This is a genomic window from Ensifer adhaerens (assembly GCF_001270265.1).
GTDB classification, from domain to species: Bacteria; Pseudomonadota; Alphaproteobacteria; order Rhizobiales; family Rhizobiaceae; genus Ensifer; species Ensifer adhaerens_B.
In genome coordinates, this window is sequence record NZ_LGAP01000001.1 from 506,619 (window position 1) to 621,461 (window position 114,843).

Sequence of the window (114,843 nt, forward strand, 5' to 3'; positions counted from 1 at the left end):
GCGACCGTTTCTCCATCTTGTCGTTCTTCCGGTGGTTTGCAGCCCACCGCTGCGGCGAGTTCCGATCCGTCGAAAATAAGTCCTTCGAGACGCTGCGAGCTTCCGCCAAGGGAGTAGGGCGAAAGCGCGCTTTCGGGAACCGTGCCATATTCAGCAAGAATAACCATCTGTTGCGCGCGACGGCCTGCGCTCGTCTCTGCGACACGCAGCATGACGTCGAGCCTCTGTACGTCAGCGCGGCTCCGACATCCGGAGAGCACGACGCCGTCAATATCGTGGTGAAGAAGCCGGACCAGTTCGTCTTCTGCCAGGCAGTCGACCGGGGCAATCCGCGCGAAGACACGGCAGGCGCTCTTTGTTGCTTCCATAACTCGAGCGAACGCATCGTCACCATAGCCGAGATCGACAACGATGCCATCAACTGCCTTGAGGTCGGCCGGCGTCGGTAGCGGGGCGCCGATCCTCTGAAACAGCAGCGGCTTCATGGTTTTGAAGCGGTTAACGGACATGGTGAACCAATCTTAAACCTTTGCCAGCTAGGCTTCGAACATCAGGTGGCTTTGGGTGTCTAGTGGGGCGTAGGTGATCATACAAGCATTTCTTCGCTGGGTGGAAACGGCGAGAACGGGCGACCGTGCCCGCGCCGCTCGCGCCCTCGGTCGCGCCTATGTCGACGCGCAGATGAACGGTATCGATCGCCGTGCTGCCGAAATGGCGATGACCTTTCTGCTCGACGATCCTTCTCCCAAGGTACGTTCGGCTCTTGCCGAAGTGCTCGCCCCATCCTCCGACATTCCCCGCGCCATCATTCTCGGCCTTGCCGAAGACCAGCCCGAAATCGCCTATATCGTCATTTCCCGCTCGCCCGTTCTGACTGACGAGGATCTGGTCGATCTCGCGGCCCGGGGCTCCGTCGAGACGCGGGCGCTGATTGCGGCCCGCGCCTTCGTCTCGCGCTCGGTTTGCGCCGCCATTGCTGAAATCGGCAGCGAAGAAGAAATGCTGATCCTGCTGGAAAATGACGGTGCCCAGCTGTCGCGCCGGTCGTTGAAGCGGATTGCCAACCGTCTTGGCCATTCCGCCGCCATTCGCGATCTTCTGCTTGACCGTGCCGACTTGCCAAGCGACGCCCGGCACACGCTTGTCGAACAGGTGGGAGTGGCACTTGCCGCATTCGGTCTCGTCCAGATGGCGATTGGGGCGACACGGGTTGAGCGCATCACGCGCGAGGCTTGCGACGTCGCAGCGGTCGGCATGGCCGGCACCTTGGCCGTGGAGGAACTGCCGGGTCTGGTGGCTCATCTGCGCGAAAGCGGCCGTTTGACGCCGGCCTTCCTGTTGCATGCGCTTGTCACCGGCCGGGCAGAGTTTTTCTCGGCCGCGATCGTCGACCTTTCCGGCGTCACGGAAAAGCGGGTTCGCTCGATCCTTTCGGGCGGCCGTATCCATTCCATTCGCGCGCTGTTCGAGAGTGCCGGCCTTGGGCGCGACGTCAGCGAAGCTTTTGCCGAGGCGGCCCTGCTTTGGCGCAAGGACGGCGCGACGGGCACCGACGATTGCCGCGCCTCCGTCTGCACCGCACTGCTTGCAAGTCTGCGCGGCCAAAGGGCACCGTCGCCGGCATGCAACGCAATGGCGGAAATTCTTGAACGACTGGCCTTTGCCGAACAGCGGCAGTCTGCCCGCGACTATGCTCAATTGGCCGCGCGCCAGGCCGCCTGAGATCAACTCACCGAAGATTAGGTCCGGATCCTAGTCGGCCGAACCGGTCGCCGAGGCCACGATGCGGACCAGCGCATCGATGCGTTCCTCGATCTGATAGAGCCCATCGGATCCCTTCTTGATGCCGTCGATGGCGCAAAGAATGAGCTCGGCCAGTAAGGTCGGCGTAAGCGCCACCTTCCCAAGCGAAATCTCGCCAGCCTCGATTGCGTCTGCAATTGTCGCCTGCGTCAGCTGCTGTAATCTTGCTGCGGTTGCGACGTTGAGGTCTTCGGCAAGCGTGTTGTTCGCCTCGAACAGTTCCTGGCCGTAGGGGCTGGATTTCACCGGTGCCATCGCCGACAACACGAACGCTTTCAAACCCGCAGCGAGGCGGCGCTCGAATGGTGCCGTCTGCGCAAAGCCTGCTTCGGCTTCGGCAGTCGCGGTCGCATGGTGCCTCTCCATCAGCGCGCGAAACAGATCATCCTTGTTCTTGAAGTACAGGTAGAGCGCGGCGCGTGACATGCCGGCGGCATCGGCGACGTCCTGCATGGAGGTCTTGCGATAGCCAAATCGGCTGAAGACCTCGACGGCGGCATTGAGGATATGATGTCTCTTCGTGTCCATTTTGGATGGTTGACATTCTGGATCAATATTGTCAAACTGACATTATGGATATAAAATGTCAGTACGTCAGTTTGGCGAATTGACGAACGAGGACGCGAAAACATGAATGCCAAAACACCTGAGCTTGTCGTCGTGACCGGCATCGGAGGTTTCGTCGGACGGCACGTTGCCGTCACGCTGCTGAGACAGGGCTACGATGTGCGCGGGACGGTGCGCACGCTGGCGCGAGCGCAGGAGATCGAGCGAGCGATACGCGGTGCCGGCGGAACAGAGGCCGGGCGGCTGACATTTGCCGTTGCCGATCTGCTCGGCGATGAGGGCTGGGCAGACGCGCTTTCCGGCGCTGTCTATCTGATGCACACGGCGTCGCCCTTTCCGGCGAGCCTGCCCGGTGAGGAAGCCGAATTGATCGAGCCGGCGCGAAGCGGCACGCTGCGTGTGTTGAAGGCTGCCCGCGTTGCGGCCGTTCGTCGGGTCGTGCTGACGTCGTCGATCGCAGCAGCGATCTATGGCGATGGCAGCGCGCCGTTCACGGAGGAGAACTGGAGCGATCCGGAATCACCCTTCGCCACGCCCTATTACCGCTCCAAGACCTTAGCCGAACGCTCCGCCTGGGCCTATGCGCGGGAGAGCGGGCTCGAACTCGTGGTGATCAATCCTTCGATGATCCTTGGTCCGCTGCTCGGCGGTGAAGTCGGCACCTCCGTCGGCGTGGTCCGCAACCTGTTGCGAGGCAAATATCCGGCGATGCCGAAGTTCAGTGTTCCCGTCGTCGACGTGCGTGATGTCGCCGATGCCCACCTGCGCGCAATGACTGTCGCCGATGCGGCCGGCGAGCGGTTCCTCATTGGTGGCGCGGCGCTGTCGCTGGCCGATATTTCTGCTGTGCTGCGGCGGCATTTCCCGGCCTATGCCGGCAAGTTGCCGAAGATCATTCTGCCGAACTGGATGGCTGCGATCGCCGCACGCTTCGATCCCGGGCTTCGTCTCGTCGTTCGGGAGCTTGGCCGCGACTCGCGTATCTCCAATGACAAGGCGCGCCGCATTCTCGGCTGGACGCCAAGGACGGAGGAGGAGGCGATCAGGGCCAGCGCCGAAAGCCTGATTGCAGCCGGCCTCGTCTGATTGCGTCAGTCGGTAAACCGCCGCGCCACCCAGGAATAGCCGTCCTCGATATAGTGAACCGGCTTGCTGACGAGGTTTTTCAGCTTCTCGCGGTCGGGGACGGCGCCGGAGAGAAACGCAAGCGCGCGCTTCGGCAGGCCCGGCTGCGCCTCGGTCGCCTGAGGCGTCTCGGGCCGCGGGAGCGGGGCGGTCACCTCCGGCTGAAGGTCATCGGTTGCCAGGCCGGGACCGGAACTCTCGCAGACGGCAACCACCACCGGATAGTTGGCGTTGGAGAACCGCGGCAACTGCTTCTGCGAATCCGTATCGCACTGGGCGATCGATGGCCATGCCCCGTCGACCGTTGAGATATATTGGCACTGGTTGACGTCGTGGTCACAGCCAAGAATGGTCATGACGATTAAGGCGGCTTTCATGGTCCGGGTGTATCCATCTGGATTGAGGTTGTGCGCGTGCTTCGATCAACTTATGCCTGCATGATTCTTCCGGAAATAGGGCAAAGGCTTGAACGCGCAGAAACAATTTGTTTCGCTGCGTCATTCGGATTGATGGGGCAGGTCTGATCCCTGCGTCATTTGACGTATTGGTTGCCGCCGCATCCGACGTTAGCTTCGGCTAGGGACCAGAGTTGGCTCACACTATTGCCGAGGATTGAAAATTGCCTGAAGTCACGATCGCCGAAGAACCGCCGCGCCAGCCGGAAATCTTGCGCCTCTTGGAAATGTCGGACGCCTATGCCGCGTCACTTTATCCCGCCGAAAGCAATCATCTCGTCGATGTATCGACGCTCGAGCAGCCGGCCGTATCGTTCTTCGTCGCGCGTTTCGATGGAGCTGTCGTCGGCTGCTGCGCGCTGGTCGAGGCTGGCGACGGTACGGCCGAGATCAAGCGTATGTTCGTGGATCCAGAAGCGAGAGGGCTGAAGGTCGGAAAACGCCTACTGCAGGCGCTTGAGCGGCACGGCGAGGCCCTCGGGCTTGATATGATCCGGCTTGAGACCGGCATCCATCAGCCGGAAGCAATCGGGCTTTACAAGACAGCTGGGTATGTCGAACGCCCGCCTTTCGGCCACTACCAGCCGGATCCGCTGAGCCTGTTCATGGAGAAGGCCTTGCACGCGTCCGCTGATCTCGATCGATGATCCGAGCGGTGTCTCCGACCATCGATTGCAGATAACCGAGGCCCATCGCGTCAAACGCGACCATCGGCTTCACTCGCTGTGCCCGCCTGCAAACAGATGGGCACAGCAGCGTGTCAATCGGTCAGATGTCGAGATTATCGGCGAACACGGCCCGCTCCTGGATAAACCGGAAGCGTGCGTCGGCCTTGGTGCCCATCAGGCTGTCGACGGCTTCGCGCGTGCCCTCGAAATCGACGTCGTCGATCTCGACCTTGAGCAGCGTGCGGAACTTCGGGTCCATCGTCGTTTCCTTGAGCTGTGCCGGCAGCATTTCGCCGAGACCCTTGAACCGGCCGACTTCGACCTTGCTGCGGCCGTTGAACTCGGTACGCATCAGTTCTTCTCGATGGGCGTCGTCGCGCGCATAGAGCGTCTTCGAGCCCTGGCTCAGGCGGTAGAGCGGCGGTACAGCGAGATAGAGGTGACCGCCGCGGATGAGCTCCGGCATCTCCTGATAGAAGAACGTGATCAGCAGCGAGGCGATGTGCGCGCCGTCGACGTCGGCGTCGGTCATGACGACGATGCGCTCGTAGCGCAGATCCTCTTCCCGGTATTTGCTGCGGGTGCCGCAGCCGAGCGCCTGGATCAGGTCGGCGATCTGCTGGTTGGCGCCCAGCTTTTCCCGGCCGGCGCTGGCGACGTTCAGGATCTTGCCGCGGAGCGGCAGGATGGCCTGGTTCGCACGGTTACGCGCCTGCTTGGCGGAGCCGCCAGCCGAATCCCCTTCGACGATGAAAAGTTCGGCGCCTTCGGCAGTGTTCTGCGAGCAGTCGGCAAGCTTGCCGGGCAGGCGCAGCTTGCGCACGGCGGTCTTGCGGTTGACTTCCTTTTCCTTGCGGCGGCGGACACGCTCGTCGGCGCGTTCGATGACCCATTCGAGCAGCTTTGCCGCCTCGGCCGGGTTGTCGGCGAGATAGTGGTCGAAGGGATCGCGCAAGGCGTTTTCGACGATGCGTTGCGCCTCTACGGTCGCCAGCTTGTCCTTCGTCTGGCCGACAAACTCAGGCTCGCGGATGAAGACCGAGAGCATGCCGGCCGCGGAAATCATCACGTCATCGGTGGTGATGATGGCAGCGCGCTTGTTTTGCGTCAGCTCGGCATAGTTCTTCAGACCCTTGGTGAGCGCGATGCGGAAACCCGCCTCGTGCGTCCCGCCTTCGGGCGTCGGGATGGTGTTGCAATAGGAGTGGACCTGCTGGTCGCCGCCATACCAGGTGACCGCCCATTCGAGCGAGCCGTGGCCGTTCGATTTCTCGGACTTGCCGGAAAAGATCTCTCGGGTGACGGTGAATTCCTTGCCGAGCGTCGCGGCCAGATAGTCCTTCAGGCCGCCGGGGAAATGGAAGACCGCCCGATCGGGGATCTCGGAGCCTTCCAGCAGCAGCGACGGATCGCAGGACCAGCGGATTTCGACGCCGCCGAAGAGATAAGCCTTCGAGCGTGCCATCCGAAACAGCCGCGCCGGCTCGAAGCGAGCATGCGGTCCGAAGATCTGCGGATCGGGATGGAAACGAACTCGCGTTCCGCGCCGGTTATGGACGTCGCCCAGTTCTTCGAGCCCGCCCTGCGGCACGCCGCGCGAAAAGCGCTGGCGATAAAGCTTGCGGTTTCTGGCAACCTCGACTTCGAGATCGTCCGAAAGTGCGTTCACCACGGACACGCCGACGCCGTGCAGGCCGCCGGAGGTTTCATAGGCCTTGCCGTCGAACTTGCCCCCCGCATGCAGAACGGTCATCACGACTTCGAGCGTCGACTTTCCTGGGAATTTGGGGTGGTTTTCGACCGGAATGCCACGGCCGTTGTCGGTCACCGACAGGTAGCCATCGGCGTCGAGATGGACTTCGATGAAATTGGCGTGGCCGGCCACCGCTTCGTCCATCGAGTTGTCGATGACTTCGGCGAAGAGGTGGTGCAGCGCTTTTTCGTCGGTGCCGCCGATATACATCCCCGGACGCCGGCGTACCGGCTCCAGCCCTTCCAGCACCTCGATCGCAGAAGCATCGTAGTCGCCGCTGTCACTTCCCTTGGGCGCAGGGCGCGGTTCCTCGCGCGGAACCGGCGCCGCTCGCGCAACAGGTGCAGCATCTGGCACAACGGGCTTCGGTTGTTCGGGCATTGCGGAGAAGAGGTCGTTGCTGTCGTCCATGGGGCGTCTAGATCATTCCTGTCGTGCGGAGGTGTTCATGGCCATAGCAAGACCTCGGTCTTGTCGCCATCCCCAGTCATTCGAATCACCCGGATTCTGCCAGAGTCTTGCCGATTGTGCGAACAAAAGGAGAATGGCAGCGCCGGATGCCTGCAAAAATAAAGCCTCTGCGTCGGCTTCCATCACCAACTGTTGCTTTGGCGCCGGGCCGATGGCAAGGCTTTGCGGCGAACCAGGGAGCCCTTCGTTGTCCGTGTCCACAGCTCATTTTTGCTTTCGCCGGCTTGCTGCCATGGTCCTGTCCATCGGCCTTGTTGCAGGCTCGGCCGCTTGCGTCGAGGCGCAGGTATTGAAGCCCTATAAGGACGATTTGTTTTCCTACGGCAAGGTGCTGGAGCAGAGCGATGGCGGTGACTACCGCGTCGTCGACTATCAGGAACTGCGCGACATCAACGAACGCGACGAAATTCCGGAGCGTCGGGCCAAGCGCTCCTTCGTCTCGCTTGGCGTCAAGAGCGAGCAGGTCAACGAGACCCTTGATGTCGGCGGACGCTCGATCGATGTGACACGCGTCGGTCGGGATCGGGGCGCAGCATTCAGCGTGATCTTCATTCATGGACGAGGCGGGGACCGGCGCCTCGGCGCCAATGATTTTTCCTTCGGCGGCAATTTCAATCGCCTGAAAAACCTCGCGGTTGCCAATGGCGGTGTCTATTACGCACCGAGCGTGCGGTCGTTCGATGCGGCGGGGGCAGCGGATGTCGCAGGACTGGTCAAGCTTGCCGCCGAGCGCTCAGGCGGCCGGCCGGTGGTGCTTGCCTGTGCCTCCATGGGCAGCTTCATCTGCTGGGGCGTGACGCGTGACGCAGGCGCTGTTGCTGTCCTTGGCGGCATGATGGTCATGGGCGGCGCCGCCGACCCGGATTTTATCAAGAGTGCCGCCTATAAGGCGAAGTTACCGATGTTCTTCAGCCATGGCAGCCGCGACAGCGTCTATCCGGCCGAGAGCCAGAAGGCGCTCTACACCGCGTTGAAGGGGCAGGGCTACCCGACCCGCTTCGTGCTTTTTGAAACCGGCTCGCACGGAACGCCGGTTCGCATGACCGACTGGCGCGACGCCTTGAACTGGATCGGCAGCCGCTGACGCGCACCGTTCGATGCTCGGCATTTGTTAACCAGACCGGCAATTTCCGGGTGCAGACCATCCGCTTGTTTCCACCTTTGAAAGTGATCGGCGCGATGATCTCCGGCAGATATTGCTGGGGTAAGTTTCATGGATGCGCGCACCGAAACACGGCAGGTTCCGCTGTGTGTCGACCTGGATGGCACGTTGCTGGCCGCCGATACGCTGTGGGAAGGCGCTGCGATCATCCTGTTGCGCAATCCGCTCATGCTCGGACCGATGATGCTGTGGCTGCTGAAGGGGAAGGCGCGCCTGAAACATGAAGTCGCCTTGCGCTCCGGGCGAAAGGCGGCGGACTGGCCGTACCGCCAGACCGTCCTGGCCCGACTGGCCGCAGAGCAGGCGGACGGGCGCGATATCGTGCTCGTCACTGGTGCGGCACCTTCCGTCGCCCGGGAGGTCGCGGCACATGTCGGGCTCTTTTCCTCGGTCATGCATTCATCGGAGGCGCTCAATCTGACGAGCAGCCGAAAGCGTGACGCACTGGTGAAACAGTTCGGCGAGGGCGGTTTCGATTACATGGGCAACAGCCGCGACGACATCGCGGTGTTCGAGGTGTCACGCCGCGCGATTGTCGTGGCGCCGGATTCGGCGGCGGAGAAATGGCGCCGCAACCACGATGCCGAGAAGCTCGATACCGGCAAGGTGAGCATGCTTGCTCCTTTGAAATCGATCCGCGTCCATCAGTGGGCGAAGAATGTGCTGATCGGCGTGCCGATGATCCTCAATCATGAGGTGCTGCATCTCGATGCGCTGTTGAGTGTTATCATCGCATTCTTCGCCTTCAGCTTCCTGGCCTCCGCCGTCTACGTCATCAACGATCTCTCGGACCTTGCGAATGACCGGCGCCACGCAAAGAAGCGCAACCGGCCGCTCGCCAGCGGCCAGATGTCGGTGCCGACGGCGCTCGTCCTCGTCATCTGCCTGATCCTGGCCTCGCTTTCGCTGACCTTTGCCCTTCCCTGGAAATTTGCCGGCGTGCTTGCCTTCTATGCCTGTGCCACGACGGCCTACACTTTTGTGCTGAAGCGCAAGCTGCTTGTCGACGTCTTCACGCTTGCCGGGCTCTACACCACCCGTATCGTTGCCGGTGCGGCGGCGACCGGAACGGAACTTTCCTTCTGGCTGGTATCTTTCGCGATCTTCTTCTTCCTCAGCCTGGCGCTGGTGAAGCGCTATGTCGAACTGCATGAATTCGAGGACAAGGACGGTGGTGCCGTTCCTGGCCGTGGCTATCTCGCAGTCGATTTCGAAATGGTCGGCCAGGCAGGTGTGGCCTCCGCCTTCACCGCGGCACTGGTGCTTGCGCTCTATGTGCACAGCAAGGAACTGCAGGAAATGTACACGACGCCCTGGGCGTTGTGGCCACTTTGCCCGTTGGTGCTCTATATGCTGCTTCGGATCTGGATGCTGGCGCGCCGTGGTATGCTGCACGAGGATCCCGTCGTCTTCATCATGCGCGATTGGCGCAGCCAGCTGACCATGCTGATTGGGGCGTTACTTATCCTTTTCGGAGCCGTCGGGCCGCAATGAACACGCAAGACTACGAAAGCTGGGGCCGGCTCGACCGTCGGCCGCGGCAGGGCATTTCACCTGACGACTACGAGGATCGCCTCGGCTCGATAGAGCCCGATGCCTTCCTGCCTTTCGGCAATGGTCGCAGCTACGGCGACAGTTGCCACAACGATGGCGGCCTGTTGATCGACAATCGCCGTCACGCTCGCATCCTGGCGTTCGACCCGGGTACCGGCGTGATGACCTGCGAGGCAGGTGTCACGCTCCGCGACGTCCTGACCCGCGCCATTCCGCACCGTTTCTTTCTTCCGGTGACGCCAGGTACGGCCTTTGTCACCGTGGGTGGTGCGCTTGCCAACGATGTTCACGGCAAGAACCATCATGCCCGCGGCACCTTCGGCAATCATGTGTCCGGCTTTACGTTGCTGCGTTCCGACGGCGAGCACCTGACCTGCACCTCCGCCGAAAATCCGGAGCTGTTTTCAGCGACGATCGGTGGAATGGGGCTGACCGGCCTGATCCGGACCGTCAGTCTTCGGCTCCGCAAGGTGCCGTCGCCGCATGTTCAGCAGCATGCGATCCGGTTCGACAATCTCGACGAATATTTCGGGCTGGTCGATCGCGTCGATGAGGAACACGAATATTCCGTCGCCTGGATCGACCAGCTTGCGACGGGACGGCGTATGGGCCGCGGCGTTCTGCTGGCCGGCGATCATGCCGACGGCTCCTGCGAGTTTCCCGATATGCCGAAAGGCATGAAGCTCTCGGTGCCGTTCTCGCCGCCGTTCAACCTTCTCAATTCAGCGACGCTCAAGGTCTTCAACGAATACTATTTCCGCAAGGAGAAACCGGGGGAAACCGTTTCGACGGTGCCGTGGACTTCCTATTTCTACCCGCTCGACGCCATCGGCGCGTGGAACAGGCTTTACGGCCCCAAGGGGCTTTATCAGCACCAGAGCGTCTATCCCTCGGAGAATGCGCGGGAAATCACTGCGACGCTGATGGAGACCGCACGCCGGGCCGGGCATGCGTCCTTCCTGACCGTCTTGAAGCGCTTCGGGGACATCGCCTCGCGCGGTCTCCTGTCGTTTCCGCGGCCCGGTTTTACTTTGACGCTCGACTTCGCCAATCAGGGTGAACGGACGGTAAAGCTGCTGGACCGCCTCGACGCGATCGTTGTCGAGGCCGGAGGTGCGGTAAATCCTTACAAGGATGCACGCATGAGCCCGCAAGTCTTTGAAAAGTCTTTCGCATCCTGGCGGTCCCTTGAGGCGCTCCGTGATCCTGCGTTGACGTCGAACTTCTGGCGCCGCACGGCGCTGGCTTTGCCAAAATGAGAATGCAGACAATTTTATGAAATTAAATACGCGAACTTCACTGAATATGCGTCTCTCGCGTGTAAGTACATTCCCGGGACTGGGAGTAAAACTATGAAATATATTCCATTCATTCTCTTCACTGTGCTGACCAATGCGGCGGCACAGTTGATGCTGAAGCAGGGCATGATGTCGCTCGGGCCGATCTCGATGACGGCAGAGACCGCCATCGTTCGCCTGTTCCAGATCGTTTTCAATCCATGGGTTTTCGCGGGTCTGGTGACCTTTGTCATCTCCATGGCATCGCATCTCTACGTGCTGTCGAAGGTAGAGCTTTCCTTCGCCTATCCGTTTCTGAGCCTGGCTTATGTGGCGGTTGCGATCTTCGCCTACTTCGTCTTCCGCGAGGACCTCAATGCCTGGCGCATCGCCGGCATCGCGCTCATCTGCGTTGGAACGGTCCTGATCGCCCAGTCGGGCATGTCATCCCATAGCGACGAGACGCCGGTCGATGCGGCTGGTGCAAGAACAGCAGACTTCGGGAGCAAGTCATGAAGCACATTATCTTTGGTGGCGATGGTTTCGTCGGCAGGCATCTGGCGCAGCGCCTTGTCCAGGATGGCGAGGAGGTCGTGGTCGCCGATATCGTCAAATCCGACCTGCCGCACTACAACCGAGCCCGTTTCGTTCATTGCGACGTGACGCAGATGAGCGATGTGCTGAAGGTCGGTATCGGCCCGGACGACATGGTCTACAACATGGCGGCCAAGATGCTGTCGCCGTTGCAGATCCGTTCGAAGCGCTGGGACTTCTTCTGGCCGGTCAACTACTACGGTGCCGAGAACATCATGAAGGCCATGGGGGGAGCGAATGCCTCGCGCCTCGTTCAATTCACCACCGACATGATCTACGGTCACACGGTGCAGTCGCCGCAGACCGAGGACCATCCGGCAAAGCCGCTCGGCGAATACGGCAAATCGAAATGGGCCACCGAACAACTGGCCGTGCAATGGCGCAAGCAGGGCATGAACATCTCGATCTTCCGCCCGCGGCTGATTATCGGTCCGGGCCGTCTCGGCATTCTCGAAAAGCTGTTCAAGCTGATCGACATGAACCTGCCGGTGCCGATGATCGGTTCGGGCAAGGTGCCTTACCAGTTCATCTCGGTGTTCGATTGCGCCGAAGCGGCGCGGCTCGCATGGAAGGGTGGCGTGCCCAACGAGGCCTACAACCTCGGCTCAGACAGTCCTCCTTCGGTGCGTGAGCTTCTCGGCAACCTGATCAAGCACGCCGGTTCGAAGTCCTTCCTGCTGCCGACGCCTGCCTTCGCGGTGAAGCAGACGCTGGCGCTGTTCGACCTGATCAACAAGCCGATCATGGATCCGGAGCAGTACCTGATTGCCGACGAACTGTGCGTACGCGAGACGGGCAAGCTGAAGCATCAGCTCGGCTGGCGGTCGCAGTTCAACGATGGCGACATGCTGATTGCCGCCTATGACGAGTATCGGGCCAAGAAGTCGGGCGCCGCGATGCAAAACGCCGCCGCCGTACCGGCCGAGTGAGGGGAATGACAATGCTGGATAAACCGAACCGCACAGCCGTCTCGGCGCCGTCGCCGGACGGCGGCGTCGCACGGCCAAACCTGATCACGGTCGAGCAGGCGAAGGCCATGTCGATCGGCGACATCACCACTGCCTTCAAGGACCATCTCAATCCTGGCCAGCTCCACTTCATGAGGCTGCTCGGTTTTCACAAGGTGAAGATCGAAAGCGCCGAGGGCATGTACTATACCGACCAGAACGGCCGGAAGATTCTCGACTTTTTCGGCGGCTTCGGTTCGCTGGCCTTTGGCCACAACCACCCGCGTATTCTCCAGGCGCGCCAGAAGTTCCAGGACGAGAAACGCCACGAGATAGCGATTGCCTTCATGTCGCAATATGCGGCGGCGCTTGCCAAGAACATTGCCGCCTGCTCGCCGGGCGATCTCGACATGGTCTTCCTCGGTTCATCCGGTTCCGAGGCGATGGAGGCGGCGGTCAAGCTTGCCGAGCGCGCGGCCGGCCCGAAGCGCCCGAAGGTCGTCTATGCGGAAAATTCATTCCACGGCAAGACCAAGGGCGTGCTCGCCATTACCGACGGCCAGCTTTACCGCGCCGAGTTTAGGCTTGCCGACAACACGGTGCGCGTTCCCTTCGCCGATATCCAGGCCGTCGAGAATGCCTTCAAGTCCGATCCGGAGATCGGCGTCATCGTGCTCGAGACGATCCAGGGCGGCGGCGGCATCATCCAGGCTCCAGCCGAGTACTGGCAGCAGTTGCGGGCGCTCTGCGATCGCTATGGCGTCCTGTGGGTCGCTGACGAAGTGCAGTGCGGTTACGGCCGCTCGGGTCGCTTCTACGCCTTCGAACATTATGGCGTCGTCCCTGACGTCACCGCCCTTGCCAAGTCGCTCGGTGCCGGCAAGGCGGCGGTTGGCGCGATGATCGCTCGCCGCGAAGTCTATATGAAGGCCTATGGCACATCGAAGACGGCGATGATCCACGCTATGGCGACCTTTGGCGGCATGGGCGAAGCCTGCATCACCGCGATCGAGGGCATCAATGTGCTCTACGACGATCACTTGATCGATCGCGCGGCGGACAGCGGCGACTATCTGCTTGAACGCCTGCAGGCGCTGAAGGAGAAGTATCCGAAGATCATCAAGGACGTGCGCGGCAAGGGGCTGATGGTTGGCCTGGAGTTCCAGGACTTCAGCCAGACGTTGCCGATGGTCCTGCGTCCGGTCGTTTCCGTGCTTGACGACAAGCTGAAGGGGTCGCTCTCTGGCTTCATCGGTGCCTTGCTCCTGCGCGACTACGACGTGCTGGTCGCCTTTACCGAATACAATCGCAACGTCATCCGGCTCGAACCGCCGCTGATCTGCGAACGTTCTCACGTCGACCAGTTCATCGCTGCGCTCGACGAGCTCTTGGGCCGTGGCATTGTGCGTATCGTCAAGGACTTCGTCGGCAGCCAGATCGGCAGCTGACGGGCTTCGCAATAGATCTCGAAGGGCAGAAGCGTTAGCGCTTCTGCCCTTTTATGTTCATGTCGAATTCGACGACATTGGAATAGATCGGCGTGCCGACGTCCATGCCGTAGGGCGAGCGGAAGATGCTGCCGCGGATCTTGAATGAGATCGACCGATTGTTCCAATCCATCAGCTTTACCGAGAACCGCTCCTTGCGGGTTTTGCCGCGTGCTGTCAGCGTGCCTTCGACGGCGGCCGTGTCGGGGCCGGTCTGCGTGATGCTGGTCGAGCGGAAGGTGACGGTGCGGTAGGTCGCGCTGTCGAAGACGGCGCTCGACTTCAGGAAATCTTCGACGCGCCTTTCTCCCGTCTCGACACTTTCCGGATAGAGTGTGAAGTTGACCGACGAGCGGGCGATGTTATTGCCATCGATGCGGAAGTTGCCCGAGAACTTGCCAAAGTCGCCGGCAATGCCGCCGCCGCCGACCTGCGCGACGGAGAAATGGATGCGTGACGCGGCGGTGATGCCGTAGCTGCCGGCGGCGTCCGAGAGTTGCGGCGCGCTGGCCCTGGTCGCACTCGGCCCGAACGTCGTGGCAAGCATGACGCAAAATGCCAATGCCGCTGACGATGCCTTCGATTTCTGCTTCATCATGGTTCATTTCCTCTTGGCAATGACCTGACTGCTCTTGGTCTTTTCGAGCTCGCGGCGCCGCTGCGGTCGCGTAGACAGCATGCGAACCAGAACGTCATCGCGACGCACGACGTGGTGGTAGAGCGCGGCCATGGCATGGAACGCGACGAGACCCAGGGTCGCGTAGGCGAGGATCGAGTGTGCTGACGTCCAGAAGCTCTCGGCTGCTTCCGATTTCGCCATCGGCAGATGCGGGATGACGAACCAGTCGAAATAGAAGCTTGGAATGTTCAGCGTCGATGTCGAGGCGACTGCCCAGCCGGAGACGGGCACCGCTAAGGCCAGGACGATCAGGATTGCATGTGTTGTCCCGGCAGCGCGCCGTTCGAGTGCGGAAAGGCCGGCAGGCGCCTGCGGTTGCCTGTCAAGCACATGCCATGCGGCGCGCAGCGCGGCGAGAGCGAGCACCGTAAAGCCGAAGGATTTGTGCCATTGGTAGAGCGAGAATTGCAGGCTCGGATCCAGTGGGAGTCTGCGCATGACAAAGCCGAGCGCCAGGAGGGCAAGGATCAACACCGCGATCAGCCAATGAAGGATGATCGTCACCCAGCCGAATGCAGACTTGCTGTTTTGCAGCATGGCAAGCTCCTGCGGCGTTCGGACGAAATCCTCGGTTTCGCCCTTGTCGCCCGGATAAGACCCACTGGGCCCGCCTTTTATTCTCTGACGATACCGTAAATTTGCAGGCCGATCATGTTGATGCAGCCGAAAGATATCTCATTTGCTCGACACAGGGCAGTCAATTGGCTGGCTCGAGTGGTTGCACCAACTTAATGCGGAACATGAGTCATGACCGAGAATAGCTCGACAAACGAGTTGATCCCACTTGAAAACGTGGTGTTAAAGCATGCCAACGCCGGCATCGCGCTGGGGGCCGAGCAGAGGTTCGCGGAATCGCTCGAGCAATGGCGGCTGGCGGCGCAACTGGCGGACGCGAACCTCGAAGGCGAAGACCTTTATTATTGGGTCAAGGGTGGTTACGGCGCCGCGCTCCACGATGTCGGTCGTCACCGTGAAAGCATCGCCGTTTCGAAACTCGTTCGCGAGTGGACGCTTTCGTTGCGTCAGCCGCTCGCGTCGATGACCATCGCCCGCGCCTATCTGGCGCTCGGCGAGGCCGAAAATGCCTATCCTCATATTCAGGACGTTCACCGATTGACGGGGGACGAGGTGTTCAACCTGTTCGAGCGACGGTACGAGGCCGATATTCGCGTAGCGCTGGCAGCAAAGGCGTAAGTCAGCACGCCTTCGTCATTTCCTGAAGCGAGATGCCGAGATCGTCCGCAACGCCCTGCATCATCAGGCTGCGGACGGCTGCCGGCGACAGCAAGGGCACAGGCAGGACTGCCATGCTGGAAAGGCCTATTCCGAGACCGAGGATCCGCCAGGCGATCGTTTCCGCGAACACGCCTGTGCGGAATTCCCCCGCCGCGATACCATCTGCAATGATGCCGCAAAGCAGGCGATGCCAGTCGGAAACGGCCTGCGCATAGGCGTCGGCCAATGCGGTGTCGGCCTGGGCTGCCCGCCAGGCCTCTGCCCAGAATCGCATGCCGTTCTCCCGTGCATCGTCCGTTTGGTCGCTGACGAAGAGCTTGAGCGCTGCCGTCGGACCGAGCGTAGGGCGCATCTCCACGAACTCGGTGCGGGCCGCAGCCTCGTAGTGCTGGAAGGCTGCGCATTTGAGTTCGCTTGCCGTCTTGAAGTGATGGTGGATGATGCCGTTTGCCGCTCCCATTTCGGCTGCGACGCGACGTGTGGTCATCCCGTCAAAGCCGTCCTTCAGCATCACGGCGATGGCCGCCGCAATGATCGCCTCGCGCCGGGCGAGGCGGGTCATGTACACCATATTCAGTCTCCGGTTGTATCCGATTGACATAGCGCAGATTTGATCATATGTCCAATTTGAGCGTTGGCTCAAATCGTTGGCGGACGATCGAAAACCGCGGCCGGCCGTTTTGGCTCGGTCCTCGTTTTCATCCATTTGATTTTCAGGAGTCGCCATGAGCGAACGTGTTTTGCCGTCTGATGCCGAGATTACCTTCCGCCGCATCTCCGCCCTGACCGTCTGCGAGGTCTGCGAACTCAGCGAAACGCTGAGCGAAGAGCAGCGCAATATGGTTGCCGACAACGGCACCTCGATTGCGGAGGCGCATTTCTCCGAGAATGCCTGGTTCCGGGCGATCTACGCCGACGAGACGCTCGTCGGGTTTATCATGCTGCATCAGGGATCGGATTGGGACGACGGGATCGATTGCCCTGGCGTCTACCTCTGGCGCCTCATGATCGCCCGCCCGTTTCAGGGCAAGGGCATCGGCAAGAAGGCGATCGAACTTGTGGTCCGCGACCTCAAGGCACGCGGCATCCGCGAGCTCTACACCAGCTACGGCTTGGGCGAGGCGAGCCCCGAAGGTTTCTACAAGGGGCTTGGCTTTGTTCCAACAGGGGACAGCTACGGCGAAGAGCTGGAAGCCGTGCTCAAATTTGCGGCCTAAAAGAGATATCATTGGTGGCGCTTGACCCGGCGTCGCTCAGAATATTTGACGAGAGAGACATGCTAAACGACCTACACGAGGCCAATCGGCTCTCATGGAACGCGGCGACCGTCGCGCACAACAGCCACAAGGGCGATCAAGTGGCGTTCTTCCGCAACGGCGGTTCCACGCTCTATCCCGAAGAGATCGAGTTGCTCGGCGATCTGGCGGGCCTTGATCTGCTGCATCTGCAATGCAACTCCGGCCAGGACAGTCTGAGCCTCGCCCGCCTGGGCGCGAACGTGACCGGCGTCGATATTTCCGATGAAGCGATCGCTTTCGCCAAGCGGCTTTCGGCCGAAAGCGGCATCGCCGCCACCTTCGAGCGTGCCGATCTTCTCCACTGGTTCGATGACGCAAGAACGCGCGGTCTGGCGTTCGACCGCGTCTTCGCATCCTATGGCACGATATGTTGGCTGTCCGACCTCGGCCTTTGGGCACGCGGCATCGCTTCCGTCCTGAAGCCCGGTGGGCGGTTTGCCTTCATCGAGTTTCACCCGTTTGCGATGGTTTTCGATGAAAAATGGGCGCCGCGCTACGACTACGCACCGAGAGAACCGGTCTCTGAAGCGGGTGTGGGCGACTATGTCGCGGCATCGGGGGCGGGGTTGGCGCCGGATGGCTATGAACAAGGTGTTGTCGATTTCCGCAATCCGCACCCCTCGTTCGAGTTCAACTGGGGCATCGCGGATGTGCTCCAGGCTTTGATCGATGCCGGTCTCGAGATCGAATGCTTGAAGGAATACCCTTACGCCAACGGCTGGGCCGGCTTTGACGGCATGCGCGATTCCGGCGGCGGACGCATGCTGCCACCCAAATCCATGCCCAGCATTCCCCTGATGTATGCGATCGCGGCGGCAAAGCCGAAGAAGATGGGGGCGATGTCGGCGCCGGCCAGTGCGAGGCCAGAAGCGGTGATCCGCCCCTACCGCACCGAGGATCGCGAGCGATTGGCGGCAATCTGGTTGTCCGCGTCGCGCATCGGGCACCCCTTCCTTGGCGAGGAGCGACTTCTCGCCCAACTGCAGATGGTCCGCGATACCTACCTGCCGATGGCCGACAACTGGGTCGCCGAGGTCGATGGACGCCCGGCAGGCTTCATTGGCCTGATCGGCAATTTTATCGGCGGCCTGTTCGTCAATCCCGAGATCCATGGCGCCGGCATCGGCCGCGGGCTGATCGAGCATGCGGCGGCGCGGCTCGGTCGTCTCGACGTTAGCGTCTATGCCGACAATCCGAGCGCCGTCGATTTCTATCGCCGTCGCGGTTTTGTCGAGACCGGTCGACAGGAGACGGATGATGAGGGGTTGCCCTTTGCGGTGATCCATATGGCGCGCACCCCGTAAGGCGCGAGACCACCGGCAGGGCCGATCGCCCTGGCCCTGCCGGAATATTCCGCGACGGATGCTTTCCTTTGCCGGCGGCATTTGCTAGGCCGCTTTCCGGAGAAAAGTACCTGACCCGGAGGAAATTTCATGACGCCTGACATCCGCCCGCTCGTCGCCGGAAACTGGAAGATGAACGGAACGCGCGCCTCGCTCGATCAGATCAAGGCGATGGCCGAAGGGGTCAAGGGCGATCTGTCGGGCAAGGTCGAGACGCTGATCTGCCCACCCTCAACGTTACTTTATGTCGCGACCGCGCTTTGCGACGACAGCCCTCTGATGATCGGCGCCCAGGATTGCCACCAGAAACAGTCCGGAGCACACACCGGCGAAGTTTCGGCCGAGATGATCGCCGATTGCTTCGGCACCCATGTGATCGTCGGCCATTCCGAGCGCCGCACGGACCACGCCGAGCATGACGGCGTGGTGCGCGCCAAGACGGATGCCGCCCATGCTGCCGATCTGATCGCCATTGTCTGCATCGGCGAAACCGGTGACGAGCGTAAGGCGGGCAAGACGCTCGACGTGCTCAAGCGTCAGCTCGCCGAAAGCCTACCCGACAGCGCCACGGCGGAAAACACGGTCATTGCCTACGAGCCGGTCTGGGCGATCGGTACGGGCCTGACGCCGACGGCGGCAGACGTCGAAGCGGCGCATGCCTTCATGCGCAAGGAACTGGTGTCCCGCTTCGCCGATGCCGGCGGCAAGATGCGTATTCTCTACGGTGGTTCGGTCAAGCCGTCCAATGCCCGCGAGCTCATGGGCGTTGCCAATGTCGATGGCGCGCTGATCGGTGGCGCGAGCTTGAAAGCCGAAGACTTCCTCGCCATCTACCGGGCTTATGAAGATTTGACGGCCTGATTGTCCGGCACGGGCCGGGCAGGGGGTTGGAATAGCGGACAGGTTGGTATAAAGAGGCGCGAAAATTGCGCCCGGAAAACTCCGTGTCCGCGCAAGATTTGATTCGTTTGCCCAAAGGGCAGGACTGGAAGCTGATGCAGACCGTACTACTCGTCATCTATCTCATGGTCGTCGTTGCCCTGATCGGCGTCGTTCTCATTCAGCGTTCCGAAGGTGGCGGCCTCGGCATCGGCGGCGGCTCGGGCTTCATGTCCGCGCGCGGCACTGCCAATGCGCTGACCCGCACGACGGCGATCCTCGCGGCACTCTTCTTCGTTCTGGCTCTGGCGATGGGCATTCTCGCTCGGTACGAGCCGCAGGCGACCGATATCCTCGACCGTATTCCGGGCACCAGCTCGGGCGGCGGCGTCCTCGATTCGCTTGGCGGCGGCAACACCACGGCTCCGGCCGGTGGCGTAACCCAGCAGCCGGCGACCGGCAATGGCGCCACGGCACCGGCGCCCGCCACCACAGGCGAGGCCCCGGCCAGCGGTGCCACGACGACGGAAACGCCCGCAGGCGGCGCCAACAGCAATACGGGATCGCAAGTTCCCAGCGGCCAATAAGGTCGCAATTCAGAAGAACCCGCCGGCGGATGGCACCATCCGCCGGTTTTGTTTTGTGTGAAATCTGATTCCCTTCGAAGACGGAAAAGTTCGGATAGACGAATTTTTCGGTGGCGGAATCGTTTGTTAAAAGGTATCCGGTGACTCCCATGGCGCGATATGTATTCATCACTGGCGGCGTGGTTTCCTCCCTCGGAAAAGGCATCGCTGCGGCCGCTCTAGGAGCGTTGCTGCAGGCGCGTGGCTACCGGGTGAGACTGCGCAAGCTCGACCCCTACCTCAACGTCGATCCGGGCACCATGAGCCCGACCCAGCACGGCGAGGTGTTCGTCACCGACGATGGCGCCGAGACCGATCTGGATCTCGGCCACTATGAACGCTTCACGGGGCGTTCGGCGACGAAGACCGACAACATCACCACTGGCCGGATCTACAAGAACATCATCGACAAGGAGCGCCGAGGCGACTATCTCGGCGCAACCGTTCAGGTGATCCCGCACGTTACCAACGAAATCAAGAACTTCGTCACCGAAGGCAACGACGACTATGATTTCGTGCTGTGCGAGATCGGCGGCACCGTCGGCGACATCGAAGCGATGCCGTTCATGGAAGCGATCCGCCAGCTCGGCAACGATCTGCCGCGCGGCACCGCCGTCTATGTCCATCTGACGCTGATGCCGTACATTCCGGCGGCAGGCGAACTGAAGACCAAGCCAACACAGCATTCGGTCAAGGAACTGCAGGCGCTGGGCATTCATCCCGACATCCTGCTCGTCCGCGCCGATCGCGAGATCCCCGAGGCCGAGCGTCGCAAGCTGTCGCTGTTCTGCAATGTCCGCCAGTCGGCGGTTATCCAGGCGCTCGATGTTGCCTCGATCTACGACGTGCCGATCGCCTACCACAAGGAAGGCCTCGACAACGAAGTGCTGGCCGCCTTCGGCATTGAGCCGGCACCGAAGCCGCGCATGGAAGCGTGGGAAGAAGTTGCCGATCGTATCCGTACGCCGGAAGGCGAAGTCACCATTGCGATCGTCGGCAAGTACACCGGCCTCAAGGATGCCTACAAGTCGCTGACTGAAGCGCTCTACCACGGCGGCATTGCCAACCGGGTCAAGGTCAAGCTCGAGTGGATCGAGTCGGAAGTCTTCGAAAAGGAAGACCCGGCGCCGTACCTCGAGAAGGTGCACGGCATTCTGGTTCCCGGCGGCTTCGGAGAGCGTGGCTCCGAGGGCAAGATCAACGCGGCGCGTTTCGCCCGTGAACGCAAGGTGCCGTATTTCGGCATCTGCTTCGGCATGCAGATGGCGGTCGTCGAAGCGGCGCGCAATCTCGCCGGCATCGACAAGGCATCCTCGACCGAGTTCGGCTCGACCAAGGAGCCGGTCGTCGGCCTCATGACCGAATGGGTGAAGGGCAACGAACTGCAGAAGCGTTCTGCGTCCGGCGATCTCGGCGGCACCATGCGCCTTGGCGCCTATCGCGCGTCGCTGAAGAGCGACACGAAGATTGCCGACATCTACGGCACGACCGATATTTCGGAGCGTCATCGCCACCGTTACGAGGTCAATGTCGACTACAAGCAGCGGCTCGAATCCTGCGGCCTGGTCTTCTCCGGCATGTCGCCGGACGGCATCCTGCCTGAGACCGTCGAGTACCCGGACCATCCGTGGTTCATCGGCGTGCAGTATCATCCGGAGCTGAAATCGCGTCCGCTTGATCCGCACCCGCTGTTTGCGAGCTTCGTCGAAGCGGCACTGGAACAGTCGCGCCTCGTTTGATGCATCAACGCGGTTCTGAAAATTACGGCCGGTCCCTCGTGACCGGCCGTTTTTTGTTTCAGCTTCCTATGCTGCGTCGTTATCGACGGAACGGCTGCCCTTTGCTGCGTGCGAAAATGTAGCTGTAGACACTGCCGATCAGGAACGGCAGCACGAACGCGACGATCGTCACTGCCGTCAGCAGCGGCCCGACGCTGAGGAACAATGCGGCAAGCATCAAGATGCTGCCGGACACGAGCATGAGGCGACCAGTGAGGCGATGCGTTGCCGCCCAGTTGGCCGGGTCGGCGAGTGTCCATGGCAGGCGGAGACCGGCAAAGCCGTTGGGTTGGGATTTCGGCATCACGTTGCCGATGACGACGGAAAGCAAACCCATGGCGAACGCGATGACGCGGACCATCGACACGTCGATACCGAGGCCGATGAGCACGATGACGGTCTGTATCGCTGTAAAGAGTGCAAGAATGCCCGTGGATGCAGCGGCTGCAACATGGCGGCCGGCCTGTCGTCTTGGAGCAAAACGGCCGACGAAAATCATCAGCGCCACGACAACGGCCGCGCCGATTGGCGCTACCAGCAACGCCCTGTCGCGCGGCCAGAACCGATCCGGATTGCCGTCGACGCCCCAGTGGATCGGAAGCTCGGTGCCGGTTGGAATGGTGAGGTAGCCAGTCAGCGTCGCGCCGACGAGCGCGACAGCCAAAGGCAGGACGAGGGGAGAACGCAATACAGATGTCATGGCGTTTGATCCTTCTTGCCGAGTAGTCCGCTCAAGGCTTCCTCCAGGATGGACATGTTGAGGTGGTAGATCAGGCTCGTGCCACGGCGTTCGACCGCGACCAGTTCGGCATCGCGCAGCTTGTTGAAATGCACCGAAAGCGTCGGTTTGGTCAGATCGAAATGGCCGGCAAGCTCGCCGGCACTCATCGGGCCGCTTTTCAGCAGCGTCAGAATTTGTCGCCGCACCGGGTGCGAAAGCGCTTCGAAGACGGTGTTGATTCGCATGGCCCACGATCCGTTGTTACCTCATAATTAGATAATCATCTAATTAGAGTCAACACGAAGAAATAAGCCTTTTGAACACCAAAGCACCCGGCGCGAAAGGCGCGCCGGGTGCTTTGAGATCCCGTCTGAAGTGAGAGCGCTATCGCTGATCGGCACTTGCAAGCTTGCGCCATTGCGGCACGCGCCAGATGGTGATGAAGCGCAGCAGCCATTCCAGCGGACCATAGGCGAAGTGTTGAATCCACCAGCAGCTGAGAATGAGTTGAGCAGCGTAGATGACAAGGGCGATCGATACGGTTTCGAGTGGCGGCACGCGGCCGACCAAGCCGAGACCGTAGTCATGGAAGATAAAGGCGCAGATGAGGGATTGCAGCAGGTAGTTGGAAAGCGCAGTCCGGCCGGCCGGTGCCAGCAGGTCGCGCAGCCATCGTCCAGCGGCAGTGTCGAGGAACAGCACCATGGCGCCCACATAGGCTCCCGTCAGCAACGGTGCGGTCAATAGCCCGATGGCAAGCCCGATGATCGCCAGCGGCGTTTCGCTCATCTCGACGCCGGTATAGGCGTAGACGACGGCGCCGGGCAGGCCGACCAAGACGCCGAGGCGAACAAGCCGCCGGAACAGGGCGCGGTTCTCCTGCGGCCGAGAGAGGATCTGCCGGCGCCCCGCAATCAGGCCGACGAGGAACATGGCGAGCGCCGATGGCGCCTGTAATAAGCCGAGGATCACCCAGATTGACGACAGTTCCGTCAGGTGCTGGCCTATGATGGATTGCCAATTGCCCCTGAAGGCCGCTTCCGTCGCGGCAGCTGTGGCGATAATGGCTTTCCGATCAAGAGGCGGAGGCTCCAGGACGGCGACGACGCCAAGTGCGAACCAGGAAAGCGCCGTACCCACGACCAGCAGGCGAGCGAGCCGCCAAAGGCTGGCATCGCTTCGCGTCCGCAACATCATCAGCGCGATGCCAAGAACGGCGTAGGTCGTCAGTATGTCGCCGTGAAACAGCAGAACCGCATGCGCCAGCCCGATCAGCCAGAGCCCCGCCTGCCGCCGCAACAGCCGTGGCACGAAGGCGTCGCCCGCCTTTTCGGCGGAGCGCATCTGCAGGGTGAAGCTGTAGCCGAAGAGGAAGGAGAAAAGCAGGTAGAACTTCATCTCGAAGAACAGCGCGACCGCGAAGTGTACGCCGCGGTCGAGACCGGAGCCGAACGACGGATCTGGCAATTCGAGGCCGTAAAACGCCGAGGCGAAAGCCATGGTGTTGACGAGCAGGATGCCGAGCAGGGCAAAGCCGCGCAACGCGTCGACCTCGTCTATGCGGTCTTGGGTGGTCATGATCACCTCCGTAACGGCAGGCGATGTAACTGCCTGCCGGATCCATCTGATTCAAAACGTCTATTGTCGAAGGGCCGGGTCGGGCGAAGGGTCCACGCCGTCCTCCAACGATCCAGTCGGCAATGTGCCGCGTAAGCCGTTCAAAGGCGGCCAAACCACATTTAATAAATCGAGTAATCTATCTAATAATAGACATCATTCACGTCAAGGCTCTCGCCGAGCCGATGCAGGCGACGGTGGTCAGCGGATTCGTTTTGGAGGATGCAGTCCGCGCGGGGCCGCTAATTGCTTGCGGCGTTGGCCCTCAGCCAGGCGGTCTGGCGCCGTGCGCGACGCAATGCCGTGAAGGCCGCGCCGATCGAGATGATGAGAAGTGCGACCAGGATCACCTCGCCATCGCCGAGCCACAGCCCTTCAAAAGCCGAGACGACTGCGGCGAACGTGATCGTCGCCATTCGGTGCTGCTTTGCCATAGGGCCGGAAAAGTCGCTCGGGGCGCCGTTGGCGCGGCCGAGTTCGCGAACATAGGCGGTGAGCACGGCGAACGCGCCGGCGGCAAAGCCGAGCGCCGGCACGCCGATGCCACAACCGGCGCCGACGAGAATGAAGAGGTCGGCGATCCGGTCGGGAAATTCGTTCCAGAACGGACCGTCCGGCGCGCCCTTGCCGCCCTCGACGGCGACCATGCCGTCAAAAAGATTGCAGAGCAGACGCATCTGGCAGAACAGGGCCGCGGCGATGAAAAGCAGGGCGCGAAGTCCGTCCTGGGTCTCGCTGGTCAGCCAGAGCGCAAGGCCCGCTAGCGCTGCGGCCGCCATGCTCGCCTGCGATATCTGATTGGGTGTGATCGCCATCGAAGCGAGGCGCCGGGCGATTGCCTGCGCCCAGCGGGTGTTGCGGCTGGCCAAAGGCCTGCGGTCGCTGGTTTCTTTCATTGTTCAAGCTCCCCGCGACTGATCGAATAGTTGTAAAGCACCGCATAGCTGGTCGATACCAGTAACGGCACGGCAATCGTCCTAAGAATTTCCGGTGTTCCGGTTGCCGCATGGACGGCGACGAGAATGGTCGTTGAGCCAAGGCAGGCGAGGAGCGGTGGCATCCAAAGCCGCAAGACCCCGCGGAAACGAAGAGACAGCGCCTCGATCGTCGATTTCAGGCATAGCGTCAGCGCGGCTGAAAGCGCGCCCTGCACCAAGCCGGCTATCAACAGTCGCGGCATTGCATGATGCCTGTTGGCAAACAGTGCCCATCCGCCCATGGCTAGGAAAGCAAAAAGCACGTGGACGATGCTGCTGCGGGCAAGGCTGCGCAGCTGGCTGCTCATGTTAGCGACCACCAGTATCGCGTCAGATGAAAGAAGATCGGTGCCGAGAACACGACCGAATCCAGTCGGTCGATCAAACCGCCATGTCCTTCGATCAGGTGACCCCAGTCCTTCACCCCGCGGTCCCGCTTGATCGCCGACATCACCAGCCCGCCGAAGAAGCCCATCATCGTGATGATGAACGACATCAGCCCGGCTTGAAGCGGCGTAAATGGCGTGATCCACCACAGCGAGGCGCCGAGCAGAGTTGCGCTGGCAACGCCGCCGGCAAACCCCTCCACCGTCTTCGATGGCGAGAGTTTCGGGGCGATCTTGGTGCGCCCGAAGAGCTTGCCCCAGACATATTGCAGCACGTCGCTCGATTGCACGACGATCACCAGGAAGGCGATCAGCAGCACATTGCGCCCCTCGTAGCCGGGAATCTGCAGCGTCAGCAGTGCCGGCACATGCGAAGCGCAAAACACGCAGATCATCAGCGCCCATTGGACTTCGGAGATCCGCAGCAGGAAGTTTTGCGTATCGCCGCGCAGGACAGCGATGATCGGCATGAGCAGGAAGGCGTAAACAGGAATGAAGATCGCATAGATGCCGTATTCTTCCGCCCAAAGCAGATAGTAGTTGATCGGCAATGCCAGGAAGAAGGCGGCGGCAATCGCCCAATGATCGGCCCGCCGTGTGTTGATGAGCGTGATGAATTCGCGAAGTGCTGCAAAAGAGCAGAAGGCGAAGAGCAACAGCACCCCGACACGTCCGGCAATGAAGGCGACGGCGATCAGGAAGACCATTGCCCACCAGGCCTTGATGCGGGCATTCAGGTTCTCGATTGCGCCATTGGAGCCGTCGGGCGAAAGCTTGCGCTGCAAGATGTAACCGACCGACGAGGCAAACAGCAGGATGCCGCCGACGCCGAGCAGCAGGGTGACCATGTCGGAAGTCGTCGTACTCATGCGTCGTTGTCCGTCTGTGCCGGGGCAAGGGAAAGCAATGCGCCTTGCGCCCTGGCGATGAAGTCTTCCTTGCTCTCGCCTGGTTCGACCTTGAGCGGTTCGCCGAAGTTGATCGTGCAGATCAGCGGTATCGGAACAAACTCGCCCTTCGGCATCACACGGTTGAGATTGTTGATCCACACCGGGACGAGAGCCACGTCCGGCCGCTTGCGCGCGAGGTGGTAGAGCCCGCTCTTGAACGGCAGCAACTTGGCCTCGGTCTGGTTGCGCGTGCCTTCGGGAAAGACGATCAGCGAGGCGCCGTCATCGAGCGCCGTCGCCATCTGCTCGACCGGGTCGCTGGTGCGTGCGGCGGGGTCGCGTTCGATCAGCACCGCATCGAAGACGTCGCGGCCGATGAAGGACGTCAGTTTCGACTTCAGCCAGTACTCGGCGCTGGCGACGGGGCGTGCACGTTCGCGCAGCCAGGGCGGCAGTACGGCCCAGATCAGGATGAAATCGCCATGGCTGGAGTGATTGGCGAAATAGATGCTTTGTCTCGGCGGCAGGCCGGTTTCGTGCCAGATTGCGCGGGCAGCTGTCAGCGCACGCGCAAACATCATGATGGCGACCGAAGCGAGCTTGGCAAGCAAATCGCGAATCATGCTGCCTCGATCCCATCTTGATGGTATCCCGGTGTCGAGGGATGCATTGCCCCTCGTGCCCGCATGCGTCCCACGCCCTGCAATGAAATGATCAAATGTCGCCCCTCAAACCTGCAACCGGTCGTAACCTCAGGCTGCATCGACCGACTTTACGCGATTGCGTCCGCTTCACAAGCGGCCGAAATCGCTCCTGGGATGATGACGTGCGAGCTGTCCAAATTCTTCGATCCCGGCAAGTTTTTTGGCTGACGCGCGGGAAACGATGCGACGTCACACTGCAGCCTTCGACCCACAGGCGGTTTCCGTGGAACGTTGACCACTTGCAACTCAGCCGCTAGTTTTCAGGTTCATCAAGAGGAGCGTCGTCCAATGCGCCAGTAATGCCCGGTGAAAACCGAATTCGCCTCAACTTCGCTCGCGAAGGGGATGGACGATGGCATTGCTCGATCCGCAACCACGGACAGACGCCGAGGCATTTTTTGCCTGCGATCTCTATTCTCCACGACGAGCGGTCATGTTTGGACATGTTTCCAAGGGACCGACTATGCAAGATTTATCCAACGCGCTCGATATCATCGATCACAACCGCCAAGCCTGGGACAGGCAGGCAAGCCAGCAGTGTGAGTGGTCACGACCGGTGACGCCGGAACTGATCGCTGCTGCCCGTAGCGGGCAATCGCAGGCGCGACTGACGCCCGGTGACCTGCCGAAGGAATGGCTCCCTGACATTCGCGGCAAGAAGATCCTGTGCCTGGCTTCGGCCGGCGGCCAGCAGGCGCCTATTCTGGCGGCGGCAGGTGGCGAGGTCACGGTCTTCGACATTTCGGAACGGCAACTTGATCAGGACCGACTGGTGGCGGAGCGCGAGGGCCTGCCGCTGACAATCGTTCAGGGCGACATGCGCGACCTCTCGGTCTTTCCGGATTGCAGCTTCGATATCATCTTCCACCCGATATCGAATCTCTACGTGCCCGACGTCCAGCCGGTCTGGCGCGAATGCCATCGGGTGCTGAAGATGGGCGGTCGCCTGCTGGCAAGCTTCTACAATCCGGTGGTGTTCGTCGGCGACCGCGACCCGAGCTATGCCGAACAGGGCCTCATTCGGCCGGCCTATACGCTTCCCTTTGTCGAGGCGGAACATCTCGCTGCCGACGCTGTGCGCGCCAAGATCGACAAGGGTGAAGCCTTGGTGTTCGGGCACAGCCTGGCAGCTCAAATCGACGGTCAATTGCGGGCCGGCTTCGTGCTGGCGGGCTTCCACGAGGACCGGCAGCCGGTGCCGCGTTTCCTGATCGACAGGTTTGTGCCGACCTTTATCGCGACCTGCGCCATCAAAAGCGACCTCGGCCAATGATGTGATGTCGGTGCGCACCTTTCTGAGCGCACCGGATGAAGCCGAACAACCGCAGCGCCCGTCGCGGTGCTGCGGTTGCCTTTCGCAATATCGCGAGCGTCGATCTCCGTGACTTGTTACGCGGCGTTACTGTTACGTACTCCCCAAGGCTGCGGTTTTCATTCTTTGCTGTTCACCAGGCAAACTGAAAAGGATCGGGAAATATGCGCTTCATAGCTTTGTTGTTTGTGCCCTTGACGATCGCTCTGCTGGGGCTTTCGGGCTGTGCCACGACTTCCTCGAGCAATACGACCTACGCGCAGCCCCAAACGTTCGCCCCCGGTCTCGGGGCCTCGAATACGGGCAACGCCACGGCGACTCCGGGCTTCTATTGACGCTCAGGCAGTTCGGCACCTGCTGGCAGCCATAAGACCGCGGCGGGCGGTGCCCGGCGCGGACGGCTCCTATTTGCGGCGGATCTTTGGGGCCAAGCGGCCGATCGGCGCCCTGGCCGCCAGCCGGCTTGCATTCGCCGGTCAAAAGTTGCAAACAGCGGCAAACCATCAGGGAAACCGCCATGAGCCTCTCCACGCGCACCACCCGCCCGCTCGATCATCTCGTGCTGCCGGTGGACGCACTCGAACAGGCACGGCGTCGCCTCAATGATCTCGGCTTCACGGTGGCCGAAGACGCCCGCCACCCTTTCGGCACCGAAAACGCCTGCGTCTTCTTCTCCGACAACACCTATCTCGAGCCGCTTGCCGTCGCTTCGCGCGAGGAATGCGAGGCGGCAGCCTTGGCCGGCAACGCCTTCGTTGCCCGCGATCAGGCATTCCGCTTCCGCCAGGGGCCGGAGGGCCTCTCGGCGATCGTGCTCGGTACAGAGGACGCCGCCGCCGACCACATGCGGTTTCGCGCCCGTGGCGTTTCCGGCGGCGACATGCTGGAGTTCTCCCGGCCGATGCGGCTACCCGATGGCCGCGAGGGGCTCGGATCCTTCCGACTGGCCTTTGCCGCTGACCTGCGCTCGCCGGATTTCTTCCTGTTCAGCTGTCAGCGCGTGCGCGCGCTTCCGACCGACCGGGGTACGCTGGAACGGCACGAAAACGGCGTGCTCGGCATTTCCGAGGTGGTGCTTTCGGAGACGAACCCGACCGATTTCCAATACCTGCTGCAGGAGGCGGTCGATGAGCGCGAAGTCGCGGCTCACTCCTTCGGCATGGACATCGAGACGACGAACGCCAGGATCTCGGTTCTGAGTGCTGCCGGTATGGAAGCCTTCTTCGGTCGCTCGGTTCGCAACGCCGAGCGCGGCTTGCGCGGCCGGGCCGTAATCTTCCGTGTCGCCGACCTCGAAGTGACGCGCGCGCTCTTTGCGCGCAACGATATCGAATTTTCAGAAATGGGCGGACGCCTCATTGTGCCCGAAATGGCGGGGCAAGGGGTGATCTTCGCGTTTGGAGCTTGATGATGGAAACGAATGCCAGAGTAGTCGTCGGTGAAGGTGCCAAGCAGGTCGCCTTCTCGCAGAAGGAGCGTCTGTCGCTGATCGCCGGCCCCTGTCAGATGGAAAGCCGCGAGCACGCCTTCATGATGGCGGGAAAGCTTGCCGAACTGTGCAAGTCGCTCGATATCGGCCTCGTCTACAAGTCGTCCTTCGACAAGGCCAACCGCACGTCGCTTTCGGGCAAGCGCGGCATTGGCCTCGACACGGCGATGGAGGTCTTTGCCGATCTCAAGAAGGAATTCGGCTTCCCGGTCCTGACCGATGTCCACACCGAGGAGCAATGCGCAGTCGTCGCCGAGACCGTCGACATCCTGCAGATCCCGGCCTTCCTGTCGCGCCAGACCGACCTTCTGGTGGCCGCTGCCAAGACCGGCCGCACCATCAACGTCAAGAAGGGCCAGTTCCTGGCGCCTTGGGACATGAAGAACGTGCTTGCCAAATTCACCGAGAGCGGCAACCCGAACGTGCTTCTGTGCGAGCGTGGCGCGTCCTTCGGCTACAACACGCTGGTTTCCGACATGCGCTCGTTGCCGATCATGGCCTCGCTCGGTGCGCCTGTCGTCTTCGACGCCACCCACTCGGTGCAGCAGCCGGGCGGGCAGGGCGGTTCCACCGGCGGTCAGCGCGAGTTCGTCGAAACGCTGTCGCGTGCGGCCGTCGCCGTCGGCATCGCCGGCCTGTTCGTCGAAACCCACGAGGATCCCGACAACGCGCCGTCGGACGGCCCGAACATGGTGCATCTGAAGGATATGCCGCGGCTGCTCGAAAAGCTGCTGGCCTTCGACGCGGTCGCCAAGGGCTGATACAGCCTCGTGAAATTTTCATGAACCCCGGTGGCGCGGCTGTTTTTACTTCTTGCGCGCCATTGAAAATCCCGGGCCTTCGCTTATGACAGGCCCGACCCACCACCGTCCTCAAGCAGGGAAGAGATCATGACTGCAATCATCGACATCATCGGCCGAGAAATTCTGGACAGCCGCGGTAACCCGACCGTCGAGGTCGACGTCCATCTGGAAGACGGAAGCTTCGGCCGCGCAGCCGTGCCGTCGGGTGCCTCGACCGGTGCGCATGAAGCAGTCGAACTGCGCGATGGTGGAACGCGCTACCTCGGTAAGGGCGTCGAGCGCGCTGTCGACGCCGTCAACGGCGAGATCTTCGAAGCGATCGGTGGCCTCGATGCTGAAAACCAGATCCAGATCGACAAGACGATGATCGAGCTTGACGGCACGGCCAACAAGTCGCGCCTCGGTGCCAACGCCATCCTCGGCGTGTCGCTTGCCGTCGCCAAGGCGGCGGCCGAAGCTGCCGGCCTGCCGCTCTACCGTTACGTCGGCGGCCCGAACGCCCACGTGCTTCCGGTTCCGATGATGAACATCATCAACGGTGGCGCCCATGCCGACAACCCGATCGACTTCCAGGAATTCATGATCGTTCCGGTCGGTGCCGATACGATGCGTGATGCGGTCCGCATGGGTTCGGAAGTGTTCCACACCCTGAAGAAGCAGCTTGCAGCCGACGGCCACAACACCAATGTCGGCGACGAAGGCGGCTTCGCGCCGGGGCTGGCATCTGCTCCGGCAGCACTCGACTTCATCATGAAGTCGATCGAAAAAGCCGGCTACAAGCCGGGCGAAGACATGTTCATCGCGCTCGATTGCGCTGCGACCGAATTCTTCAAGGACGGCAAGTACGTGCTCGAAGGCGAGGGCCGCACGCTGGAGCCGGGCGCAATGGCCGAATACCTGGCGGAACTCGCTGGCAACTATCCGATCTTCTCGATCGAAGACGGCATGGCGGAAGACGATTGGGACGGCTGGAAGGCCGTGACCGACCTCATCGGCAACAAGTGCCAGCTCGTCGGCGACGACCTGTTCGTCACCAACTCCGCACGCCTGCGCGACGGCATCAAGATGGGCGTTGCCAACTCGATCCTCGTCAAGGTCAACCAGATCGGCTCGCTGTCGGAAACGCTCGACGCCGTCGAGACCGCGCACAAGGCACGTTACACCGCCGTCATGTCCCACCGCTCCGGCGAGACCGAGGACGCGACCATCGCCGACCTCGCGGTTGCCACCAACTGCGGCCAGATCAAGACCGGCTCGCTGGCCCGTTCCGACCGGCTCGCGAAGTACAACCAGCTGATCCGCATCGAAGAGCAGCTCGGCCTGCAGGCCAAGTACGCCGGCCGCTCGATCCTGCGCGGCTGATAGCCTCGATCGATCGCTAAAAATTCGACCCGCTCACGGCTGCCGTGGGCGGGTTTTGCTTTATCCGGCCATTCATGGTCAACGGTCGGTTAATCAATGCCCGTTAGTCTCACTCTGTATTGCGTATCAGGGTGTGGACGGGATGTGGACACGGCATCATAAGAAACGGAAACTGGGTCGGCTGGTGCTGCCGCTGATCGCGGTCGCCTTTCTCTCCTATTTCGGCTATCATTCCATTCATGGCGGCTACGGCTTGAAGGCGACGGAACAATTCGATCGCCAGATCGTTGAGCGGCAGGCACGGCTGGACGAGCTCACCAAGCAGCGCACGACCCTCGAAAGAGAGGTTCAGCTGATGAGCGACGGTTCGCTGGAGCGTGACATGCTGGATGAGAAAGCTCGCCTCGCACTCAACATGTCGCGGAGCGACGAAATCGTTATTTTTCACCGCATGACGAATTAACTGAAATTCGGTTAATTTATAATTTCTGTGGAAATTCAATATCTTACGCGGAATGCGAGCCATGCAAATATGGCATTGCTGTGGCGCTTTTCTTTCCCTATGGTAACCGTCAAAGGCTAACCATTGGGAGGAATGAATGGCTCCGCGAAAAAACGCGTCCGTCTCCAGCCGTAAGACCGCAGCAAAGCCGGCCAAGAAGGACCTGAGCGGCGGCAATATCGCCGACTTCACCAAGGAAGACGAACTCAAGGCTTACCGCGAAATGCTGCTGATCCGGCGTTTCGAGGAAAAGGCCGGCCAGCTCTACGGCATGGGCTTCATCGGCGGCTTCTGTCACCTCTACATCGGCCAGGAAGCCGTCGTCGTCGGCATGCAGATGGCTCTGAAAGAGGGCGATCAGGTCATCACCGCCTACCGTGATCATGGCCACATGCTGGCCTGCGGCATGAGCGCCCGTGGCGTCATGGCTGAACTCACCGGTCGTCGCAGCGGTCTTTCCAAGGGGAAGGGCGGCTCGATGCACATGTTCTCCAAGGAAAAGCACTTTTACGGCGGTCACGGCATCGTCGGCGCCCAGGTGTCGCTCGGCACCGGACTTGCCTTTGCCAACCGCTATCGCGGCAATGACAATGTCAGCGTCGCCTATTTCGGTGACGGCGCGGCCAACCAGGGGCAGGTCTACGAAAGCTTCAACATGGCGCAGCTGTGGAAGCTTCCGGTGATCTACGTGATCGAGAACAACCGCTATGCCATGGGCACCTCGGTCACCCGCGCCTCGGCGCAGACCGATTTTTCGAAGCGCGGTGTTTCCTTCGGCATCCCCGGCTTCCAGGTTGACGCGATGGACGTTCGCGCGGTCAAGGCGGCCGGCGACGAGGCTGTCGAGTATTGCCGCTCCGGCAAGGGCCCGATCATTCTCGAAATGCAGACCTACCGTTATCGCGGTCACTCCATGTCCGACCCGGCGAAGTATCGCTCGAAGGACGAAGTGCAAAAGATGCGGTCGGAACACGATCCGATCGAGCAGGTGAAGGCGCGTCTGACTGAAAAGGGTTGGGCGAGCGAGGACGAGCTGAAGCAGATCGACAAGGACGTCCGCGACATCGTCGCTGACAGCGCCGATTTTGCCCAGGCCGATCCGGAGCCGGATGCATCCGAGCTCTACACCGATATCCTGCTTTGATCCGGGGAGGTTCAAACATGCCAGTAGAAATTCTCATGCCCGCCCTTTCCCCGACGATGGAGGAAGGCACGCTCTCGAAATGGCTGAAGAACGAAGGGGACAAGGTGTCCTCCGGTGACGTCATCGCCGAGATTGAGACTGACAAGGCCACCATGGAAGTGGAAGCCGTCGACGAAGGCACGATCGGCAAGCTGCTGATCGCCGCCGGCACCGAAGGCGTCAAGGTCAACACGCCGATCGCGGTCCTGCTGCAGGACGGCGAAGGCGCTGGCGACATCGCCGCACCGAAGGCCGAGGCGCCGAAGGCTGTTGCCGCAAGCGAAGCACCGGCCGCCGCGGCTTCCGCGCCGGCACCGGTTGCCGCCCAGCCGAAGGTCGAAGTTGCCGCCGATCCGGCGATCCCGGCCGGTACCGAAATGGTGACGATGACCGTGCGCGAAGCTCTGCGCGACGCCATGGCCGAAGAAATGCGCTTGAGCGACGACGTTTTCGTCATGGGTGAAGAAGTCGCTGAATACCAGGGCGCCTACAAGATCACGCAAGGCCTGCTGCAGGAATTCGGCGCCCGTCGCGTCATCGACACGCCGATCACCGAACACGGCTTTGCCGGCGTTGGCGTTGGCGCTGCCATGACCGGCCTGCGCCCGATCGTCGAGTTCATGACCTTCAACTTCGCCATGCAGGCGATCGACCAGATCATCAACTCCGCCGCCAAGACGCTCTATATGTCCGGTGGCCAGATGGGCGCGCCGATCGTGTTCCGTGGCCCGAGCGGTGCTGCGGCCCGCGTCGCAGCCCAGCACTCGCAGTGCTATGCCGCCTGGTACAGCCATATTCCGGGTCTGAAAGTCGTCATGCCCTATACGGCTGCCGACGCCAAGGGTCTGCTGAAAGCTGCGATTCGCGATCCGAACCCGGTGATCTTCCTCGAAAACGAAATCCTCTACGGTCACTCCTTCGAAGTGCCGAAGCTCGATGATTTCGTGCTGCCGATCGGCAAGGCGCGTATCCACAAGGTCGGCAAGGACGCGACCATCGTTTCCTTCGGCATCGGCATGACCTACGCGGTCAAGGCGGTTGCCGAGCTGGAAGCCCAGGGTATCGATGTCGAACTGATCGACCTTCGCACCATCCGTCCGATGGACCTGCCGACGGTGATCGAATCCGTCAAGAAGACCGGCCGTCTGGTCACCGTCGAAGAAGGCTATCCGCAGTCTTCCGTCGGCACCGAGATTGCCACCCGCGTCATGCAGCAGGCTTTCGACTATCTCGACGCCCCGATCCTGACGATCGCCGGCAAGGATGTGCCGATGCCTTACGCCGCGAACCTCGAGAAGCTCGCGCTTCCGAATGTCGCAGAGGTCGTCGATGCGGTGAAAGCCGTTTGCTACAAATAAGGGGAGGGCCCTTCGATGCCTATCAACATCACAATGCCTGCCCTCTCTCCGACGATGGAAGAAGGCAATCTGGCCAAGTGGCTGGTCAAGGAAGGCGATAAGGTCAAGTCCGGCGACGTGATTGCCGAGATCGAGACCGACAAGGCGACGATGGAAGTCGAGGCCGTCGATGAAGGCACCGTTGCCAAGATCGTCGTTCCAGCCGGAACCGAAGGCGTCAAGGTCAATGCGCTGATCGCGGTTCTTGCAGCCGACGGCGAAGATGTTGCCGCGGCCGCCAAGGGCGGCAACGGTGTAGCTGCGCCGGCCCCGGCCGAAAAGAAGGAAGAGCCGGCCCCCGCGCCGGCAGCAGCCAGTGCTCCGGCACCTGCTGCAGCTCAGCCGGTAGCGGCAGCGCCGCAGGCGGCCAAGGCGGAATCGGGCAGCCGCGTCTTCTCGTCGCCGCTTGCACGTCGTCTGGCCAAGGATGCCGGCATCGATCTTTCGGCAATCGCCGGCTCCGGCCCGCATGGTCGGGTGATCAAGAAGGATGTCGAATCAGCTGTTGCGGGTGGCGGTGCCAAGCCGGCCGCTGCGCCTGCAGCAGGTGCTGCAGCTCCGGCTGCCGCACCGCTTGCCAAGGGCATGTCGGAAGACGCCGTTCTCAAGCTGTTCGAGCCTGGTTCCTACGAGCTCGTGCCGCATGACGGCATGCGCAAGACGATCGCCAAGCGGCTCGTCGAATCCAAGCAGACGATCCCGCACTTCTACGTATCGGTCGATTGCGAACTCGACGCGCTCCTGGCGCTCAGGGCCCAGCTCAACGCCGCGTCTCCGGAAAAAGACGGCAAGCCGGTCTACAAGCTCTCGGTCAACGACATGGTGATCAAGGCGCTGGCGCTGGCATTGCGCGATGTTCCGGATGCAAACGTGTCCTGGACCGACAGCAACATGGTCAAGCACAAGCATGCTGACGTCGGCGTTGCCGTTTCCATCCCGGGCGGCCTGATCACGCCGATCGTTCGCCAGGCGGAGCTGAAGAGCCTGTCGGCAATCTCCAACGAGATGAAGGACCTCGGCAAGCGCGCCAAGGACCGCAAGCTGAAGCCTGAAGAATATCAGGGCGGCACCACGGCGGTCTCCAACATGGGCATGATGGGCGTCAAGGACTTCGCAGCCGTCGTCAACCCGCCACATGCCACGATCCTTGCGGTCGGTGCCGGCGAAGAACGCGTCGTCGTCAAGAACAAGCAGATGGTCATCGCCAATGTGATGACGGTCACGCTCTCGACCGACCACCGCTGCGTCGATGGCGCGCTCGGCGCCGAACTGCTCGGAGCCTTCAAGCGCTACATCGAAAACCCGATGGGCATGCTGGTCTGATGTGGACCAGGACCGGCCTTCGGGCCGGTCCTCTCCTTGGTCGCAATGCCGAAGGCGGGCCCGGACGATGAAAACAGTTCTCTGCTACGGTGACAGTCTGACATGGGGCTATGACGCGTCCGGCCTGGGCCGTCATGCGCTTGAAGACCGGTGGCCGAGCGTGCTCCAGAAGGCCCTGGGGGCAGACGTTCACGTTGTCGCCGAAGGGTTGAACGGACGCACGACCGCCTATGACGATCATCTCGCCGATTGCGACCGCAATGGCGCGCGCATGCTGCCGAGCGTCCTTCACAGTCATGCGCCTCTCGATCTGATGGTCATTCTGCTCGGCTCCAACGACATGAAGCCGATCATTCACGGCACGGCTTTCGGTGCGGTCAAGGGCATCGAGCGCCTGGTCAATCTCGTGCGCCGTCACGATTGGCCGGTTGAAACGGCGGAAGGTCCCGAAATCCTGATCGTTTCGCCACCGCAGCTTTGCGAGACGGCAAACAGTGCATTCGCGGCGATGTTCGCTGACGGCGTCGAGCAGTCGGCGATGCTGGCGCCGCTCTATCGCGACCTTGCGGACGAACTCGATTGCGGGTTCTTCGATGCCGGATCGGTAGCGAGGACCACGCCGCTCGATGGCGTGCATCTGGACGCGGAAAACACCCGCGCGATCGGCCGGGGCCTCGAGCCGGTCGTCCGGATGATGCTCGGTATCTGAGATGGCCGACGACGTCACCATCAGACCGGCGGAACGAAATGAAGCGGCGGAACTCGCCGTTCTCGTCGATATCGCCTCGCACGGCTTTGCCGCCTGGCTCTGGTATGGCGCCGTTCTCGGCGGGGTGACCGATACGGCTTTCGAGCGCGGGCGCAACAAGCTTCGCGAGGATGTCGGGCCAGGAAACTGGCGTGATGCGGTCGTTGCCGAACTCGAGGATGAAATCGCAGGCGTATCGATCGGCTACGGCATCGACGCTTCGGTGACCGAGATCGAAGCGAAACATGCCGTGCTCGAACCCTTGCTGGCACTGCAGCGGCAAGTGGTCGGTCACTGGTTCATCGATAGCCTCGGCGTCTATCGTCACCGGCGCGGCCGCGGCATCGGACGCAGACTGCTTGCACATGAAATTGCACGCGCCGGCACGGCGCCGGTGAGCCTGATCACCGAAAGCCACAATGACAGGGCGCAGGCACTCTACAGGGCAAACGGCTTCGAGGAGGCGGCTCGGGCCGAGGCCGTGCCGCTCTTCGAAGGCAGCAGAAAACACGACTGGGTGCTCTTCACCCGCAAGGTCGCTTGAGACAAAGGCAGGAAACACATGGCTGAGAATTACGACGTCATCGTCATCGGTTCGGGTCCGGGGGGCTACATCGCCGCCATTCGTGCGGCACAGTTGGGCCTCAAGACCGCGATCGTCGAGCGTGAGCATCTGGCTGGCATCTGCTCCAACTGGGGCTGCATTCCGACCAAGGCGCTGCTGCGCTCGGCCGAGGTGCTGCACTATGCCCAGCATCCGGGCAGCTACGGCATCAAGATCGAAGGCGCGGTAACGCCGGACCTGAAGGCGATTGTTGCCCGCTCGCGCGGCATTGCCGAGCGCATGAACGGTGGCGTCGGCTTCCTCATGAAGAAGAACAAGGTCGACGTCATCTGGGGCGAGGCCAAGCTGACCAAGCCCGGCGAAATCGTCGTCGGCAAGACGACGAAGGCGATCGTGCAGCCGCAGGCGCCGCTGCCGAAGAACACCAAGGGTGAGGGCACCTACACTGCCAAGCACATCATCATCGCCACCGGCGCCCGTCCGCGGGCACTGCCTGGCATCGAGCCGGACGGCAAGCTGATCTGGACCTATTTCGAGGCGATGAAGCCTGAGGAAATGCCGAAGTCGCTGCTGGTCATGGGCTCGGGCGCCATCGGCATCGAGTTTGCCTCGTTCTACCGCACCATGGGCGTTGACGTGACCGTGGTTGAGATCATGCCGACCGTGATGCCGGTCGAGGACGCCGAAATCTCCGGCGTTGCCAAGAAGCAGTTCGAAAAGCAGGGCATGAAGATCCATCTCGAAGCCAAGGTGACGAAGGTCGACAAGGGCGCGAATTCGATCACCGCCCATGTCGAGATGAAGGATGGCAAGGTCGAAAAGATCACCGCTGACCGGATGATCTCCGCCGTCGGCGTTCAGGGCAATATCGAGAACCTCGGCCTCGAAACGCTTGGTATCAAGACCGACCGCGGCTGCATCGTCATCGACGGCTACGGCAAGACCAACGTTCCCGGCGTCTATGCGATCGGCGACGTTGCCGGTCCGCCGATGCTTGCCCACAAGGCCGAGCACGAGGCCGTCATCTGCGTCGAGAAGATCGCCGGCCTGCCGAATGTCCACCCGATGGACAGCTTGAAGATCCCGGGCTGCACCTACTGCCACCCGCAGGTCGCCTCGGTCGGCCTCACCGAGGCCAAGGCAAAGGCCGAGGGCCGCGACATCCGCGTCGGCCGCTTCCCCTTCGTCGCCAACGGCAAGGCGATCGCGCTTGGCGAAGACCAGGGCCTGGTCAAGACGATCTTCGACAAGAAGACCGGCGAACTTTTGGGCGCACACATGGTCGGCGCTGAGGTGACCGAGCTCATCCAGGGTTTCGTCGTCGCGATGAACCTCGAGACGACCGAAGAAGACCTGATGCACACGATCTTCCCGCATCCGACGATCTCGGAGACGATGAAGGAAAGTGTGCTCGACGCCTATGGGCGTGCGCTGAACGCCTGATGGAACCGGCTGTCGCCGGAACTTTTGGCTCGATCCGGCATTGAGGACGCGACCTTGTCCTCAATGCACGGAGATCACCATGAGTTTGAACGGCGTCGGTATCCTGGCTGCGATCATCATCGGCGGTTTGGCCGGATGGCTCGCGGAGAAGTTCATGAACAGCGATATGGGTCTGTTCATGAACATAGCGCTCGGCATCATCGGAGCGGTGGTGCTGAACTTCATTCTGGCAGCCTTCGGCATGGCCTTTGCCGGCTGGCTTGCTTATCTGGTCATTGGCTTCATCGGCGCCTGCCTGCTGATAGCCATTGGCCGTGCTGTCAAACGATAGCCTGCGACACTTCGAACGCTAGCGGTCGGGCTGTCCAACAAAAGGTGGCCTGACATTTCCCGTCGAGCCATCTATATAGATCGAAAAAGGGTCTGCCGGCACGATGCCGCAGCCGCCGCGACGAGGAAGACAGTATGGTAACGGTGTTCGATGCCGCCTCTGACCGGGCGCAACGCGTCCGCCATCCGGAAAAGGCCCACAAGCCTGACACCGAAATGCTGCGCAAGCCGGAATGGATCCGCGTCAAGGCGCCGATGTCGAAGGGTTATCAGGAGACGCGCGAACTGGTGCGTTCGCATAAGCTCGTGACGGTCTGTGAAGAAGCCGGTTGCCCGAATATCGGCGAATGCTGGGACAAGAAGCACGCCACCTTCATGATCATGGGCGAGATCTGTACCCGCGCCTGCGCCTTCTGCAATGTCTCAACCGGCAAGCCGAATGCGCTCGACATGGCGGAACCCGAGAACGTCGCCAAGGCCGTAAAGCAGATGGGCCTCTCGCACGTCGTCATTACCTCCGTCGACCGTGACGACTTGGCCGATGGTGGCGCCGAACATTTCGAGAAGGTGATCTGGGCGATCCGCGCTGCTTCGCCGCTGACCACCATCGAAATCCTGACGCCCGATTTCCTGAAGAAGCCTGGCGCACTGGAGCGCGTCGTCGCCGCCAAGCCCGATGTGTTCAACCACAACATGGAAACCGTACCGGGCAACTATCTTACCGTCCGCCCAGGCGCGCGCTATTTCCACTCGATCCGCCTGCTTCAGCGGGTGAAGGAACTCGATCCAACGATGTTCACCAAGTCCGGCATCATGGTCGGCCTCGGCGAAGAGCGTAACGAAGTGCTGCAACTGATGGACGACCTGCGCACCGCCGACGTCGATTTCATCACCATCGGCCAATACCTGCAACCGACGCGCAAGCACCACAAGGTCGAGAAGTTCGTCACACCAGATGAATTCAAGTCCTACGAGACGGTCGCCTACACCAAGGGCTTCCTCATGGTCGCTTCGAGCCCGCTGACCCGCTCGTCGCATCACGCCGGCGACGATTTCGCCCGTCTGCGGGCGGCGCGCGAAAAGAAGCTGCTGGCTGCGGCCGAATAAGTCCGAGGCATTTCGAAACAACAAAAAACTCCGGCCCCAGCGCCGGAGTTTTTTGTTGTGCCCGATATTCAAGCGCATGCGCCGCCAGCGGTCGGCCTCTCGGCATGCTTGTGAAATTCTGCCGGATCGCGTATCGGCTGTTCCCTCATTTTCTGACAGGGACACGGCCGAGGCGAATTCAAGCGCATCTGGAATTCAGCCCGTATCGATGCGGTTGGAAATCAACGGGAGGCTTGCAACGCATTGCGGCCGGTTTCCGGCATCGGCGTTACCCCGGATCGCCCGACCGCCCTTCTAATAAGGACGGGGCCGGCAGCCAAAGCGGTTGAGCCGCCAGAAGCTTGTCGAGACACCTGAGTGCCAAGCGGTTTGTTTTAGTGGCTTTGCCTATGGACCAGCCATCAAAACCGGCAGCCGTGAACTATGTCGACGATACCGTTGCTGCCGATCATATCCGCAGTGCCGGGCGTATCCTCGTGGTCGGATGCTCCGGCGGCGGCAAGTCGACGCTTTCGCAAAAGCTCGCCCGGCATTTCGACCTGACTTACATTTCCATCGATCGCGACATTCTATGGTTGCCGGGCTGGGCAAAACGCGATCGGGTCGAGCAGCGTCGGCGCATCGTCGAGAGGATAGAAGCAGACCGTTGGATCATGGATGGCACCAACCCTTCGACCTTCGATGTCCGCGTGCCGAGAAGCGATATCGTCATCTGGGTGCGCATGCCGCGGCTTCTCTGCATCTGGGGTGTCGTCACCCGCTGGCTGAAATATCTCGGGCGCACCCGCCCGGAGATGGCGCCGGGCTGCATCGAGAAGGTCGACTGGGAATTTCTCGAATTCATCTGGACCTTCGAGGACAAGTTCTCGCCACGTATCGTCGCAGGTCTTGCCCAACACGGCCCGGATGTGCCGGTTCTGCAGTTGAAATCGCGGCGCCAGATGCAGAGGCTCCTTGATCTTCTTGGCTTGCCCGCTTAACTCCCTTCTATGCCGCACTTTGAAACGAACCATGTCGTCAAGCACACGGCCGACCAGATGTTCGATCTTGTCGCCGATGTCGAACACTATCCGGAGTTCCTGCCGCTCTGCGAGGCGCTAACCGTGCGCTCACGCAAGGAGAGGGATGGCAAGGTCCTGCTAATGGCCGATATGACCGTCGGCTACAAGGCGATCCGCGAGACCTTCACGACGCAGGTCCTGCTCAACAAGGCCGAGCGCGTGATCGAGGTCAAATACATCGACGGTCCGTTTAAATATCTCGACAATCGCTGGCGCTTCGAGCCTGCGGGCGAGGGGCAGTCGATCGTGCATTTCTACATCGACTACGAGTTCAAGAGCCGCATTCTCGGGGCCCTGATGGGCTCGATGTTCGACCGTGCCTTCCGCATGTTCTCCGATGCGTTCGAGAAGCGTGCCGACAGGATCTACGCCGTCTGAGCGACCTCTGTCAGCATCTCCAGCGCCGTTCGGATGGTTGCCAGCCGCACGGCGTCGCGGCCGATATCGCCATAGCGCATCTCGCGGTTAAGGGCGGTGCCGTTGCGCCCCGTTGCCGATAGATGCACCAGGCCGACAGGTTTTTCCGGCGACCCGCCGCCCGGGCCGGCAATGCCGGTCACGGCGACGGCGAAGTCAGCCTCGGAGCGCGCCACTGCGCCACGCGCCATTTCGACGGCCGTCTGTCTTGAAACAGCGCCGTGGGCGGCGAGCGTTGCCGGATCGACGCCGAGCATCTGGATCTTGGCGTCGTTGGAGTAGGTGACGAAACCGCGATCGACGACGGCGGATGATCCGGAAATTTCCGTCAGTGCACCGGCAATCAGTCCACCGGTGCAAGACTCTGCCGTTGCCACCTTGAGGCCGCGCGCGGTGAAATCGGCAATGATCTTGCTGGCCGTCGCTTGAATGTCATTCGGCCACATCGTGTGCGCCCCCTGAGGTGTAGACGACGGTTGCTGTCGCGATCGCGGCGATGCCCTCGTCGCGGCCGACGAAACCGAGCCGCTCGTTCGTCGTCGCCTTGACCGAGCAACGGTCGAGATCGATGCCGAGCATGTCGGCAAGGTTCTCGCGCATCGCCTGGCGATGCGGCCCGACCTTCGGGGCTTCGGCGATCAGCGAGATATCGGCATTGGTAATCGTGCCGCCGCGCTGGCGGACGATGCTTGCGGCATGCTCGAGGAAGATGCGCGAGGGAGCGCCCTTCCACTGCGGGTCGGATGGCGGGAAGTGGTCGCCGATATCGCCGGCGCCGCAGGTGGCAAGCAGCGCATCGGTGAGCGCGTGCAGGGCGACGTCGGCGTCGGAGTGGCCGGAGAGCTTCTTGGTATGCGGGATCAACACACCGCAAAGCGTCACGCCATCACCTTCGACCAGCTGGTGCACGTCATAGCCATTGCCGGTGCGAACATCGGGAATCAGATGTCGCTTGAGTTTTTCGTCGGCCATGGCGATGTCCCTTTTCAGTGTGAGCTTGACGTTGTCGACCGTACCTTCGACGAGCATCACCGGGATGCCTGCCCATTCGGCGATCGAGGCATCGTCGGTAAAATCCGTTCGTCCGCTTGTCGCTGCGGCTCTGTGGGCGTCGAGGATGGCCTTGAGATCGAAGGTCTGTGGTGTCTGCGCCGCATGGAGATGATTGCGCGAAACGGTTTCGGTCACCACGCCCGCGGCGTCCGCGCGCTTGAGCGTGTCGGATACGGCAATCGCCGGCAGCACGGCGCGTGCTCCCTTTGCCAAAGCGTCGGCGCAGCGCGACAACAGGGCATGATCGGCAAAGGGGCGCACGGCGTCGTGGATCATGACGTAACGTGAGCCGGTTGCCGCTACGGCTTCGAGGCCCGCGAGAACCGATTGCTGCCGCGTCGCGCCGCCGTGAACCACAAGCAGCTCGCGTGCCGGCGATCGTCTGCGCGCGGCCGCGAGCAGATCCTCGTCATCGGGATGGATGACAACCACGATCGGGCCGGTCTCCGGCCATGTCGCGAAAGTGTCAAGCGTATGGGCGATAACGGGCTTGTCGCCGATGGTGCGGTACTGCTTCGGACCTTCGGTCGACTGTCCGGCGCGTTCGCCGCGCCCTGCTGCAACGATTACGACGCCGCAGGAAAGCTGTTCTTCAGGCTGCATCTTCTGTATGTGGTCCCGGATTTCGCCAATCTTCGCCGTGATGTACCGCGAAGGTCCATGCTTTGCCAGCCGAACAGGGAAATTTGCCCGACGCTTCGAAATCGCTTGGCAAGCCAAAGAACAATGTCTAAAAATAGTGCAAGAACAACATGTGCCTGAAAGATATGCATTTGCCAACTCCGGCCCTGTCATCGCCGCTTCGGATCGGGAATATCGAAATCCGCAACCGGGTGGCGCTCGCCCCGATGTCTGGCGTCACGGACCTGCCGTTCCGCACCTTGGCCTGGCGCTTCGGCGCGGGGTTCGTCGTGACGGAGATGGTGGCGAGCCGCGAGCTGGTCGGCAACGCCTCGGAATCGTGGGCGAGGCTGAAGAACTCCGGCATCAAGCCGCACATCGTGCAGCTTGCCGGCCGCGAAGCGCACTGGATGGGCGAGGCGGCAAAAATCTCTGCTGCGAATGGTGCCGACATCATCGATATCAATATGGGCTGCCCGGCAAAGAAGGTGACGGGCGGCTATTCCGGCTCGGCGCTGATGCGCGATCCTGACCATGCTCTGTCTCTGGTCGAGGCGACGGTGAAGGCCGTGGATGTGCCGGTCACCCTGAAGATGCGGCTTGGCTGGGACGAAAACTCGATCAATGCCCCGCTGATCGCAAGAAGGGCGCAGGATGCCGGCGTCCAGGCGATCACCGTGCACGGCCGCACCCGTATGCAGTTCTACACCGGTCGAGCCGATTGGGACGCGATCCGCGCCGTGCGTGAGGTCATTTCCGTGCCGCTGGTTGCCAATGGCGACGTCGATACGGTGGCGGATGCCGAAGAGATCCTAAGGCGCTCCGGGGCCGACGCCGTCATGGCCGGCCGGTCTTCTCAAGGTCGCCCCTGGCATGTCGGTGTTCTCGCCGGCGCGGCGGCACATCCAGACCAGGCGGAGATCGCCGACATTTTCGCGGAGCACTATCAGATGATGCTCGAATTCTACGGTGCCGACACGGGCCTCAGGCATGCGCGCAAGCATGTCGGCTGGTATCTCGACCGTTTCGCCCCCGATCTTGCTGGCGCAGCGAAGGGAGCGATCCTGACATCGACCGATTCCAAATCCGTCGCCGCGCGCGCGTCCGACGCCATTCGCAGTTCGCATGTGACCTTCTCGAGCGAAGGGATCGCCGCATGACCGAGAAGCCCAATAGTCCGGAAGCCTCGGCTGCTACCGACGGCCTGTCGATGGCGGTGTTGAATGCCATCCAGAATCCGGTGATCCTTGTCGATGAGAATGGTCTCGTCGCCTTTGCGAATTGGGAAGCCGAATCCTTTTTCGGCGCCAGCGCCAACCATCTGGCCCGCCACGACATCAGCGCCTTCATTCCGTTCGGCAGTCCGCTTTTGACACTGATCGAGCAGGTGCGTGAGCGTAAAGCCCCGGTCAACGAATATCGCGTCGATCTCAGCTCGCCGCGCCTGGGCGCCGACAAGCTGGTCGATCTCTATGTGGCGCCGGTCATCTCGGAGCCCGGCTCCGTCGTGGTTGTCTTCCAGGAGCGATCGATGGCCGACAAGATCGACCGCCAGCTGACGCATCGGGCGGCGGCGCGTTCGGTCACAGGCCTTGCCTCGATGCTGGCGCATGAGATCAAGAACCCGCTTTCCGGCATTCGGGGTGCCGCGCAATTGCTGGAGACCTCCGTCAACGACGAGGATCGGGCCCTGACCCGGCTGATCTGCGACGAGACCGACCGGATCGTCTCGCTGGTCGATCGGATGGAAGTATTCTCCGACGAGAGACCGGTCGATCGCGTGCCGCTCAACATTCACTCCGTGCTCGATCATGTGAAGGCGATCGCCAAGGCGGGTTTTGCGCGCCGGATCAAGGTGACGGAAAACTACGACCCGTCGCTTCCCTCGGTCTTTGCCAACCGCGACCAGCTCGTGCAGGTGTTTCTCAATCTCATCAAGAATGCGGCGGAAGCGGTCGGTGACCGGTCGGAAGGCGAGATCATGTTGACGACCGCCTACAGACCCGGCATCCGCCTTTCGGTCGCCGGCACCCGCGAGAAGATCTCGCTGCCGCTCGAATTCTGCGTGCACGACAACGGCCCGGGCGTTCCCTCTGACCTGCTGCCGCACCTGTTCGATCCGTTCATTACGACCAAGACCAACGGTTCGGGCCTCGGGCTGGCGCTGGTCGCCAAGATCATCGGCGGGCATGGCGGCATCGTCGAATGCGACAGCCAGCAGAACCGCACGACTTTCCGCGTCCTGATGCCGGCCTCCAAGGGGCAGGCGGTGGACGAAGACGACATGCCTATGACAAAAGGAAACATTGCATGACGGGTGCCACGATCCTCGTCGCGGATGACGACGCAGCCATTCGCACCGTGCTCAATCAGGCGCTGAGCCGCGCCGGCTACGACGTTCGCATCACGTCGAACGCGGCGACGCTCTGGCGCTGGATCTCCGCCGGCGATGGTGACCTGGTTGTCACCGACGTGGTCATGCCCGACGAGAATGCCTTCGACCTGCTGCCGCGCATCAAGAAGGCGCGCCCCGATTTGCCGGTGCTTGTCATGAGCGCGCAGAACACTTTCATGACGGCAATCAAGGCGTCCGAAAAAGGCGCCTATGACTATCTGCCGAAGCCCTTCGATCTGACCGAGCTGATCGGCATTATCGGCCGGGCGCTTGCCGAACCGAAGCGCCGCCCGTCCAAGATCGACGACGATTCGCAGGATGGCATGCCGCTCGTCGGCCGCTCTGCAGCCATGCAGGAAATCTACCGGGTTCTCGCCCGCCTGATGCAGACCGATCTCACGCTGATGATCACCGGTGAATCCGGTACGGGCAAGGAGCTGGTCGCGCGCGCGCTGCACGACTACGGCAAGCGCCGCAACGGTCCCTTCGTCGCGATCAACATGGCGGCCATTCCGCGGGATCTGATCGAATCCGAACTGTTTGGCCACGAAAAGGGGGCCTTCACCGGCGCTCAGACCCGCTCGACCGGCCGTTTCGAACAGGCCGAAGGCGGCACGCTCTTCCTCGACGAAATCGGCGACATGCCGATGGATGCACAGACGCGGTTGCTGCGTGTACTGCAACAGGGCGAGTATACGACGGTCGGCGGCCGCACGCCGATCCGCTCCGACGTGCGCATCGTCGCGGCAACCAACAAGGACCTGAAGCAGTCGATCAACCAGGGTTTGTTCCGCGAAGATCTGTATTACCGGTTGAATGTGGTACCGCTGCGCCTGCCGCCGCTGCGTGATCGTGCCGAAGACATTCCCGATCTCGTTCGTCACTTCGTCCAGCAGGCCGAAAAAGAGGGGCTGGACGTCAAGCGGTTCGATCAGGAGGCGCTCGAACTGATGAAGGCGCATCCGTGGCCGGGAAACGTGCGCGAACTCGAAAACCTCGTGCGTCGACTGACCGCGCTATACCCGCAGGACGTCATCACGCGGGAAATCATCGAAAACGAGCTGCGCTCGGAGATCCCCGACAGCCCCATCGAAAAGACGCAAGCGCGCAGCGGTTCGCTGTCGATCTCGCAGGCGGTCGAGGAGAACATGCGGCAATATTTTGCCAGCTTCGGCGATGCGCTTCCCCCGACTGGTCTTTACGAGCGTGTGCTCGCCGAGATGGAATATCCCCTCATCCTTGCCGCGTTGACGGCGACCCGCGGAAACCAGATCAAGGCCGCCGATCTCCTCGGCCTCAACCGCAACACACTGCGCAAGAAGATCCGCGAACTGGGCGTGTCGGTCTATCGCAGCTCGCGCACGGCTTGACTTGGTCACACCCACCGTTGCATTTTCGCCACAATGCGTTGCTTGAACGTGTTATGACCGCCGAATCGAGCGGCGTTGCACTGCTTTGCCCGGCCCTAAGGCCTGTGGCCCATGCGCAACAGCTCCGACGGACGGTCCGGTCAACACCTTGACCCGGAATGTGAGTGAGAATTGCCGGTGTCGACAGGCGCCGGTTGGGGGAATGTTTTTACATGGTGGATGCAATGGCCTTGCCGCTGGGCACAGATGACGGAGTCGCGGTGCAGGACCGCCGCGCGTCCTTTGCCCTGCCGGGCCTCATGCTGGCGATCGGCGCGCTGGTCTGCGCCACCCTGTCTCTGCTCGTTCTGCTTGGGCTGACGCCGATCCGGCTGGAGCGCAACGTCTTCATCGCCTGCGCCGCGATCAACGGCCTGTTCGTCGTCGGGTTGATCTATCTCATCGTTCGCGAGATTCTCAGATTGCTGCGCGCGCGCCGCAAGGGCCGAGCTGCCGCGCGGCTTCATGTGCGCATCGTGGCTCTGTTTTCGATCGTCGCCATCACGCCCGCCATTCTGGTCGCGATCTTCGCCAGCATAACGTTGGATGTCGGCCTTGACCGCTGGTTCTCACTGCGAACCCAGGCGATCGTTAGATCGTCTATTAGTGTCGCCCAGGCCTATGTGCTCGAAAATGCCAGCTATCTCCAAGGCCAGACCGTGTCGATGGCCAATGACCTTGAGCGCAATCGGCAGCTCTACAGCCTCGACCGGACCGGCTTTACCGAACTGATGACGCGACAGGCGAGGGGTCGTGGCATGCTTGGCGCTTTCCTCGTCCGGGCGGATGGCAGTGCCATTCTCCAGGCCAACATCTCGACGGAAAAGCCCTTGCCGGCTATCCCGCCAGACGCGCTGAAAAGCTCGGTTTCCGGTCAGCCGACATTGATCCCGCCGGGCATTACCAACCTTGTGGGTGCCGTGATCCCACTTGACGATATTCCCGGTACCTATCTCTACACTGTCCGCAACGTCGATCCCGAAGTGATGCGTTCGTTGCGGCTGATGGAAGAAAACACCGCCGAGTACAAGACGCTGGAGGCTGGGCGTGCCTTCACGCAGATTGCCTTCGGCGTTCTCTATATCGGCTTTGCGCTGATCGTGCTGCTTGCGGCGATCTGGACGGCAATCGCGGTGGCCGACCGTATCGTTCGGCCAATCCGGCAGCTCATCGGTGCGGCCGACAGTGTTGCCTCCGGCAATCTCGACGTCGTGGTGCCGGTGCGTGCGGTCGATGGCGACGTCGGCAATCTATCGCGCACGTTCAACAAGATGGTCTCCGAGATCCGCACCCAGCAGGAACAGATCCTGGAGGCCAAGGACGAGGTCGATCATCGGCGGCGGTTCATCGAGGCGGTGCTTTCGGGCGTCACGGCAGCCGTCATCGGCGTCGGCCGCGATCGGCAGATCACCATTGCCAACTCTTCCTCGGAGGAGTTTCTGAAAAAGACCGCGCCGGATCTGCTCGGTGCCGATCTACGCGTGGTTGCACCTGAGATCGAGGAAGTTCTGGTTGAAGCGGAAAGCCGCTACCGCAACAACTTCCGCAAGCAGATCAACATCATGCGCGGCGGGACCGAACGCACGCTCAACGTCCAGGTGACGCGCGAAGAGGGCGGCGAGGCAAACGAGTCCTACGTCATCACCATCGACGATATTACCGACCTCGTGATCGCACAGCGTTCGACTGCCTGGGCCGATGTCGCGCGCCGTATCGCACACGAAATCAAGAACCCGCTGACGCCGATCCAGCTCTCTGCCGAACGTCTGAAACGTCGCTACGGCAAACAGATCGATCAGGAGGACAGGGTCGTCTTCGATCAATGCACCGATACGATCGTCCGCCAGGTCGAGGATATCGGTCGGATGGTCGACGAGTTCTCCGCCTTTGCCCGCATGCCGAAGCCGACCAAGGAAAAGGCGGATCTGCGCGCCATTTTGAAGGACGCCGTGTTCCTGCGCGAAATGGGCAACAACCACATCAGCTTCATTCGCGATTTCGGCGACGAGGCGCTCGAAGGCATGTTCGATGGCCGCATGCTCGGCCAGGCGTTCGGCAACATTGTCAAGAATGCGGTCGAGTCGATCGAAGCGGTGCCGACGGAGGCTGTCCGGGGCGAGCCGAAAGTGCTGGTGCGCGCACAGCGGGATGGAGTTGCCGGCCGGTTTGTCGTCGATGTCATCGACAATGGCAAAGGCCTTCCGACCGAGAACCGGCACAGAATTTTAGAACCGTATATGACGATGCGCGAGAAGGGCACGGGCCTTGGCCTCGCGATCGTCAAGAAAATCATTGAGGACCATGGCGGACAACTGGAATTGCACGACGCACCGGCCGATTTCGATGGCGGCGTCGGAGCAATGATCCGCGTGATCCTGCCGCCTGCCGGAGAAGCCGGGGGCGAAGACACTTTGAAGGGTAAGGGTACGAGCGATGGCCGCTGACATTCTGGTTGTGGACGATGAGGAAGACATCCGCGAGATCGTTTCCGGCATCCTGTCCGACGAAGGGCACGAGACGCGCACGGCATTCGATAGCGACAGTGCGCTTGCGGCGATCAGCGACCGCGTGCCGCGGCTCGTCTTTCTCGACATCTGGATGCAGGGCAGCCGCCTCGACGGCCTCGCTCTGCTCGACGAGATCAAGGGACGCCATCCCGATCTGCCTGTCGTGATGATTTCGGGTCACGGCAACATCGAAACGGCTGTCAACGCCATCAAGCGCGGCGCCTATGATTTCATCGAGAAGCCGTTCAAGGCCGACCGCCTGATCCTGATCGCCGAGCGTGCGCTCGAGAACTCGAAGTTGAAGCGCGAAGTCTCGGAGCTGAAAAAGAAGTCGGGCGATCCGGTCGAACTGATCGGGACCTCGGTTGCCGTTTCGCAGCTTCGGCAAACCGTCGAAAAGGTGGCGCCGACCAACAGCCGCATCATGATCCAGGGACCGTCCGGCTCCGGCAAGGAGCTGGTGGCGCGGATGATCCACCGCAAGTCGACCCGCTCGACCGGCCCGTTCGTGGCGCTGAACGCGGCTGCGATCACACCCGACCGCATGGAGATTGCGCTCTTCGGAACAGAGGGCACGCCGGGGCAACCGCGTCGTACGGGTGCACTCGAAGAGGCGCATGGCGGCATCCTCTATCTCGATGAAGTCGGCGAAATGCCGCGCGAAACGCAGAACAAGATCCTGCGTGTTCTCGTCGATCAGCAGTTCGAGCGGGTCGGTGGCACGAAACGCGTCAAGGTCGATGTCCGCATCATCTCCTCGACGGCCTACAACCTCGAAAACATGATCTCTGAAGGGCTCTTCCGCGAAGATCTCTTCCACCGGCTCGCGGTCATCCCCGTGCGGGTGCCGGCGCTGGCCGAGCGCCGCGAGGATATCCCGTTTCTCGTCGACATGTTCATGCGCCAGGTCAGCGAGCAGGCGGGCATCCGGCCGCGCAAGATCGGCGATGATGCGCTCGCCGTGCTGCAGGCCCACGACTGGCCGGGCAACATTCGCCAGCTCCGCAACAATATCGAGCGCCTGATGATCCTTGCCCGCAGTGACGGTCCGGATACCCCGATCTCCGCCGACATGCTGCCGACCGAAGTTGGCGATACCTTGCCGAAGATCTCCGCGCAGGGCGACCAGCACATCATGACGCTGCCGCTGCGCGAGGCTCGCGAAATGTTCGAGCGCGATTATCTGATCGCTCAGATCAACCGATTCGGCGGCAACATTTCCCGCACGGCCGAATTTGTTGGCATGGAGCGTTCAGCGCTTCACCGCAAGCTGAAGTCGCTGGGCGTTTGAGCGTTAAACCTCTTCCGGCTAGCGGCCGCCGCTTGTGCCTTGAGTGAAAGAACGACATGAAGGTGATCATTTGCGGTGCGGGGCAGGTCGGCTACGGCATCGCCGAACGGCTGGCTCAGGAAGACAATGACGTCTCGGTGATCGATACGTCGGCAGCCCTGATCGCCAACATCACCGAAAGCCTCGACGTGCGCGGTTATGTCGGCCATGGCGCACATCCCGATGTGCTGGCGAAGGCCGGTGCAGATCAGGCCGACATGCTGATCGCGGTCACGCTGTTCGACGAAGTCAACATCGTCGCCTGCGAGGTGGCGCACGCGATCTTCAATGTCCCGACCAAGGTCGCCCGTATCCGCGCGCAGAACTATCTGGCGCCGGAATACGCCAACCTGTTCTCGCGCGAGAATGTCCCGATCGATGTCACTATTTCGCCGGAGGTCGAAGTCGGCCGAATGGTTCTGCGGCGCATCTCGTTCCCCGGTGCGACGGACGTCGTGCGTTTTGCCGACGACCGTGTCGCCATGGTGGCGATTGAGTGCATGGAAGATTGCCCGGTTGTCGACACGCCGCTGCAGCAATTGAGCGAACTGTTTCCCGATTTGCAGGCAACCGTGACCGGCATCTTCCGCAACGGCAAGCTGATCGTGCCGCATTCGTCGGATCAATTGCAGACCGGCGACCTCGCCTATGTCGTCTGCGACCGGGATCATGCGCGCCGCACGCTGGCTCTGTTCGGGCACGAGGAGCAGGAAGCGCGCCGCATCGTCATTCTCGGCGGCGGCAATATCGGTTATTTCGTCGCCAAGGCGATCGAGGAAAACCAACCGAGAACCCGCGTCAAGCTGATTGAAAGCGACCGCGACCGCGCTGTGATGATGGCGGACAAGCTCAGCAACACTGTCGTCCTCAACGGTTCGGCGATGGATCAGCGCATCCTGATGCAGGCCGACGTGCAGGATGCCGACCTGGTGGTGGCGCTGACCAACAACGACCAGATCAATATCCTCGGCAGCATGATGGCAAAACGCCTCGGCGCAAAATCGACGCTCGTCTTGATCAACGAGCCGTCCTACCAGGATTTTGCGGGAACCGCCGGCGTGGATGCCTATATCAACCCGCGCGCGGTAACGATTTCACGCGTGCTCCAGCATGTGCGCAAGGGGCGCATCCGCTCGGTCTATGCCGTCCAGAAGGGGACGGCTGAAGTGATCGAAGCCGAAGCGCTGGAAACGTCGCCGCTGGTCGGCAAGGCGCTGCGCGAGCTGGATCTGCCCGACGGCATCCGCATCGGCGCACTCTACCGTGACCAGACATTCATTCGCCCGCACGGCGACACCAAGATCAAGGCCAGGGACCGCGTGGTGCTGTTTGCTGCCGCCGATGCGGTGCGCCATGTCGAGCAGCTTTTCCGCGTCAGCATTCAGTTCTTCTGAGGTCAAACAAACGCCATGCCGAGAATTGCCTATGTCAACGGCGCCTATGTGCCGCACGCCGATGCCGCCATCCATATCGAAGATCGCGGCTACCAGTTCGCCGACGGGGTCTACGAAGTCTGCGAGATCCGTCATGGCTTCATCGTAGATCTGACCCGACATCTCGACCGCCTCGGCCGATCCTTAAGCGAACTTCGCATCGATTGGCCGATGAGCCGTGCCGCGCTAATCCACGTCATTCGCGAGGTGCTGCGCCGCAACCGGGTGCGAAACGGCCTGTTCTACATGCAGGTGACGCGCGGTACCGCGCGGCGCGATCACGTGTTTCCGGCAAAGGGTACCGTGCCGACGATCGTGGTGACGGCGAAGCGCACCGATGCGGCAGTGATCGCCAGGAAGAATGCCGAAGGCATCTCGGCGATCACTGTTCCGGAGAACCGCTGGGACCGTGTTGACATCAAATCCGTCGGCCTGTTGCCGAACGTGCTTGCGCGCCAGAGGGCCAAGGAAGAGGGCGCCCATGAGGCGATCTTCGTCGACCTGGATGGCACGGTGAAGGAGGGAGCGGCGACCAATGTCTGGATCGTCGATCGGGAGGGCGTGCTGCGCACCCGGCCGGCCGATCACGGTATTCTCAGAGGCATCACCCGTACGACCCTGATGGACGTTGCGGCGCCTCTTGGAATCAGGATCGAAGAACGCGCATTCTCCGTTGACGACATGCTCGCGGCGCGCGAAGTTTTCATCACCGCGGCGACGAGCATCTGTTTTCCGGTGGTTTCCATCGACGGCAAACCGATCGGCAACGGTCATCCGGGAAGCATAGCGCAGAATATTCGCGAAGCTTTTTTCGGCGTTGCGGAAAAGACATTGATTTGATACCAAACTGACAGAGGTGTCGGGGGAAGGGTACTTGTGACGCCTCTGATTGAAAAAATAGACAAAATGCACCGGCGCGAGACGCCGGCAAATAAGAAAGAATCGGCGCGATGGCGGAACGTTCTCAGAACTTGCAGGATCTTTTTCTCAATACGGTCCGCAAACAGAAGATTTCTCTGACAATTTTTCTTATCAATGGCGTCAAATTGACGGGCGTCGTCACGTCTTTTGACAATTTCTGTGTCTTGTTGCGCCGCGACGGTCATTCGCAGCTCGTCTACAAGCACGCGATCTCGACCATCATGCCGGGCCAGCCGCTGCAGATGTTCGAGAACGAAGAAGCCGCATCCTGACGGGACGTTAGGCACATTACCAAACGGGATTCAAAGTCGTCGTCGATCATTCCGGAGCTTGAAACGCTCCGCGACGACATGCGCGCCGTCGTCATCGTGCCGGTTCTGAAGAAGACCGGCAGGCAGGCGGCTGAAACTCTCTCTGCTACCAGCACCCGCACCGATGAAAGTCGGCTGGAGGAGGCAACGGGCCTGGCGCGGGCGATCGACCTGAACGTCGTTCATGGCGCCATCGTTTCGGTGGCGCAGCCAAAGCCGGGAACGCTTCTGGGCACCGGCAAGATCGAAGAGATCGGTCACATCCTCGTCGAACAGGATGCTGGCCTTGTCATCGTCGATCATCCGCTGACGCCTGTGCAGCAGCGCAACCTGGAAAAGGAATGGAACGCCAAAGTCATCGACCGGACGGGCCTGATCCTTGAAATCTTCGGGCGCCGCGCTTCCACCAAGGAAGGCACGTTGCAGGTCGATCTCGCGCATCTCAACTATCAGAAGGGCCGGCTTGTCCGCAGCTGGACCCACCTTGAGCGCCAGCGCGGCGGTGGCGGCTTCATGGGCGGCCCGGGTGAAACCCAGATCGAAGCGGACCGGCGCTTGCTGCAGGATCGCATCGTCAAGCTCGAGCGCGAGCTGGAGCAGGTCCGCCGCACGCGGCAATTGCACCGCTCCAAGCGCAAGAAGGTTCCGCATCCGATCGTGGCACTTGTCGGCTACACCAATGCCGGCAAATCGACGCTGTTCAACAGAATGACCGGAGCCGGGGTGCTGGCGGAGGACATGTTGTTTGCGACGCTCGATCCGACGTTGCGGCGACTGAAACTGCCGCATGGCCGCATGGTGATTCTGTCCGACACGGTCGGCTTCATCTCAGACCTGCCGACGCACCTTGTTGCCGCCTTCCGCGCGACGCTGGAAGAGGTACTCGAAGCCGACCTGATCCTGCACGTGCGCGATCTCTCCGATCCGGACAACCAGGCGCAGGCAAGCGACGTTCTGCGCATTCTGGCCGATCTCGGCATCGACGAGAAGGAAGCGGCGGCGCGGCTAGTCGAAGTCTGGAACAAGATCGACCGGCTCGAGCCGGAAGCGCGCGAAGCTCTGACGAACAAGGCGGCAAGCACGGCTAACACCGTGGCGGTTTCGGCGATTACAGGCGAGGGCGTCGATGTGCTGCTGGCGGAGATCGGTCGTCGCCTGTCGGGCGTATTGACCGAATGCACTGTCGTTCTCGGCGTCGACCAGTTGCAGCTTCTGCCCTGGGTCTACGAGCACGCCATCGTCGATGGTCGCGAAGATCTCGAGGACGGCAAGGTCAGTCTTGATCTTCGCCTGACAGAAAACGAGGCCGTGGAACTGGAGCGGCGTCTCGGCAACGGGCCGAAACCCATCGCGGAAGACTGGTAAGCGTTTTTACCTGAGGCGCGGTTGGCGCCTCAGGCCAATTGCCGCTCGATCGCCTTGGCTGCCTGCCAGAGCTCTTCCATTCGTTCCAACGTTGCCGCATCCAATGTCTCGCCGCTGGCTTCGAGTTCGCGCTCGATATGTCCGAAACGGCGGCGGAACTTGGTGTTGGTGCCGCGCAGCGCCATTTCCGGATCCGTGCCGACGTGCCGGCCGATATTCACCACTGCAAAGATCAGGTCGCCGAGTTCATCGGCCACCTTCGCACGGTCCTTTTCGCGCAATGCCTGGCGCAGCTCACCGATTTCTTCCTCGATTTTGTCGAGAATAGGTTCCGGTTCAGACCAGTCGAAGCCGACCTTGGCGGCACGTTCCTGAAGTTTCAGCGCTTCGACGAGCGCCGGGAAGCTGCGCTGGATCGAACCGAGATGACTGGGAGCGCCGTCAGACGGCAAGCCATGCTTGGTGCGACGCGCCTGGCGCTCCGCCTTTTCAGCCTGTTTGATCTTGTCCCACTGGCTTTTGACCGCCTCCGGGGTGTCGGCGTCCGAACGAGCGAAGACATGTGGGTGGCGGCGGATCATCTTGCGGGTGACGGCCTCGACGACATCGCCAAAGGCGAACTCGCCGGCCTCTTCGGCCATGCGGGCGTGAAACACCACCTGCAGCAGCAGGTCGCCCAGCTCGTCGCAAAGGTCATGCATGTCGCCGCGCTCGATGGCGTCGGCAACTTCGTAGGCTTCTTCGATCGTATAGGGCTTGATCGTTTCGAACGTCTGGACGACGTCCCACGGGCAGCCGGTTTCCGGCTGCCGCAGCGCCTCCATGATGTCGAGAAGGCCCTTGATGTCGCGTGATGGTTCCATGGGATCAGTTCAACGGAATGGCGTTGTCGCTCTTGCCCGACTGGTAGCTGTCGGACAGGCGCTGATAGCGGTCGCGGATGCGCGCGTCCTGGGCTGCAAGCTTCTCCTGCGTTGGCTGGTCGGCATCCTTGGCGAGCGCCGCGATCGAGGACGACTTCCAGAACGCGTTGTTCTGCGCGTAGCCGCCGGGTTCAAGCAGGAACACTTCCTTCAGGATCTTCAGGTCGTGCGGAATGGAGAAGCTGTCGCGTGAATCTTCGTGGCTGAAGAAATAGTAGAAATTGTCGAAGCCCGCCCAGGTGATCGCCGACAGGCACATCGAGCAGGGCTCGTGCGTGGAAAGGAAGATCAGATCGCGCGTGTCTGGCTTTTCCGCCATCTCGTAGAAGCGCTTGAGCGTGTGCACTTCGCCATGCCAGAGCGGGTTTTCCGTCTCGTTGTTCGTCTCGGCGAGAACGAGAGAAAGGTCCGACTTGCGCAGGATCGCGGCGCCGAACACCTTGTTGCCCACGGCGACACCCTCTTCCGTCAACGGCAGGATATCCTGCTCGATCACGTTCAGCAGCCGTTCGGCCAGTTCGGATTGTGTCATGTCTTCAGTCTCCGGCAGATGTCTTGCGGCATTTAACGGAGGTTGCCCCTTGGGCGCAATGGCTGCGGACAGCGCCATCGGCAAGCCGTTCCGGAGATATTTGCTCAAAATGCCGTGCGGTCGAGCAAAACAATACGGGACCTGAAAGCCATTGAAATTTCTGTTTCTTCAATTGCTCTGGGCGATGCGGGATATTCAGCGCAGCCTGTAGAAGGAACAGATTGCAAGAATATGTCGCAGCAGCTCTCCGTCTTTCCCGCATTCTTTCGCGTCGCGCAAAAGCGCGTGGCGGTGTTCGGCAATGGCGACGAGGCCTTCGCAAAGGTGCGTTTGCTGCTCAACACTGAGGCGTCGATCGTCGTTTATACGGATGCGCCGGAGGCTGACTTCGAGACGTTCCTGAGCGAGCAGGCGATCGAAACTGTGCGCGGGGCCTTCAATCCGCAACAGCTCGAAGGCGCCATCCTGGTATTTGCCGCAACCGGCGATGCCGCCGAGGATCGGCAGATCGTCATTGCCGCGCGCGAGCAAAAGATTCCGGCAAACGCCGTCGATCAGCCTGATTACTGCGATTTCTTCACACCGGCGCTAGTCAATCGCGCACCGGTCGCCGTTGCGATTGGGACTGAAGGCGCCGGTCCGGTGCTTGCCCAGATGATCCGGGCGCAGATCGATCAACTGCTTTCGCCGTCGCTCGGTGTCGTTGCGTCGCTCGCCGCCGGTTATCGTGATGCCGTCGATCGGCTCGTGCCGCGTGGTGTCGCGCGCCGCCTGTTCTGGCGCCGGTTCTTCCAGGGGCCGGTGGCCGACAAGGTTGCGCTTGGCGATGTCGCCGCAGCGCGCCGCGAGGCCTCCCGTCTGCTCGACGCCGCGCATGCGACCTCGGGTCATGTCTGGCTGGTTGGTGCCGGTCCTGGCGCTGAGGATCTGCTGACGCTGCGCGCCCAGCGGGTGATGATGGAAGCCGACGCAATTGTCTATGATGCGCTGGTGCCGCAGGCGATCGTCGATATGGGCCGCCGCGATGCCGAGCGGCTTTCCGTCGGTAAGCGCAAGGGTTGCCATACGAAGTCGCAGGACGAGATCAACCAGCTTCTGGTAAAGCTCGCGGGTGAGGGCAAGCGCGTCGTTCGCCTGAAGTCCGGCGATCCGCTTGTCTACGGCCGTGCTGGCGAAGAGATGGCGGCGCTGCGCGAAGCTGATATCACCTATGAGATCGTGCCCGGCATTACTTCGGCTTTTGCCGCAGCCGCCGATTTCGAATTGCCGCTGACCTTGCGCGGTGTCGCATCGTCGCTGGTGTTCACCACCGGCCATGACCTGACCGGCGAAGTGCTGCCTGACTGGGCACGGCTTGCCGTTTCCGGCGCCACGATCGCCGTTTATATGGGTCGCACCGTCGCTGCTTCGGTTGCCGGCCGGTTGATGCAGGCAGGCTTGCCCGCGGAAACCACCGTGGCTGTGATCGAAAACGCCAGCCGCACCGACCGTCGACTGTTGCATGGCACGCTCAGGGACCTGCCGGACCTGGAGAGCCGCACCGAGCTTTCCGGACCGGTCATGGTGATCATCGGCGATGCCGTTGCCGGCGCGAATTTCGAGCGTTCTGAACCGCTGGTGGCAGGCAAACGCGCCGTCAAGCAAACGACGATCGAAGCTGCAGCACAGCGCGACGAACAGATTCTGAACTAAGGGAAACGTGATGGTGGACAAGGTTTTGACGGCAAATCGGCTCTCGGATGGCATATCCGTCTGGCTGGATGCCTCGGGCAACTGGGTCGAATCGCTCCAACAGGCCTTCATTGCCCGCCATGCCGAGGCGGTCACCGCGCTGGAAGCGACAGGCAAGCTTGCCTTCGACGACAACAAGGTCGTGGACGCCAATGTCGTCGACGTCGAGGAAGTCAACGGCACGCTGCGGCCGGTGCGCATGCGTGAGCGCATCCGCGCCGAAGGCCCTTCGATCCCCTATGCCGCCGGATACAATGGGCTCGCCGGCCCGAACTTTGCTGCCTGAGGAACCGATACAACATGTACCGTTACGATGAATTCGATCATGCCTTCGTTTCCTCGCGCGTCGAGCAGTTCCGCGACCAGGTCGAGCGCCGCCTGAGCGGCGAGTTGGCCGAGGACGCATTCAAGCCGCTGCGCCTGATGAACGGCGTCTATCTGCAGCTTCATGCCTACATGCTTCGCGTTGCGATCCCCTATGGCACGCTGTCGAGCCGCCAGATGCGCATGCTTGCGCACATCGCGCGCAAGTACGATCGCGGCTACGGCCATTTCACCACGCGCCAGAATATTCAGTACAACTGGCCGCGCCTTTCCGACACGCCGGATATCCTGGACGAACTGGCAAGCGTCGAAATGCACGCGCTGCAGACGTCGGGCAATTGCATTCGCAACGTGACGGCCGACCATTTCGCAGGTGCTGCGGCCGATGAGGTCGCGGATCCAAGGCCTTATGCGGAAATCCTGAGACAATGGTCGAGCGTCCATCCGGAATTCTCGTTCCTGCCGCGCAAGTTCAAGATCGCCGTCACCGGCGCCGAGCGCGACCGCGCCGCGATCCAGGTGCACGACATCGGTCTACACCTGAAAAAGGATGACAACGGCCGCATCGGCTTTGCCGTTTATGTCGGTGGCGGACAGGGCCGCACGCCGATGATCGCCAAGAAGATTCGCGACTTCCTGCCGGAGGAGGATCTTCTGTCCTACACGACGGCGATCATGCGCGTGTACAATCTGCACGGCCGTCGCGACAACAAGTACAAGGCGCGCATCAAGATCCTCGTGCACGAAACCGGCGCCGAAGAGCTTTCCCGTCAAGTCGAGGTCGAGTTCGCGGCGCTGAAGGATACGGAGCTGAAGCTTCCGGAAGCGGACATCCAGGCCATCTCCACCTATTTCGCGCCGCCGGCGCTGGCGCCGCGCGCCGAAGGCTGGGAAAGCCTGGCGCGCTGGAAGAAGACCGATCCGGAATTCTCGCGCTGGGTTCACCAGAACGTCCAGCCGCACAAGCATCCGGACTACGGCATGGTCACCATCTCGCTGAAGCCGATCGGCGGCATTCCGGGTGACGCGACGGACGCGCAGATGGAAGCCGTTGCCGATATCGCCGAGGAATATGCCTTCGACGAGATCCGCGTCAGCCATGAGCAGAACCTGATCCTGCCGCATGTGGCGCTGGCCGATCTGGAGCCGATTTACCGGGCGCTGGTGGTTGCCGGTCTGGCGACCGCCAACGCCGGCCTGATCACCGACATCATTGCCTGTCCCGGGCTCGACTACTGCGCGCTTGCAAACGCGCGCTCCATTCCGGTGGCGCAGGAGATCTCGACCCGTTTCGGTGCGCCCGAGCGCCAGGCCGAGATCGGCGAGCTGAAGATCAAGATCTCCGGCTGCATCAATGCCTGCGGCCACCACCATGTTGGTCATATCGGCTTGCTCGGCGTCGAGAAGAAGGGTGCGGAGCTCTATCAGATCACGCTCGGCGGCTCCGGCGACGAGAACACGTCGATCGGTGAGATCATCGGCCGCGGTTTCGAACCCGAGAAGGTGACCGACGCGATCGAGACGATCGTCGATACCTATCTTGGGCTGCGTAACGACAAGTCGGAAACGTTCCTTGAGGCGTACCGTCGCGTCGGCCCGCAACCCTTCAAGGACGCGCTCTATGGCGGCAGCGCACAGGAAGCCGCTTGAGGCGCGAGGAACGGACATGACAAAAATCTGGAAAGAAACCGGCTTTGTGAGCGATGATCCCTGGATCATCGAAAACGAGGAAACCAAAGCGGGTTCGAATGAGAAGGCGATACTCGGTTTCGACGCGTTTCTCGCCAAGGTGGCTGAGACGGATGAGGTGGCCTTGGGTGTGGTCGTCGCTCCGGCGGATGACGTTACCAAGCTACAGCCCCATCTCGATCGCATTGCGCTCGTTGCAGTCGCGTTCCCGGCCTTCAATGACGGGCGGGCCTTCAGCCATGCGTCGCTGCTGCGCGCGCGGCTTGGTTTTGCCGGTGAGGTGAGGGCAGTCGGGGATGTGCTGATCGATCAGATCCCGCTGATGCTGCGTTGCGGCATCGACAGTTTCGCAGTAACCAATGCCACGGCCCTGAAGCGTCTGACGGAAGGCCGGTTGCCCGGTATCGCCAACCACTATCAGCCGACCGCGAGGCCCTCTGATGACGCCAGGTCCTATAGCTGGCGGCGTGTTTCCTAACCGGTGCTGACCGCGACAGTGTGAAGCACCACGAAATGCGCGAAAGCGACTATATTTAGAAGGGAATTCCTTCCCGTTGAGCGCGGCTTGGAATATTCGCGTATTGTTGATAGACAGGGTCATCATTTACAGGACTGTAGCCACGATGAATGCTCCGGCAAAAACGGAAGATTTCGCGATCCAGGCACCGGCAGGTGTCTTCGTCGAAACGGTGACGAGCGTCACCCACTATACGGATCGGCTCTTCCGCTTCCGCATGACCCGTCCTGCGGAGTTCCGCTTCCGCTCAGGCGAATTTGCGATGATTGGTCTGATGGTCGGCGACAAGCCGGTCTACCGCGCCTACTCGATCGCGAGCCCCGCCTGGGATGAGGAACTCGAATTCTTCTCGATCAAGGTTCCCGATGGCCCGCTCACGTCTCACCTCCAGGCGATCAAGCCTGGCGACAAGGTGCTGATGCGCAAGAAGCCGACTGGTACGCTGGTGCTGGATGCGCTGGTTCCCGGCCGCCGGTTGTATATGTTCTCGACCGGTACCGGCATTGCACCCTTTGCCAGCCTGATCCGCGACCCCGAGACCTATGAGAAATTCGAGGAAGTCATCCTCACACACACCTGCCGCGATGTGGCCGAGCTGAAATACGGCTTCGACCTCGTTGAGGAAATTCGCAATCACGAATTCCTGAACGAGATCGTCGGCGACAAGCTTCGCCACTATGCGACGGTGACGCGCGAGGACTTTCCGTTCAAGGGCCGTGTGACCGACCTGATGGTCAACGGCAAGTTCTTCGCCGATCTCGGGCTGCCGCCGCTCGACGCGGCCATCGATCGCGGTATGATCTGCGGCTCGACGGCGATGTTGAAGGACACCAAGGAAATTCTCGAGGCTGCGGGCCTGACTGAGGGCTCCAACAACAAGCCGGCCGAGTTTGTCATCGAGCGCGCTTTTGTCGGCTGAATGACGGCAAAAAGCTAACCTTCAGCACAAGTGTTTTTTCGAAAGGCGCATCATTGGATGCGCCTTTTTCGCATCTGTGAGACCGTCGCGGCCCATGGACGAGCTATGCGTCTGCGGAAGCCCGGACCTGTGCAATCAGCGTACCGCCAGCCCTTCGCAGACACTATCGTTCCCCAGCATTTTCACATGTCGATGAGCCTTGAAACCAGAATTCGCCGCAAATCGTTGCATGACCGGATCGTCACGCCGGAGGAGGCGGCAGCTTATCGGCAACTGTTGTCACCCGGCCTACCGTGAACCGCTTGCGGATTATTTCAAGCGCGCCGTGGCAACGCGAGCGGGGCAGACGCCGCATATTCTGGAAGAAGCTTTCGACTGGCACGTGCGGCGACTGAAGACCGGCAGCATGTTGCTCACCGTATGAGGTGTCAGTCCTGTACCAGGTAGTCCATCAGGTCCGTCATTGCCACTGACGCTTGCTCGGCGTCGGCGCGGACGATGGCGCCGATCACCTCGACATGACGGTCAACCGATCCGCGCATCCGCTCGATGGATGCACCGGCAAACCAGATGCGCCGCGCGTGCGTCTGGAGCGGGGCCAGGGCCGCTGTCAGGAACCTGTTCGGGCAGGCCTCCTCCATCAGTTCATCGAAAGCCTTGTCGGCCACCAGGAAGCCTTCCATGTCGCCGACATCCGCGCATTTGCTCATCTCGGCCGCGCAATCCTTCATTGCGCGGCGCGCCTGCGGGCTGGCGTGGTCTGCGACCAAGGCGGCCGCGAGAGGCTCGAGGTTCTTGCGGGTTTGCATCACATGGGCTCGGTCGTCGGGTCTGAGGGTCGCGATCTGCAGCCCGACGCGCGGACGCACCGCCACCAGTTCCTGCCACGCGAGCTTCTGTATCGCCTCGCGCACAGGTGTTCGTCCGTGGCCGGCGAGCTCGATTAGCTGTTTCTCGGTCAGCAGCATGCCGGGCTCAAGCTTGAGCGTCACGATGAGGCGCTCGAGTGCGAGGTAGGCGAGGTGGGCCTGGGAGTGAGCTGGCATGCGCGTCCTGTCGCTTCTGATATATCAGAAAATGCCATGGTTTGGTGCGGGCGGCAAGCAACCTGATATATCAATGACGCAAACGTGAGAGTGTGTTGCGGACACTGTCAATCAGCCGCAATGCCGCCGTCCGTTTTGTGGCGCCTTCGGATCTCAATGGATGTGATTGAAGTGACCTGCGGTTGCTACTTTGCATTGGCCTTGTGGTAGGCACCAATGCTTAGGCAAAAATAACAAACGTCAACGGCTAGAATAAAAACAGACGCTCGTCCGTTTCACTTTCAAATGATATTGACGAAGAGCCAACTGCTTGTCAGTCTTCTCTAAAATAAGCCGTTGGCAATCGGCGTTGAGGGGCGCGGACGTAAGGTGGGAGCGTTTCTAGTCTGGTCGCTGGTCGTGTTCGCAGGGTTGCTTGCCGTACCGGCCGTCAGCCACACGAATGCAACGACGACGTTCTCACTGATGGCCTCGTCCATGGCTTTTGTCTGCATGGCGATCGCACAGTTCATGGCGGCGCGACCGCCCTTTATCGAGCCCCTGTTTGGCGGGCTCGATCGTGTTTATCACTTTCATCGAAAGATCGGCATTTCGGTGCTGGGTCTGATCCTCGTGCATTATTTTCTGACGCCTGATTTCAAGGGGCTGTCGTTGACGAGTGGGCTGAACCAGCTTGCCGCTTCCGCCGGAAAGTACGCCTTCTATGGGCTGAGCGCGCTGCTTGTTCTCAGCATCGTCAAGATCATACCGAAGACGAAGATCGAGATTCCCTATCACCTGTGGCGCTATACCCATCGCTTCATCGGATTGCTGTTCGTACTCGTCGCGTTCCACCAGATGTTCATCAAGCGCCCTTATGACGGGACGGCCCTGCTTGCAGTCTACCTCAACGCTTTCGCCGCACTCGGCATTCTAAGCTACGCCTATACCCAGCTTCTGCCGTGGCTGAGGACGCGCAGCTATGAGGTATTCGAAGTCACCCGGCACGATGGCGCGACCATTATCTCGGCCCGACCGATCGGACGAGCGCTGAAGGTAAAGCCCGGCCAATTCGGTTTCCTGCGTGTCCTGAAAAACGGATTGCGCGAGCCGCACCCCTTCACCATCGCCGGCATCGAGGCCGATGGCGTTGTGCGCTTCGCCATCAAGCCGCTCGGCGACTACACGCGGGCCCTGCGAGAGAATATCGCCATAGGGGACCGATTGAAGCTCGAGGGCGGATATGGCCAGTTCAATCATCGCCGTGGCGCCAAGAAGCAGATTTGGCTTGCCGGTGGTATCGGGGTCACGCCTTTCCTGGCGATGGCGCGTCATTTGAGGGGGGACGAGGGGCAGGACATCCACATGGTGTACTGCGTGCGCGACCGAAATGAGGCGATTGGCCTGGAAACCTTCGAAGCGCAGGCAGCAAAACTCGGCAATTTCAGTTTTGTGTTGCACGATTCGGCTAAGGACGGGCGGTTGGACGCAGCGAAGCTTGCGGCCGGCAGCGCGATTGATCCAGGCGATGCGGATCTTTGGTTTTGCGGGCCGCCACCCTTGCGCGAGGCAATCGTCAAAGGCTTGAAAGAGCTGGGAAAGAAGCCGCGCCGGGTAGAATTCGAACAGTTTCAGTTTCGGTAAACAGACGTTTTAATGACGATTTTTTTGGTTGAGGGAGCAGGGCTCATGCGCAGCCAGCGTGATATGCGAGAGAATGTCTCGCGGAGTGCCGGTATCCATAGGAAATCTATCATAGCAGTGGCTGCGGCTTTTGCCGCCGCGATGCTCTGTCCCGGGACGGCTTCGGCGCGCGATGCTTTCGCCGACGATGCTTTCTCGACCTACAAGGCGAATGCCGAGAACGGCAAGTACATGTTCAACGCTGCCGGCTGTGGCGCGTGCCATGGATCCGGTGACAATACCGAACTGCTGTCCGGCGGCATGGAGATGAACACCGCCATCGGAACCTTTTACGCGCCGAACATCTCGCCCCACGCCAGCGGCATCGGTGGCTGGAGTAATGCGCAGTTCCTCAACGCGGTGATGGTTGGTCTCGATCGCGATGGCAACAACCTCTATCCGGTCATGCCCTATACATCCTATGGCGGCATGAAGCCGGAGGACGTGCTTGATATCAAAGCCTATGTCGAGACCTTGCCGCAGTCCGACGCCGCCTCGAAGGAACATGAGATCGCTTTCCCCTTTAGTCGTCGGACGACGATAACTCTATGGAAACGCACCCATTTCACCGTGCCGGCCTATCAGCCGCGCGAAGAGACCCAAATGGAGCGCGGCCGTTATCTGGTCGAAAATGTCGGCGGCTGCGGCGACTGTCACACACCACGCACGACGACCTACGGCCTCGACCTTGAAAGAGCCTATCAGGGCGAGAAGGGGCTGACTGGTGCGGTCGCACCCGATATCGGCAAGGCGAAGATGGCCGGGCTCGCCGCGCCGGAGGTGTTTACCACGGGCCTCATCGGCGAAGGCAAGAAGCTGTCCGGCGCGCCGATCAGCGACCCCGTTATGCGGCGGATTGCCAAGGGACTTTCGGCGCTCAGCGATGATGATCGCCGCGCGATCTATGCCTTCCTGTCCGATCGCGAGGTCAAGGCGCCGGCGCCGGTGGCGCAGTCTGTGACCGCCGTGTGCAAAGAGAATACCGCCTCTGCGGCATTGTCCGGCGACAATGCGGCGCTCGCCCAACAGGCGGATGCCTTCATCGGCAAGTATTGCCGCAATTGCCATGGCCCGGGTGAAAGCAATCAAGGCAGCTATCCCGCCGGCGAACTTGCTTCGATCGCAGCCGATGCCAACTTTGTCACGCCGGGCGATGCTGCCAAATCGCGCCTTTTCACCTCGGTTACCAGCGGCCGCATGCCGCTCGGCAAGCGCCCGACGGACGAAGAGGTCGAGGTGCTCGAAGGCTGGATCAATTCTCTCAGCGAAAAGAACCTGCCGCAGACGGCGGCCTCCAAGCCTGATCGATCCCGGCCGATGCTGTCTTACGATCAGTTTGTCGAAGCGGCGCTCAAGGACATCTCCAGGGTGAGCGCACTCGATCGCCCGCACATGCGGTATTTTTCCTATCGCGACCAATACAACGGCATGATGGGTTGCGAAGACGAGGCCACGTTCATGAAACGCATGGACGTTCTGGCGGGCGGCTTCAAGAAGCTGCTGAACTCGCTCTCCTCTGGACCGAAGCTGGTCTTGCCGGCGGAGGTGGACGGCACCAACGGTCTGCTCGTGCGTGTCGATCTGCGTGAGTTGCAATGGGAGAGCGCCGACTACGACTTCCTGATCAAGCGCTATTTCTATGGCGTCGATCCGAAGAGCGACGCGTCGCTTCAGGCGCTTTCCAACGAAACGAATACGCAGTTGCCGATCATGCGGATTGACTGGTTCATGAGCAATGGCGCCCGTCCGGAGATCTACAACAGGCTGATGAGGTTGCCGGCGCATATCCGCGAGCTGGAAACGCGCTTCAAGATCGATGTGGACGACAACATCAGGCGGCGCAAGGTTCTGCGTGCCGGCTTTGCGGACGGCTCGTCGGGCGTCTCTGATCACAATCGTATGCTCGAGCGGCACGACATGCCGTTTGGCGGTTACTACTGGAAGTCCTACGACTTCGGCGGCGACGTCGGCAAACAGGTGCTGAAGCGTTTCCCGCACGGACCCAAGGAGTTGGGCGCGCTCGATGCTGGCCTGGTACCGTTCGAGCATGATGGCGGCGAGATGATTTTCTCGCTGCCCAACGGCCTGCAGGGTTACTACCTGTCGACGGCGGCGGGCAAGCAGCTCGATATCGGGCCGACGACCATCGTTTCGTTCCGCGAACGGCCGATCGGCAAGGGGGTGGAAATCGTCAACGCCCGCTCCTGCTTCGACTGTCACGCAGACGGTATTCTTTCGAAACGCGACCAGTTGCGCGACCATATCGCCACCTCGACACTGTTCAGCAAGGACCAGCAGGATGTTCTGTTGGCCATGTATGTGAAACAGGAGGAGCTGGATGAGGCCTATAGCAAGGATCGCAAACGCTTCGTCGAGGCTCTGCACCAACTCGGCGTGACAGAGCCGACACCGGATGGCGGCCTCCAGAGCAAGCACGCACCCGGCGACGCCGAGATCGTCACCTATTTTGCCGATAAATACGAAGACGAGCTCGACTTCGATGCTCTTGCCGCCGAGTTCGACATGACGCCGCAAGAGTTTTCCGATGCGATCAAGCGGGTGACGGATACGAATGTCCTGCGTCTCGGGCTCGATTGGGTGACGACGCTGGAGGCCGGCAACACCGTGCCGCGCAATGAGGTCGAGCAGCAATATGCCTTGCTGCTGGAGCCGCTCGTCCAGCGCCGCCCGCTCGACACCAGCACGATCGTTGTTGCCGGAAGCGAGCAGCAGCCCGAGGCAAAGCCTCAATCCGTGGCCGCCGCCGTGCCCGATTATCGCAAGCAGGAGGTCGCTGGCGGCAACAAGCTTGCACTCGCATTGAAGGTGCCGACGACGACGGCCAAGGTCGGTGATGAGCTTTCGTTCGAGCTCAGCGTCAATCAGGCCTGCGAACTGCAGATCCTCTATGTCGAGGAGAACGGTAATGTCGAAGTTATCCCGGATGAGATGATCGGCAATACGACCTTACAGCCAGGAGAAAGCAGGGTGATCCCGCAACCTGGGACCGGCACGCTGACCTTCGATACGGCAGCGCCCGCCGAAACGATGCTGGCCTTCTGCCGCGTCGGGGGCCTTGCCGATCAGAGGCTGACAGTCGAAAAGGCACGGGAATATGTGGCTGCGTCGAAGCTGCCGCCGACGCGCGGGCTGGCGGTCAATCTCGCCAAAAAGGCGCAGGCCGACAACGGCGCCAGCAGCGTGCAGATGGTAACTTTCGAGATCAAGGACTAGCCGCCACAGATGAGGAATCGGGTGAAACGACTGATCTTTGCTTCCGCGACGCTGTTGCCGTTGGCGTATCCCGCTAGCGCCTGCGATGCGCTGACGAAAGCCTCGGAGGCCCTCAACCGCAGCGATGAGGCCGGTGCGCGGGCGGCTGCCATGGCGGAACGAACCATGGCGTGCTCGAGCACAGAGGCAGCGCTTACCCGGCGTGTCGCGGCGCTTGCGACCTTCAACCGTATCGCCAACGCTGTCGGTGGCGGCGCCAGGCTCGATACCTTTGACAGCGAGCTGAAAGCGGTGCGGGATGACGTCGGAGGACCATGGCAAATCCTCGACGCGCTCGGCGACATCGACCGGCAGCGAAAGGACTACGCAAGTGCGGCGACATATTACCAGCAGGCGCTGGAAGATGCCGCCAACGAGGAACTGACCCCCGCGTGGATGGCGCCGGACAAAGCCTACATTCTGCGCCTCGACCGGCTGGCCTCCGAGATGCGGCTTGCCGCAGCGAAGCCTGTAAAGCTTGCGATGCGCGGCGCCTGCAAATTCTCCTATCGTGGCGTATCGATCAGGAAGAAGGCGACACCCGTCCGCTATGTCTTCGGAACGGCGGAGTTCACGCCCGAAGGACTGCAGTCGGCAAAGGATCTTTTCGAGTGCCTGAAATCGGCAAAGCCGGAAGCGATCACCTTGATCGGACACACCGATCCGGTGGGCAGCGCTGAGGCGAACAAGAAACTCTCGTTGGCACGCGCCGAAGCACTCGCGAACTATCTCGTCGATGCCGGTTACAGCGGCACATGGACGACTGTTGGCAAAGGCGAGGAGGAGCCGTTCAAGCCGGATGATCCGAGCGCCTATGACGAAGCGATGCTGCATCAATTGGATCGTCGCGTCGAAGTTGATGTGGAGAAATAGGTGCTGCTGCGCAAGATCTTGATTTCGTGCGTTTTCTTGGGATTGCCGGTTCTGCCCGCGATGGCGACGACATCCGCGCTCGTGGTCGGCGTCGATATCTACCCGCATGAAGTGAGCCTTGATGGGGCGGTCAAGGATGCACGCGACGTTGCTCAGGCGTTGAAGAAGGCGGGTGTCGGTGCCATCCGCGAATTCATCAACGAGCAGGCGACGAAGGACGCGATCCGAGCCGCCTGGCTGGAGCTTGTCGGTGCCGCAACGAGCGGCGACACGATTATTCTCACCTATGCCGGTCACGGCGCCCAGATGCCGGAACTGGTCGCCGGCAGCGAACCGGATGGGCTTGACGAGTTTCTTGAGCTGCCGGGATTCGACCGTAGTCGCGCGGAAGAAACGGCAAAGGAGATCATCGTCGACAACGAGCTGAATGCCTGGTTCGCGGAGGCTGAGGCCAAGGGCGTCCAGGTGCTGTTTGTTTCCGACAGCTGCTATTCCGGTGGCATGAACCGGTCGATCTCGGGCAAGACGCGGCTCGCGCCGACCGTGCGGGCGCAATTGCCGCCGCCGTCGCAAGAGGCGGTTTCCGGTGCGGCGGTCAAGGATGCGGATCTGTCACAAGTGACCATCCTTGCTGCATCGCTTGAGAGCCAACCGACGCCTGAGGTTGTGATTGAGGGCGTGCCGCGGGGGGCACTCAGTTGGAGTTTTTCCCGCGCGCTCGAGGGGGCTGCCGATCGTGATGGCGACGGCCTGATTTCGCGCGTCGAGCTCGAAGACTATGTCTTTTCCAACGTCAAGCTCCAGTCCGAGGCGCTGCAGGTGCCGAACTTTACGCCGCAGGTGCCGCGGTCGGACAAGGAAATTGTCCTCTCGTTGCCCAGAAGCGCGACGCTGGCGGCAGACAATGGCACAGCAGCGTCCGGCCGGCCGTCAAAGCTGAAACCGGCCCGAGAAATGGGCTGGGCGGGCAAGCTGGCGCTGAGCGTCGAAGGCACCGCGCCAAAGCTCGAGAATGTCGGCGGCACTGGCGTTCCCTATCGATGGGATGCCACGAGCGGCACATTCTACACGCCGAACGGCGACGTCGCGGGTGAACATGTCGCCGCCGACATGGTGCAGGGTGTGGTCGACAAATTCATCCTTCTCGATTTCCTGAAGGTGCTTGCCGCACAGAACCCTGGCAAAGTCGCGCTGACGCCGGTCAAGGACATCTATTCATCAGGGGACCGCCTCAACTTCGACGCGCCTCAGTCCGGATACGCGAACATGCTGGTGTTCAATCTCGCCAATACCGGAGAAATCCAGCTTCTCGATGCCCAGATCGAGGGCTCGGGCAGCCATGTGTTCAAACTCAGGGACCTGGAGGTGGTCAAACCTTTCGGCGCAGATCATCTTGTCGTCGTCTCGACGAACGCCCCGATCGATGCGGTGGCTGCGGCCCTGTCCAGCCCGGGCGTCGACGCATTCAAGCTTCTGCGCCTCCTCGAAGAGCGGCTGGACGGCACCGACAGTGCTGTCGCCATCCAACCGCTCTATACGCGGGAGCGCGGGCAATGAGGGGTGACGTTATAGCGGCCTGGCGTTTCCTGCTGCCGCTTATGGCGCTGGGGCTCTGTTCTCCCGTCTTGGCCGCGGATCGAGCCTTGCTCATCGGGATAGGGAATTATCAGAACCTTCCGCCAAAGCTGTTTCTGCACGGACCGAAAAACGATCTTGTTGCCATGAAAGGGCTACTCACCGAGACACTCGGTTTCGATCGTTCAACAATCCGGGTCCTGGAGGACGGGCAGGCGACGCGCGCGGCCATCCTGGCTTCGATCGAGGAATGGCTGGTCGCCGGCACACAACCTGGCGACCGCGCCTATCTCTATTATTCCGGTCACGGCGTTCAGGTCACGGATGAGGATGGCGACGAGGACGACGGCATGGATGAGGCGCTGGCGCCCTTCGACCTTGTCGCCAAGGCCAAGGCCAAGGCCAAGGCCAAGGATTGGGAAGGTGCCGTCACCGATGACGAACTCGATGCCATCCTCGAGCGCTTGAAGGGCAGGGCGGTAACCCTGGTGATCGACGCCTGTCACTCCGGTCCGATCTCACGGTCGCTGTCGGACGAGGTATCCGCCGGCATCGACGGCGCGCGCTTCCTGCCGCGCCCGGAAGCGAAACCGGTGGAGCAGGCGCTGACGCGCGGCCTGCGGATCGATCTCGGTGTCGTCGATAAGCCCAGCCGCGCCAACGAGAGCGGCATCGTCGCCTGGAGTGCCAGCGCGCCCTATCAGGTCGCATGGGACGATTTACGACTGCCCATCGAAAGCCGTCACGGTGTCTTTACCGCGGCCTATGTCGCCGGGCAGACGGGGGCGGCGGCGGACGCCAACGCCAACGGCCTGACCAGCAACGCCGAACTTTTCGAATACGTGACGGCGCAATCTACCGCCTACTGCGCCTCGCAGGAGAAATGCGACACGCTCGACCCGCAACTGGAGACGAAGGCGCAGAACCTCGGTGCCAGTGCGGTCATTCCAGCACAGGCGGGTGCCGAGGCGAAGGCGCGGTACGAGCCCGCTATAGGCGATAATATCGGGCAGGCAAGCTATCAGGATGCGAATGCGGTCGATGCAGTCGGCGATATCGTCGGCAAAATGGACGCTGGTGACGTAACCATTGGCATCGACCGGCCAACGTCGATGAAGACCGGTGACGTGTTCAAGCTGACGGTCGCGAGCAAGGTTGCCGGTAGCCTCATCCTGCTGGACGTCAACACGGCAGGCGCTGCGACCCAGATCTTCCCCAACGAGTTCGCACAGAAGATTACGCCGCTCAGCGCCAATGTACCGTTGACGTTGCCGGATGAGTATTACGGCTTCGACTTTGAAGCCTCAGGCAAAGGCGAGAGTGCGTTCGTTGCCCTGGTGGTCAGCGACGCCGTCGATCTGGCTGACGTCGCGCCGAAGACACGGGGCCTCAAGCTTGAACTCAGCGCGCGTGAGACTTTGAGCGAAATAGTCTCGCGGTTGCAGAAAACCTGGACTGATGAGCTGGACAAACGCGGCATCCGGTGGTCGGTCGGCACCCTGCGCTACCACGTCGAATGATCGTTTCCGGGGGGGACCGGACATCAAAAAGCCCGCCTGAAAAAGCGGGCTTTCTTTTTTGAGTTCTCGAGGGGATGCCTAGTGCAGAATCTGGCTGAGGAAGAGCCTGGTGCGCTCATGTTGCGGATTGTCGAAGAACTCGGCCGGTGAATTCTGTTCGACGATCTGGCCCTGGTCCATGAAGATCACGCGGTTGGCGACCTGGCGGGCAAAGCCCATTTCGTGGGTCACGCACAGCATGGTCATGCCTTCTTCGGCAAGCCCGACCATCGTGTCGAGCACTTCCTTGACCATTTCCGGATCGAGCGCCGAGGTCGGCTCATCGAACAGCAGGATCTTCGGCTTCATGCACAGCGAGCGGGCGATCGCCACGCGCTGCTGCTGACCGCCCGAAAGCTGGCCCGGATACTTGTTGGCCTGCTCGGGGATCTTGACGCGCTTCAGGAAGTGCATCGCGATTTCTTCGGCCTGCTTCTTCGGCATCTTGCGGACCCAGATCGGTGCAAGCGTGCAGTTTTCCAGGATCGTCAGATGCGGAAACAGGTTGAAGTGCTGGAACACCATGCCGACTTCGCGGCGCACTTCATCGATTTTCTTCAGGTCGTTGGTGAGCTCGATGCCGTCGACGACGATCTTGCCCTTCTGATGCTCTTCCAGCCGGTTGATGCAGCGGATCATCGTCGATTTGCCGGAGCCCGACGGGCCGGCAATGACGATGCGCTCGCCTTTCATGACCTTCAGGTTGATGTCACGGAGAACGTGGAAGTCTCCGTACCATTTGTTCATTCCGCTGATTTCGACCGCAACGTCAGTTGCGGATACGGTCATCTTGGAAGCAGTGGCAGCATTGGCCATGCGATCTCCCCCTCTTATCATTTATGGCTCGTGTCCAGCACGCGTTCCATGAAGCCTGAATAGCGCGACATACCAAAGCAGAAAAGCCAGAATATGAAGCCCGCGAAAATTAGCCCGGAAATCGGCGTGACGGCCGAGGCCCAGTTGGAATCCGAGAAGTTCAGTCGGACGATGCCGAGCAGGTCGAACATGCCGATGATCGAGACCAGCGACGTATCCTTGAACAGTCCGATGAAGGTGTTGACGATGCCGGGGATCACCAGCTTCAGCGCCTGCGGCAGCACGATGAGGTTCATCTTCTGCCAATAGCTGAGGCCGAGCGAATCGGCGCCTTCATACTGCCCCTTGCCGATCGCCTGCAGACCGCCGCGCACCACCTCTGCCATATAGGCGGAGGCGAAGAACGACACGCCGATCAGCGCCCGCAGGAACTTGTCGAAAGTCACGCCCTGCGGCAGGAACAGCGGCAGCATCACGCTGGCCATGAACAGAACGGTGATGAGCGGGATGCCGCGCACCACTTCGATGAAGAACGTGCACAGCATCTTGATAACCGGCATGGTCGATTTTCGGCCAAGCGCAAGCAGGATGCCGAGGGGCAGCGATACCGCGATGCCGACGAACGACAGCACCAGCGTCACCATCAGGCCGCCCCAGAGCGGCGTTTCGACGAAGGGCAGCCCGAACCATCCGCCTGGCAGCAGGATAAGCGACAGGATCGGCAGCACGACGAGAAGCAGGATCGCATTGATGTTCTTGTAGGGAACCTTCGGGATCAGCATCGGCGTCAGGAACAGGATGAACAGGATGCCGATAAGTGCAGGCCGCCAGCGCTCCTCGATCGGGTAACGCCCGAAGAGGAATTGGTCGAACTTGGCATTGACGAAGGCCCAGCAGGCGCCGCTCCAGCCGTCCGGCTGCGAGCCGCCCTGTGCGACGGTTGCGCAGACCCCACGTCCGCCACCCGTCCAGGCGGCGTCGATGAAGAGCCACTGTATTGCTGGCGGTACGAGCCAGGCGAGCACAAGCAAGCTTATGATCGTCAGAGCCGTATCTTTCGGCGTCGCAAAGAGGTTCTTGCGAAGCCAGTAGGCAAGGCCACCCGTCTGGATGGGCGCCGGTGAGGCCTCGATCATCGAGGCGCGGACGAAAGTTGCCTGGTGTGTGTTCATGATCTTACCTCTCCACCAGGGCCATGCGGGCATTGAACCAGTTCATCAGCAAGGACGTCGTCAGGCTCAGCGTCAGGTAGACGATGATCCAGATCGATACGACCTCGATTGCTTGACCGGTCTGGTTGAGAATCGTTCCGCCGACGGCAACCAGGTCGGCGTAGCCGATGGCGATCGCCAGCGACGAGTTCTTGGTCAGGTTGAGATACTGGCTGGTGAGCGGCGGAATGATGATCCGCATTGCCTGCGGGACGACGACGAGGCGGGTTGTCAGACCGGGCCGGACGCCGAGCGCATGGGCTGCTTCGGTCTGTCCCTTGGAGACGCCGCGGATACCGGCACGAACGATCTCGGCAATGAAGGCGGCGGTATAGAACGAGAGGGCGAGGAACAGCGACAGGAACTCCGGTCCGATGACCGAACCACCGGTGAGGTTGAACTTGCCGGCGACCGGCACGTCGAAAGTGATCGGCGAACCGGTTGCCAGGAAGGTGAGGAGCGGCAGGCCGATGACGAGGCCGAGCACGGTCCACAGCACCGGGAAGCGCTGCCCGGTTGCTTCCTGCTTAATGCGCGCATAGCGGGCAACGAAGAAGCTGGCGATGACGGCGATCACGAACGCGTAGAAGACGTATTGCGAGCCGTCGCCGAATACCGGTTTCGGGAAGGCAATGCCGCGGTTGTTGAGGAAGATGTTGAGCGGCAGCGCGGCCGATTCGCGCGGCTGTGGAAGAACGGCCAGAACGCCACTGTACCAGAAGAAAATGACCAAAAGCGGCGGAATGTTGCGGAACACTTCGACATAGGCGAGCGACAGTTTCGCGATCAGCCAATTGTGCGAGAGCCGTCCGATGCCGACGAGGAAGCCGATGATCGTTGCCGTGATGATGCCGGTCACCGCCACAAGCAGCGTATTGACGAAACCGACGACGAGGGCGCGCCCGTAGGTAGAATCGCTGGTATAGCCGATCAAAGACTGTCCCACGTCGAAACCGGCGCGCCCATTGAGGAAGCCGTAGCCGGAAGCGATGTTCGCGCGCTTGAGGTTTTCGATCGTGTTGTCCGCTATCCAATAGATAATGGCAGCGAGAATAACGACTGTTATGACCTGGTAAAATATCCCGCGCACTTGCGGGTCGTTGATGATCGAGCCCGAAGGTTTGCTCTTCTCAGGCGTAGTTGTGACGCCAATCGCCATGCAATGCCTCTTTCCCCTTGTCACCCTTTTGGGTGTTTTTATCGTTGGGATGGGGAAGCGGCGAGCCGCTTCCCCCTGTCGTGTCGGGCCGTATTAGCGGACCGGAGGAGCGTACTGAATGCCGCCCTTGTTCCACAGTGCGTTGAGGCCGCGTTCGATCTTCAGCGGGCTGCCTGCGCCAATGTTACGGTCGAAGACTTCGCCGTAGTTGCCGACTGCCTTGATGACGTTGACGGCCCATTCGTTGGTGAGGCCGAGGTCGGTGCCGATCTTGCTGTCAGCTTCTACGCCGAGGAAGCGCTGAACGTCCGGGTTGGTGGACTTCTTCATTTCTTCGACATTTGCCTGTGTGACGCCGAACTCTTCGGCCTGGATCAGCGAGTAGTGGACCCAGGTGACGATATCGTACCACTGGTCATCACCCTGGCGGACGGCCGGACCAAGCGGCTCCTTCGAGATGATCTCCGGCAGGATCATGTGATCGTCGGGCTTGGAGAGCGTCAGACGCAGAGAGTAGAGGCCCGACTGGTCGGTGGTGTAGACGTCGCAACGACCGGCGTCATAGGCCGCGTTCACTTCTTCGAGCTTTTCGAAGACGACCGGGTTGTACTGCAGGTTGTTGGACTTGAAGTAGTCGGCGAGGTTGAGCTCGGTGGTGGTGCCGGTCTGTACGCAGACGGCAGCGCCGGAGAGTTCGAGGGCCGACTTTACGTTCAGGCCCTTGCGGACCATGAAGCCCTGGCCGTCGTAATAGTTGACCGGGCGGAAGTTGAAGCCGAGAGCGGTGTCGCGGTTGATCGTCCAGGTGGTGTTACGGGCGAGGACGTCGACTTCACCGGACTGCAGGGCCGGGAAACGTTCCTTGGCCGAAGTGGGCGTGTATTTTACCTTGGTGCCATCCGCGAAGATCGCGGCGGCGATCGCCTTGCAATAATCGACGTCGAAGCCGCTCCAGTTGCCCGAAGCATCCGGTGCGGCGAAGCCGGCAAGACCGGTGTTCACGCCGCATTGGACAAAGCCCTTGGCCTTCACGTCATCGAGTGTCGCGGCCGAAGCCGCATGTGCGCCAATCCCCATGACAGCAGCGCCAACAAGAGCTGTCAGAATTCTTCTTGCCATTTTTAGAACCTTTTTCTGTTGTCGTTAGTTCCCGTCTGCACCGGCGCGTCTCCCAGCGCGTGCAGCCTCCGCCACCCTCCTGGAGCGAGTGCAACCTATCTCATGCTCAAAATCCATGAGGGTCAAGTGATGTTGCCGATTTTCTGATTTTGCGTGTGAAAAACCTGAAACAAGCCAGAAGTTTAGGCAGGTTTTGCAGAAAGCGGGCAATTGCTGAGCGAAAATTCGCCAATGGCCGCTGCTTTCGGTCGCAAAGCGCCTTTGTCGGATTTTGCCACTTGACCCCGGTTGTAGGGCGTTCGAAGAGTTCCGGATCGGTTTTTCAACATCGGAATATTCAATGGCAGACAGCGGCAATGTGAATGGCAAGATGGGCATCAACACCCGACTGGCCCATACCGGAAACAAACCCTCCGACTATTTCGGTTTCATCAATCCACCGGTCGTGCACGCGTCCACGGTGCTGTTCCCGAACGCCAGGGCGATGGAGACCCGCGAGCAGAAATACACCTATGGCACCCGTGGCACGCCGACGACGGATGCGCTCTGCGACGCGATCAACGAGCTTGAAGGCTCCGCCGGCACGATCCTCGTTCCCTCGGGGCTTGCCGCCGTCACCGTGCCGTTCCTTGCCTATCTGTCCTCTGGCGATCACGCGCTCATCGTCGATTCGGTCTATTTCCCGACCCGGCATTTCTGCGACACGATGCTGAAGCGTCTCGGCGTTACCGTAGAGTATTACGACCCGATGATCGGCGCGGCGATCGAAAGCCTGATTCGCCCGAACACGCGACTGGTGCATACGGAAGCGCCGGGCTCCAATACGTTCGAGATGCAGGATATCCGGGCGATTGCCGACGTCGCACATCGCCACGGCTGCGTCGTGACCATGGACAATACCTGGGCGACGCCGGTCTATTTCAAACCGCTCGACCATGGCGTCGACGTGTCGATCCATGCTTCCACCAAATATCCCTCAGGCCATTCCGACGTGCTGCTCGGCACCGTCTCGGCCAACGCCGCCCATTGGCCGGCGCTGACGGAAGCCATGGTCACGCTCGGCGTCTGCGTTTCTCCGGATGACAGCTACCAGATCCTGCGCGGGCTGCGCACCATGGGCATTCGCCTCGAGCGGCACCAGGAAAGCGCGCTGTCGCTCGCCACGTGGCTGGAAGGGCGCGACGAGGTTGCACGCGTTCTGCATCCAGCGCTTCCGAGTTTCCCCGGCCACGACCTTTGGAAGCGCGATTTTACTGGTGCGAGCGGCATTTTCTCCTTCGTGCTCAAGGCGGAAAGCCCCGACCGCTTCAAAGCCAAGGCGCACGCTTTCCTTGACGCGCTGTCGCTGTTCGGCCTTGGATATTCCTGGGGCGGGTTCGAAAGCCTAGCGCTTCACGTCGGCCTGTCGGATCGCACCGTGGCTGTGGCGCCGACCGAGGGACCGGTTCTTCGCCTGCAGATTGGTCTTGAGGATGTTGCCGATATTCGCCGGGATATCGAGGCGGGGCTTGCGGCGGCAAGGGCCGTCTGACCGTTTCAGCGTTCGGGAGCGCCGTAGCCGTAGAGCCAATCGAAATCGGCTGCGAGCGCTTCCGGACCCTTCATCGACAATACGACATCCCGCCCGAGCCGGAATGGGCCGCGGGCGTGATAGGCAAAACGGTTGAAGGCAGCACGGCGGCGCACCTGGGCGATGCGCGGCCGGCGTATGGCCTCGAAGGCTCTGAGAGCTTCGGCGATGTCACTCGATCCGACGAGGCAGCCCGCGAGCTCAGATGCATCCTCGATCGCCATGGCAGCGCCTTGCGCGGCAAACGGCGTCATTGCATGGGCGGCATCGCCGATCAGAACATTCTTTCGCCCATCCTGCCAGGCGCCGTCGGTCACCGTGCAAAGCGGCCAATAGGTCGGGGCATCGGCTTTTTTCAGCAGCGCCAGCACGTCGCCGTTCCAGCCGGAAAAGGCTTCGAGATAGTCGCGACGCCGGCCTTCGGAATCCTTGCCGACCCAGACGCTGTCGGTTTCCTTGCCCTCGATAATAGCAACCAGGTTGAAGCCGTCGATCTCCCGTAAGGGGTAGGCTACCAGATGCGCCCGTGCGCCAAGAAAGGCGGTCACGCAATCCGGTTGAAGAAGGCCGGCGGCGGCATCGCGCGTGACCGTCATGCGCCAGGCGACGTTGCCAGAAAACCGGACGGTGCCGGCACCCGCAACGGCGGTGCGCAGGCGCGACCAGATGCCATCGGCGCCGATGACCAGCGCCGGCATCCGGCCGGTGATGGCGGCGATTGCCTGTTGGGCGTCCCCATCGATGCGGTGTCCGAGATGAAGGCGGCAGCGCGGCTCGGCTGTTACGGCGGTAATCAGGATTCTTTGAAGGCTTGCCCGGTGCAACACGCCATAGGGCGCGCGCCAGCGGTCACGGGCAAAACGTCCTGAGGGAACGCGCGCAAGAGAGCGAAGGGACTTTCCGTCGACAAGCGTGATGGCGTCAGGCTCGGTCCAGACGGCTTCAAGCGCGTCCAGAAGGCCGAGTTCGCTGAGGATGCGCGATGCATTCGGAGACAGCTGAAGCCCGGCCCCGACCTCGGTCAGAACGGCCGCCTGTTCGACGATGTCCACGTCGAAGCCGCGATGCGCGAGGCACAGCGCCGTCGTGAGCCCGCCGACGCCGGCACCGACGATCGCGACCGCTTTCGACATCCGCGTGGGGATCAGGCTGCCTGAAAGGTGAAGAGACAGCCCGGCGGGTTGGTTTCGGTTGCCTTCAGCTTCGGATTGTAGCGATAGAGCGTCGAGCAGTAGGAGCAGACTTTTTCGTTGTCGTCGCCCATGTCGATGAAGATGTGCGGATGGTCGTAGGGAACGGACGCGCCGGTGCACATGAATTCCTTGACGCCGATTTCGATTGCCTGATGTCCGCCGTCATTCTGGAAATGGGGGATGCTGTGGCCGGCCATGTCATGCTCCGATGTATGCAAGTCTTTGAGAGTGGAATTTGCCGGCACCATAGTGAGCTTTGTTGCAAAAGTGTAGCGGCAAACACGCCGCACCTGTGGTTTTTGCCGGCTCGGGGTTTCCCTGATCGGGACGACAAATTAGGTTGCGCCAAACCGATACCGCCTCAAGGACTAGAATGATGGATCTCAATCCGCCGCCGTTTTCGCACTTCACGCATGAAGGGCTGGATATCGCCTTCTTCGACGAGGGCGATCCTTCCGGTGCGCCGATCCTGCTCATTCATGGCTTTGCTTCGAGCGCCAACGTCAATTGGGTTTTTCCCGGTTGGCTGAAGACGCTTGGCGATGCCGGATACCGGGTGATCGCATTCGACAACCGCGGCCATGGGAAAAGCAGCAAGCCTTATGATCCCGCCCTCTACCATCCCCAGCAGATGGCCGGTGACGCGGTTGCGTTGCTCGGGCATCTCCGCATCGCCGAGGCGCATGTGATGGGCTATTCGATGGGCGCACGCATCTCCGCATTCCTGGCGTTGGCCCATCCCGACCGCGTGCGCTCTCTGGTGTTCGGCGGCCTCGGTATCGGCATGGTAACCGGGGTCGGGGATTGGGACCCGATCGCCGACGCGCTGGTGGCGCCGTCGCTCGACGTGGTGACGCATGCGCGCGGCCGCATGTTCCGCGCCTTTGCCGACCAGACCAAGAGCGATCGCCAGGCGCTGGCCGCCTGCATTTCGACGTCCCGCGACCTTTTGACCGCCGAGGACATGGGCCGCATCGACATTCCAACATTGATCGGCGTCGGCACCAAGGACGATATCGCCGGCTCGCCGCAAGAGCTTGCGGACCTGATGCCGGACGCCCGCGCGCTTGATATTCCGGGCAGGGACCATATGCTTGCTGTCGGTGACCGGGTGTTCAAGAAGGCCGCACTGGAGTTCCTCGAAGAGGTGGGGCGAGCGTAGGTGTGTCTGCGACCTTTGGTCGAACTTGGGCCGGGCCATTTATGTCTCGCCGGATTTCCCCTATATTGATGGCATAGACCGATAGAGAAGGAGTGCGACGATGGTCGCGACGACCGAACTTCGTCAGACGGAATCCCTCAAGTTGATGGACCCGATCTGGAGCAGCCTGCGCGAGGAGGCCCGTCTTGCCGCCGAGCAGGATCCGATGCTTGCCGCCTTCCTTTACTCTACGGTCGTCAACCAGCACTCGCTGGAAGAAAGCGTCGTCTACCGCATCTGCGAGCGCCTCGATCATCCTGATCTGCAGGCGAACCTGCTGCGGCAGACATTTGCCGAAATGCTGGAGGATTGGCCGGAATGGGGCACGATCCTGCGTGTCGACATCCAGGCGGTCTACGATCGTGATCCGGCCTGCACCCGATTCCTCGAGCCCGTGCTTTACTTCAAGGGCTTCCACGCGATCCAGACGCATCGTCTCGCCCATTGGCTGTTGAAGCGCGGACGCCGGGATTTCGCGTTTTATCTGCAGAGCAGGGCATCCAGCGTCTACCAGACCGACATCAACCCGGCGGCTCGGATCGGCCGCGGCATCTTCCTCGATCATGCCACCGGTCTCGTCGTCGGCGAGACCGCTGTCATCGGCGACAACGTTTCGATCCTGCATGGCGTAACGCTTGGCGGCACCGGCAAGGAAGGCAGCGACCGTCATCCGAAGATCGCCGACGGCGTGCTGATCGGCGCGGGCGCCAAGATTCTCGGCAATATTCACATCGGCCACTGCTCGCGCATCGCCGCCGGCTCGGTTGTCCTGAAGCCAGTGCCGCCGAAAACGACGGTTGCCGGCGTTCCGGCCAAGGTCGTCGGCGAAGCCGGGTGTTCCGAACCGTCGCGCCAGATGGACCAGATCCTGACCAGCTTCGAAATCTGAACCATCGGGAACCGGTGCGTAGCCGCTTTCGAGGGGTTTACACCCGCCAATGCAGCGTGCGAGAAGCGCCGCACATCAAAAACGGCTACGGAGAAGACATTTGAAGCCCGAAGAAATCCGCAAGCTTGAAGCCTACCTCAAGCGCACGTTCAACCAGTCGATGGTCGTCAAGGCTCGCCCGAAGAAGGACGAGTCGGCTGAAGTCTATCTCGGTGACGAATTCCTCGGCGTCGTCTTCCGCGACGAAGAAGATGGCGAACTGTCCTACAACTTCTCCATGGCGATCCTCGACATCGACCTCTAAGTCGCTGATCGACCGATTTCGGATGACCCGGTGGCGAGTGCTCGCGCCGGGTTTTTCTATGCTTTCACGTTTTTCAGAGCGCAAAGCCGAAGAAATTTGAGCGTCAGCGGCGTTTTTTCATCAAGCTGTTGCAAGTACTGTGTTTTATTGCGCTGCACGCTCGACTTGACTTTTTGTGCAGTGCACATAAACTGAAGCCTGCAGATTAGGCCGTCACTAAGGAGACACCCGATGTTCAACTTCGATGATGCAAACAAGAAAAGCAAAGAAGCCATTGACGTGGCTGTGAAAAGCTATTCCGCCTGGACCAAGGGCCTTCAGGCCATTGCGACCGAGGCTGCCGATTTTTCCAAGAAGTCCTTCGAAGACAGCGTTGCCCACGTGGAGAAGCTCTCCAGCGTCAAGAGCATCGAGACGGCTTTCGAACTGCAGACCAACTTCCTGAAGTCGAGCTACGAGGGCTTCTTCGCCGAGGCGACCAAGATCGGCGAGATGTATGCCGACCTCGCCAAGGACGCCTACAAGCCGTACGAGGCGCCGGTTGCCAAGGCAACCGCAGCGGTCAAGGCCGCCGCTGCCGCCTAAAGCCACGGATCACTGCCGTCATTGAAAGGCCGGTCGCCGATACTGCGACCGGCCTTTTTGCTGTTTTGGACACTTCGCGGTGGATCGAAGAAAGTTGATCAATCTTATGCCTCTCCGTGCGATTATGATTGCAGTGCGTTGGTTCGGTCTTAAAATCTAGAAACGAACCATTAGATAAAGGGCAAGCACGCTGCGGCCACATCAGATGGATCCGCGGCTTGTACTAAGGAAAAGACACGAATGATCGCCACGCCGGTCCGGATGCAGCAAGGAAGCGACGACGAAGGAGGCGGCAGCAATCGCAGCACCTCCGTCATCACGCGCACCAAGCCGAAGACCAAGAAGCCGAGTTTGTATCGCGTTCTGCTTTTGAATGACGATTACACGCCAATGGAGTTTGTCATCCACATTCTGGAGCGTTTTTTTCAGAAGAATCCGGAAGAGGCGACTCGCATCATGCTCCACGTCCACAATCACGGTGTGGGGGAGTGCGGCGTCTTTACGTACGAAGTCGCCGAAACGAAGGTGACGCAGGTGATGGATTTCGCCCGCCAGCATCAGCATCCGTTGCAATGCGTCATGGAAAAGAAATGAGGAACTAACGTGCCAACATTTTCGCCCAGCCTCGAAAAGGCGCTGCACCAGGCACTGACTTTTGCCAACGAGCGCCACCACGAATATGCGACGCTTGAGCATCTGCTTTTGGCATTGATCGACGATGCCGATGCAGCGGCCGTGATGGGCGCGTGCAACGTCAATCTCGAGACGCTGCGCAAGACCGTGACAGACTATGTCGACAACGAACTGTCGAACCTGATCACCGGCTATGACGAGGATTCCAAGCCGACCGCCGGTTTCCAGCGTGTCATCCAGCGGGCCGTCATTCACGTTCAATCGTCTGGACGCGAGGAAGTGACGGGGGCAAACGTGCTCGTTGCGATCTTCGCCGAGCGCGAGAGCCATGCCGCCTATTTCCTGCAAGAGCAGGAGATGACACGCTACGACGCGGTCAACTTCATCTCGCATGGCATCGGCAAACGTCCGGGAACCTCCGAGGCACGTCCGGTGCGCGGGGCCGAGGAACACGAATCCGAGCAGAAACCTGCGCGCGAAAACGAAGAGGCGAGCGCCAAGAAGCAGCAGGATGCCCTGACGGCCTATTGCGTCAACCTCAACGAAAAGGCGAAATCCGGCAAGATCGACCCGCTGATCGGCCGCCACGCCGAGGTCAATCGAACGATCCAGATTCTCTGCCGTCGCTCGAAGAACAATCCACTCTATGTTGGCGACCCCGGCGTTGGTAAGACGGCGATCGCCGAGGGCCTTGCCAAGCGTATCATCGAAAAGAAGGTGCCGGAGGCGCTCCAGGACGCGACGATCTTCTCGCTCGACATGGGCACGCTCTTGGCCGGAACGCGTTATCGCGGCGATTTCGAAGAGCGCCTGAAGCAGGTCGTCAAGGAACTTGAGGATTACCCGGGTGCGGTGCTGTTCATCGATGAAATCCATACGGTCATCGGTGCCGGCGCCACCTCAGGCGGCGCGATGGATGCGTCGAACCTGTTGAAACCTGCGCTTTCGTCCGGTGCGATCCGCTGCATCGGGTCGACCACCTACAAGGAATACCGGCAGTTCTTCGAGAAGGACCGCGCGCTGGTGCGTCGCTTCCAGAAGATCGACGTCAACGAGCCGACGATCGCCGATACCATCGAGATCATGAAAGGCCTGAAGCCGTACTTCGAGGACTATCATCATCTGAAATACTCGAACGAGGCGATCAAGGCAGCGGTCGAGCTTTCGGCTCGCTACATCAACGACCGCAAGCTGCCGGACAAGGCGATCGACGTGATCGACGAATCCGGTGCAGCCCAGATGCTGCTCCCGGTCGGCAAGCGTCGCAAGCTGATCACCGAGCGAGAAATCGAAGCCACCATCGCGACGATGGCCCGCATTCCGCCGAAGACCGTCTCCAAGGACGACGAAGCGGTGCTGGCCAACCTCGAGAAGGAACTGCGTTCCGTCGTCTACGGCCAGGATCTGGCGATTGAGGCGCTTGCCTCGTCGATCAAGCTTGCCCGTGCGGGCTTGCGCGAACCGAACAAGCCGATCGGCTGCTACGTCTTCTCGGGCCCGACGGGCGTCGGCAAGACCGAAGTCGCCAAGCAGCTTGCAACGTCGCTCGGCGTTGAGCTTCTGCGTTTCGACATGTCGGAATACATGGAGCGGCACACCGTATCGCGGCTGCTCGGTGCACCTCCCGGCTATGTCGGCTTCGACCAGGGCGGTCTTCTGACCGATGGCGTCGACCAGCATCCGCATTGCGTGCTGTTGCTCGACGAAATCGAGAAGGCGCATCCGGACCTGTTCAACATTCTGCTGCAGGTCATGGATCATGGGTCGCTCACGGACCACAACGGCAAGAAGATCGACTTCCGCAACGTCATCCTGATCATGACGACCAATGCGGGCGCTTCGGAAATGGCAAGGGCTGCGATCGGCTTCGGCTCGTCCAAGCGCACCGGCGAGGACGAGGAAGCGCTGAACCGCCTGTTCACGCCCGAGTTCCGCAATCGTCTCGATGCGGTCATCCCGTTTGCATCGCTACCGACGCCGGTCATCCATCAGGTCGTGCAGAAGTTCGTCATGCAGCTGGAGACTCAGCTCGCCGAACGCAACGTCACGTTCGACCTGGCGCCTGACGCCATCGCCTGGCTTGCCGAGAAAGGCTACGACGAGAAGATGGGTGCGCGGCCGCTCGCCCGCGTCATCCAGGAGCACATCAAGAAGCCGCTTGCCGACGAAATTCTGTTCGGCAAGTTGAAGAAGGGTGGCGTACTGCGCGTGACGATCGGCACGAAGGCCGACGGAACCAAGGGGCTGCTGCTTGATGCCGTGCCGGAAACGGCGCCGATCAAGCCGAAGGCGGAAGTGACCCGCCCGGCGATGAAGAGTGCCAAGCCGAAGAAGGCCGAGGAAAAGGAAGCCGTCGGGGCTGAACCTGCGCCGAGGGCCAAGCCGAAGAAGGCCGCAACCAAGTCGTCTTTGGACGCCGAAGGCAAGGTTGCCAGCGAGGCGAGCCCGCGAAAAGGTAAGACGGTGCCGAAGGTGCCACGCAAGAAATAGTCCGCTCGGACATGATGTTTGGCGCTGCCGGATGGACCCATCCGGCAGCGTTTCTCTGAATGAAAACAATCCCGGAACGGCTGATGAACAGTGAAGAAAACGACCAGTCGTCGGTCGTCTGGTTTCTGACCGGCATGCGTGGCCTGTTCAGCCTTCCGGCCTTTATCCTGATGCTGTCCTTCGTTGGCTTCTGCTCCCTGACCGCCCAGGCTGGAATTCCACCGCAGCAGGTCGTCTTCATGACCGGCATGGTTTGGGCGCTGCCGGCAAAGGTCATTCTCGTCAGCTCGATGATGAGCGGCGCAAGCCTGGCGGCGGCCTTCCTGGCTGTGTCGCTCTCGTCCGTCCGCCTTATGCCGATGGTTGCGGCGCTCATTCCCGAATTGCGCACGTCGAAGACGCCGACATGGCTCCTGTTGTTTCTGTCGCATTTCGTTGCGATCACGGCCTGGGTTTTTGCGATGGAGAAGGTGCAGGCGGTGCCGCGTGACAAGCGTGTTGCCTTCTTCGCCGGCTTCGGCATCACGCTTGTGGTGGCCAATATGGTGCTGGTCGCCATCGTCTATCACTTCGTCGCCGATTTTCCGCCTGTTGTCGCTGGCTGTCTGTTCTTCCTGACGCCGATCTATTTCCTGGCCTCGATCTGGCACTCGGCGCGCCATCCGGTCGTCTATATTGCACTGCTGTTCGGTCTCTTGGCCGGCCCGTTGTTCTATTGGCTCGCCCCTGAATTCGACATTCTGCTGGCGGGTGTTGGTGGTGGCACGCTGGCCTGGGCGGTCGAACGGCTGTGGCGCGGCCGCCGGGAGATCGGCGCATGACTTGGCATGACGGCTGGTGGGCCTATGCGTTCATTGCGATCGCCGGCTGGCTTGCGACCGACATCTGGCGCTGGTTGGGTGTGATCGCCGGGAACCGGTTGCGCGACGATTCCGAGGCGCTGAACTGGGTCAGGGCAGTGGCGACTGCGCTCGTCGCAGCCGTCATCGCCAAGCTCATTCTCTACCCTACAGGCGTTCTCGAGCATTCGCCGCTGTGGCTGCGCCTGGGAGCCGTCGCGATTGGGGCGGCGGCATTCTTCCTGCTCGGTCGCAAACCGGCAATCGGGATAGTTACAACGATCGCAACGTTGGCCGCCGGGCTATGGTGGTTGGGTTTTTAGAGACTCAATGCGCAGCCGGTGACAGCTGCTAACGCGGCCGTCAGATTTGCATCTAAAGCGCCTGGCGCACTTTTTCGGCGTTGGCGGCCAGCACCGCGCCATCTTCCATCGTGCCGGAATGCGGTTTCAGCGGAACGCCGTCGCGCCGCGGGATGACGTGGAAGTGCAGGTGGAAGACGGACTGGCCGGCGGGTGCCTCGTTGAACTGCATGATCGTTACCCCGTCGGCGTCGAAGGCCTCTTTGGCGGCAACGGCAATTTTCTGAACGACGGTGATCAGTGCCGGCAGGCTTGCTGTGTCGGCGTCCAGCAGGTTGCGGGAGGGGGTCTTGGGGACAACGAGAATGTGACCTTCGGCCTGCGGCATCACGTCCATGAAGGCGATGGTTGCATTGTCCTCGTAGACCCGGTGCGACGGGATCTCGCCCCGCAGGATTTTCGCGAAGATATTGTTGGTGTCGTAAACGCTCATTGTTTTTCCTCGTAGATTGGATCCGGCCAACGCCGGAGAGCGGTTCAATCGTCCTGGCGCTCACCTTTGCGGAAAGGACCGTGCTCTGCAAGAAACTCGGCGGTTTCCTCCACATCCCTGCGCTCGCGAACGAGATAGTCCGAGACCGCGCGGGCGAGACCGGGATGGCTGATGTAGTGGGCCGAATGAGTCGTTACCGGCATGTAGCCGCGGGCGAGCTTGTGCTCGCCCTGCGCACCGGCCTCCACGCGCTTGAGGCCCTTGGCGATGGCGAAATCGATGGCCTGGTGATAGCAGACTTCGAAATGCAGGAAGGGGTGGTCCTCGATGCAGCCCCAGTGGCGGCCATAAAGCGCGTCGCCGCCGATGAAGTTGATCGCGCCGGCGATATAGCGGCCGTTGCGTCGTGCCATCACCAGCACGATGTCGTCAGCCATGCGCTCGCCGATCAGCGAATAGAAGGCGCGAGTGAGATAGGGGCGCCCCCACTTGCGGCTGCCGGTGTCCATGTAGAACCCGAAGAATTGATCCCAGATCGCTTCCGTCAGATCGCTGCCGGTCAACCAGTCGATCGTGATGTCGTTTTCGAGTGCAGCGCGGCGCTCTTTCTTCAGAGCCTTGCGTTTTCTCGATGCCAGCGTTTCCAGGAAGTTGTCATGCGACCCATAACCTTCATTGAGGAAATGAAACTGCTGGTCGGTGCGATGCAGAAAGCCGGCCCGTTCGAAAACCGGCATTTCCGATTCCCGCACGAAGGTCACATGCGCCGACGAGGCGTCGTGTCGCCGCGTTAGCTCCTTCAGGCCTGCTGCAAGCCCGTCCTGTATCGGCGCGTCGTCTTGATCCGAAACCGTCAGAAGCCGTGGCCCGGTTGCGGGCGTGAAGGGAATGGAGCCTTGAAGTTTGGGATAATAGCGGCCGCCGGCACGCTCGAACGCATCCGCCCAGCCGTGATCGAAGACATATTCGCCCTGGCTGTGGTTCTTCAGGTAGCAGACGAGCGCCCCGAGTAGCTGGCCATCGGCGCCTTCCATCAGCAGGTGTTGGCCGAGCCAACCGGTTTTGGCGGTGGCTGAGCCTGATTCCTCCAGCGCCGAGAGATAGGCATGCGAGACGAACGGGTTATAGGCGGAGCCCTGTTGCCCCTTCGCCGCGCCGGAAAGCATGTTCCAGCGCGCCGCCGGTATCTCGGAGAAGGATTGCGCTATGCGGATGGTAACGGCGTCGGACATGAGCTCAGGAAATCAATGCCTCCCGCGGGTCGAAACCCTCGAAGGTCATCTGATCGGCATGGGCGTAGGTGTATTCTTCGGCCTGCCTGTCGCGAACGGTCCAGGTGATGATCGTTCGGCCGAGCGTCCGTTCCTTGGTAATGAACGAGTTCGGCAGATGGCCGTAGTGGTAGGAGATGAAGTCGAGGCCGAATTGCATGGCCTCCTCGTGCACGAAGAAAGTCTCCGGCCTTGCACCCTCGGCGGTCAGCCCGAGCGGGTAGGGCGCATCGAGCGCTTTCAGGTCCTTGAGCAGCCAATGGTCGAAGCTCATCAGGGCGACATGGCCCTTGTAGTCTTCGAGCGTTTCCAGGACGGCTGCGGCAAATCCCTCGTCGTCGTCCTTGCGTCCCTTGAGCTCGATGATGATCGGCACGCGCCCTTTGACAAGGCGCAGCATCTGCGACAGCGTCGGAACCTTGTCCTTCGTCCCGCCGATGGACATCAGGCCGAGCTCGCCTGCGGTTCTCGATCGCACGTCACCCTTGATGCCGCACAGCCGTTCTGTATCGTCGTCGTGGAAGACCACCGGCACGCTGTCGGCTGTGTATTGCAGATCGCATTCGATCGCAAAGCCGGCATCGACCGCGCGGGAAAACGCCGAAAGCGTATTTTCCCACACCTGCTTGTTCATGTCGTGATAGCCGCGATGGGCGATCGGCTGAGCCTTCAGCCAGGAAATATCCGTCATGCCCGGCACCCGATCAAGCGATCTCGATGACCGCGTCGATCTCGACGGCGGCGTTGAAGGGCAGGGCGGCCATGCCGACGGCAGCGCGCGCGTGCTTGCCGGCGTCGCCAAGGACGTTGGCCAGCAGGTTGGAGGCACCATTGAGCACGAGGTGCTGTTCAATGAATTCGGGCGTGGAGGCGACGAATCCGTTGATCTTGACCAGCCGGCGAATACGGCCGAGGTCGCCGCCAAGCGCGGATTTGGCCTGTGCGAGAATATTGATGGCGCAGAGTTCGGCAGCACGCTGGGCACCCGCGACGTCAACGTCCTTGCCCACATGGCCGGTGACGGCGATCTTTCCGCCTTCCATCGGCAGCTGTCCGGAGATGTAGAGCATCGAGCCGCTGATGACGTAGGGCACGTAGTTCGCCGCCGGGGCTGCTGCCTGGGGAAGGGTGACGCCGAGGTCCTTGAGGCGCGTTTCGATCTCTGCGGACATGGAAAGCTCCGTTGTTGTCTTTTGTGTTAAAATCCGGCATTCAGACCGGATCGCGGCGGGCGACGGCATTTAAATGTGGTGACGCCTCGCTTCTGCCGAAAGCTTGTTTATAGCATTGCCGGCGAGTCCAACAGGAGGAAACGGATGTTTCGTAAAGGCTTCGGTCTCGCAAGTTTGGGCAGCGCCTGCTTCGCTGTTATGACGGTTTCGGGCATCGATGCGGCAAGCGCAAGTGTCCTCGTGCCGCATCGAGCCGTCTACGATCTCGAGCTCAAGGATGCCTCCGACCGCTCGGGCATTTCCGGCATGTACGGCCGCATGGTCTACGAGTTCAACGGATCGGCTTGTGAGGGATATACGGTCAGCTTCCGCTTCGTGACGCAGGTGAATACCGGCGAAGAGACGCGCATGACCGACCAGCAGACAACCACCTACGAGGATCTGAAGACGGGCAACTTCCGTTTTCTGACCCGCTCCTTCACCGACGAAAAGCTCGACAAGGAAGTGCGCGGCACGGCCCATGACGACAAGACCGGCGTCAAGGTCGAGCTGACTGCGCCGGACAAGCGCGAGGTCGAATTGGCGGCAAGCCGGTTTCCGACCGAGCACATGGTCGAAGTCATCGATCGCGCCAAGAAGGGTGAGAGCTTCTTCGAGGCACGGATCTTCGATGGTTCCGATTCGGGTGACAAGACGCTGATCACCTCGACCTTCGTCGGCAAGTCGCGCAAGCCGACGGCCGATGAGCCGGATGCGGGCAAGGCCGGCAAGCTCGGGACTGAGAATTATTGGCCGGTTACCATCTCCTACTTCAACGACGACAAGGGTGGCGACGCGCTGCCGATCTATCGCATGTCGTTCAAACTCTACGAAAACGGCATCACCCGCGACCTGACGATGGACTACGGCGACTTCGTGCTGAGCGGCAAGCTCGCGGATCTCGAAGTCTTCAAATCGGAAGAATGCAAGTAATCGATATGACAAAAACAGACTTCAAGTCTTGATTTGTCGGGCAGTTGCCGGTAAGGGGCTGCCCATTCCACACGTGAGGCATGGGATGTTCCGGGAGAAATCCGGTTCGTTCCGCCGGTGGGCTTTTCGAAAGATGAGCTCGACGTCTCGCGGAGGTTCAACCGGAAAAGGAGAAAAGGCATGGCATTGCCTGATTTTAGCATGCGTCAGCTGCTTGAAGCTGGTGTTCACTTCGGCCACCAGACACATCGCTGGAACCCGAAGATGAAGCCCTACATCTTCGGCGATCGTAACAACGTTCACATCATCGACCTCGCACAGACCGTTCCGATGCTGTCGCGCGCCCTGCAGATCGTTAGCGACACTGTCGCCAACGGCGGCCGCGTCCTGTTCGTCGGCACCAAGCGCCAGGCTTCGGAAATCATCGCTGACGCTGCCAAGCGTTCGGCCCAGTACTACGTCAATGCTCGCTGGCTCGGCGGCATGATGACCAACTGGAAGACGATTTCGAACTCGATCCAGCGCCTGCGCAAGCTCGACGAAATCCTCGCTTCGGAAGCTTCGGGCTTCACGAAGAAGGAACGTCTGAACCTCGAGCGCGAACGCGAAAAGCTGAACCGCGCTCTCGGCGGTATCCGCGACATGGGCGGCACACCGGACCTGATGTTCATCATCGACACCAACAAGGAATCGATCGCAATCGACGAAGCCAAGCGTCTTGGCATCCCGGTTGTTGCGGTTATCGACTCCAACTGCGACCCGGACCAGATCGACTACCCGATCCCGGGCAACGACGACGCTTCGCGTGCGATCGCTCTTTACTGCGATCTCATCGCTCGTGCCGCCATCGACGGCATTGCCCGTCAGCAGGGCGCATCGGGCCGCGATCTCGGCGCATCGGCTGAAGCTATGGTCGAGCCGGCGCTCGACGAAGCCTCCGAAGCCTGATCGGACGGCGTGGCGGGCCAGCACCGCCGCACCAATCTAATATCGGGGCGAGGCCGTTTGGGATGAAAAGTCTGAACGGCCTTGTTCTTTTCAGCGAGGGATGAAGCGGCTTGAGCCGGCGATCTGCGCCCCGGACACGACAGCGGTGGGCGCGTTCATCACGGTGTCACATACGCAAGCCATTCCCCTGCCACACCTCCTGGTGCCGCGCCACTTGCGGGCAGCGCGCCAGCCAAACAGACAAAGAGGCAATAAGATGAGTGTAACTGCAGCAATGGTGAAGGAACTGCGCGAAAAGACCGGCGCAGGCATGATGGATTGCAAGAAGGCGCTCGCCGAAACCAACGGCGACATGGAAGCTGCGATCGACTGGCTGCGTGCCAAGGGCATCGCCAAGGCCGACAAGAAGTCGGGCCGCACGGCTGCTGAAGGCCTCATCGGTATTGTCAGCGGCGGCGTCAAGGCCGTTGTTGTCGAAGTCAATTCCGAGACCGATTTCGTTGCCCGCAACGAAGCCTTCCAGGAGCTCGTTCGTGGCGTAGCCAACGTCGCGCTCGGCACCGACGGTTCCGTCGAAGCCATTGCCAATGCCAACTACCCAGCAACCGGCAAGTCGGTCGACGACACGATCAAGGACGCGATCGCCACGATCGGCGAGAACATGACGCTTCGCCGCGCAGCTCTGCTCAAGGTCGAAGATGGCGTCGTTGCCACCTACATCCACAACGCTGCCGGCGACGGCATCGGCAAGCTCGGCGTTCTCGTCGCGCTGAAGTCGGTTGGCGACAAGGAAGTTCTGTTCTCGGTCGGTCGCCAGGTCGCCATGCACATTGCTGCCACCAACCCGCTGGCAATCCGCGCCGACGAAGTTGACGCCGCTGTCGCCGAGCGCGAGCGCAATGTGTTCATCGAACAGTCGCGCGCTTCGGGCAAACCGGACAACATCATCGAAAAGATGGTCGAAGGCCGTATGCGCAAGTTCTTCGAAGAAGTCGCCCTGCTGTCGCAGGCCTTCGTCATGAACCCGGAAATCACTGTCGGCCAGGCCGTCAAGGATGCTGAAAAGCTCGCTGGCGCACCGATCGAAGTGACCGGCATGGCCCGTCTTCTGCTCGGCGAAGGCGTCGAGAAGGAAGAATCGGACTTCGCAGCCGAAGTTGCGGCTGTCGCCAAGGGCTGATTTCTTCACCCTTGTTTGGAAAACCTTGGGGCATCGCGTGACAACGCGGTGCCCTTCGTGTATCCGGCTTCGTCAATGCGCCGGACCCGCCGGAAAATGCTCCGCAGCGGTTGAAACCGGGTAGCGCAATATGTCCTTATACGCAGCGCGCCTTTTCGCGTGCACGCGTACCGATCTGTTCAGGAGCGATGATGCCGGCCGAGCCAATCTACAAGCGTGTTCTACTCAAAGCCTCCGGTGAAGCCCTGATGGGAAGCCAGGGCTTCGGCATCGATGTGGCTGTTGCTGATCGCATCGCCGCCGATATTGCCGAGGCGCGCGCCATGGGCGTCGAAGTGGGCGTCGTCGTCGGCGGCGGCAATATCTTCCGCGGCGTCGCCGTTGCCTCCAAGGGCGGCGACCGGGTGACCGGCGACCACATGGGCATGCTGGCAACCGTCATCAACGCGCTGGCGTTGGCGACGTCTCTGCGCAAGCTCGACATCGACACGGTAGTACTCTCGGCAATCGCGATGCCGGAAATCTGCGAAAGCTTCTCGCAGCGCGCAACGCTCTACCATCTGTCGCTCGGACGCGTGGTGATCTTTGCAGGCGGTACGGGCAATCCGTTCTTCACGACCGATTCTGCAGCCGCCCTGCGCGCAGCCGAAATGGGCGCCCAGGCGATCTTCAAGGGCACACAGGTCGACGGCATCTATTCCGCCGATCCGAAGAAGGATCCGACGGCCACGCGCTTCGACCGCCTGACCCACAGTGCCGTCCTGGAAAAGGGGCTGGCGGTCATGGACGTGGCGGCAGTGGCGCTCGCGCGCGAGAACGCCATTCCGATCGTGGTATTCTCGATCCACGAAAAGGGCGGCTTCGCGGAAATATTGACCGGTGGCGGCCGCGCCACCATCGTTACCGACAATTAAGAGCTGCAACGGCTATCTGCCGATGAAAGACAGAACGGGAGTTTCCAGCCATGAGTGAAGGTGTAGACCTGAAGGAACTGAAGCGTCGCATGGACGGCGCTATCTCCGCATTCAAGAGCGATATTGCATCGCTGCGCACCGGCCGCGCGTCGGCAAATGTTCTCGACCCGGTGACCGTTGAAGCCTACGGCTCGCGCGTTCCGCTCAATCAGGTGGCAAACATCACCGTGCCGGAACCGCGCATGCTGTCCGTTTCGGTCTGGGACAAGCAGATGGTCGGCGCCGTCGATCGCGGCATCCGCGAATCGAACCTCGGCCTGAACCCGATCATCGATGGCCAGAATTTGCGCATCCCGCTGCCGGAACTCAACGAAGAGCGCCGCAAGTCGCTGGTCAAGGTTGCTCACGATTATGCCGAAAAGGCCAAGGTCGCCGTCCGGCATGTTCGTCGTGATGGCATGGACGACCTGAAAAAAGCCGAAAAGGATGGCGACATCGGGCAGGATATCAGCCGTTCTCAGTCCGAGCGGGTGCAAAAGATGACCGATGAAACGATTTCCGATATCGACCGCTTGCTCGCCGATAAGGAAAAGGAAATCATGCAGGTCTGATCTGCTCTTGATCTGAGTCTCCTTTCGCGGACGCCTTATGCAAAAACTCATCCCGATCACCGTTCCGCAACACGTTGCCATCATCATGGATGGCAACGGGCGCTGGGCGAATGCGCGCGGACTGCCGCGCACGATGGGACACCGCAAAGGTGTTGAAGCGGTGCGTGATGCGGTGAAGACGGCAGCCGAAGCGGGTGTCCGTTACCTCACGCTTTTTGCGTTCTCGTCCGAAAACTGGAACAGGCCGCAGGCCGAGGTGACGGATCTGATGGGCTTGCTCAAAGCCTTCATTCGCCGTGATCTTGCCGACCTGCACCGCGAGAATGTTCGCATCCGGATTATCGGAGAGCGATCGAATCTGCGCGGCGATATCCTGCCGCTGCTGATCGAGGCCGAGGAGACGACGAGTGCGAACACCGGCATCACTCTGGTGATCGCCTTCAACTACGGTGCGCGTGACGAGCTGACACGCGCCATGCGGCGCCTGGCAACCGATGTCGCCGAGGGTCGTCTGCGGCCAGAGGACATTACGCCGGAACGCATCGCCGCATCGCTCGATACGGCGGGTATTCCCGATCCGGATCTCATTCTTCGCACCAGCGGCGAGGAACGGCTTTCAAACTTTCTTCTTTGGCAGGGCGCCTATTCGGAACTGCTGTTCGTTCCGGAGCTTTGGCCAGACTTCACGCGTGAGACGTTTCTGTCGGCGCTCGAGAAATTCGCGTGCCGCGAGCGTCGCTTCGGCGGTCTGGCGCAGCCGACGTTAGCGGTTGGTTCGTAATGCAAACAGAACTCAAGCTTCGCATCGCTTCGGGAGTGGTGCTCGCGGCGGTAGCCCTCGGTGCGACCTGGTTCGGCGGCTTGGCCTTCCAGCTGCTTTCGGTGCTGATCGCGCTGCTTGTCTATTACGAATGGTCGACGATTACCGGTCTTCCGGAACGCGATTTTCAGGGCAACGCTTTCGGTTGGCTGTCGCTGGCGATAATCGCGGCGCTCATTCTTCTCGGATATATTGGCTACAGTCTGCCGGCCCTGCTCATTACCGTCGTTATCGCAGTGGTTTGGGTATCGCTCAAGAAGGGCAGCTGGTGGTTGCCCGGCGGCATCGTCTACGCAGGATTGACGGGCATCTCGCTGGCGGCCCTGCGCGGGATTGATCAGGCAGGCCTGATTGCGACCTTGTTCGTCTTCGCGGTCGTTTGGGGAACCGATATTCTTGCCTACTTCGTTGGCCGGGCGATCGGGGGACCCAAGCTCGCGCCGCGCATTTCGCCCGGCAAGACCTGGTCGGGCGCCATTGGCGGGACGATTTCCGGCGTTTTGGCCGGCACTGCCGTTTTTATGGTATATTTTCCGCTGCAAGATCTGCGTGTTCCAGCGGTGGCGCTGGTTCTCTCCGTCGCGAGCCAGATCGGGGACCTCTTCGAATCCTTCATAAAGCGCCGATTCGGCGTCAAGGATTCGAGCCATCTCATTCCTGGGCATGGCGGGGTCATGGATCGGGTCGATGGTCTGATATTCGCCTGCATCGCCACGCTGGTCCTGGTCCTGGTACAGTATGTCCTCAGCGAGGGGCGTCAGATCGCCTTTGGGTCGGTCCTCCTCGGCCTGTAATGCTGCCGGCAGGCACTTAAGGAAAGTTCATGACATATCTGCTTGATGCCCTGCAATTCGTGACCGGTTACATCGTTCCCTTCCTGTTGGTGCTGACCCTTTTGGTCTTCGTGCACGAAATGGGACACTACCTCGTTGGCCGCTGGTCGGGCATTCGGATCCTTGCATTCTCGGTCGGTTTCGGACCGGAACTGCTCGGATGGACCGATAAGCATGGCACCCGGTGGAAGTTCTGCGCAGTACCGCTTGGTGGCTACGTCAAGTTCTATGGCGATGAAGACGCGGCCAGCACGCCGGATTACAAGCGGCTGGAGGCGATCTCGCCCGAAGAACGATCCCGGACCTTCCTGGGCGCGAAGCTGTGGAAGCGTGCGGCGACAGTTGCCGCGGGCCCGATCGCCAACTTCATCCTTGCGATTGCCATTTTTGCCGTTCTATTCGCCGTTTACGGACGTTCGGTGGCGGACCCGGTCGTTGCTCAGGTGAAGGAGAACAGTGCTGCCGCCAAGGCTGGCATCCTTCCGCGTGATCGGCTGATCGCCATTGACGGAACGCCGGTCGCAACCTTCGACGATGTGCGCCGCTATGTGAGCGTTCGGCCTGAGCTGGAGATCAAGATCCGGATCGAGCGTGACGGTGCACTTCTGGATCTTCCCATGGTACCCGAACGGACCGAAATATCGGATCAGTTCGGCAACAAGATGGAGATTGGCATCATCGGTATCGTCACCGATCAGGATGCCGGCAATTTCCGACTTGTTACCTACGGGCCGATCGAAGCCATCGGGCAGGGTGCGCTGCAAAGCTGGCACATCGTCACCGGCACATTCGACTATCTGGCGAATCTCGTAACGGGTCGTATGAAGGCGGATCAGCTGGGCGGTCCCATTCGTGTCGCCCAGGCTTCGGGCCAAATGGCGACGCTGGGTGTGGCTGCCGTGCTGCAGCTTGCAGCTGTCCTGTCAGTTTCCATAGGATTGCTTAACCTCATGCCCGTTCCGGTGCTTGATGGCGGCCACCTGATGTTCTATGCGGTTGAGGCCCTGCGCGGAAAGCCGGTTGGAGCTGCCGCGCAGGATGTCGCTTATCGGATCGGCTTTGCCATGGTGCTCATGCTCATGATTTTTGCGACGTGGAACGACATTTCGATGTTCTTCGGCTAGCGTTCGGCCGGGGACCGTTTGAGGGGAACGACGACCGATACTGTGAACGATTGGATTTCAACGGCTTGTCCAGCAAGGATTTGTTTACGATAACTCGAATCTGTAGTGGCCGTTAAGCCACGGTTCGAATTGAAGTAAACAGAAATTAACGAGCTGGCTTGCTTGTATGGGAAAAGCGGGTAAAACGGCAACCGTGACCGGAGTCGGCACGAAATTGCCGCGCGACGTTGGGAAAAGGTAAGATTTGAACATGAAAGCTGGTTCAAGGTTTTTGAACGCGGTGTCGGCGTTTGCGCTGTCCACGAGTATGGTGGTTTCTGGCGCTGGTGTTGGATTGCTCGCAGGCGCTTCCGTCGCAGAGGCCGCGACCATCAGCCGTGTTGAAGTCCGCGGTGCCACGCGCGTCAGCGCCGAGACGGTACGTGCGAACATCACGATTGTGCCGGGTAAGAGCTTCAGCAATGCCGATATCGATGCTTCGGTGAAGCGTCTGTACGCGACCGGCTACTTCTCCGACGTCAGCATCAATGTTGCGGGCGGTACGCTTGTCGTTAGCGTCAGCGAGAATCAGTTGGTCAACCAGGTTGTCTTCAACGGCAACCGCAAGATCAAGGACGACAAGCTTCAGGGCATCGTCCGCACACAGCCGCTCGGCCCCTATAGTGAGGCGACCGTCGAAACTGATATCCAGTCGATCAAGGACGCTTATGCAGCGATCGGGCGCAGCGATATCACTGTGACGACCCAGGTCGTTCCGATCGCTGAGGGTCGCGTCAATCTTGCTTTCGTCATCAATGAAGGCGAGCGCACCAAGATTTCGCAGATCAATTTTGTCGGCAACGAAGCCTATAGCGATGGTCGTCTGCAATCGATCATCGCGACCAAGGAATCGGGCATCTTCTCGTTCCTGACCCGCAAGGACGTCTACAATCCGGACAAGCTGCGCGCAGACGAAGAGCTGCTGCGTCAGTTCTACTACAACCGTGGTTATGCCGACTTCCAGGTCATCTCTTCCGAGGCCTCTCTCAACGAGGCGACCAACGAGTACGCGGTGACGATCACCGTCGAAGAAGGTCCGCGCTACGACTTTGGTGCAGTGACTGTCGAATCGACGGTTGAAGGTGTGGATGCCGAATCGCTGAAGGGCGTCGTTCTTAGCCGCGAAGGGTCGGTCTATAAGGCCAAGGACATTCAGGAAACGATGAGCGAGATTTCGAAGCGCGTCGCTTCGGCTGGCTACCCGTTTGCTCGCGTGACGCCGCGCGGTAACCGCGACCTCAGCAACCATACGATTGCCGTCGACTATCTCGTCGACCAGGGTGAGCGGGCCTACGTCGAGCGCATCGAAATTCGCGGTAACACCCGCACCCGCGACTACGTCATTCGCCGCGAGTTCGATATGGGCGAAGGCGATGCCTTCAATCAGGAAATGGTCGCGCGCGCCAAGCGTCGTCTTGAGGCTCTGGGCTATTTCTCGACCGTCAATATCTCGACGGCTCCGGGCAGCGCGGCTGACCGCGTCGTGGTTATCGTTGACGTACAGGATCAGTCGACCGGTTCGTTCGGTATCGGTGCCGGCTATTCTGCTGGCAGCGGCGGCGGCTTCCTTGTCGAAGCCTCGATTGAGGAAAAGAACTTCCTGGGTCGCGGTCAGTACATTCGCGTGGCAGCGGGTCGCGGCGATGAGAGCCGTACCTACAACGTTTCGTTCACCGAGCCGTATTTCCTTGGCTATCGGCTGGCTGCAGGCTTTGACGTCTTCAAGAACGAAAACGACTTTGATGACGAAGACTACAGCTATGAAGACCAGGGCTTCAGCCTGCGCATAGCGGCGCCGATCACCGAAAACCTGTCGACGACGCTGCGGTACAACTTCACGACGTTTGACTATAGCGGTAATGTTGCAAAGCTGTCGTCGCCTTACGTTCGCGCGGTTGAGGGTGGAAACTGGGTCCGTTCGTCGGTATCGCAGTCGATCACCTACAACACGCTGGATGATGCGCAGCTGCCGCATGATGGCATTCTGGCGACGTTTACGCATGAATTCGCCGGTCTCGGTGGCGATTCCGATTTCTACAAGGTCACCGGAAAGGCCAAGTGGTATTATACGGTGCACGACGAGGCGGATATTATTGCTTCGCTTGCCGGTGGTGCCGGCCATATCTTCGGAACCGGCAGCGATCTGCAGGTCTTCGACCAGTTCCAACTCGGCAGCAACGATATTCGCGGCTTCGAGCGTAACGGTGTCGGTCCGCGCGACCAGGCAACGGGCGATGCGCTTGGTGGCACCACGTACTTCACTGCTTCGGCCGAAGCGACGTTCCCACTTCCGGGTATTCCGCGTGACAGCGGTTTCCGCGGTGCGGTCTTCGCCGATGCGGGTACGCTCTACAGCAACAAGGTCGCCACGTTGCCCTCGGAAACGGTCCTGGGTAACGACTCCTCGCTGCGCGCATCGGTCGGTATCGGCTTGATCTGGGCGTCGCCGTTCGGTCCTCTGCGTGTCGACTACGCTTGGCCGGTCGCGAAGGAAGATTTCGACAGGGTTCAGAACCTGAAGTTCGGTATTTCCTCGTCGTTCTGATAAAGAAGCAGTCCAGAACTGCCGAAAGTAGATTGTTCTGGAGTGTCCATGGAACAGAACTGGTTTTTTCCGCCCCATCAAGGGATTCGTCTGGGTGACCTGGCAAATCAGATTGGGGCGGAGTTGGCGGATAGCGCGGCCGCCGATCGCGCTATTCATTCCGTAGCACCTGTCAACCGGGCTAAGCCCGGCGACGTCTGCTACATGCTTTCGCGCAAATATCGCGCCGAACTGGAAACCTGCCAGGCGTCGGCCATCATCTGCGACAAGACGATCGCTCCACTCGTCCCGTCTCATATCCCCATTCTTTTGACTGCAAGGCCGCATACGGCCTTTGCGCTGGCAGGTACGTTGTTGCACGAGGTGGCGATGCGCCCGTCGCGTAACACCAGCCTCGATGGTGTCTCGCCGGCTGCCTTCGTCGATCCGACGGCCCGCCTTGAAGAGGGGGTTGAAGTCGAGCCGATGGCAGTGATTGGGGCCGGCGCCGAAATAGGTAGCGGAACGAGAATTGCCGCAGGTGTCGTTATCGGGCCAGGTGTTCGCATTGGCCGAGACTGCACGATCGCGGCGGGCGCAAGCGTTCTTTGTGCCCTTGTCGGCAATAGCGTCATCATTCACCCGGGTGCCCGGATCGGCCAGGATGGGTTCGGCTACGCGCCAGGCCCCAAGGGCGGAATGATCAAGATCGTTCAGGTCGGACGCGTGATCATCCAGGACCATGTCGAGATCGGTGCAAACACGACGATCGACCGTGGCACGATGGATGATACGGTCATCGGCGAAGGCACGAAGATCGACAACCTTGTACAGATCGGCCACAACGTCCGCATCGGCCGTTATTGCGGCATCGTCAGCCAGGTCGGCATCGCCGGCAGCACCAGGATTGGTGACGGCGTGATGATCGGCGGTGGTAGCGGCGTCAACGGCCACATCACTGTGGGCGACGGTGTTCAGATTGCCGCGATGAGCGGCGTTGCAAGCGACGTCCCAGCGGGCGAACGCTATGGCGGTATTCCAGCGCGCCCCATGCGCGATTTCCTGCGCGATGTCGCCGAAATGGCCCTGCGCGCAAGTGACAGACAGAAAAAGAAGGGTGGCACGAATGAGTGAGGCGGCAACGGTTCTCGGCACGGCGGATATTCAGGAGATCCTGAAGCTTCTCCCGCATCGCTACCCCTTCCTGCTCGTCGACCGGATCATCGAGATCGACGGTGACAATTCGGCGATCGGCATCAAGAACGTCTCGGCGAATGAGCCGCACTTTACCGGCCATTTCCCGGAAAAGCCGATCATGCCGGGCGTCCTTTTGATTGAAGGCATGGCGCAGACGGCGGGCGCGATCTGCGCGCGCAAGACCGCTTCGGGCACCAACCTCGTCTACTTCATGACCATCGACAATGCGCGTTTCCGCAAGCCGGTTGTGCCGGGCGACCGTGTCGAGTTCCATGTCGTGAAGCAGAAACAGCGCGGCAATATCTGGAAGTTTCACTGTGACGCAAAAGTTGACGGGCAACTTGTCGCCGAAGCTGATATCGGCGCGATGATAGTCAGCACGGAAGACGCTTGAACATGATTGCAGCAACAGCGAAGATCCACCCGTCCTCGATCATCGAAGATGGGGCGGTCATCGGCGAAAACGTCAAAATCGGCCCGTTTTGCTACATCGGGCCGAAAGTCGTTCTTGGCGACGATATGGAACTTATGAGCCACGTCGTCGTCGCCGGCCGCACGACGGTCGGCAAAGGCTCCAAGATTTTCCCGAATGCCGTCATTGGCGGAGATTCGCAAAGCGTGCATCACAGCACGGTCGACACCACGCTGCAGATTGGCGAGAACTGCACCATCCGCGAAGGTGTCACGATGAATGCGGGGACCGTCGAATATGGCGGCGCCACGATCGTCGGCAACAACAATCTGTTCCTCGCCTATTCGCATGTGGCGCATGATTGCCGCCTCGGCAACAACATCATCATGTCGAACAACGTGCTGCTGGCCGGCCATGTGACGATCGAGGACCGCGCGATCCTCGGCGGCGGCTGTGCCGTGCACCAGTTCACGCGCATCGGTCGGCAGGCGTTCATCGGCGGTCTCTCGGCCGTAAGCTACGACGTCATCCCCTACGGCATGCTCAACGGCAATCCCGGCGTTCTGAGCGGGCTTAACGTGGTCGGCATGACCCGCGCCGGCATGGAGCGTGCGACGATCCATATGGTTCGTCGTGCCTACAAGCAGATCTTCGAAGGGCCGGAATCGGTTCGCGCCAACGCTGCCGCCATTCGCGCGGACTATGCCGACTGCGCGCCGGTTATCGAGATCCTCGACTTTATCGCTGCAGAAAGCGACAGAGCACTGTCGTCACCAAGTCGCGGCAAGGCCTGATCGTGATGTCGGCTACGGCGAGCCGCGCGGCAAATGGCGGCCGGCTCGCGATCATCGCCGGCGGCGGAGCGCTGCCCCATCATGTAGCCGAGGCCGTTCGCGCCCGTGGAGAAGACCCTTTTGTCATTGCGCTTTCGCGCGAAGCGGAAGAGAGCGATTGGATCGGATTCGACCACACCGTACTTGCCATTGGCGATTTCTCCGGCATTAGCCGCACATTCAAAGAAGAAGGCATCGATCGCGTCGTGCTTTCGGGCTGGGTGCGTCGCCGGCCGGAATGGCGCGATATCCGCCCGACACTGAAAACGCTTGCCAGGGTGCCGAGCGTTTTGAAGACGCTGGTGTCCGGTGGCGACGACGCTGTTCTGCGTATGGCCATGCAACTCATCGAAGCAAGCGGCGCCCATGTGATCGGCGTGCATGAGGTCGTTCCGAACCTTCTGGCAGATCCAGGGCCGATTGGCGCTCTTGCGCCATCGGTCGACGACAGGCGGGACGTAGAGGCCGGTATCGCTGCTGCCAACGCGCTTGGCGAGCTCGATGTGGGGCAGGGCGCGGTCGCCATCGGCGGTCGTGTGGTGGCGCTGGAGGGCGCCGAGGGCACTGATGCCATGCTGCAGCGCGTGGCAACGCTGAAGATGGAAGGACGCGTTTCTGCGCGTCGCCGTGGCGTCCTGGTCAAGCTCTGCAAGCCGGGGCAGGATTTGCGCGCGGACCTGCCATCGATCGGTCCGTCCACGGTTGCGGGCGCGGCGGCAGCCGGGCTGGCTGGGATTGCCGTCGAAGCCGGACGTGCCCTGGTGCTCGAACGCTCGGAGGTGATTGAGGCTGCCGACCGGGCAGGGCTGTTCGTCATGGGTGTCGAGCGCAGCGATTACCGGGGAAGGGCATGAGCGGACAGGGCTACAAGCTGGCAGTGATTGCCGGCGAGGTATCGGGTGACTTGCTTGGAGCAGATCTGGTGCGGGCACTGCGTGTCCAATGCGGCCGCGATGTCGAGCTTGTCGGCGTCGGCGGCGATGGTCTGGGGGCCGAAGGTCTGAGGTCGCTGTTCGATTATTCCGAACTGTCGATCATGGGCTTTTCACAGGTGCTGGCACGCCTGCCAAAGTTGATTCTGCGCATCCGCCAGACGGCGAATGCCATTATCGCTGCGCGCCCTGATGCCCTGCTGATCATTGATAGTCCGGATTTCACCCATCGTGTCGCGCGTCGCGTTCGCGCCGCCCTGCCGGATCTGCCGGTTATCAACTATGTCTGCCCGAGCGTATGGGCCTGGAAACCGGAACGGGCGCCGCGCATGCGCAGTTACGTCGACCATGTTCTGGCGGTGTTGCCGTTCGAGCCCGAGATCATGCGCAAGCTCGAGGGGCCGCCGACGACCTACATTGGTCATCGGCTTGCCTCGGATGCCAATGTGCTTGCCGTTCGCGCCAGTCGGAACGAAAGACTGGGCGACGTCAGCGGTAATGTGGTTTCCACCTGCCTGCTGCTGCCGGGATCGCGTTCCAGCGAAGTCGGGCGGCTTCTGCCGATCTTTGGCCAGATGGTTGAGGAGCTTGCCAGCCGGCATCCCGGCGTGCGCTTCCTGTTGCCGACGGTTCCACGCCAGGAAAAACTGGTACGCGAGATCACGGCCGGCTGGACCGTTCAGCCGGAAATATCGGTTGGAGCCGCCGAAAAGTGGGCGGCCTTCGACAAGGCGGATGCCGCGATTGCGGCGTCGGGAACGGTCATTCTCGAGCTCGCGCTGGCCGGCGTTCCCGTCGTTTCCACCTATGATGCCGACTGGCTTGTGCGGTTGCTGCACAACCGCATCCGCATCTGGAGCGGGGCGCTCCCCAATCTGATCGCCGACTTCCCGATCGTGCCGGAGTATTTCAACCAGAGCATCCGCCCGGGTGCCTTGACCCGCTGGGTCGAGCGGCTGTCGAGCCAAACGGCCCAGCGCGCGTCGATGCTCGACGGCTACGCGCTGGTGCAGCAGCGCATGGCAACCGATCGACCGCCCGGCGAACTAGGCGCCGAGATCGTCTTCTCTTACCTGCAAAACAAAAAGCCCGGTCATTTCTGACCGGGCTTTTCTCATTCCATGATTGCCGTTTAGCGCTTGGAGACCGGCACGTAGTCGCGCTGCGGAGCGCCGACATAGAGCTGGCGCGGGCGGCCGATGCGCTGTTCCGGATCTTCGATCATTTCGTTCCACTGGGCAATCCAGCCGACGGTACGCGCAAGCGCGAACAGCACGGTGAACATGGTGGTGGGGAAGCCCAGCGCCTTCAGCGTGATACCGGAGTAGAAGTCGATGTTCGGGTAGAGCTTCTTCTCGACGAAGTATTCGTCGGTCAGGGCGATACGCTCGAGTTCCATCGCCACTTCGAGAAGCGGGTCGTCCTTGTGGCCGAGCTCTGCGAGCACTTCATGCGTGGTCTTCTGCATGATCTTGGCGCGCGGGTCGTAATTCTTGTAGACGCGGTGACCGAAGCCCATCAGGCGGAACGGATCGTTCTTGTCCTTGGCCTTGGCGATATATTCCGGAATGCGGTCGGCCGTGCCGATTTCGGCCAGCATGTTGAGCGCAGCTTCGTTGGCGCCGCCGTGAGCCGGCCCCCAGAGGCAGGCAATGCCAGCCGCGATGCAGGCGAACGGATTGGCGCCCGACGAACCGGCGAGGCGCACGGTCGAGGTCGAGGCGTTCTGCTCGTGGTCGGCGTGCAGGATGAAGATGCGATCCATGGCGCGCGACAGAACCGGGTTCACCACATACTCCTCGCAAGGCACAGCAAAGCACATGCGCAAGAAGTTCGAGGCATAGTCGAGATCGTTCTTCGGATAAACGAAGGGCTGGCCGATATGGTACTTGTAGGCCATCGCGGCAATCGTCGGCATCTTGGCGATCATGCGCAGCGAGGCAACCATGCGCTGGTGCGGATCGGTGATGTCGGTGGAGTCGTGATAGAAGGCCGACAGTGCGCCGACGCAGCCGCACATGACGGCCATCGGGTGAGCGTCGCGGCGGAAGCCGGTGAAGAAGCGCGACATCTGCTCATGCACCATGGTGTGGTGCGTAACGCGGTAGTCGAAATCAGCCTTCTGTGCCTTCGTCGGCAGTTCGCCGTAAAGCAGGAGATAGCAGACTTCCAGGAAGTCGCCATGTTCCGCGAGCTGCTCGATCGGGTAGCCGCGGTGCAGGAGGACGCCTTCGTCACCGTCGATATAGGTGATCTTGGATTCGCACGACGCCGTCGACGTGAAACCCGGGTCGTAGGTGAACATCTTGGTCTGCTTGTAGAGCGAACCGATATCGACCACATCAGGACCGATGGACCCCGATCGCACTGGTAGTTCCGCCGACTTTCCATCGAGTGTTACGACCGCGCTTTTTTCTGTCATGGGGACCCTCCGTCTTATGGCAACGTGGCATAGAGACATGCCACGAAAATGAACGTTGCGAATTTGCTATATGATTTATTTTCGGCTGCCAAGCTGTACGAAAGGCAAATTGTGCGATGCGAAAATGTGCATATGGCGACGCAATAATCGCATGTTAAGGCAATATGTCCAACGGGATCAATGACCGCCAACGGAATGATGCGGTACCATTCCATATAGGTTTGCCGCTTTTTTCGGCAGATAGCGCTCAGGTTGCGGTTTGTCGCTATTGGTTGCATGATCGGCCTCGACCGCCTTGGGGGAGAAGTGCCGTACAATGAGCGAGATCGAAGTCCGCTCCGGCACCACCCGCCTCGGTTTCGGTTGGCGGTATGTCTGCAACGCCTGCGAATGCGCGCCGCAACCTCGCTTTTCGCCTTTTGAGATCGTTTGGCACGGTAGCGTCGACGCGCCTCCGACCCGAGGCTATTGTCGCACCCTGGCGCGACGCCGTCGAGGAAGAAACGGCATTCGGCCACGGATTGGTGTTTGTTCCGGTTCTTCTGGCTGCCGGAGCGCTGACGTGGCTCTCGCTGCCCTATGACGTCGGAATCGTCAAACTTGCACTGCTGCTTTGCGTTTTCGGAATGGCCGCCTTGCTGTTCAGCGTCCGCATGCGAGCCCTGCGTGCGCCGATGATCGCGGCGGGTCTGTTCATCGCAGGAATGATGCTTGCGGCAATCGAGACATCGCACATCGACACGATCGTGCTCGATGGACCGGTAACGACGAACCTGCGGGGCAAGGTGTTTTCGCGCGAGAAGAATGATCGCGACCATTGGCGTTACGGCGTTCTCATCGAGCAAACGACAAAACCGATGCTCCGTCGGGCACCCCTCAAGGCCATGGTGCTGTCGCGCAGCCCGCACGCTCCGTTGGCGATCGGGGCAACGATCGAGGGCAGGGCGCGTCTTTCGCCGCCTTCCGGCCCTGCGTTGCCGGGTCTCAACGACTTCGCATTCGATTCTTACTTTCGGCAGATCGGCGCCGTCGGCTATTTCTACGGTGCGCCGCGTAGCCCGCCGGCCGATAGTGCCGCAGCGGTGTCGGACCGCTCGCTTTGGATGCGAATGGCGGAGCATCTGGCCGCAATGCGCGAGACAGTGGGCGAACGGATCCGCACGGTGATCGGTGGCGATACCGGCGCGCTCGCCGCAGCCTTGGTGACGGCGGAAGAAAGAGCGATCGGTCGCGACACCGTCGAGATGCTGCAACAGGCCGGCCTGGCGCATGTGCTGGCAATTTCCGGCCTCAACATGGTGCTTGCCGCGGGAACATTTCTGATTGGAGCGCGAACCGTCCTGAGCGCTGTTCCTGGATTGGCGCAGCGCGTGGCGATCAAGAAGGTTGCCGCTGCGGGTGCGCTGACCATGGTCTTCCTTTACATCCTGATTTCGGGTGGTGCCGTATCCGCGGTGCGTGCCTGGATCATGATTTCGATCATGCTGGTCGCGGTCTTCTTCGATCGCATGTCGATCAGCCTGCGAAACATCGCGCTGGCCGCAATTGTCATCATCGTGATTACGCCATCGGCGGTCGCGGGGCCGGGGTTCCAGATGTCTTTCGCCGCCACATTGGCGCTGGTTGCCGGCTATGCACGCTGGCGCGAACGGGAGGGAGGGGGTGAACAGCCGACGCCCGACCGATGGTGGGGCAGGCGGCTCGTTACGGGCTTTGTCATCGGCGTGGTTGTAACCTCACTGATTGGTGGCCTGGCGACCGCGGTCTATTCCGCCGCCTATTTTCAGCGCCTGCCGGCCTATGGCCTGCTCGCCAATATCCTCGCAGCGCCACTGATCAGCATTGTCATCATGCCATTTGGCCTGTTCGCCATGTTGCTGATGCCCTTCGGCCTCGAGCAGTATCCGCTCACTGTCATGGCATGGGGCCTTGATGGCATGCTGGTGATCGCCCGCTTCGTCACCTCGCTCGACGGCGAGTTTCTGACCGGCCGCATCGGGCCGCTGGCATTCCTCCTCATTGCCTTTGGCGGGATCATGCTATGTGTGCTGCGGACCTGGCTGGCAGGGATCGGAGCCCTGCTATTGTTTTCCGGGCTGGTTTGCCTTGTGCTCGAAGACAGGCAATTGCCGGCGGTTCTGGTGTCGGAAGATGGGCGCCTCGTGGGGTTGGTCACCGACGTGGCCATTGCGACGAACCGGGATCGCCCCTCCGACTTCCTCTTTTCTCAATGGCAACGCGCACTGGCAGTCGAGAATCACGTCGCTCCAATGCCCGTGCAAGCGGCGGCGGCTGACGGTCTTTATCCCGAGATGAAGGCTCCGTCTGGCAAGGCGGCAGCGAGGACCGTCGATGCAGCGATGGCCTCCGCCATCCGCCAGGATCTCACTTCCACGCTCAGCCATGCTTCGCTCGATGTCTTTTCGTGCCGAGACAAAGCATGGTGTGGCGCCCGGACCCGTTCTGGCTGGACGGTTGTCATCGTCGACGATCTAAGCCTGTTTGAGGTGCTGTGCGATCAAGCCGATCTGCTGATCGCGCCGGGAAGTTTCAACGAGCGGGCCTGTCCATCCGGCCAGGCGCGGATCCTGAGTGGGCGCCTGCTGCGGTTGGCAGGGGCGGTCGAGATTTTCGCCGAGCCGGTCTCCGGCGACCAGCGCTCGAAGATGCGGTTCAAGACGTCGTTCACATCGTTGCAGCGTCCCTGGGAGCGGCACCGCGCCTATGATTGGCGAAGCGGCGGCTTCGTCGACGGTTCTCCGTCTCTCTAGATTTTGCCGTTGGGGTAATCGGAACGCAGGCGCGAAATTATTCTTGATCTTTATACTCCACAAATCCTTGTGCTTCAGTCATGGTTTGTCGTAAAGAGCGACCAACGCACGTTGAGGTAGCTGAAATTCCGGCTGTCTTTGAATTTTTGTGATGGCGAAACGGACCAGTACGCGAGGAACAAGATGCCCAACCGAACCCGATCGAAGCTGAATTTGTTGGCGGCAGCGACATTGGCGCTGGCTTGTGGTGTTTCCTCGACGCTCGTATGGGCTCAGACGACAACCTCAACCGAGACGACTGCTCCTGTGGTCAACCAGGTTCAGAGCGCGGAACCGGCGGTAACGGCACCGGCCAACGCCAGTGATGCCCCTCAGGGCGGGCAGCCCGCGATCGCTCAACCGGTCGCCGACGGTCTCCCGGCGACCGCGTCTGAAGTCGGTGCACAAACACCGCCGGCATCAACCGAGACTTCGGTGGCAGAAGCTGCAGAAGCGCCCTTGGAGGTTGCCGCCAACCCGGTCCTGCCGCACGACCTTTCACCGGTGGGCATGTTCCTTGCCGCCGACATGGTGGTGAAGGCGGTGATGATCGGGCTGGCGCTTGCCTCGGTCATCACCTGGGCGATTTTTGTGGTCAAGACGCTCGAACTTTTTGCCGCAAAGGCGCGCCTTAGCCGCGCCGTCCGTCAACTCTCCGCCGCAAATGGACTGACCGAGCTCAAATCCACATTCGACGGTAAGTCGGGTCCTGCCACGGAAATGGTTGCTGCTGCGATCGATGAGATGGTGCGTTCGGAGGCTGTGCTCGATCACGCGCCGGCCGCAGGCCTCAAGGAACGCGTCGCATCGCTGCTGACACGCATCGAGGTTCGCGCCGGCAAGCGCATGACAAGCGGAACGGGCATCCTTGCCTCGATCGGTTCGGTTGGCCCGTTCGTCGGCCTGTTCGGAACCGTCTGGGGGATCATGAACTCCTTCATCGGTATCAGCAAAGCGCAGACAACCAATCTTGCCATCGTCGCTCCCGGTATTGCCGAAGCGCTGCTGGCGACCGCAATCGGTCTCGTTGCCGCTATCCCGGCAGTTATCATCTATAACTACTTTGTCCGCTCTGTGGGCGGCTACAAGGTGATTCTCGCCGACGCGGCAGCGGCCGTCGAACGGCTTGTCAGCCGCGACCTCGATCACCGCCTGGTCCGCAAGGCGCAACCTCGTCGCCAGGATGGCTTTGCCCACCCGGCGGAAGCGTCCATCGCAAGGATCGGGTGAGGCATGGCCGGCAAGGTTAGCGACAGCGGCGGCGATCTCGACGAAAACAGCGAGATCAACGTCACCCCTTTCATCGATGTCATGCTCGTATTGCTGATCATCTTCATGGTCGCTGCTCCGCTTGCGACAGTGGACATGAAGGTCGATCTGCCGCAATCGGTGTCCAAGCCGGCACCGCGGGACGACAAGCCGGTCTTCGTGACGCTCAACGCTGATCTCGGTCTTGCGATTGGCAACGAGGAAACGGCCCGCGAAGAATTTGCGGCCGAGCTGCAGCGCCTGACAGAGGGCAACACCGAGACGCGTGTTCTGCTGCGTGCGGACAAGGCCGTCGACTACGGCGAGCTTATGACGGTCATGAACCTCATTCAGAACGCCGGTTACACCAAGATCGCCCTCGTCGGGTTGGAAGGGGCGCCTGGCCGCTGACGCCAGCCGTTCTTTGTTCTTGCGGCAGGCGCCAGCGTCTGCCGCCCATGCCGGCGCGCAATCGCCGGTTCCGCCGTTTCTCGTTTCCTTTTTCCGCTGCAAGATGTCGCTGTCGCTTGAAACCGGCGGGAGGGCGATTTATGAGCTTATATAAAGGCGCCATATTTGGCAGCCAGAAGACGACTGCGCGGTCATCCGGGATACCGGTGCCGCGCTCATCCGGACACGAGGGCAGTATGATGAATTTCGAAGCGGCGCGCATCAAGATGGTGGACAACCAGATCCGGACGACGGATGTCACGTCCCACGCCATCCTGTCCGCTTTCCTCTCCGTACCGCGCGAAGAGTTCGTGCCTTCGCGCATGAAGGAACTTGCCTATATCGATACCGACATCGAGCTCGACGGTGCCAAGGACGCGGGCCCGCGGTACCTGATGGAGCCGTCGCCGCTCGCCAAGCTGCTGCAGCTCGCCGAAATTTCGAAGTCGGACGTCGTGCTGGAGATCGGCTGCGGCACCGGCTATGCCTCGGCGCTGCTTTCGCTGATTGCCGGCTCGGTCGTCGCGCTCGAATGCGATGAGGCGCTCGCCGCAACCGCGACGGAAACCTTGGCGCGGCTGGGGTATGACAACGCCGCTGTGGTCACGGGCGATCTTGGCAAGGGATATGCCGCCGAAGCGCCCTTTGACGTCATCTTCGTTCATGGTTCCGTGGAGGTGCTTCCTGCCGCTTTGTTCGAGCAGTTGCGCGATGGCGGCAGGCTGATTGCCGTGGAAGGCTTCGGTAATGCTTCGCGTGCTAAGCTGTATGTCCATGAGCATGGGAAGACGTCCGAAAGGGCGGACTTCAACACTGCGGTCAAGCCGCTTCCCGGCTTCCGCCGCGAGCAGACTTTTGTTTTTTGAGGTGCCACTTATTGAGGTATCTCAACATTTGATTGTGCTGCTAAAATAGCAATGTTGCCAATTGGCAACGAAACGCCTGTTTCTTTTTGAAATGACCGTGCGCAGTATCGGTGTACAGTTGTGATCATGCCGAATCCGGGTTTCAAAGAGTGCTGAGGTAGTGATTTGCTCACCGGTGGGCGGTGTGAGCGCTTCATCGCCGTGTTTAGGGCGGCCCGGTTTCGACGTCGGAATGGTGCCGCAGGAAATAGTGGGCTGGCTTTGCCGCCCTGATCGGAGAGGGAAGTATGGTGTCGATTGTCCGCAAAGCAGCCTTTTGGGCTGCCGTCTCGACGAGTGTACTGCTTGCACCGCAGGCCGTGCTAGCGGAGACGATCTTCGGCGCAATGGCCAAAGCCTATGGGAATAACCCGGATCTGAACGCCGCGCGGGCTGGCCTTCGGGCAACCGACGAAGGGGTGCCGATCGCAAAGTCCGGGTTTCGCCCACAGGTTTCGGCATTCGCAAACGGAACAATTTCAAACGTCGACAACGAGCTCACCGGGAGCCGGGACTTTCATCAGGGGCAGATCGGTATCACCGTAACCCAGATGATTTTTGACGGCTTTCAGACGTTGAACAATGTTCGCGCGGCCGAATCGAATGTCTTCGCCAACCGCGAATCGCTTCGGGCAAACGAGATCCAGATCCTGCTGGCGGCAGCGACGTCCTATGCCAACATCGCGCGTGACCAGCAGATCGTTTCCATCCGCCGGCAGAACATCGCCTTCCTCAAGGAACAGCTGAATGCGTCTCAGGCCCGCCTTGACGTGGGTGAAGGCACCCGCACGGACGTCAGCCTTTCCGAGGCATCGCTTGCCGACGCCCAGTCGCTGCTGATCAGCGCCATCGCACAGTTAAAGCAGAGCGAAGCAGTTTACGTACAGATCGTCGGCGTTGCGCCGACGGGTATCAGGCAGCCGGGGCCGGCTACCAAAGGGCTTCCGCGTTCGCTCGATCAGGCTGTTGCCTTGGGATTGCGTCAGCATCCGACCATTCTCGCCGCCCAGTACAACGTCGATACCGCCGGCTTCCAGGTGAAGTCCGCCGAAGGCACGATGCTGCCCGGCGTGACTATTCAGGGACAGGTCGGGCGCACGACCGGTAACGCCGGCGACGGTATCGACAGCACCGCGTCGAGCCTCACGGCTCGCCTGACGGTGCCGATCTACCAGGGTGGCGCGGAATACGGCCAGATTCGTCGGGCGAAGGAGACTCTGGGTCAGCAACGTATTTTGGTCGATTCGCAGCGTGCCGCCGTTCAGCAGAACGTCGTGACCGCACATGCCCAGCTTGAGGCGGCAGTTGCGCGCATCGGCGCCAACAAGACCCAGATCTCGGCCGCCAACATGGCGCTCGCCGGTGTCATCGAAGAACGCAAGGTCGGTCAGCGCACCACGCTCGACGTGCTCGATTCGCAGCAGACCGTCCTGAATGCGCAGGAGCAGTTGGCCATCGCCCAGCGCGACGCCGTCGTCGCAAGCTACGGCCTGCTCGCGGCCACCGCGGTACTGAGCGTCCAGAGCCAGGGTCTGCAGGTCGCCGAATATCGTGCCGAAGAGCACTACGAGGCGGTCAAAGACAAGTGGTTCGGTCTTCGAACCGTAGACGGCCGCTGATCAAACAAAACGCCTCGGGAAACCGGGGCGTTTCTGCTTCTGCCGATCAAAACAAATCTGTGCAACAATCCAAGTGTCTGATTCGCGGCGTATGTTTCGTCCGTGAACTCACTTAAGGTTTGTTTGCAATCGGCACATGCGTCGTTTCGGGACACATGTTCGGCCGCGTCAAACGGGGATAGAAATGGCACAGCTCAATGTCGCGCGTGAACCTTCGATGGATGAGATCCTCGCATCCATTCGCAAGATCATCGAGAGCAATGAGCCGGGGCAGACCGATTTCTCCTCACAGGATCACTACGAGGACGACGGGTCGGATGAGATCGAACTGACGATCGACGGCGAAATCGAAGCAGCCGCCTTCGGCCGGCGGGAAGAGCAGGCCGAGGCGCGCAAGCCCGCCATGCCTTCGCCGGAGATCGAGGTGGCCGTCATCCCTTCGGAGCCGCATTCAAGTATCGCGCAGCCCCCGCTTTCGCTGGCGGACGTTGCTGCTCGCGTAAGGGCAGCCTCCGAGCGCCACACCATGAGCTATGCTGCCAAAGAGCCGGTCAACGATGTGCCTTTGCGCAGCGTTCAGGATAGCCCGGTGATCACGTCGCGCATGGCGGCCGTTTCCGCACCACAGGCGCCGGCTGAGCGTCTATCGGCGGGTGCAGTACAAGAGCTCGCCAATCAGAGTGTGGCGGTCAAAGCCGCCGCAGCAGCGCTTGAGGTAGCAGAGCCGGCGCCCGTGGTCGTTTCCGCCGGACCCGTGGCTGTCATTGCCGACGAGCCGGCAGCCGAAAGACCCGCACCTGCGATTGTTTCGCCCGAGGTCAGCCGGCAGGTTGCGCAGTCCTTTGACAATCTTGCCCAGGCTGTCGACCTGAGCACGCGGCGGTCGTTCGACGAAATTGCCGAAGAGATGCTGCGTCCGATGCTTCAGGAATGGCTGGACGACAACCTGCCGACGTTGGTTGAACGGCTCGTTCGCGAAGAGATCGAGCGCGTCGCGCGCGGTCCCCGGCGCTAGGATCTGAACCTTTCCGATACAGGGGCCGCGGAACTGTCGCGGCCTTTTTGCGTTCGTGTTGACTTGCACCGGCCGTTCCGGTTTACAAGACACAGATATCAATCTCCAAAATTGGCTTCAAAATGCTTGATAAGACCTACGATTCTGCATCCGTCGACCCACGTATCGCCAAGAAGTGGGACGAAGAAAACGCGTTTCGTGCAGGTGCGGGAGCAAAGCCCGGCGCCGACAGCTTTTGTATCGTGATCCCGCCGCCGAACGTGACGGGCTCGCTGCACATGGGCCATGCGCTGAACAACACGCTACAGGACGTGCTGGTGCGGTTCGAGCGCATGCGCGGCAAAGACGTGCTGTGGCAGCCGGGCATGGACCATGCCGGCATCGCCACGCAGATGGTCGTCGAGCGCAAGCTGATGGAGCAACAGCAGCATCGCCGCCAGATGGGCCGTGAGGCCTTCATCGAGAAGGTTTGGGAGTGGAAGGCTGAATCCGGCGGATTGATCTTCAATCAGCTGAAGCGGCTCGGCGCATCCTGCGACTGGTCGCGCGAGCGCTTCACCATGGACGATGGTCTGTCGGAGGCCGTCCTTGAAGTGTTCGTCTCGCTCTACAAAGAGGGGCTGATCTACAAGGACAAGCGTCTGGTCAACTGGGACCCGAAGTTGCTGACGGCGATTTCCGATCTGGAGGTCGAGCAGCACGAAATCAACGGAAACCTGTGGTACCTGCGCTATCCGCTTGAGCCAGGCGTCACTTATCAGCATCCGGTCGCCTTCGACGAAGGCGGCAAGGCAACGGAATGGGAAGCGCGCAACTATCTGGTCGTTGCTACCACGCGACCGGAGACGATGCTTGGCGACAGCGGCATTGCCGTCAATCCGGAAGACGAGCGTTACAAGCCGCTCATCGGCAAACACGTCATTCTGCCGATCGTCGGCCGACGCATCCCTGTCGTCGGTGACGACTATGCCGATCCAACGGCGGGAACGGGTGCCGTCAAGATCACGCCGGCGCACGACTTCAACGATTTCGACGTCGGCAAACGTGCCGGTCTCGCAGCCATCAACATCCTGACCACAGAAGGTCGGATCAGCATCAAGGACAATGAGGAGTTCCTCGAGGGCCTCAGCGAACCCGCGGCCCTGCATGGCGCGTGGGACGAGCTTGAGGGCAAGGACCGCTTCGAGGCGCGCAAGATTATCGTTCGGATCTTCGAGGAAGCCGGCCTGCTCGACAAGATCGAACCGCACAAGCACATGGTTCCGCACGGCGACCGTGGCGGCGTGCCGATCGAGCCGCGCCTGACAGAGCAATGGTATGTCGATGCCAAGACACTGGCGAAGCCGGCGATCGCATCGGTTAGGGAAGGCCGCACCAACTTCGTCCCGAAGAATTGGGAAAAGACCTATTACGAATGGATGGAGAACATCCAGCCCTGGTGCGTCTCGCGTCAACTCTGGTGGGGACACCAGATTCCGGCCTGGTATGGCCCGGACGGACAGGTCTTTGTCGAGAAGACCGAGGAGGAGGCGCTGCACGCCGCGATCCAGCACTATCTGGCGCACGAAGGCCCGATGAAGGCCTATGTCGAGGACTTGCTTGAAAACTTCAAGCCGGGTGAAATCCTGACCCGTGACGAGGACGTGCTCGACACCTGGTTCTCGTCGGCACTCTGGCCGTTCTCGACGCTCGGCTGGCCGAACGAGACACCGGAACTCGAAAAGTACTATCAGACCGATGTCCTGGTCACCGGTTTCGACATCATCTTCTTCTGGGTTGCC

110 protein-coding genes (2 of these 110 running past the window's edge) are annotated in these 114,843 nt (G+C 61.0%); 79 read left to right on the forward strand and 31 right to left on the reverse strand.

From position 1 onward, the window contains the following. Positions 1–485, reverse strand: partial view of an aldolase gene (locus AC244_RS02470; RefSeq protein ID WP_234716833.1) — the 5' portion only. It extends 196 nt beyond the left edge of the window; the window shows 485 of its 681 coding nt (coding positions 1–485); the start codon lies at positions 483–485; its stop codon lies beyond the left edge, outside the window. Positions 486–582: 97 nt separating this feature from the next. Between AC244_RS02470 and AC244_RS02475 the strand changes: the two genes are divergently transcribed. After that, a complete protein-coding gene (locus tag AC244_RS02475) occupies positions 583–1,722 on the forward strand; it encodes a DUF2336 domain-containing protein (RefSeq protein ID WP_053247221.1) in 1,140 nt (379 codons plus the stop codon). 30 nt (positions 1,723–1,752) lie between these two features. Here the strand turns inward: AC244_RS02475 and AC244_RS02480 are convergent, their stop codons facing one another. Next, positions 1,753–2,331 carry a TetR/AcrR family transcriptional regulator gene (locus AC244_RS02480; RefSeq protein ID WP_053247222.1) on the reverse strand — a complete coding sequence of 193 codons (579 nt, stop codon included), beginning with the start codon at positions 2,329–2,331 and terminating at the stop codon, positions 1,753–1,755. 102 nt (positions 2,332–2,433) lie between these two features. Here AC244_RS02480 and AC244_RS02485 point away from each other — a divergent pair, with 102 nt between their 5' ends. Further along, the gene (locus AC244_RS02485; protein ID WP_053247223.1) at positions 2,434–3,456 is read left to right on the forward strand and encodes an NAD-dependent epimerase/dehydratase family protein; all 1,023 of its coding nucleotides are present in this window, start codon (positions 2,434–2,436) and stop codon (positions 3,454–3,456) included. A 5-nt stretch (positions 3,457–3,461) separates the two neighbouring features. On the opposite strand, the gene AC244_RS02490 is transcribed toward AC244_RS02485, so the two are convergent. Next, complete coding sequence (locus AC244_RS02490) at positions 3,462–3,872, reverse strand: hypothetical protein (RefSeq protein WP_053247224.1); 411 nt, start codon at positions 3,870–3,872, stop codon at positions 3,462–3,464. Between the two features lie 242 nt (positions 3,873–4,114). Here AC244_RS02490 and AC244_RS02495 point away from each other — a divergent pair, with 242 nt between their 5' ends. Continuing rightward, complete coding sequence (locus AC244_RS02495; protein ID WP_053247225.1) at positions 4,115–4,597, forward strand: GNAT family N-acetyltransferase; 483 nt, start codon at positions 4,115–4,117, stop codon at positions 4,595–4,597. Positions 4,598–4,718: 121 nt separating this feature from the next. Here AC244_RS02495 and parE read toward each other — a convergent pair whose 3' ends face one another. Together parE and AC244_RS37390 are read right to left on the reverse strand one after the other, a co-directional pair. Next, a complete protein-coding gene (gene parE, locus AC244_RS02500) occupies positions 4,719–6,782 on the reverse strand; it encodes a DNA topoisomerase IV subunit B (protein WP_053247226.1) in 2,064 nt (687 codons plus the stop codon). A gap of 12 nt (positions 6,783–6,794) precedes the next feature. Beyond that, positions 6,795–7,043: a hypothetical protein gene (locus AC244_RS37390; protein WP_202596044.1), complete on the reverse strand. Its 249-nt coding sequence runs from the start codon at positions 7,041–7,043 to the stop codon at positions 6,795–6,797. Between the two features lie 31 nt (positions 7,044–7,074). On the opposite strand from AC244_RS37390, the gene AC244_RS02505 reads away from it, so the two are divergent. The 6 genes from AC244_RS02505 (at position 7,075) to AC244_RS02530 (ending at position 13,824) form a co-directional block, all read left to right on the forward strand. Then, positions 7,075–7,926, forward strand: coding sequence for an alpha/beta hydrolase (locus tag AC244_RS02505; protein ID WP_234716834.1), 852 nt, complete (start codon positions 7,075–7,077; stop codon positions 7,924–7,926). Positions 7,927–8,055: 129 nt separating this feature from the next. After that, positions 8,056–9,498, forward strand: a complete 1,443-nt coding sequence (locus AC244_RS02510) for a UbiA family prenyltransferase (protein ID WP_053247227.1) — start codon at positions 8,056–8,058, stop codon at positions 9,496–9,498. Then, complete coding sequence (locus AC244_RS02515; protein ID WP_053247228.1) at positions 9,495–10,817, forward strand: FAD-binding oxidoreductase; 1,323 nt, start codon at positions 9,495–9,497, stop codon at positions 10,815–10,817. The genes AC244_RS02510 and AC244_RS02515 overlap by 4 nt, the downstream gene beginning before the upstream one ends. A gap of 93 nt (positions 10,818–10,910) precedes the next feature. Beyond that, a complete protein-coding gene (locus AC244_RS02520; protein WP_053247229.1) occupies positions 10,911–11,351 on the forward strand; it encodes an EamA family transporter in 441 nt (146 codons plus the stop codon). Next, the gene (locus tag AC244_RS02525) at positions 11,348–12,358 is read left to right on the forward strand and encodes an NAD-dependent epimerase/dehydratase family protein (protein ID WP_053247230.1); all 1,011 of its coding nucleotides are present in this window, start codon (positions 11,348–11,350) and stop codon (positions 12,356–12,358) included. Before AC244_RS02520 ends, AC244_RS02525 begins: the two co-directional genes overlap by 4 nt. Before the next feature lie 11 nt (positions 12,359–12,369). After that, a complete protein-coding gene (locus AC244_RS02530; protein WP_414735876.1) occupies positions 12,370–13,824 on the forward strand; it encodes an aspartate aminotransferase family protein in 1,455 nt (484 codons plus the stop codon). 34 nt (positions 13,825–13,858) lie between these two features. Here AC244_RS02530 and AC244_RS02535 read toward each other — a convergent pair whose 3' ends face one another. Together AC244_RS02535 and AC244_RS02540 are read right to left on the reverse strand one after the other, a co-directional pair. Beyond that, complete coding sequence (locus AC244_RS02535; protein WP_053247649.1) at positions 13,859–14,410, reverse strand: YceI family protein; 552 nt, start codon at positions 14,408–14,410, stop codon at positions 13,859–13,861. Positions 14,411–14,464: 54 nt separating this feature from the next. Next, positions 14,465–15,079, reverse strand: coding sequence for a cytochrome b (locus tag AC244_RS02540; RefSeq protein ID WP_053247232.1), 615 nt, complete (start codon positions 15,077–15,079; stop codon positions 14,465–14,467). Between the two features lie 210 nt (positions 15,080–15,289). Here AC244_RS02540 and AC244_RS02545 point away from each other — a divergent pair, with 210 nt between their 5' ends. Next, positions 15,290–15,736 (forward strand): hypothetical protein, encoded by a 447-nt coding sequence (locus tag AC244_RS02545; protein ID WP_053247233.1) that lies wholly within the window; start codon positions 15,290–15,292, stop codon positions 15,734–15,736. 1 nt (position 15,737) lies between these two features. On the opposite strand, the gene AC244_RS02550 is transcribed toward AC244_RS02545, so the two are convergent. Next, positions 15,738–16,349, reverse strand: a complete 612-nt coding sequence (locus tag AC244_RS02550; protein ID WP_161807832.1) for a TetR family transcriptional regulator C-terminal domain-containing protein — start codon at positions 16,347–16,349, stop codon at positions 15,738–15,740. A 154-nt stretch (positions 16,350–16,503) separates the two neighbouring features. On the opposite strand from AC244_RS02550, the gene AC244_RS02555 reads away from it, so the two are divergent. From AC244_RS02555 to AC244_RS02575, 5 genes are all read left to right on the forward strand, one after another. After that, positions 16,504–16,995: a GNAT family N-acetyltransferase gene (locus AC244_RS02555; protein WP_053247235.1), complete on the forward strand. Its 492-nt coding sequence runs from the start codon at positions 16,504–16,506 to the stop codon at positions 16,993–16,995. Positions 16,996–17,054: 59 nt separating this feature from the next. Beyond that, positions 17,055–18,380: a GNAT family N-acetyltransferase gene (locus AC244_RS38740; protein ID WP_202596036.1), complete on the forward strand. Its 1,326-nt coding sequence runs from the start codon at positions 17,055–17,057 to the stop codon at positions 18,378–18,380. A gap of 129 nt (positions 18,381–18,509) precedes the next feature. Next, entirely contained in the window at positions 18,510–19,280 is a 771-nt protein-coding gene (gene tpiA / locus AC244_RS02565) for a triose-phosphate isomerase (protein WP_053247236.1), read from the forward strand. A gap of 134 nt (positions 19,281–19,414) precedes the next feature. Next, positions 19,415–19,885, forward strand: coding sequence for a preprotein translocase subunit SecG (gene secG / locus AC244_RS02570; protein ID WP_053247650.1), 471 nt, complete (start codon positions 19,415–19,417; stop codon positions 19,883–19,885). A gap of 149 nt (positions 19,886–20,034) precedes the next feature. Continuing rightward, the gene (locus AC244_RS02575; protein ID WP_053247237.1) at positions 20,035–21,663 is read left to right on the forward strand and encodes a CTP synthase; all 1,629 of its coding nucleotides are present in this window, start codon (positions 20,035–20,037) and stop codon (positions 21,661–21,663) included. A gap of 79 nt (positions 21,664–21,742) precedes the next feature. Here the strand turns inward: AC244_RS02575 and AC244_RS02580 are convergent, their stop codons facing one another. The 7 genes from AC244_RS02580 to AC244_RS02610 all read right to left on the reverse strand — a co-directional run bounded on the left by AC244_RS02580 (position 21,743) and on the right by AC244_RS02610 (position 26,913). Further along, on the reverse strand, positions 21,743–22,402 hold the full coding sequence (locus AC244_RS02580) for an SdpI family protein (RefSeq protein ID WP_082366708.1): 660 nt from the start codon (positions 22,400–22,402) through the stop codon (positions 21,743–21,745). After that, the gene (locus AC244_RS02585; RefSeq protein WP_202596037.1) at positions 22,399–22,668 is read right to left on the reverse strand and encodes an autorepressor SdpR family transcription factor; all 270 of its coding nucleotides are present in this window, start codon (positions 22,666–22,668) and stop codon (positions 22,399–22,401) included. The genes AC244_RS02580 and AC244_RS02585 overlap by 4 nt, the downstream gene beginning before the upstream one ends. A 139-nt stretch (positions 22,669–22,807) precedes the next feature. Continuing rightward, on the reverse strand, positions 22,808–24,001 hold the full coding sequence (locus tag AC244_RS02590; RefSeq protein ID WP_053247239.1) for a DUF418 domain-containing protein: 1,194 nt from the start codon (positions 23,999–24,001) through the stop codon (positions 22,808–22,810). A gap of 281 nt (positions 24,002–24,282) precedes the next feature. Continuing rightward, complete coding sequence (locus AC244_RS02595) at positions 24,283–24,936, reverse strand: CDP-alcohol phosphatidyltransferase family protein (RefSeq protein ID WP_053247240.1); 654 nt, start codon at positions 24,934–24,936, stop codon at positions 24,283–24,285. Next, positions 24,933–25,325 (reverse strand): hypothetical protein, encoded by a 393-nt coding sequence (locus AC244_RS02600; RefSeq protein WP_053247241.1) that lies wholly within the window; start codon positions 25,323–25,325, stop codon positions 24,933–24,935. The genes AC244_RS02595 and AC244_RS02600 overlap by 4 nt, the downstream gene beginning before the upstream one ends. Next, positions 25,322–26,272, reverse strand: coding sequence for a phosphatidate cytidylyltransferase (locus AC244_RS02605; protein WP_053247242.1), 951 nt, complete (start codon positions 26,270–26,272; stop codon positions 25,322–25,324). The genes AC244_RS02600 and AC244_RS02605 overlap by 4 nt, the downstream gene beginning before the upstream one ends. Continuing rightward, positions 26,269–26,913 carry a lysophospholipid acyltransferase family protein gene (locus AC244_RS02610; RefSeq protein ID WP_053247652.1) on the reverse strand — a complete coding sequence of 215 codons (645 nt, stop codon included), beginning with the start codon at positions 26,911–26,913 and terminating at the stop codon, positions 26,269–26,271. The genes AC244_RS02605 and AC244_RS02610 overlap by 4 nt, the downstream gene beginning before the upstream one ends. Before the next feature lie 547 nt (positions 26,914–27,460). Between AC244_RS02610 and AC244_RS02615 the strand changes: the two genes are divergently transcribed. The 15 genes from AC244_RS02615 to AC244_RS02685 all read left to right on the forward strand — a co-directional run bounded on the left by AC244_RS02615 (position 27,461) and on the right by AC244_RS02685 (position 42,000). After that, positions 27,461–28,270 carry a class I SAM-dependent methyltransferase gene (locus AC244_RS02615; protein WP_053247653.1) on the forward strand — a complete coding sequence of 270 codons (810 nt, stop codon included), beginning with the start codon at positions 27,461–27,463 and terminating at the stop codon, positions 28,268–28,270. A 556-nt stretch (positions 28,271–28,826) separates the two neighbouring features. Then, entirely contained in the window at positions 28,827–29,717 is an 891-nt protein-coding gene (locus tag AC244_RS02620; protein ID WP_053247243.1) for a VOC family protein, read from the forward strand. Further along, on the forward strand, positions 29,717–30,559 hold the full coding sequence (gene kdsA / locus AC244_RS02625) for a 3-deoxy-8-phosphooctulonate synthase (RefSeq protein WP_053247244.1): 843 nt from the start codon (positions 29,717–29,719) through the stop codon (positions 30,557–30,559). Before AC244_RS02620 ends, kdsA begins: the two co-directional genes overlap by 1 nt. 129 nt (positions 30,560–30,688) lie before the next feature. Beyond that, on the forward strand, positions 30,689–31,963 hold the full coding sequence (gene eno / locus AC244_RS02630; protein WP_053247245.1) for a phosphopyruvate hydratase: 1,275 nt from the start codon (positions 30,689–30,691) through the stop codon (positions 31,961–31,963). 142 nt (positions 31,964–32,105) lie between these two features. Continuing rightward, on the forward strand, positions 32,106–32,426 hold the full coding sequence (locus AC244_RS02635) for an FtsB family cell division protein (RefSeq protein ID WP_053247246.1): 321 nt from the start codon (positions 32,106–32,108) through the stop codon (positions 32,424–32,426). A 136-nt stretch (positions 32,427–32,562) separates the two neighbouring features. Further along, entirely contained in the window at positions 32,563–33,609 is a 1,047-nt protein-coding gene (gene pdhA / locus AC244_RS02640) for a pyruvate dehydrogenase (acetyl-transferring) E1 component subunit alpha (protein WP_053247247.1), read from the forward strand. A 17-nt stretch (positions 33,610–33,626) separates the two neighbouring features. Next, positions 33,627–35,006: a pyruvate dehydrogenase complex E1 component subunit beta gene (locus AC244_RS02645; protein ID WP_053247248.1), complete on the forward strand. Its 1,380-nt coding sequence runs from the start codon at positions 33,627–33,629 to the stop codon at positions 35,004–35,006. A gap of 15 nt (positions 35,007–35,021) precedes the next feature. Next, positions 35,022–36,368, forward strand: coding sequence for a pyruvate dehydrogenase complex dihydrolipoamide acetyltransferase (locus AC244_RS02650; RefSeq protein ID WP_053247249.1), 1,347 nt, complete (start codon positions 35,022–35,024; stop codon positions 36,366–36,368). A gap of 67 nt (positions 36,369–36,435) precedes the next feature. Continuing rightward, positions 36,436–37,077, forward strand: coding sequence for an SGNH/GDSL hydrolase family protein (locus AC244_RS02655; RefSeq protein WP_053247250.1), 642 nt, complete (start codon positions 36,436–36,438; stop codon positions 37,075–37,077). A gap of 1 nt (position 37,078) precedes the next feature. Further along, the gene (locus AC244_RS02660) at positions 37,079–37,660 is read left to right on the forward strand and encodes a GNAT family N-acetyltransferase (protein ID WP_053247251.1); all 582 of its coding nucleotides are present in this window, start codon (positions 37,079–37,081) and stop codon (positions 37,658–37,660) included. A gap of 18 nt (positions 37,661–37,678) precedes the next feature. Beyond that, positions 37,679–39,124, forward strand: coding sequence for a dihydrolipoyl dehydrogenase (lpdA, locus tag AC244_RS02665; RefSeq protein WP_053247252.1), 1,446 nt, complete (start codon positions 37,679–37,681; stop codon positions 39,122–39,124). Positions 39,125–39,203: 79 nt separating this feature from the next. Beyond that, complete coding sequence (locus tag AC244_RS02670) at positions 39,204–39,455, forward strand: GlsB/YeaQ/YmgE family stress response membrane protein (RefSeq protein WP_053247253.1); 252 nt, start codon at positions 39,204–39,206, stop codon at positions 39,453–39,455. Positions 39,456–39,589: 134 nt separating this feature from the next. After that, a complete protein-coding gene (gene lipA / locus AC244_RS02675; RefSeq protein ID WP_053247254.1) occupies positions 39,590–40,561 on the forward strand; it encodes a lipoyl synthase in 972 nt (323 codons plus the stop codon). Positions 40,562–40,950: 389 nt separating this feature from the next. Further along, a complete protein-coding gene (locus AC244_RS02680; protein ID WP_053247255.1) occupies positions 40,951–41,541 on the forward strand; it encodes an AAA family ATPase in 591 nt (196 codons plus the stop codon). Positions 41,542–41,550: 9 nt separating this feature from the next. Then, on the forward strand, positions 41,551–42,000 hold the full coding sequence (locus AC244_RS02685; protein ID WP_053247256.1) for a type II toxin-antitoxin system RatA family toxin: 450 nt from the start codon (positions 41,551–41,553) through the stop codon (positions 41,998–42,000). Here AC244_RS02685 and AC244_RS02690 read toward each other — a convergent pair. Further along, positions 41,988–42,485, reverse strand: a complete 498-nt coding sequence (locus AC244_RS02690; protein WP_053247257.1) for a CinA family protein — start codon at positions 42,483–42,485, stop codon at positions 41,988–41,990. The two genes, AC244_RS02685 and AC244_RS02690, sit on opposite strands and share 13 nt — an antisense overlap. After that, positions 42,472–43,695 (reverse strand): bifunctional 2-C-methyl-D-erythritol 4-phosphate cytidylyltransferase/2-C-methyl-D-erythritol 2,4-cyclodiphosphate synthase, encoded by a 1,224-nt coding sequence (locus AC244_RS02695; protein WP_152975822.1) that lies wholly within the window; start codon positions 43,693–43,695, stop codon positions 42,472–42,474. Before AC244_RS02695 ends, AC244_RS02690 begins: the two co-directional genes overlap by 14 nt. 149 nt (positions 43,696–43,844) lie before the next feature. Here AC244_RS02695 and dusB point away from each other — a divergent pair, with 149 nt between their 5' ends. The 9 genes from dusB (at position 43,845) to hflX (ending at position 55,384) form a co-directional block, all read left to right on the forward strand. Continuing rightward, positions 43,845–44,873, forward strand: coding sequence for a tRNA dihydrouridine synthase DusB (dusB, locus tag AC244_RS02700; protein ID WP_053247258.1), 1,029 nt, complete (start codon positions 43,845–43,847; stop codon positions 44,871–44,873). Continuing rightward, entirely contained in the window at positions 44,870–46,027 is a 1,158-nt protein-coding gene (locus AC244_RS02705) for a two-component system sensor histidine kinase NtrB (protein WP_053247259.1), read from the forward strand. The genes dusB and AC244_RS02705 overlap by 4 nt, the downstream gene beginning before the upstream one ends. Beyond that, entirely contained in the window at positions 46,024–47,478 is a 1,455-nt protein-coding gene (gene ntrC, locus AC244_RS02710; RefSeq protein WP_053247260.1) for a nitrogen regulation protein NR(I), read from the forward strand. Before AC244_RS02705 ends, ntrC begins: the two co-directional genes overlap by 4 nt. Before the next feature lie 212 nt (positions 47,479–47,690). Beyond that, positions 47,691–49,961: a sensor histidine kinase NtrY-like gene (locus AC244_RS02715; protein WP_053247261.1), complete on the forward strand. Its 2,271-nt coding sequence runs from the start codon at positions 47,691–47,693 to the stop codon at positions 49,959–49,961. Beyond that, positions 49,951–51,315, forward strand: a complete 1,365-nt coding sequence (gene ntrX / locus AC244_RS02720) for a two-component system response regulator NtrX (RefSeq protein WP_025426781.1) — start codon at positions 49,951–49,953, stop codon at positions 51,313–51,315. Before AC244_RS02715 ends, ntrX begins: the two co-directional genes overlap by 11 nt. A 56-nt stretch (positions 51,316–51,371) precedes the next feature. Next, the gene (gene trkA, locus AC244_RS02725) at positions 51,372–52,748 is read left to right on the forward strand and encodes a Trk system potassium transporter TrkA (RefSeq protein WP_053247262.1); all 1,377 of its coding nucleotides are present in this window, start codon (positions 51,372–51,374) and stop codon (positions 52,746–52,748) included. 15 nt (positions 52,749–52,763) lie between these two features. After that, complete coding sequence (locus AC244_RS02730; RefSeq protein ID WP_053247263.1) at positions 52,764–53,627, forward strand: D-amino-acid transaminase; 864 nt, start codon at positions 52,764–52,766, stop codon at positions 53,625–53,627. A gap of 110 nt (positions 53,628–53,737) precedes the next feature. After that, positions 53,738–53,980, forward strand: coding sequence for an RNA chaperone Hfq (gene hfq, locus AC244_RS02735; protein WP_003535434.1), 243 nt, complete (start codon positions 53,738–53,740; stop codon positions 53,978–53,980). 78 nt (positions 53,981–54,058) lie between these two features. Beyond that, positions 54,059–55,384 carry a GTPase HflX gene (gene hflX, locus AC244_RS02740; RefSeq protein ID WP_053247264.1) on the forward strand — a complete coding sequence of 442 codons (1,326 nt, stop codon included), beginning with the start codon at positions 54,059–54,061 and terminating at the stop codon, positions 55,382–55,384. Between the two features lie 29 nt (positions 55,385–55,413). On the opposite strand, the gene mazG is transcribed toward hflX, so the two are convergent. After that, positions 55,414–56,247 (reverse strand): nucleoside triphosphate pyrophosphohydrolase, encoded by an 834-nt coding sequence (gene mazG, locus AC244_RS02745; protein ID WP_053247265.1) that lies wholly within the window; start codon positions 56,245–56,247, stop codon positions 55,414–55,416. A 4-nt stretch (positions 56,248–56,251) separates the two neighbouring features. After that, a complete protein-coding gene (locus AC244_RS02750) occupies positions 56,252–56,839 on the reverse strand; it encodes a deaminase (RefSeq protein WP_053247266.1) in 588 nt (195 codons plus the stop codon). Between the two features lie 231 nt (positions 56,840–57,070). Between AC244_RS02750 and cysG the strand changes: the two genes are divergently transcribed. The 5 genes from cysG (at position 57,071) to AC244_RS02775 (ending at position 62,019) form a co-directional block, all read left to right on the forward strand. Then, complete coding sequence (cysG, locus tag AC244_RS02755) at positions 57,071–58,531, forward strand: siroheme synthase CysG (protein WP_053247267.1); 1,461 nt, start codon at positions 57,071–57,073, stop codon at positions 58,529–58,531. Positions 58,532–58,541: 10 nt separating this feature from the next. Then, positions 58,542–58,856, forward strand: a complete 315-nt coding sequence (locus AC244_RS02760) for a DUF2849 domain-containing protein (RefSeq protein ID WP_053247268.1) — start codon at positions 58,542–58,544, stop codon at positions 58,854–58,856. A gap of 14 nt (positions 58,857–58,870) precedes the next feature. Further along, a complete protein-coding gene (locus AC244_RS02765; RefSeq protein WP_053247269.1) occupies positions 58,871–60,544 on the forward strand; it encodes a nitrite/sulfite reductase in 1,674 nt (557 codons plus the stop codon). Positions 60,545–60,560: 16 nt separating this feature from the next. Next, positions 60,561–61,061 carry a DUF934 domain-containing protein gene (locus tag AC244_RS02770; protein ID WP_053247270.1) on the forward strand — a complete coding sequence of 167 codons (501 nt, stop codon included), beginning with the start codon at positions 60,561–60,563 and terminating at the stop codon, positions 61,059–61,061. Between the two features lie 145 nt (positions 61,062–61,206). Further along, positions 61,207–62,019 carry a ferredoxin--NADP reductase gene (locus tag AC244_RS02775; RefSeq protein WP_053247271.1) on the forward strand — a complete coding sequence of 271 codons (813 nt, stop codon included), beginning with the start codon at positions 61,207–61,209 and terminating at the stop codon, positions 62,017–62,019. Positions 62,020–62,447: 428 nt separating this feature from the next. Here AC244_RS02775 and AC244_RS02780 read toward each other — a convergent pair whose 3' ends face one another. Continuing rightward, a complete protein-coding gene (locus tag AC244_RS02780) occupies positions 62,448–63,065 on the reverse strand; it encodes a GntR family transcriptional regulator (protein WP_053247272.1) in 618 nt (205 codons plus the stop codon). Between the two features lie 369 nt (positions 63,066–63,434). On the opposite strand from AC244_RS02780, the gene AC244_RS02785 reads away from it, so the two are divergent. The 5 genes from AC244_RS02785 to AC244_RS02805 all read left to right on the forward strand — a co-directional run bounded on the left by AC244_RS02785 (position 63,435) and on the right by AC244_RS02805 (position 71,968). Then, positions 63,435–64,688, forward strand: coding sequence for a ferric reductase-like transmembrane domain-containing protein (locus tag AC244_RS02785; RefSeq protein WP_053247273.1), 1,254 nt, complete (start codon positions 63,435–63,437; stop codon positions 64,686–64,688). A 117-nt stretch (positions 64,689–64,805) separates the two neighbouring features. Further along, positions 64,806–67,961 (forward strand): c-type cytochrome, encoded by a 3,156-nt coding sequence (locus tag AC244_RS02790; protein WP_053247274.1) that lies wholly within the window; start codon positions 64,806–64,808, stop codon positions 67,959–67,961. Between the two features lie 21 nt (positions 67,962–67,982). Next, the gene (locus AC244_RS02795; RefSeq protein ID WP_053247275.1) at positions 67,983–68,873 is read left to right on the forward strand and encodes an OmpA family protein; all 891 of its coding nucleotides are present in this window, start codon (positions 67,983–67,985) and stop codon (positions 68,871–68,873) included. A gap of 60 nt (positions 68,874–68,933) precedes the next feature. Further along, on the forward strand, positions 68,934–70,430 hold the full coding sequence (locus tag AC244_RS02800; RefSeq protein WP_152975823.1) for a caspase family protein: 1,497 nt from the start codon (positions 68,934–68,936) through the stop codon (positions 70,428–70,430). Between the two features lie 41 nt (positions 70,431–70,471). Beyond that, positions 70,472–71,968, forward strand: a complete 1,497-nt coding sequence (locus AC244_RS02805) for a caspase family protein (protein WP_234716844.1) — start codon at positions 70,472–70,474, stop codon at positions 71,966–71,968. Between the two features lie 78 nt (positions 71,969–72,046). On the opposite strand, the gene AC244_RS02810 is transcribed toward AC244_RS02805, so the two are convergent. The 4 genes from AC244_RS02810 to AC244_RS02825 all read right to left on the reverse strand — a co-directional run bounded on the left by AC244_RS02810 (position 72,047) and on the right by AC244_RS02825 (position 76,312). Further along, entirely contained in the window at positions 72,047–72,823 is a 777-nt protein-coding gene (locus AC244_RS02810) for an amino acid ABC transporter ATP-binding protein (RefSeq protein ID WP_053247278.1), read from the reverse strand. Positions 72,824–72,840: 17 nt separating this feature from the next. Then, positions 72,841–73,995, reverse strand: coding sequence for an amino acid ABC transporter permease (locus AC244_RS02815; RefSeq protein ID WP_053247279.1), 1,155 nt, complete (start codon positions 73,993–73,995; stop codon positions 72,841–72,843). A 4-nt stretch (positions 73,996–73,999) separates the two neighbouring features. Then, positions 74,000–75,193, reverse strand: a complete 1,194-nt coding sequence (locus AC244_RS02820; RefSeq protein ID WP_053247280.1) for an amino acid ABC transporter permease — start codon at positions 75,191–75,193, stop codon at positions 74,000–74,002. 93 nt (positions 75,194–75,286) lie between these two features. Beyond that, the gene (locus AC244_RS02825; RefSeq protein WP_053247281.1) at positions 75,287–76,312 is read right to left on the reverse strand and encodes an amino acid ABC transporter substrate-binding protein; all 1,026 of its coding nucleotides are present in this window, start codon (positions 76,310–76,312) and stop codon (positions 75,287–75,289) included. Positions 76,313–76,652: 340 nt separating this feature from the next. On the opposite strand from AC244_RS02825, the gene AC244_RS02830 reads away from it, so the two are divergent. Beyond that, positions 76,653–77,843 (forward strand): cystathionine beta-lyase, encoded by a 1,191-nt coding sequence (locus AC244_RS02830; protein WP_053247282.1) that lies wholly within the window; start codon positions 76,653–76,655, stop codon positions 77,841–77,843. A 5-nt stretch (positions 77,844–77,848) separates the two neighbouring features. Here AC244_RS02830 and AC244_RS02835 read toward each other — a convergent pair whose 3' ends face one another. Further along, positions 77,849–79,015, reverse strand: coding sequence for an FAD-dependent monooxygenase (locus AC244_RS02835; protein ID WP_053247283.1), 1,167 nt, complete (start codon positions 79,013–79,015; stop codon positions 77,849–77,851). Between the two features lie 11 nt (positions 79,016–79,026). Continuing rightward, positions 79,027–79,272, reverse strand: coding sequence for a zinc-finger domain-containing protein (locus AC244_RS02840; RefSeq protein WP_053247284.1), 246 nt, complete (start codon positions 79,270–79,272; stop codon positions 79,027–79,029). Between the two features lie 179 nt (positions 79,273–79,451). On the opposite strand from AC244_RS02840, the gene AC244_RS02845 reads away from it, so the two are divergent. The 8 genes from AC244_RS02845 to AC244_RS02880 all read left to right on the forward strand — a co-directional run bounded on the left by AC244_RS02845 (position 79,452) and on the right by AC244_RS02880 (position 86,339). After that, positions 79,452–80,237, forward strand: coding sequence for an alpha/beta fold hydrolase (locus AC244_RS02845; protein ID WP_053247655.1), 786 nt, complete (start codon positions 79,452–79,454; stop codon positions 80,235–80,237). A 100-nt stretch (positions 80,238–80,337) separates the two neighbouring features. Beyond that, complete coding sequence (cysE, locus tag AC244_RS02850; protein ID WP_053247285.1) at positions 80,338–81,165, forward strand: serine O-acetyltransferase; 828 nt, start codon at positions 80,338–80,340, stop codon at positions 81,163–81,165. Between the two features lie 100 nt (positions 81,166–81,265). Continuing rightward, positions 81,266–81,469, forward strand: a complete 204-nt coding sequence (locus AC244_RS02855; RefSeq protein ID WP_003535016.1) for a DUF3126 family protein — start codon at positions 81,266–81,268, stop codon at positions 81,467–81,469. A gap of 231 nt (positions 81,470–81,700) precedes the next feature. Further along, positions 81,701–82,054, forward strand: a complete 354-nt coding sequence (locus AC244_RS02860) for a phasin family protein (RefSeq protein ID WP_053247286.1) — start codon at positions 81,701–81,703, stop codon at positions 82,052–82,054. Between the two features lie 240 nt (positions 82,055–82,294). Then, positions 82,295–82,648 carry an ATP-dependent Clp protease adapter ClpS gene (gene clpS, locus AC244_RS02865; protein ID WP_053247287.1) on the forward strand — a complete coding sequence of 118 codons (354 nt, stop codon included), beginning with the start codon at positions 82,295–82,297 and terminating at the stop codon, positions 82,646–82,648. 9 nt (positions 82,649–82,657) lie between these two features. Beyond that, positions 82,658–85,177 carry an ATP-dependent Clp protease ATP-binding subunit ClpA gene (gene clpA / locus AC244_RS02870; protein ID WP_053247288.1) on the forward strand — a complete coding sequence of 840 codons (2,520 nt, stop codon included), beginning with the start codon at positions 82,658–82,660 and terminating at the stop codon, positions 85,175–85,177. Positions 85,178–85,260: 83 nt separating this feature from the next. Next, entirely contained in the window at positions 85,261–85,998 is a 738-nt protein-coding gene (locus tag AC244_RS02875) for an AzlC family ABC transporter permease (protein WP_053247289.1), read from the forward strand. Continuing rightward, positions 85,995–86,339 carry an AzlD domain-containing protein gene (locus AC244_RS02880; RefSeq protein WP_053247290.1) on the forward strand — a complete coding sequence of 115 codons (345 nt, stop codon included), beginning with the start codon at positions 85,995–85,997 and terminating at the stop codon, positions 86,337–86,339. Before AC244_RS02875 ends, AC244_RS02880 begins: the two co-directional genes overlap by 4 nt. 52 nt (positions 86,340–86,391) lie before the next feature. Here AC244_RS02880 and AC244_RS02885 read toward each other — a convergent pair whose 3' ends face one another. Genes AC244_RS02885 through AC244_RS02900 form a run of 4 tightly spaced genes read right to left on the reverse strand, consistent with a single transcriptional unit; the run spans position 86,392 to position 89,254 of the window. Then, on the reverse strand, positions 86,392–86,811 hold the full coding sequence (locus AC244_RS02885; protein ID WP_053247291.1) for an HIT family protein: 420 nt from the start codon (positions 86,809–86,811) through the stop codon (positions 86,392–86,394). A gap of 44 nt (positions 86,812–86,855) precedes the next feature. After that, positions 86,856–88,043: a GNAT family N-acetyltransferase gene (locus AC244_RS02890; protein WP_053247292.1), complete on the reverse strand. Its 1,188-nt coding sequence runs from the start codon at positions 88,041–88,043 to the stop codon at positions 86,856–86,858. A gap of 4 nt (positions 88,044–88,047) precedes the next feature. Further along, entirely contained in the window at positions 88,048–88,773 is a 726-nt protein-coding gene (locus AC244_RS02895; RefSeq protein ID WP_053247293.1) for a glycerophosphodiester phosphodiesterase, read from the reverse strand. A 13-nt stretch (positions 88,774–88,786) separates the two neighbouring features. Beyond that, on the reverse strand, positions 88,787–89,254 hold the full coding sequence (locus tag AC244_RS02900) for a RidA family protein (RefSeq protein ID WP_025426816.1): 468 nt from the start codon (positions 89,252–89,254) through the stop codon (positions 88,787–88,789). Positions 89,255–89,398: 144 nt separating this feature from the next. Between AC244_RS02900 and AC244_RS02905 the strand changes: the two genes are divergently transcribed. The 14 genes from AC244_RS02905 to lpxB all read left to right on the forward strand — a co-directional run bounded on the left by AC244_RS02905 (position 89,399) and on the right by lpxB (position 103,696). Continuing rightward, a complete protein-coding gene (locus tag AC244_RS02905) occupies positions 89,399–90,226 on the forward strand; it encodes a cell envelope integrity EipB family protein (protein WP_053247294.1) in 828 nt (275 codons plus the stop codon). Positions 90,227–90,406: 180 nt separating this feature from the next. Beyond that, positions 90,407–91,174, forward strand: a complete 768-nt coding sequence (gene rpsB, locus AC244_RS02910) for a 30S ribosomal protein S2 (RefSeq protein WP_053247295.1) — start codon at positions 90,407–90,409, stop codon at positions 91,172–91,174. A gap of 256 nt (positions 91,175–91,430) precedes the next feature. Beyond that, positions 91,431–92,354, forward strand: a complete 924-nt coding sequence (gene tsf / locus AC244_RS02915) for a translation elongation factor Ts (RefSeq protein ID WP_053247656.1) — start codon at positions 91,431–91,433, stop codon at positions 92,352–92,354. 191 nt (positions 92,355–92,545) lie between these two features. After that, positions 92,546–93,268, forward strand: a complete 723-nt coding sequence (pyrH, locus tag AC244_RS02920; protein ID WP_053247657.1) for a UMP kinase — start codon at positions 92,546–92,548, stop codon at positions 93,266–93,268. A gap of 50 nt (positions 93,269–93,318) precedes the next feature. Continuing rightward, complete coding sequence (gene frr / locus AC244_RS02925) at positions 93,319–93,879, forward strand: ribosome recycling factor (RefSeq protein ID WP_053247296.1); 561 nt, start codon at positions 93,319–93,321, stop codon at positions 93,877–93,879. Between the two features lie 37 nt (positions 93,880–93,916). Further along, positions 93,917–94,660 carry an isoprenyl transferase gene (locus tag AC244_RS02930; protein WP_053247297.1) on the forward strand — a complete coding sequence of 248 codons (744 nt, stop codon included), beginning with the start codon at positions 93,917–93,919 and terminating at the stop codon, positions 94,658–94,660. Continuing rightward, a complete protein-coding gene (locus tag AC244_RS02935) occupies positions 94,660–95,493 on the forward strand; it encodes a phosphatidate cytidylyltransferase (protein ID WP_053247298.1) in 834 nt (277 codons plus the stop codon). The genes AC244_RS02930 and AC244_RS02935 overlap by 1 nt, the downstream gene beginning before the upstream one ends. 29 nt (positions 95,494–95,522) lie before the next feature. Then, entirely contained in the window at positions 95,523–96,656 is a 1,134-nt protein-coding gene (rseP, locus tag AC244_RS02940; RefSeq protein WP_053247299.1) for an RIP metalloprotease RseP, read from the forward strand. A 250-nt stretch (positions 96,657–96,906) separates the two neighbouring features. After that, complete coding sequence (gene bamA / locus AC244_RS02945) at positions 96,907–99,240, forward strand: outer membrane protein assembly factor BamA (RefSeq protein WP_053247300.1); 2,334 nt, start codon at positions 96,907–96,909, stop codon at positions 99,238–99,240. Positions 99,241–99,288: 48 nt separating this feature from the next. Continuing rightward, the gene (gene lpxD / locus AC244_RS02950) at positions 99,289–100,353 is read left to right on the forward strand and encodes a UDP-3-O-(3-hydroxymyristoyl)glucosamine N-acyltransferase (RefSeq protein WP_053247301.1); all 1,065 of its coding nucleotides are present in this window, start codon (positions 99,289–99,291) and stop codon (positions 100,351–100,353) included. Next, complete coding sequence (gene fabZ, locus AC244_RS02955) at positions 100,346–100,810, forward strand: 3-hydroxyacyl-ACP dehydratase FabZ (RefSeq protein ID WP_025426827.1); 465 nt, start codon at positions 100,346–100,348, stop codon at positions 100,808–100,810. The genes lpxD and fabZ overlap by 8 nt, the downstream gene beginning before the upstream one ends. 2 nt (positions 100,811–100,812) lie before the next feature. Continuing rightward, a complete protein-coding gene (lpxA, locus tag AC244_RS02960) occupies positions 100,813–101,622 on the forward strand; it encodes an acyl-ACP--UDP-N-acetylglucosamine O-acyltransferase (RefSeq protein ID WP_152975824.1) in 810 nt (269 codons plus the stop codon). Positions 101,623–101,627: 5 nt separating this feature from the next. Next, a complete protein-coding gene (locus AC244_RS02965) occupies positions 101,628–102,515 on the forward strand; it encodes an LpxI family protein (protein WP_053247303.1) in 888 nt (295 codons plus the stop codon). Further along, complete coding sequence (lpxB, locus tag AC244_RS02970) at positions 102,512–103,696, forward strand: lipid-A-disaccharide synthase (protein WP_053247304.1); 1,185 nt, start codon at positions 102,512–102,514, stop codon at positions 103,694–103,696. Before AC244_RS02965 ends, lpxB begins: the two co-directional genes overlap by 4 nt. A gap of 29 nt (positions 103,697–103,725) precedes the next feature. On the opposite strand, the gene gltA is transcribed toward lpxB, so the two are convergent. Continuing rightward, positions 103,726–105,015, reverse strand: a complete 1,290-nt coding sequence (gene gltA / locus AC244_RS02975) for a citrate synthase (RefSeq protein WP_053247305.1) — start codon at positions 105,013–105,015, stop codon at positions 103,726–103,728. A gap of 371 nt (positions 105,016–105,386) precedes the next feature. Between gltA and AC244_RS02980 the strand changes: the two genes are divergently transcribed. The 7 genes from AC244_RS02980 to AC244_RS03010 form a co-directional block, all read left to right on the forward strand. Then, positions 105,387–107,786, forward strand: coding sequence for a ComEC/Rec2 family competence protein (locus tag AC244_RS02980; protein ID WP_082366711.1), 2,400 nt, complete (start codon positions 105,387–105,389; stop codon positions 107,784–107,786). A 183-nt stretch (positions 107,787–107,969) separates the two neighbouring features. Beyond that, positions 107,970–109,055 (forward strand): tonB-system energizer ExbB, encoded by a 1,086-nt coding sequence (exbB, locus tag AC244_RS02985; RefSeq protein ID WP_053247306.1) that lies wholly within the window; start codon positions 107,970–107,972, stop codon positions 109,053–109,055. A gap of 3 nt (positions 109,056–109,058) precedes the next feature. Beyond that, the gene (exbD, locus tag AC244_RS02990) at positions 109,059–109,484 is read left to right on the forward strand and encodes a TonB system transport protein ExbD (RefSeq protein WP_053247307.1); all 426 of its coding nucleotides are present in this window, start codon (positions 109,059–109,061) and stop codon (positions 109,482–109,484) included. Positions 109,485–109,723: 239 nt separating this feature from the next. After that, positions 109,724–110,389, forward strand: a complete 666-nt coding sequence (locus AC244_RS02995; protein ID WP_053247659.1) for a protein-L-isoaspartate O-methyltransferase family protein — start codon at positions 109,724–109,726, stop codon at positions 110,387–110,389. Between the two features lie 287 nt (positions 110,390–110,676). Continuing rightward, positions 110,677–112,047 carry an outer membrane channel protein TolC gene (gene tolC / locus AC244_RS03000; RefSeq protein ID WP_053247308.1) on the forward strand — a complete coding sequence of 457 codons (1,371 nt, stop codon included), beginning with the start codon at positions 110,677–110,679 and terminating at the stop codon, positions 112,045–112,047. A gap of 184 nt (positions 112,048–112,231) precedes the next feature. Then, complete coding sequence (locus tag AC244_RS03005; protein ID WP_053247309.1) at positions 112,232–113,062, forward strand: PopZ family protein; 831 nt, start codon at positions 112,232–112,234, stop codon at positions 113,060–113,062. Positions 113,063–113,184: 122 nt separating this feature from the next. After that, positions 113,185–114,843, forward strand: partial view of a valine--tRNA ligase gene (locus tag AC244_RS03010; protein WP_053247310.1) — the 5' portion only. It continues 1,182 nt past the right edge of the window; 1,659 of the gene's 2,841 nt are visible here — the first part of the coding sequence; its start codon is at positions 113,185–113,187; its stop codon lies beyond the right edge, outside the window.

Coding starts and splice junctions, on each gene's coding strand:
- AC244_RS02480 (WP_053247222.1), bottom strand. CDS start 2,331: ATGGACACGAAGAGACATCATATCCTCAATGCCGCCGTCGAGGTCTTC.
- AC244_RS02485 (WP_053247223.1), top strand. CDS start 2,434: ATGAATGCCAAAACACCTGAGCTTGTCGTCGTGACCGGCATCGGAGGT.
- AC244_RS02490 (WP_053247224.1), bottom strand. CDS start 3,872: ATGAAAGCCGCCTTAATCGTCATGACCATTCTTGGCTGTGACCACGAC.
- parE (WP_053247226.1), bottom strand. CDS start 6,782: ATGGACGACAGCAACGACCTCTTCTCCGCAATGCCCGAACAACCGAAG.
- AC244_RS02505 (WP_234716834.1), top strand. CDS start 7,075: ATGGTCCTGTCCATCGGCCTTGTTGCAGGCTCGGCCGCTTGCGTCGAG.
- AC244_RS02510 (WP_053247227.1), top strand. CDS start 8,056: ATGGATGCGCGCACCGAAACACGGCAGGTTCCGCTGTGTGTCGACCTG.
- AC244_RS02515 (WP_053247228.1), top strand. CDS start 9,495: ATGAACACGCAAGACTACGAAAGCTGGGGCCGGCTCGACCGTCGGCCG.
- AC244_RS02520 (WP_053247229.1), top strand. CDS start 10,911: ATGAAATATATTCCATTCATTCTCTTCACTGTGCTGACCAATGCGGCG.
- AC244_RS02525 (WP_053247230.1), top strand. CDS start 11,348: ATGAAGCACATTATCTTTGGTGGCGATGGTTTCGTCGGCAGGCATCTG.
- AC244_RS02530 (WP_414735876.1), top strand. CDS start 12,370: ATGCTGGATAAACCGAACCGCACAGCCGTCTCGGCGCCGTCGCCGGAC.
- AC244_RS02535 (WP_053247649.1), bottom strand. CDS start 14,410: ATGCTTGCCACGACGTTCGGGCCGAGTGCGACCAGGGCCAGCGCGCCG.
- AC244_RS02540 (WP_053247232.1), bottom strand. CDS start 15,079: ATGCTGCAAAACAGCAAGTCTGCATTCGGCTGGGTGACGATCATCCTT.
- AC244_RS02545 (WP_053247233.1), top strand. CDS start 15,290: ATGACCGAGAATAGCTCGACAAACGAGTTGATCCCACTTGAAAACGTG.
- AC244_RS02550 (WP_161807832.1), bottom strand. CDS start 16,349: ATGGTGTACATGACCCGCCTCGCCCGGCGCGAGGCGATCATTGCGGCG.
- AC244_RS02555 (WP_053247235.1), top strand. CDS start 16,504: ATGAGCGAACGTGTTTTGCCGTCTGATGCCGAGATTACCTTCCGCCGC.
- AC244_RS38740 (WP_202596036.1), top strand. CDS start 17,055: ATGCTAAACGACCTACACGAGGCCAATCGGCTCTCATGGAACGCGGCG.
- tpiA (WP_053247236.1), top strand. CDS start 18,510: ATGACGCCTGACATCCGCCCGCTCGTCGCCGGAAACTGGAAGATGAAC.
- secG (WP_053247650.1), top strand. CDS start 19,415: ATGCAGACCGTACTACTCGTCATCTATCTCATGGTCGTCGTTGCCCTG.
- AC244_RS02575 (WP_053247237.1), top strand. CDS start 20,035: ATGGCGCGATATGTATTCATCACTGGCGGCGTGGTTTCCTCCCTCGGA.
- AC244_RS02580 (WP_082366708.1), bottom strand. CDS start 22,402: ATGACATCTGTATTGCGTTCTCCCCTCGTCCTGCCTTTGGCTGTCGCG.
- AC244_RS02585 (WP_202596037.1), bottom strand. CDS start 22,668: ATGCGAATCAACACCGTCTTCGAAGCGCTTTCGCACCCGGTGCGGCGA.
- AC244_RS02590 (WP_053247239.1), bottom strand. CDS start 24,001: ATGACCACCCAAGACCGCATAGACGAGGTCGACGCGTTGCGCGGCTTT.
- AC244_RS02595 (WP_053247240.1), bottom strand. CDS start 24,936: ATGAAAGAAACCAGCGACCGCAGGCCTTTGGCCAGCCGCAACACCCGC.
- AC244_RS02600 (WP_053247241.1), bottom strand. CDS start 25,325: ATGAGCAGCCAGCTGCGCAGCCTTGCCCGCAGCAGCATCGTCCACGTG.
- AC244_RS02605 (WP_053247242.1), bottom strand. CDS start 26,272: ATGAGTACGACGACTTCCGACATGGTCACCCTGCTGCTCGGCGTCGGC.
- AC244_RS02615 (WP_053247653.1), top strand. CDS start 27,461: ATGCAAGATTTATCCAACGCGCTCGATATCATCGATCACAACCGCCAA.
- AC244_RS02620 (WP_053247243.1), top strand. CDS start 28,827: ATGAGCCTCTCCACGCGCACCACCCGCCCGCTCGATCATCTCGTGCTG.
- kdsA (WP_053247244.1), top strand. CDS start 29,717: ATGATGGAAACGAATGCCAGAGTAGTCGTCGGTGAAGGTGCCAAGCAG.
- eno (WP_053247245.1), top strand. CDS start 30,689: ATGACTGCAATCATCGACATCATCGGCCGAGAAATTCTGGACAGCCGC.
- AC244_RS02635 (WP_053247246.1), top strand. CDS start 32,106: ATGTGGACACGGCATCATAAGAAACGGAAACTGGGTCGGCTGGTGCTG.
- pdhA (WP_053247247.1), top strand. CDS start 32,563: ATGGCTCCGCGAAAAAACGCGTCCGTCTCCAGCCGTAAGACCGCAGCA.
- AC244_RS02645 (WP_053247248.1), top strand. CDS start 33,627: ATGCCAGTAGAAATTCTCATGCCCGCCCTTTCCCCGACGATGGAGGAA.
- AC244_RS02650 (WP_053247249.1), top strand. CDS start 35,022: ATGCCTATCAACATCACAATGCCTGCCCTCTCTCCGACGATGGAAGAA.
- AC244_RS02655 (WP_053247250.1), top strand. CDS start 36,436: ATGAAAACAGTTCTCTGCTACGGTGACAGTCTGACATGGGGCTATGAC.
- AC244_RS02660 (WP_053247251.1), top strand. CDS start 37,079: ATGGCCGACGACGTCACCATCAGACCGGCGGAACGAAATGAAGCGGCG.
- lpdA (WP_053247252.1), top strand. CDS start 37,679: ATGGCTGAGAATTACGACGTCATCGTCATCGGTTCGGGTCCGGGGGGC.
- AC244_RS02670 (WP_053247253.1), top strand. CDS start 39,204: ATGAGTTTGAACGGCGTCGGTATCCTGGCTGCGATCATCATCGGCGGT.
- lipA (WP_053247254.1), top strand. CDS start 39,590: ATGGTAACGGTGTTCGATGCCGCCTCTGACCGGGCGCAACGCGTCCGC.
- AC244_RS02680 (WP_053247255.1), top strand. CDS start 40,951: ATGGACCAGCCATCAAAACCGGCAGCCGTGAACTATGTCGACGATACC.
- AC244_RS02685 (WP_053247256.1), top strand. CDS start 41,551: ATGCCGCACTTTGAAACGAACCATGTCGTCAAGCACACGGCCGACCAG.
- AC244_RS02690 (WP_053247257.1), bottom strand. CDS start 42,485: ATGTGGCCGAATGACATTCAAGCGACGGCCAGCAAGATCATTGCCGAT.
- AC244_RS02695 (WP_152975822.1), bottom strand. CDS start 43,695: ATGCAGCCTGAAGAACAGCTTTCCTGCGGCGTCGTAATCGTTGCAGCA.
- dusB (WP_053247258.1), top strand. CDS start 43,845: ATGTGCCTGAAAGATATGCATTTGCCAACTCCGGCCCTGTCATCGCCG.
- AC244_RS02705 (WP_053247259.1), top strand. CDS start 44,870: ATGACCGAGAAGCCCAATAGTCCGGAAGCCTCGGCTGCTACCGACGGC.
- ntrC (WP_053247260.1), top strand. CDS start 46,024: ATGACGGGTGCCACGATCCTCGTCGCGGATGACGACGCAGCCATTCGC.
- AC244_RS02715 (WP_053247261.1), top strand. CDS start 47,691: ATGGTGGATGCAATGGCCTTGCCGCTGGGCACAGATGACGGAGTCGCG.
- ntrX (WP_025426781.1), top strand. CDS start 49,951: ATGGCCGCTGACATTCTGGTTGTGGACGATGAGGAAGACATCCGCGAG.
- trkA (WP_053247262.1), top strand. CDS start 51,372: ATGAAGGTGATCATTTGCGGTGCGGGGCAGGTCGGCTACGGCATCGCC.
- AC244_RS02730 (WP_053247263.1), top strand. CDS start 52,764: ATGCCGAGAATTGCCTATGTCAACGGCGCCTATGTGCCGCACGCCGAT.
- hfq (WP_003535434.1), top strand. CDS start 53,738: ATGGCGGAACGTTCTCAGAACTTGCAGGATCTTTTTCTCAATACGGTC.
- hflX (WP_053247264.1), top strand. CDS start 54,059: ATGCGCGCCGTCGTCATCGTGCCGGTTCTGAAGAAGACCGGCAGGCAG.
- mazG (WP_053247265.1), bottom strand. CDS start 56,247: ATGGAACCATCACGCGACATCAAGGGCCTTCTCGACATCATGGAGGCG.
- AC244_RS02750 (WP_053247266.1), bottom strand. CDS start 56,839: ATGACACAATCCGAACTGGCCGAACGGCTGCTGAACGTGATCGAGCAG.
- cysG (WP_053247267.1), top strand. CDS start 57,071: ATGTCGCAGCAGCTCTCCGTCTTTCCCGCATTCTTTCGCGTCGCGCAA.
- AC244_RS02760 (WP_053247268.1), top strand. CDS start 58,542: ATGGTGGACAAGGTTTTGACGGCAAATCGGCTCTCGGATGGCATATCC.
- AC244_RS02765 (WP_053247269.1), top strand. CDS start 58,871: ATGTACCGTTACGATGAATTCGATCATGCCTTCGTTTCCTCGCGCGTC.
- AC244_RS02770 (WP_053247270.1), top strand. CDS start 60,561: ATGACAAAAATCTGGAAAGAAACCGGCTTTGTGAGCGATGATCCCTGG.
- AC244_RS02775 (WP_053247271.1), top strand. CDS start 61,207: ATGAATGCTCCGGCAAAAACGGAAGATTTCGCGATCCAGGCACCGGCA.
- AC244_RS02780 (WP_053247272.1), bottom strand. CDS start 63,065: ATGCCAGCTCACTCCCAGGCCCACCTCGCCTACCTCGCACTCGAGCGC.
- AC244_RS02800 (WP_152975823.1), top strand. CDS start 68,934: ATGGCGACGACATCCGCGCTCGTGGTCGGCGTCGATATCTACCCGCAT.
- AC244_RS02805 (WP_234716844.1), top strand. CDS start 70,472: ATGGCGCTGGGGCTCTGTTCTCCCGTCTTGGCCGCGGATCGAGCCTTG.
- AC244_RS02810 (WP_053247278.1), bottom strand. CDS start 72,823: ATGGCCAATGCTGCCACTGCTTCCAAGATGACCGTATCCGCAACTGAC.
- AC244_RS02815 (WP_053247279.1), bottom strand. CDS start 73,995: ATGAACACACACCAGGCAACTTTCGTCCGCGCCTCGATGATCGAGGCC.
- AC244_RS02820 (WP_053247280.1), bottom strand. CDS start 75,193: ATGGCGATTGGCGTCACAACTACGCCTGAGAAGAGCAAACCTTCGGGC.
- AC244_RS02825 (WP_053247281.1), bottom strand. CDS start 76,312: ATGGCAAGAAGAATTCTGACAGCTCTTGTTGGCGCTGCTGTCATGGGG.
- AC244_RS02830 (WP_053247282.1), top strand. CDS start 76,653: ATGGCAGACAGCGGCAATGTGAATGGCAAGATGGGCATCAACACCCGA.
- AC244_RS02835 (WP_053247283.1), bottom strand. CDS start 79,015: ATGTCGAAAGCGGTCGCGATCGTCGGTGCCGGCGTCGGCGGGCTCACG.
- AC244_RS02840 (WP_053247284.1), bottom strand. CDS start 79,272: ATGGCCGGCCACAGCATCCCCCATTTCCAGAATGACGGCGGACATCAG.
- AC244_RS02845 (WP_053247655.1), top strand. CDS start 79,452: ATGGATCTCAATCCGCCGCCGTTTTCGCACTTCACGCATGAAGGGCTG.
- cysE (WP_053247285.1), top strand. CDS start 80,338: ATGGTCGCGACGACCGAACTTCGTCAGACGGAATCCCTCAAGTTGATG.
- AC244_RS02860 (WP_053247286.1), top strand. CDS start 81,701: ATGTTCAACTTCGATGATGCAAACAAGAAAAGCAAAGAAGCCATTGAC.
- clpS (WP_053247287.1), top strand. CDS start 82,295: ATGATCGCCACGCCGGTCCGGATGCAGCAAGGAAGCGACGACGAAGGA.
- AC244_RS02875 (WP_053247289.1), top strand. CDS start 85,261: ATGAACAGTGAAGAAAACGACCAGTCGTCGGTCGTCTGGTTTCTGACC.
- AC244_RS02880 (WP_053247290.1), top strand. CDS start 85,995: ATGACTTGGCATGACGGCTGGTGGGCCTATGCGTTCATTGCGATCGCC.
- AC244_RS02885 (WP_053247291.1), bottom strand. CDS start 86,811: ATGAGCGTTTACGACACCAACAATATCTTCGCGAAAATCCTGCGGGGC.
- AC244_RS02890 (WP_053247292.1), bottom strand. CDS start 88,043: ATGTCCGACGCCGTTACCATCCGCATAGCGCAATCCTTCTCCGAGATA.
- AC244_RS02895 (WP_053247293.1), bottom strand. CDS start 88,773: ATGACGGATATTTCCTGGCTGAAGGCTCAGCCGATCGCCCATCGCGGC.
- AC244_RS02900 (WP_025426816.1), bottom strand. CDS start 89,254: ATGTCCGCAGAGATCGAAACGCGCCTCAAGGACCTCGGCGTCACCCTT.
- AC244_RS02905 (WP_053247294.1), top strand. CDS start 89,399: ATGTTTCGTAAAGGCTTCGGTCTCGCAAGTTTGGGCAGCGCCTGCTTC.
- rpsB (WP_053247295.1), top strand. CDS start 90,407: ATGGCATTGCCTGATTTTAGCATGCGTCAGCTGCTTGAAGCTGGTGTT.
- tsf (WP_053247656.1), top strand. CDS start 91,431: ATGAGTGTAACTGCAGCAATGGTGAAGGAACTGCGCGAAAAGACCGGC.
- pyrH (WP_053247657.1), top strand. CDS start 92,546: ATGCCGGCCGAGCCAATCTACAAGCGTGTTCTACTCAAAGCCTCCGGT.
- frr (WP_053247296.1), top strand. CDS start 93,319: ATGAGTGAAGGTGTAGACCTGAAGGAACTGAAGCGTCGCATGGACGGC.
- AC244_RS02930 (WP_053247297.1), top strand. CDS start 93,917: ATGCAAAAACTCATCCCGATCACCGTTCCGCAACACGTTGCCATCATC.
- AC244_RS02935 (WP_053247298.1), top strand. CDS start 94,660: ATGCAAACAGAACTCAAGCTTCGCATCGCTTCGGGAGTGGTGCTCGCG.
- rseP (WP_053247299.1), top strand. CDS start 95,523: ATGACATATCTGCTTGATGCCCTGCAATTCGTGACCGGTTACATCGTT.
- bamA (WP_053247300.1), top strand. CDS start 96,907: ATGAAAGCTGGTTCAAGGTTTTTGAACGCGGTGTCGGCGTTTGCGCTG.
- lpxD (WP_053247301.1), top strand. CDS start 99,289: ATGGAACAGAACTGGTTTTTTCCGCCCCATCAAGGGATTCGTCTGGGT.
- fabZ (WP_025426827.1), top strand. CDS start 100,346: ATGAGTGAGGCGGCAACGGTTCTCGGCACGGCGGATATTCAGGAGATC.
- lpxA (WP_152975824.1), top strand. CDS start 100,813: ATGATTGCAGCAACAGCGAAGATCCACCCGTCCTCGATCATCGAAGAT.
- AC244_RS02965 (WP_053247303.1), top strand. CDS start 101,628: ATGTCGGCTACGGCGAGCCGCGCGGCAAATGGCGGCCGGCTCGCGATC.
- lpxB (WP_053247304.1), top strand. CDS start 102,512: ATGAGCGGACAGGGCTACAAGCTGGCAGTGATTGCCGGCGAGGTATCG.
- gltA (WP_053247305.1), bottom strand. CDS start 105,015: ATGACAGAAAAAAGCGCGGTCGTAACACTCGATGGAAAGTCGGCGGAA.
- AC244_RS02980 (WP_082366711.1), top strand. CDS start 105,387: ATGTCTGCAACGCCTGCGAATGCGCGCCGCAACCTCGCTTTTCGCCTT.
- exbB (WP_053247306.1), top strand. CDS start 107,970: ATGCCCAACCGAACCCGATCGAAGCTGAATTTGTTGGCGGCAGCGACA.
- exbD (WP_053247307.1), top strand. CDS start 109,059: ATGGCCGGCAAGGTTAGCGACAGCGGCGGCGATCTCGACGAAAACAGC.
- AC244_RS02995 (WP_053247659.1), top strand. CDS start 109,724: ATGAATTTCGAAGCGGCGCGCATCAAGATGGTGGACAACCAGATCCGG.
- tolC (WP_053247308.1), top strand. CDS start 110,677: ATGGTGTCGATTGTCCGCAAAGCAGCCTTTTGGGCTGCCGTCTCGACG.
- AC244_RS03005 (WP_053247309.1), top strand. CDS start 112,232: ATGGCACAGCTCAATGTCGCGCGTGAACCTTCGATGGATGAGATCCTC.